This is a genomic window from Cobetia sp. SIMBA_158 (assembly GCF_046566945.1).
GTDB lineage: Bacteria > Pseudomonadota > Gammaproteobacteria > Pseudomonadales > Halomonadaceae > Cobetia > Cobetia amphilecti.
In genome coordinates this window covers 113,762-197,371 of sequence record NZ_JAWJYL010000008.1, presented here as the reverse complement: position 1 = coordinate 197,371, position 83,610 = coordinate 113,762, and the positions used below count along the sequence as shown (strand labels likewise).

The following is an 83,610-nucleotide window of genomic DNA, read 5'->3' as shown; positions in this document are numbered from 1 at the left end:
GGACCATAGCTCAGTTGGTTAGAGCGCCACGTTGACATCGTGGAGGTCGGCGGTTCAAATCCGCCTGGTCCTACCAGATTCCAGAAAACGCCCGGCTCATCGAGTCGGGCGTTTTCGTGTGCGTGTCCTGAAAATCTGCCGCGGGATTGGTGTACGCCGCTCAGGCAAGCGTAGCGTCGAGGAATTCGCGTGCTTCCTTGAGGGCGGCATTGGCAGCGCTCAGCAGCGGAGCGAAGCCGACGAACACATGCGGCATGTCCGGCCACAGGCTCAAGGTGACGGGCGAGCCGCAGTCCTGCGCCTGAGTAGCATAGCGACGACTGTCATCGAGCAGGATCTCCGCCTCGCCGCACTGGATCAGCGTCGGAGGCAGGTCAAACAGATTTCCCTCCAGCGGCGAGATGCTCGGATCGCTCATGTCGGTGCCGTCCTGCACATAGGCCATGCTCACGAAGGGCAGCAGATTGGGATCGAGGATCGGGTCCACCTCGGCCTTGCGCGACAGTGAGGCGCTGCCCCAGCTGAGGTCCGTGGCGGGCGAGAAGGCGATCACCGCATCCGGCAGCCGCTCACCTGCGCTCTTGAGCGCATTCAGGGCCGCCAGCGTGAGGTTGCCGCCCGCACTGTCACCGGCCAGCAGCAGGTGGTCCTGCGGGTATTCGTCACACAGCCAGCGCCACGCGGCCAGCACGTCCTGCAGGCCGGCCGGGAAGGCGGCCTCGGGCGCGAGGCGGTAATCCAGGGTGTAGGTCTCGGCGCGTGCCGCTCGCCCCAGACGGCTGGCCAGAGGGCGATGGCCGGCAGGCGAGCCTGCGATCCAGCTGCCGCCATGCACATACAGCAGGCGACGCGGGCGCGCTGGTGCGTCATCGGGTGCCGGCAATACCTCACAGACACGCTCTCCCTCGCCGCCCGGTACCATCGCGAGACGCGGTGTCACGCCGGTGTCGAGAATGCTGGCGTCGGCAGCGAAGTAGGCCTCAAGCAGGGTGCGCTTGGCGCCGAGGTCATTGCCGGTGCGCGCCGTGAAGGCCTTGATACGCTCAAGATGCTTGATGACTCGCTCAAGGCCGGCATGCGCATCGTCGTGATTTTGCAGCGAGGCCTCCGCGTGTGGGGGCGGCGAATCCGGGGATGTAGAGGATGATGTGGAGGGCGAAGTAGAGGGCGACGAGGGATGAGATGGCGACCGGGATGACATGTTTGGCTCCTGTCGGGGGCGAGAGCTCTTAACCTGTCATCTCGTACGGGGCTGTGCAAGGCCTGACAGGCCACAACGCAAACCGCCCGCCGTGCGAGTGGCGCGGCGGGCGGCAGAGCGTGATGCTGACGTTCAGGCTGTCTGTCAGGCGAGCGCTCAGTTTGTCAGGCAGGAACGCTGTCGAAGTCGCTGGAGGCGATGAAGATCTCGACCAGGCGCTCGATGCCGGCCTGATCCTCTTCGTCGAAGCGCTCGGGGCTCGGGCTGTCCAGGTCCAGCACACCCCACAGCACTTGCTGGCCGTCCTGCTCGATGAGCACCGGGATGACCAGCTCGCTGCGCGAGGCGGCGTCACAGGCGATATGGCCCGGGAAGGCGTGTACGTCCGCGACGCGCTGGGTGGTGCGCTCGGTAGCAGCGGCGCCACACACGCCCTTGGTGAAGGGAATCGGGTGGCAAGCCGGCTGACCCTGGAATGGCCCCAGGTGCAGGATTTGCGGCTGACGTTGCACATAGAAGCCTGCCCAGTTGAGGTTCTCCACCGTCATGTTGACGAAGGCAGCCGTCTGGGAGGCATTGGTCAGCCAGTCGCGGGTATCGAGGATGGCATCCAGCTGGCGGGCCAGCAGTGAATAGTCGGGGCGAGTGGCCATGAGGGCTCCTGAGGGATAGGTAAGGTGGCGAGATGGCGCAAGAATGCGGTCGCGGGTCGCCTGTTTCAAGCGTGTCCTGCGCGTGTGTCTTTCCGCGCTGCGTCGGCATCTGGGTGTGATGAGATGCGTGACGAGATGAGTCATCCACCGGATGCAAAAGCGCCGACCAGTGGTCGGCGCTTTGCGTTCAGGCGTCTGTCAGTGACGTGGGGTGAGGCTTACTTCCAGCCCGGTACCGCCGCACCCTTGAACAGCTCTTCCGCCTTGGCTTCGACTTCCGGCGTCTGGTAGGCCTTGACCAGCTTCTGCACCTTCTCGCTGTCTTCATCGCCCTGACGCACGACGATCAGGTTGACGTACGGAGACTCGGCGCCTTCACGGATCAGCGCGTCTTCCGGCTTCAAGCCAGCCGGCTGGGCGAAGGTGTTGTTGATGAAGGCCAGGTCGACGTCCGGCAGGATACGTGGCAGCTGGGCAGCCTCGATTTCCTTGAACTGGTAGTCATGCGGGTTCTTGGCGACGTCGATCGGCGTCGCTTCGAGGTTGCCCTTGTCGGTCAGCTCGATCATGCCCAGGTCGTGCATCAGGATCAGGGAGCGGCCTTCGTTGGACGGATCGTTCGGCAGGGCGATGGTCGCGCCGTCCGGCAGTTCGCTGATGTCTGCGTACTTCTCGGAGTAGGCACCGATCGGGTACACGAAGGTCTTGCCGGCACTGGCGAACTTGTAGCCACGCTCACGCACCATGGATTCCATGTACGGCTGGTGCTGGTAGGCGTTGGCATCCAGAGAGCCATCGGCCAGCGCGGCGTTGGGAGACACGTAGTCGGTGAACTCGGTGATCTCGACGTTCAGGTCGTACTTTTCCTTGGCGATCTCGGCCGCGACCTTCATCACTTCGGTTTCCGGGCCTGCGACGGTACCCATCTTGAGGGTGTTCTCGTCAGACGCGTCGTTGCCGCAGCCTGCCAGCAGGGTGGCGCCGAGCAGGGTAGCAGCGCCGGCAAGGCGCAGCGGGGAAGAAAGCGTGGTCAGCATGTTGCGCATCGATGTTCTCCTTGTGATCCGACGTGACCGGCGGGGTCCGCAGGATGTTATGTGTGACGGCTCATGGTGATGAGTCGTCACGATACCGAAAGCCGTGTGATTTGTAGATCGAACGCCACTTCCAGATCAGTCACCGCTCATGGAGCGACGCTTACTTGTGGTTCGACTTGCGCACCAGATGGTCGCCCAGGCTCTGGAAGCCCTGCACCATGACGACGAGGATGACCACGGTCACCAGCATCACCATCGGGTCGAAGCGGTTGTAGCCGTAGCGAATGCCGAGATCCCCCAGGCCGCCGCCGCCGACGGTGCCGGCCATGGCGGAATAGCTGATCAGCGTCACCACGGTGATGGTCAGGCCATTGATGATGCCGCCGCGTGCTTCCGGCAGCAGTACCTTGGTGATGATCTGCATCGGCGTGGCGCCCATGGCCTGTGCGGCCTCGACCAGCCCGGGGCCGACTTCATTCAGCGCGCCTTCGATCAGGCGGGCGACGAAGGGAATCGAGGCGATGGTCAGCGGCACGATGGCGGCGTTGGTGCCGATCGAGCTGCCCGCAATCAGGCGTGTCAGCGGGATGATCGCCACCATCAGGATGATGAACGGCACCGAGCGACCGATGTTGGTGATGATGCTCAGCACGCTGTTGAGTGCCGGGCGCGCGAGAATCTGGCCGGGGCGCGAGGTATAGAGTGCCACGCCCAGGGGAATGCCGAGTGCCGCGGAGATCAGGCCTGCCACCGCGACCATGTACAGCGTCTCGAGGGTGGAGGACAGGACGAGTTCAAGCAGTGCGGGTGACATGACCGAGCACCTCCACTTTCAGGTCGTGGGATTCGAGATAATCGAGCGCTTGCTGAGTCTGGCGGCTGTCGCCCATCAGTTCGGCGATCATCAGGCCCAGGGTGCGGTCCTGAATGGATTCCACCTTGGCCTGCAGGATGCTGACATCCACCTGGCATTCACGCGCCAGACGGGAGATCAGTGGAGTGGAGACGGCGTCGCCGCTGAAGGCCAGGCGCACCACCGGGTGGGTGTGCGGGCCCGCGGTGGCTTCGAGGCGTTCGACCAGCGCACGCGGCGGCTCAAGCTCCAGGAAGTCATTGAGGAACTCGCGGCCCAGGCGGGTCTGCGGTGCGGTGAAGAAATCGCCCACTGAGGCCACTTCCACCAGTTCACCGCCGCTGATCAGGGCGACCTGATCACAGATGCTCTTGACCACTTCCATCTCGTGGGTGATCAGCAGGATCGTCAGGCCCAGCTTGGTGTTGATGTCCTTGAGTAGCTCAAGAATGGAGGCGGTGGTCTGCGGGTCGAGGGCAGAGGTGGCCTCGTCACACAGCAGCACCTTGGGGCGGCTGGCCAGCGCGCGGGCGATGGCCACACGCTGTTTCTGGCCGCCGGACAGCTGGGCAGGATACTGGTCGGCCTTGTCGCTCAGGCCGGTCAGCTCCAGCAATGGCTCGACGCGCTTTCTGATCTCGTCCTTCGAGGTGCCAGCCAGCTCCAGCGGCAGCGCCACATTGGCGAAGACCGTGCGTGAGGAGAGCAGATTGAAGTGCTGGAAGATCATGCCGATCTGGTGACGAGCGCTGCGCAGGGCGGACTCGTCGAGCTCGGTCAGTTCCTGGCCATCGACGACGACGCTACCGGCAGTGGGGCGTTCGAGCAGATTGACGCAGCGAATGAGGGTCGACTTGCCGGCACCGGACAGGCCGATGACACCGGTAATGGCGCCCTGAGGAACCGTGAGGCTGGCATCCTTGAGCGCGACCACGGCCTTGTCACCACTGCCGTAAGTCTTGGAGACGTTCTTGAGTGTGATCATGGGGGTCCGAGTGGTTAAGGCACCAACCGGATTGCGGGCAAAGGTCTGTAGAGGACAGAACGTTCTGCCGGCGTCTGCGCACATGGCAGACAGCGAAGAGGGGAGCGATCCAGTGGGGAGAAAAAAGACCACCCAAGACGGGTGGCCATCAACGCTGGACACACCCTTTTAGCAGAACTTGCACCCCGTGAGACCAGCTCTCGTGGTGGGCGCCCGCAATCCGGGTACAAATCGGCGCCAAACAGATTTGAGGCGCATTCTATCAGTCACCTTGGGGGTGTCAACGACTTTGGTCTTGCGCTGGACGTTTATTCGAACTGGCGTTCGATATGGCAATTCGGCGATACGCTCTGTAAGCCATTTCTTACAAGACTCTTGTCGTGATGCGGGTTTCAACTGCCAGCGACGGCTTTCCTGTCTTGACGGTCAGTCGGGGATGAGTTGCGGCCCGCTCTGGCTGCTGCGTTCGCGGTGGCAGTCGTGCTCGTCTGTTGCGGGAGACGGGAGACGGGAAGCGGGTGGCAAAGGCGGCAACGCCGCGCACCCCCACGGCCGGCAACGCCAGCATGTCGACGGCAAGTCCACCATGCTAGGATTTCGGCTGGGCATGCCGGTCATCTCGCTGCTGCATGCCGTCCCTTATTCACGGCTTCTCGACAGCAAGAAGCAGCAGTGCAAGGAAAGATCACGCATGTTCACGGGTATCGTACAAGGCATGGCGGAAGTGGTGGCCATTGAAGAACGCACTGACTTTCGCACGCATCAGGTCCGGTTGCCGGCGGGGCTGGAGGCGGGGCTGGAGCTGGGGGCCTCGGTGGCCCATAACGGTTGCTGTCTGACCGTGACGGCGCTTGAGGGTCAACTGGCCAGCTTCGATCTGATGCGCGAGACGCTGCGTCTGACCAATCTGGGCGAGCTCGAGGTGGGCAGCGTCGTGAACGTGGAGCGAGCGGCACGCTTCGGCGACGAGATCGGCGGGCACTCGATGTCCGGGCACGTGATGGCGATGGTGACCATCGATGCCATCGAGGCCACTGCGGACAATCGTCGTATCTGGTTCCAGGCACCGGCCGAGCTGATGCGTTTTCTGTTCGACAAGGGCTATGTGGGACTTGACGGTGTCAGCCTGACGATCGGCGAGGTGCAGGGCACGCGCTTCTGCGTCAATCTGATTCCCGAGACGCTCGAGCGCACCCTGATGGGCGTGCGCGCCGTCGGTGATCAGGTAAACCTTGAAGTCGACCCGCAGACCCAGGCCATTGTCGAGACCGTCGAGCGGGTCATGGCCTCCCGTCTGGCATGAGGCTTGCAGGTCTGCAGCGGATCAACTCACTGGCATGACGCCAGAACTCGTCTGACTGGTCAGGAAATATGCCAGGAATGCTCGATTCGCTGCAGACCTTTGGGTACCATGTTGCGCCTTTCGATGCCCTGCCGCTGGCGGGGCATCGTGGTTCAGGCAGGCTGAACAGGGGAAAAGCTTCATCCGACGCCCTGTGCGGCATACCTGTCCGAGCGAGTTCGTCTTGATCTGCTGATTCTGACAATCACCGACCACTGCGCCTTGCCGGACAGGCACTGCTCAAGGATAGGGGCTACCTCAATGCTGGAACGTCTTTTCAAGCTCTCCGAGCACGGTACCAATGTGCGTACCGAAGTCATCGCAGGATTTACCTCCTTCCTCGCGATGGCCTATATCATCTTCGTGGCTCCCTCGATGCTGGCCTCCACCGGCATGGATCACGGCGCCGTGTTCGTCGCGACCTGTCTGGCGGCCGCCATCGGCTGTCTGATCATGGGCCTTTACGCCAACTACCCGATCGCGCTGGCGCCGGGCATGGGGCTGACGGCCTTCTTCACCTATACGGTCGCCGGCCAGATGGGCGTGCCCTGGCAGGTCGCGCTGGGCGCGGTCTTCCTGTCCGGGGTGAGCTTCTTCCTGCTGTCCGCCTTCAAGATTCGCGAGTGGATCATCAATGCCATTCCCGCCTCGCTGAAGACCGGCATCGCCGCGGGCATCGGCCTGTTCATGGCGATCATCGCCCTGCAGGGCAGCGGCATCGTCGTTGACGCCCCGGGCACGCTGGTCACGCTGGGCGATCTGTCCTCGCCGGCGGCCATGTATGCATTGCTCTCGTTCTTTTTGATCGTCGCGCTGTCGTATCGGAAGGTGATCGGTGCGGTGATGATCGGCATACTGCTCGTGACTCTGCTGGCGACCTTGACCGGCAACAACGACTTCCACGGCTTTGCCTCGATGCCGCCGAGCATGCTGCCGACATTGGCAGAGCTCGATATCGCCGGCGCCTTCAATCTGGGCATGGTGTCGATCATCTTCGCCTTCCTGTTCGTCGATCTGTTCGACACCTCGGGCACGCTGATCGCTGTCTCCCAGCAGGCTGGCCTGACCAATGAGCGTGGCCACCTGCCGCGCCTGGGACGGGCCTTGATGGCAGACTCCAGCGCCACCATGGTCGGCTCTGTCATGGGCACCTCGAACGTGACCAGCTACATCGAATCCGCCACCGGCGTGGCCGCCGGCGGACGTACCGGCCTGACGGCCGTGGTCGTTGCCGGCCTGTTCCTCGTCAGCCTGTTCCTGTCGCCGCTGGCGACCTCGATTCCGGCCTTCGCCACTGCCGGTGCGCTGCTGTATGTCGCCTGCCTGATGACGGGCGGCCTGGCACGCATCGACTGGAACGACATTACTGAAGCGGCACCGGTGGTGATCGCCACCCTGGTGATGCCGCTGACCTACTCGATTGCCAACGGGATCGCGCTGGGCTTCATCAGCTACGCCGTGATCAAGCTGTTCTCCGGCCGTTATCGTGATCTGAGCCCGGGGCTGGTGATTCTCGCCATCCTGTTCGCCTGCAAATACCTGTTCCTCGACGGAGCCCTCTAATGAGCATCTACAGCGACTACATCAAGTCTGTCATCCGCACCGTGCCGGACTGGCCCCAGGAAGGCGTCAACTTCCGTGACATCACGCCGGTGCTGCAGAACTCCGCCGCGTTCCGCAAGCTGATCGACTCCTTCGTGCACCGCTACCAGGAGATGGAGATCGACGCCATCGCCGCCATCGATGCGCGTGGCTTCATCATCGGTGCTCCGCTGGCCTACGAGTTGGGCTGCAGCTTCGTGCCGGTGCGCAAGAAGGGCAAGCTGCCGTTCAAGACCATCAGCGAGACCTACTCGCTGGAATATGGTGAGTCCACCGTCGAGCTGCACTCCGATGCCTTCCGTGAAGGCGATCGCATCCTGGTGATGGATGACCTGATCGCCACCGGCGGCACCATGCTGGCGGCCTGCAAGCTGATCGAGCGCACCGGTGGTGTGGTCGTCGAGACGGCAGCCATCATCGATCTGCCGGAAATCGGCGGCTCCGCGCGCATTCGTGAAGAAGGCCACAGTGTCTTCGCGGCGTGCAGCTTCACCGAATCCGAGTAATGCCGGCTTGACGCGATGGCCCTGTCTTCTGGCAGGGCCATCGTCGTTGCTGCGGGCAGCGAATCTGAGGCCCTTGTCCGCGCTCTGGCGTGGCTGAGTGGATCTTCCCCTTGTGCGGTGGCGCGCCAGCCACCATGCTTTCCTTCTGTTTCGTCATTGCGAGTGACCCACATGTCTTCCGAACGCTACCACGACCACTTCATCGTCTCCTGGGACCAGCTGCACCGTGATGTGCGTGCGCTATGTCACGACCTCAGCGGTCGCGATTTCAAGGGCATCATCGCTATCACCCGCGGTGGCCTGATTCCGGCCGGCCTGATCGCCCGCGAGCTGGGTATCCGCCACATCGATACCGTGTGCATCAAGAGCTATCACGACCACATGGAGCAGGGTGGTCTGGAAGTGGTCAAGGGCGTCGACCACGACGGTGACGGCTGGCTGCTGGTCGATGACCTGGTCGACACCGGCAACACCGCACGTGCGGTGCGTGACATGCTGCCCAAAGCGCACTTCGTGACTGTCTATGCCAAGCCGGAAGGGCGTCCGCTGGTCGATGGCTTCATCACCGAAGTGCCGCAGAACTGCTGGATCCAGTTCCCGTGGGACATGGGCATCGCCTACGTCGAGCCGATCGCCGAGCAGCTCAAGAAGCAAGAGAGCGATAGCTGACATGCCGTTGGAGACTGCCGCGACTGGCCGCTCCGAGGTGTTGCCTGCCGATTGGCAGGCGCATCTTGGCCAAGAGTTTCAGGCTGACTACATGCAGCGCCTGCGCGACTTTCTGCGCGCCGAGAAAGATGCCGGCAAGGTCATCTATCCGCATTCCGATGACTGGTTCCGTGCCTTCTGGCTGACGCCGCTCTCCAACGTCAAGGTCGTGATCCTCGGCCAGGACCCGTACCACGGCCCGGGCCAGGCGCACGGACTGTGCTTCTCGGTACGCCCCGGGGTGCGCCCGCCGCCTTCGCTGAAGAACATCTACAAGGAACTGGCCACCGATGTCGGCGTCGAACCCGTCGATCACGGCTTCCTGGAAAGCTGGGCGAAGCAGGGCGTCTTGCTGCTCAACAGCGTGCTGACCGTCGAGCAGGGCAAGGCCGCCTCGCATCAGAAGCAGGGGTGGGAGCAATTCACCGACCGCGCCATCGACGTGATCAACCAGCACTGTGAGGGTGTCGTCTTCCTGCTCTGGGGCAGTCATGCCCAGAAGAAGGCCCGCGCTGTGGACGCCCGGAAGCACCTGGTGCTCCACGCGCCGCACCCATCTCCCCTCGCAGCGCACCGCGGTTTCTTCGGCTCTCGCCACTTCTCGCAAGCCAACGCCTGGCTGGAAGCGCGTGGGGAAAAGCCGATCGACTGGCAGTTGCCGGTATCGACCTAGAGGCTGAGAAAAGTTTCAAGTTGCTTTGCTCTATAGTGTTCTTATTCTCTTTGCCCAAGCTAAGAGGCGATTGCAGTTTGTGAAAGGAAGCCAAAATGGTGCTTTTTCTCGCTGAATCACCCCTGCAGGTGATTTCATGTTACGAATTGTTTAAGCAGAAGTTTTCTGGTGAGAGGGTTTTGCTCGTAGTGAAGTATTCGGGCGAGAGAAAGAAAAAAACTCATGATTATCAGCTCAAGAAAACAATTGAAGCTTTGGATTGGCCTGAATGCACTGAGGTGTCTTTTCTGTGCAGAGTCAAGCAGTTTTCATGGGCTAAAAAAAGATTTGTCAAATATAAGATCATCAAGGCATGTGAGGGGCGTGCAAGTGTAGTATGTATGGGGGACTTTAAAAGTGAATGGATGCATGATCTCAAGATGAAGTTATTGCCAGAAAGTGTCTATCTGACCGATGATGGGGTAGGTGTCATAGAGGCGAAGGAAAAATATATAGATAAAGGTTTATTCCATCGCAACAAGAAATCGGGGTGGCTTTCTGGTGATGATTATGTGCAGCCGATTATCTTTAGTTCGTTTGTCAGTAGCTCGGGTGATGGGAGTTCAGTACATAATGATTACAGGTCTTTGAGGGCAGAAAGCAGGAGTAAGGAAACTGACGTGGAGGCCGTTTTTTATTTTGGTGCCAAGTATAGTGAAGCTGGTATTATGTCGTTGGAGGATGAGCTTGTGCTTATCAGTATGGCCAAGCTATATTTTGAGGAACGCGGGAAAAAAATAAAGTATATACCACACAGGGCTGATACACCCGGTAAGCTTGAATTGATTGAGAGTCAGCTCAATATTCCTGTCAACCCTCTCGGCTTGCCAGCGGAACTATACTTGTTGAAGCTGGATTACTTGCCTTGGGGGATTGCTGGAGCTTTCACAAGTGCACTTCTTAGCCTCGACAAGCTTTTCGATTTTGAGTCTGTGGTTTCTTTTGAAGTTCCCTCTGCTGTGTTGCGTGCAGAATCTTCAAGGGCAATAAGTAATATTTATAAGGAGTACCGTCAAGCCGGTATTGACGTAGTGGGCTTGGACTTCAATAAGCATGATCGGATTTAAGTCTGAATGTGATCAGGTGTACGGTTATTGGTGTATGAAATGAAGCAGGTTTTTTTACCCATATAATTGGCGTTGCAGGTTTTTCATGCGGCAAATTTATGATGAAGTTCTTGAGTGGATTCAATGGCTTCTATGTGTTAGAATTTTCTATAAATTCAGTTTTCGTGAGGGCGGCAGGGCATGTTCGATAATGCATCGATTTTGGTCACAGGTGGTACTGGATCTTTTGGTCATACATTCATTCCAATGTTGTTGGAAAAATATAATCCCAAGAGGGTTATCATTTTTTCACGTGATGAAATGAAACAGTGGGAAATGGCCAAGAAGTTTCAGGGCGATTCTCGTGTGCGTTTCTTTATAGGGGATGTGCGTGACCGAGACCGGGTATATCGTGCTCTGGATGGCGTCGATTATGTCGTCCATGCGGCCGCCACCAAGATTGTGCCCACTGCCGAGTACAATCCCTTCGAGTGCGTGAAGACCAATGTTCAAGGCGCAATGAACTTGATTGATGCGTGCATTGACAAAGGCGTAAAAAAGGTCGTCGCACTGTCTACTGATAAGGCTAGCAGCCCGATCAACCTATACGGTGCTACCAAGCTGACATCCGATAAGCTGTTCGTTTCAGGCAATTCCTACGCAGGCGGCCATGAGACCCGCTTTTCAGTAGTACGATACGGCAATGTGATGGGCTCGCGCGGTTCAGTGATTCCGTTTTTCATGTCCATTCGTGACAAGGGAGTGCTGCCAATCACGGATGATCGTATGACACGCTTCATGATCTCTCTGGAGCAGGGCGTCGAGTTGGTCTGGCATGCTTTCGAAGACATGGAAGGTGGAGAGATTTACGTCAAGAAGATTCCTTCCATGAAAGTCACCGACCTTGGGCGTGTCGTGGCGCCGGAGGCCAAGCAGGAAGTCGTCGGCATTCGTCCCGGAGAGAAACTTCACGAGCAAATGATTGGCGCTGAAGATGCTTATTACACCTATGAGTATCCTGAGCACTTCAAGATTCTGCCGGCTATCAACAGTTGGGATCAAGATGCCAATCGTATCAAGGATGGCAAGAAGGTGCCGGAAGGGTTTGTCTATTCCAGTGACAGCAACAGTGAGTGGATGAGTGAAGGCGAGCTCGAAGCCTGGATAGAGACTAACTGGGACAAGATCGGAGCTATCTGAATGATTCCCTACGGACGTCAGGATATCCAGCAGGCCGATATTGATGCCGTGATAGCCGTCTTGCAGTCAGATTTTCTGACACAGGGCCCCATGGTGCCGCGCTTTGAGCAGGCGGTCGCTAATAAGGTGCGGGCACGCCACGCCTTGGCTGTGAATAGCGCCACATCAGCCTTGCATATTGCCTGCCTGGCATTGGGCTTGGAGCGGGGCGATTGGCTATGGACTACCCCGATCACCTTTGTGGCTTCCGCCAACTGTGGTTTGTATTGTGGAGCTCAGGTCGACTTCGTGGATATTGATCCGCATACCTATAATCTCTGTCCCAAAGCGTTGGAAGCCAAGCTTGAGCAAGCCGAACGTGCCGAGCGTCTGCCAAAGGTGGTAGTGGCCGTGCACCTGTGCGGGCAGCCCTGCGACATGCAGGCAATCCATGCCTTGGGGCAGCGATACGGCTTTCGCATCATTGAAGATGCGTCACATGCCATTGGTGGTCAGTATAAAAACGAGTACATCGGTAGCGGTCGCTATAGTGATATCACAGTGTTCAGTTTTCACCCGGTGAAGATCATCACGTCCGCAGAGGGGGGGATGGCACTGACCAATGATGATGCTCTGGCTCGTAGCATGGACCTGCTCCGGAGCCACGGGGTGACTCGTGATCCTGCATTGATGAGCCACGAAGCCGATGGCTCATGGTACTACCAGCAGGTTGCCTTGGGCTTTAACTACCGTATGACTGAATTGCAGGCCGCGTTAGGGTTGTCCCAGCTTGAGCGCCTGGACGTTTATGTGGCGAAGCGTAACAGCCTTGCAGATCGTTATGATCAATTGTTGGCCGATCTGCCCGTGATGATCCCGTATCAGCATCCCGATAGCTATTCTGGTCGCCATCTTTACGTCATTCGTCTCGAGCTTGACCAGGTCCGTGTGACCCATCGGGAAGTCTTCGATGCCCTGCGCGAGCAGGGGGTTGGAGTCAATCTGCACTATATCCCTGTGCATACCCAGCCCTATTATCGGGATTTTGGCTTCCGGGCGGGCGACTTCCCTGAGGCTGAGCGCTATTACGAGCAGGCCATCAGCCTGCCTTTATACCCCATCATGAGTGATATACAGCAGGACAACGTGATTGTTGCCTTGCGCCGGGCAATGGAGGTGGTATGAGTAATCTCGCTGTTGCTGGCCCGGTCGCTATAATCCCCGCGAGGGGCGGTAGCAAGCGGATTCCGCGCAAGAATATACGGGAATTTGCTGGCAAGCCCATGATCGCTTGGTCTATCAAAGCCGCGTTGGACAGCGGATGTTTCGCGCGTGTGATCGTCTCAACTGATGATGATGAAATCGCTGCCGTAGCGGAAGCCAATGGCGCGGAGGCACCGTTCCGTCGTCCCGCCGCACTCTCTGACGATCACACTGGCACCATCCCGGTGATCGCTCATGCGATTGATTGGCTTCGCGAACAGGGTGAGTCCTCTCAGTCGGTGTGCTGTCTCTATGCAACCGCACCTTTTGTTCAGCCACATGATTTGAAAGCAGGTTTGCTCGCGCTACTAAGTGGCGATGCAGACTATGCCTTCTCAGTCACAAGTTATGCATTCCCTATCCAGCGAGCCTTGCGCTTGACGTCTGACAGTCGTGTCACAATGTTTCAACCAGAGCATTTCACCACGCGCTCTCAGGACCTCGAGGAAGCCTGGCACGACGCCGGGCAATTTTACTGGGGGCGCGCAGAAGCCTGGGTTGCCGGGAAAGCGATTTTCACTCAGTGTGCCGTGCCGGTAAGGCTACCGCGCCATCGGGTACAGGACATCGATACTCCTGAAGATTGGAAGCGCGCCGAGTGGCTATTCCGGGCCTGGCAGGCCGAGATGGCATTGGAGCGGGGGGCGGAGAAATGAGTGATGAGACAAGTCAGCCTCCCTCCCCTGTGGTGGTTTTTCGTGCAGACGCCTCAGTCGAGATTGGCACTGGTCATGTCATGCGCTGCCTTACGCTTGCCGAAGCTCTCAAGGCGCAGGGTGTCCAGTGCCACTTTCTTTGTCGTGAACATGTTGGGCATTTGATCGATACCATTCAGGCGCGGGGCTTTGCTATCCATCGATTGCCTGTGTGGAGCCAGCAGGGCATTGATGATGCGTCCGGGAGTCCTCAGCCGAGCCACGCGCATTGGCTGGGTGTGTCATGGCAGCAGGATGCCGAGGCCTGTGGCACTTTGCTGCGGAGTTTGGCTCCAGACTGGCTTGTCGTGGACCACTACGCACTGGATGCTCGCTGGGAAGCTGCGGTATTGCCCGCTCGAACCCGTTTGCTCGTCATAGATGACCTGGCGGATCGCCCCCATCTTGCCCACCTGCTACTTGATCAAAATCTGGGTCGCCAATCAGAAGACTATGCTGGATTGGTGCCAGTGGAATGCCAAGTGTTGGCGGGACCACAGCATGCCGTATTGCGGCCGGAGTTTGCTGAGCGTCGTGAGAGCAGTCTGACTCGTCGGCTCCGACGCCCGACGATCAAGCGAATGTTGATCAGCCTTGGTGGTGTCGACAAGGACAATGCAACCTGTCGCGTACTTGACGCTCTGAACGACTGCGACTTGCCACATGATCTCGAGATTACCGTAGTCATGGGCGCCACCGCGCCTTGGTTGAGAGAGGTCAAGGCTAGAGCCGGGGAGCTCCCGTGGTTCACCGAGGTGGTCGTCAATGTATCAGATATGGCGAGGCGGATGGCCGAGGCTGACCTCGCAATTGGTGCCGCAGGTAGTACTTCTTGGGAGCGCTGTTGCCTGGGGCTGCCTACTCTCATGCTGGTACTGGCCGAGAATCAGAAATCTATTGCCAAGGCGCTGGATATGGAGGGCGCGGCGGTTTGTCTAGGCGACCAAGAGCAGTTGGTCGAGGGGCTGTCTCGACATTTATCAGCTCTTCAGGTTCCTCATGCCTTGTATGAAATGAGCGTAGCTGCTGCTCAACTGACCTCTGGCGGCGGAACGCTGGCCCTCTGCCGGGCTCTAAATGGGGAGTCAAAGTTTAGATGATATTACCCGCAACTTTACGCACTCTCGAGGAGGCCGATCTCTTCTTGGTACGTCAATGGCGTAACCATCCTGATGTTCGGCGTTACATGTACACACAGCATGAGATTTCTGAGGGGGAGCATCGCGCTTGGTTCAAGCGTTCACAGCACGACCCAAATCGGCATCTCATGCTGGCTGAAGCAAATGGCCAGCCATTTGGGTTTGTCAGCATTCAGCTGGAAAATGATGAGCCGCATCGCGCTGTATGGGGGTTCTATCTTGCTCCTGAGGCACCGCGAGGCAGCGGTCAAGCGCTTGGGGAAGTCGCTTTGGAATTCGCGTTTGATCAGCTTGGTCTGCACAAGCTTTGTGGTGAAGCTCTTGCCAGCAATCAACGCTCGCTAGCGTTTCACGAGCGTTTCGGATTTGTGCGCGAGTCATTATTAAGAGACCATCACTTTGATGGAAATACTTATTACGATGTCATTGGCTTCGGGCTATTTCGTAGCGAATGGCAATTGCAGCAAGGAGCATGACGTTACATGACAGTCCCCTCTATCGAGATCGCTGGTCGCCGTGTTGCGCCTGATCAATCTCCCTATATTATCGCCGAACTTTCCGCCAACCATAATGGCAGGCTCGAAACGGCCATGCGTATTGTCGAAGAGGCTGCCAAAGCAGGTGCTGATGCTATCAAGTTGCAGACTTACCGACCCGATACCATTACCCTCGACTGCAACAGTGAAGAGTTCAAGATCAAAGGCGGTCTCTGGGACGGGCGTACTCTCTATGAGCTTTATGAAGAAGCTCACATGCCTTGGGAGTGGCACCAGCCACTTTTTGAGCATGCACGAAAGTTAGGGATCACGATTTTTAGTTCACCCTTCGACACTACAGCAGTTGATCTTCTTGAAGAGCTTGGTGCGCCAGCATATAAGATTGCTTCTTTTGAGGCTATTGACTTGCCGTTGATCGAGTATGTCGCCAAGACGGGTAAGCCGATGATTATTTCAACGGGCATGGCAAATTTGGAAGAAATTCAGGAGGCTATTGAAACTGCCCAACGTGCAGGCTGTCACCAGCTGGCGATATTGCACTGTGTCAGTGGATACCCGGCACCATCTGAAGATTATAACTTGAATACAATTGCCGATATGATAAGCCGTTTCGGCTTGGTAACGGGTCTGTCGGATCATACCGTAGACAATACTACCGCTATTACCAGTGTCGCTCTTGGTGCAAGCCTGATTGAAAAGCATTTTACGTTGGATCGTAATGGTGGTGGGCCTGATGATAGCTTTTCTATAGAGCCTGAAGAATTGCGGGCATTATGCCGTGATACGAAAACTGCCTGGAAGTCTTTGGGTGAAGTCAACTATGGTCGAAAGTCCAGTGAAGTTGGGAATGTACAGTTCAGGCGATCACTCTATTTTGTGAGAAGTATGGTGAAAGGTGAAAGGATAACTAGCGAGTGTGTTCGGAGTGTAAGGCCTGGGTTTGGTGTGGCTCCAAAATATTTGAATGATATCATTGGCTCTCGAGTGCTGAATGACGTCGATATCAATACCCCAGTCTCTTTTTCTATCATTTCGAAAGATTCTTGATTTTTCAGTATTCTGGTATGTAATATAGAAAGTTGTTAATTTGAATCACTGTCAGATCAGCTTATAGGTAAAAATTACATAATAAGTTATAATGTTTTAGTCATTATGTATGTTGCCTTGCACAGCTTACCTCCACACCAAGAACCATTTTTGACCTTAACTTGTTGAGCGCATTACGCTAGAATGCGCTCAATTTACCAGCCTTCCCGCTGCTATCGTCCGAGCCGGCGGGGGTAGTGCTGCGTATCGTTTGCACCATCTTCTGTCCCAAGAGGTATTTCCATGAGCGTCCATGCCATCAATCATCCACTGGTCCAGCACAAGCTCGGCCTGATGCGTGCAGCAGGCATCAGCACCAAGAGCTTCCGTGAGCTGGCCAGTGAGGTCGCCAAGCTGTTGACCTATGAGGCAACCCAGGACCTGGAGCTGGAAACTACCACCATTGATGCCTGGAGCGGCAACGAGCTGGATGTCCAGACCATCAAGGGCAAGAAAGTGACCATCGTCCCGATCCTGCGCGCCGGCCTGGGCATGCTGGATGGCGTGACGGACCTGATTCCTCCGGCACGCATCAGCGTCGTGGGTCTGTACCGTGATGAAGAGACACTTGAGCCGGTGCCGTATTTCGAGAAGTTCGTGTCAGATCTCGACGAGCGTCTGGCCATCGTGATCGACCCGATGCTGGCGACCGGCGGTTCCATGATCGCCACACTGGACATGCTCAAGGCCAAGGGCTGCCAGCAGATCAAGGTCATCGTGCTGGTCGCGGCTCCTGAGGGGATCGCCAAGGTGCAGGAATCCTACCCGGACATCGAGATCTACACCGCCTCCGTCGATGACCGCCTCGACGAGAACGGTTACATCGTGCCGGGTCTCGGCGATGCCGGTGACAAGATCTTCGGCACGCGCTGAGCGCCCGCCAGAGATGACAACGCCCTGCGCATCTGCGCGGGGCGTTTTTGTATCTGTCTGACCTGTCTGAGCAGTCAGGATCAGGCGGTTGATTCCTCCGCCCGTGAAAAGAAGTGCTGCCATGTCGTCTTCATCACCGTCCTCTGATACCTCCTCTCCCCATGCGTCGTCTGCCCATGTGCCCTTGCCGGAACAGGAAGGGTTCTCGCTGACGACTCTCGTCACCGGCGCGCAGATGCTGTTCGTCGCCTTTGGTGCGCTGGTGCTGGTCCCGTTGCTGACCGGGCTTGACCCCAACGTCGCCCTGTTTACGGCCGGTGTCGGCACCCTGGTCTTCCAGTGCGTGACCAAGGCCAGCGTGCCGGTCTTCCTCGCCTCATCGTTTGCCTTCATTGCGCCCATCCAGAGCTCGGTCGCGAACTTCGGCATTCCTGCCACCATGGGCGGTTTGTTCGTCGCGGGCCTGGTCTATGTGCTGCTGGCGCAATGCATTCGCCTCAAGGGGGTCGGCATCGTGCATCGTCTGCTGCCGGCCGTCGTGGTCGGTCCGGTGATCATGGTCATCGGTCTGGCACTGGCACCGACGGCGGTGCAGATGGCCACCGGCGAATTCAGCGACAACATCTCGCATGCTCAGGCGCTGACATTGTCATTGGCCAGTCTTGGCGTGACGCTGGTGCTGTCGATCTTCGGGCGTGGCATGTTGCGTCTGGTGCCGATCCTCGGCGGTATCCTGACGGGATATGTGCTGGGGTTGCTGATGGGAGTGATCGACCTCTCGCCGGTGCATGCCGCTGAGTGGCTGGCGCTGCCTAGCTTCACTGCGCCGACCTTCGAATTTTCCGCCATTCTGTTCATGATTCCCGTCGCCATCGCGCCTGCCGTCGAGCACATCGGCGACATGGTAGCGATCGGCTCGGTGACACGACGCGACTACCTGAAGAAGCCGGGACTGCATCGCACGCTGCTCGGTGACGGCCTGGCGACGTCGGCGGCGTCACTGTTCGGTGGTCCGCCCAATACCACCTATTCCGAAGTGACCGGCGCGGTGATGCTGACCCGTAATTTCAATCCGCGCGTGATGACAGTCGCGGCCTGTGTCGCGATCTCGCTGGCCTTCATCGGCAAGGTCGGCGCCGTGCTGCAGACGATCCCCACGCCGGTGATGGGCGGCATCATGTGCCTGCTGTTCGGCTCGATCGCGGTGGTCGGCATGAACACGCTGGTGCGCGCGGGGGATTCACTGACCGCACCGCGTAATCTGGTGATCGCCTCCTTGATCCTGGTGTTCGGGATCGGTGGCATGCAGGTCGGTGGTGGTCAGTTCACGCTGCAGGGCGTGAGCCTGGCCGCCATTCTGGGCATCGTGCTCAACCTGATTCTGCCGCCGGCGAAAGAGGGAGAATGATTACCATTTGATGAGTGGTCGCAGGGAACATTTACGCGAATGACGGTTCAGATAAATGCAACTCCCGTGTGCTGAGTGACTGGCACATGTGAGTTGCATTTTTCGTTTTCCCACCAGACGCCAGCTATCGTTTTCGCATGTCTTGCACGCGACACAAAGCGGTACTGGCGGACATTCGAAGGAGTGATGATTGCGTACCCTGGTCGTAGTGAGAAGCCTGAAAATGGGCGGCATGGAGCGAGTGGCGGTCAATCTTGCCGACAGTCTGGCCGCGAATGATCACGAGACGCATATGGTCATCTGGCGCGGTCGTGATCAGGTGCTGGAGCCGCAGGATGCCAGCGTCCAGCAGCACGTCGTGCCGATTCAGCAGCGCGTCCAGCGTTCCGTCGGCGGCGCCCTGACGACACTGGCGTCACGTCTGGTGCTCAATCCCGTGATACGCCGCTCCAATTTCGTGTGGGTCGGCAAGGCCGGTGGCGAGGAATTCGCCGCTTGGCTCAATGAATTCGAGCAGGAACACGGCAAGGTTGACCGCATCATCTTCCGTGGCCTGGGAACCTTCGAGCAGGTGTGGGGCTTCAAGGATTCCCGTGCACGTTACGTGCTGGAAAATCGCGTCAACTTTACCGGTCCGCAGTGGAAGCAGCGCATGTTTGCTCGCTGCCTGCTGGAGGACAAGCATCTGGTGGCGGTGTCCGAGGATGTGGCGCAAGGGGCACGTGACATTGCTCGCCAGCATGGGGTGACGCCGGCGCATATCGAGACGATCGTCAATGCCTGTCCGATCACCCGGATCCGTGAACAGGCCGCCATGGATGAGCCGGATATCCCGGCTGAGCCCTTCATTCTCAATGTGGCGCGTCTGGTGCCGCAGAAAGACCATGCCCTGTTGCTCGAGGCTTATGCCCTGGCAAGTCCGAAGGAGCCGCTGGTGATCGTGGGGGCAGGCAATTGCCGTGAAGCCCTGGAAGCCCAGGCTGAAAGGCTTGGCATCGCCGAGCGGGTGATCTTCGCCGGTCAGCGTGACAACCCCTATGCCTGGATGCGTGCCGCCAGGCTGTTCGTGCTCAGCTCGCGTGTCGAGGGCATGGGTATCGTGCTGATGGAGGCGCTGGCCTGCGGCACACCGGTAGTCTCGGTGGATTGCCGTGGTGGAATACGCGAGATCCTCAAGGGCGAGCTGGAACACGCCATCGCGCCGCATTCCGCCGAAGGCCTTGCGCGACGCATGAACGAGTTGTTGGCAGAGGAGGGTTATCCGATTCGCGAGGAGTGGTTGGCAGATTTCTGCCCGCACACCATGGTGGAGCGTTTCCTGGCCGAGCCGGCCACCAATGACCCTTGGGATGAGGCGCGCGAGCAGTCGCCTTATGCTGCGGGCCAGCCTCACTCCCGCGCTGCAAGAGGCTAGCGACGCGCCTCACGCCCACTCGGCCGAGCTGGCTTGGGACTTACTGGTCAAGGGCGTGCTGGCCAGGGCCGAGCTGGCAGGGCCGAGCAGTTCTCGAGCGAATGCCTGCCTAGCGACTCTGTGCGATGCATAGCCACTGGCAGTCTGGGGTCTCGGCAGCGTCGGAGGTCCCGTGGTGGGTGACTTCACTGCTTGAGAGTTCATGGCTTGCGGCTTGCGACGTCTCAGGCTTGCGCCAATGCAGTTGATAGCGCTCCCCGGCATGCAGTCGCGCAGCATCACCGCATTCGAGAAGTGCCTCCTGGCAGGCCGCCGTCGCGGCGAACTCGATACACAGTGCGCCGTGCGTGACCAGCACCAGGCTGTCATGCGCAGCCTGCAGGTAGGCGCTGCACTCCGGTGCGAGGCTGCCCAGCTCGATCTGGGGCTGTGGCGATGTCTGTCGGGATTGATCAATGCGCCGCAACGTGAGTCCCGGTCCACAGCCCGCAATCGGCTCATGCTCGTTGCCACGCAGGATGCGTGGTGGTTCGACGGGGATCTCATCGCTGAAGAAGTCGCTCAGCGAGATCGGAAATACCTCGAGAATCTTGTTCAGCGAGCTGACGGAAGGGCTGACCGCGTCCTGCTCGACCTGCGAGATGGTCGAATTGGTCACCTGGGCGCGCTTGGCCAGTTCACGCTGAGAGAGGCCATGACGCGTGCGCAGTTCGCGCAGCCGCTTGCCCAGCGTGCGAGACGCTGCCATCTCCTCGTCTGCCATTTTCTCGTCGTCAGTGGGCTGATCTGCCTTGCTGGCAGTGAGAGGTTCGGGGGCAGTAAGGGAGCTATCGTGCGACATCAGTGGTGCCTGATTGAGTGAGCATGCGCGCAGGCTAGCACGCGGGTGAGAGTGCGTGGCAGTGCACCTCGCCACGGCCAGGTGAGTTCATTTGTTGCGTGTGGCTCAAGGCGAGCGACTGCTGCCCCCGGCGCTGAGCGTCTCGAGCAGATGGCGCCCTTGATCATCCTCATGATGCCGGCGTGCGATGCACGGCAGCCACAGGCAGAAGGTGGCGCCGCCACCGGGCGTATCTTCCAGCCATAGCCTGCCTCCCAGCTGGGTGATCAAGCCCGATGAGACCGACAGGCCGATGCCCGAGCCATTGGCGCGCGTGGTGAAGAAGGGCGTGAAGATGCGCGACTTCAGGTGCTCGGGCACGCCAGCGCCGTGATCGATGACGCGTATCTCGACTCCCGCCACGGGGGCGAGTTCCGTTGGCACTGAGGCTGGCGCTGGCGCTGAGACTGACGTATCCGGACGGCTGTTTGGCTCATCATTCATTACGGCCAGCGCTGCATCACGATCACGGCTGGTGATGCACAGCGTATCCGGCGCAGGCGCCATCTCGATGGCGTTGATCAGCAGATTGACCAGCACCTGGGTCAGTTGCGCGCGATCGGCCTCGATCAAGCGAGTCGCCGCCAGCTCATGCTGCAATTGATGGCCATGATGATCCAGCGCGTGCCTGACCAGCACCTCGACACTGTGGATCGCCTCGTCGGGATGAATCTGGCTGAGGTGAGGCGCGCCGAGTGACGGCGTCAGTGAGTTGCCGTCGCCAATGTCGTTGGAGGCGAGCGGGTCGCGCGCGTACTGACGCAGGTTGTCGACCAGCGCGCGAATGCGTTCGACCTGATGGATGATGGTGGCGATTTCCTCGCGCACCGGCTCGGCCTGTTCACCGAGTATCACCTCGATCAACTCGACATGACCGAGAATCACCGCGGCGGGGTTGTTGATCTCGTGGCCGATACCCGCCGTCAGCTCGCCCAGCGCCGCCAGTTTCTCGCGGGTCAGCAGGCGCGCGCGCGCTTCACGCAGCAGGCGGACGTGCTCTTCCAGGGCCTGACTGCGTTCGCGCAGCGTGGCGGTCTGGGCGCTCAGATCGCGGGTGCGATCCTCCACCTGAGCTTCCAGCGTCTGGGCAGCGAGCTGTATCTCATGGCGGTGTGCTTCCAGTCGCGCCAGCATGGCGTCGAATTCCTCGGCCAGTTCATCCAGCTCATCACCGTGCCGCTGCGCCGGCCCCAGAGAGGACAGCGGGCCTATGCGCAAGCCCTCCTGGGACGGGGTATCACGTACCGCATGCACCACACGGCGAATCTGTCGGATTGGCTGCATCAGACGCTCGATGCTGCTCCACACCAGCAGCACCCCCAACAGACTGACCGCGATCAGCACCAGGCTGATATGCGTCAGCGTCTCGCGATAGAGTCGCGCGTAGGGTGCCTGCGGGTAGCCTGCGTAGATCATGCCGATCCGCTGGCCATCCAGAGAATCCAGCGGGGCATAGGCGGCCACGAACCAGTCACGAACCACGAAGGCACGATTGATATAGCGCTCGCCATTGCCGATCACCTGACGCTTCACCTCCAGCGAGGCGCGCGTGCCCAGCGCGCGCTCGCCGCTGGCGTCGGTGACATTGGTGGCGATGCGGACATCATCGAGAAACAGGGTGATGGTGCCGGTGCCATCTTCCGGCAGAGTGCCGGGGCCGTAGAGCAGATCGCGGATCTCATCGACCAGACGCGGATCACGGTTGAGCAGGCGGCCCGCATCCAGCGCGCCCAGCAGCTTGCCCTCGCCATTGAGGATGGGCACCAGCGCCCGCAGCAGCATGCCGCGATTCTCCTCGCGGCGGGCACTGGGTTGTGCGTACGGCGTCTGGCGCAGCGCAAGGCGCGCGCGCTCGGCAAGGGCAGGGTCCAGCGTCGCCAGTGAGTCGCTGGACAGCATGTCGAGGCCATCCAGGCTTTCGCCGCGCGCCAGTTGCGGAATCAGCGCGGCGACGCCGGGCGTCTGGCGCAACTGCTCGGTGGGCAGCCAGCGCAGCCAGTCGGCATTGAGGGTGTCCCGCATGGTATTCAGGCGCGGCACCAGCCGTGGCAACAGCTGCGCGGTCTGCTCATCGGGTGCCACCAGTTGGCGCAGGTTACGACGCATCGCCTCCAGGCCATCACGCAGGCGCTGATGCTGGCTCTGCAGCGTGCGGCTGGCGACATCAAGATCGCTGCGCACGTTCATGTACAGCTGGCGGTCGGTATAGGCCGTGGTCCAGTAGGCGGTCAGGCCGACCAGCGCCAGCATCAGCGCCAGCAGCGGCGCCAGTGTCAGCAGCAGCAGCCTGCGCCGCAGCGAACCGGCGAAGTAATGGCGCAGGCGCTTGATCATGCGCTGCCGTCGGCTCCGTAGGGAGCGGCGGATGAGGTGACGGGGGCGGGGGCGGGTTGATCGCTCTCAGCGCCGCTCTCAGTACCACTCTCAGTGCCACTCTCTGTGGCATTCTCAGCGCCGCTGTCCTCACTGATTTGCTGCTCGGCGCGCCAGGTGGTCAGTTTGCGATCCAGCGTCTTGCGCGAGATGCCCAGCTGGCGGGCGGCGGCTGACTTGTTGTTGGCATGTCGCTCCAGTACCGCGCACAGATGGGCCTTTTCCACCGCATCCAATGACCACTCGAGCGGATAGCCGCTGCTGGTGGCCTCTTCCTCGGCGGAGGTGGTCGCGTCTCCTCTGTCATCCCATGCCGGGCGGCCTGATACCTGTGCGGCCTGACTGTCGACCGGCAGGGTATCGCCGGGCAGGCGGCCGAGCAGCAAGGCGCGCTCGATGACGTTCTTGAGTTCCCGCACATTGCCGGGCCAGGAATAGTGGCACAGGCGAGTGAGATCAGAATGCTGCCAGGGCACGGCGGGGAGGTTGAGCTCACGCGACAGCTGGCGCGAGAAGTGCTGAGCCAGCGCCGGGATGTCCTCCGGGCGCTCGCGCAGGGCCGGCAGTGTCAGGCTCAACACGTTGAGGCGATAGTAGAGGTCTTCGCGGAAGCGGCCCGCGGCCACTTCCGTCTCCAGTGTGCGGTGAGTGGCGGCTACGATACGCACGTCCACCGCCTGTTCCTGCTCGCCGCCGACGGGGCGCACGCGGCGCGTCTCCAACACTCGCAACAGCTTGGCCTGCATTGCCAATGGCATCTCGCCGATTTCATCCAGGAACAGCGTGCCGCCATCGGCGAAGCTGAACAGGCCATCACGGCCACGGTGCGCGCCGGTGAAGGCCCCCTTGAGGTGGCCGAACAGCTCGCTCTCCAACAGCTCCGGGCTGATGGCGCCGCAGTTGACCGGGACGAAGGCGCCGCGCCGACCGGACAGGCGATGCAGATCACGCGCCGCCAGCTCCTTGCCGGTGCCGGATTCCCCCAGAATCAGCACCGGCGAGGGCGCGGGAGCAACGCGCGCGATGATATGCGCCAGCTCCTGCATGGCAGGGCTCTCGCCCTTGAGGCTGGCCTCTTCCTGCTGATGGCGGGCATTGTCGCGACGGAGCAGGAAGTTTTCCCGCGTCAGCTGGCGGCGCTCAAGGCAGCGGTCCAGCGCAGCCTGCAACTGTTCGAGACGAAACGGCTTGATGATGAAATCACAGGCTCCGGCCCGCAGCGCGCGCACAGCGGTCTCGAGATCGGCGTAGGCGGTCATGAAGATGACATCACTGACCGAAGAGGGCGCAAGCGCCTCATCCCAATCCAGGCCATCACGCCCCGGCAGGCGAATATCGAGCAGGATGAGGTCGAAATGCAGGCGCGAGCGCAGGGCTTCGGCCTGCTCGACACTGTCGGCGCACTCAATCAGCGCGAAGCGTGAGGACAGTGCCTTCTCCAGATAGCGGCGCATGCCGGGCTCGTCATCGACGATCAGTACCGAGGCGGTGGGGAGGGGGCCGCTGCCGCTACGCCGGGTCTCACGGGGTGTGGAGGGGGCGTGGGCAGTCATGGCGTTCCTCGGGTCAACAGGGCAGTAATGGTCGCAGGGGAGATCATCTCTATCATGCGGGCATTGTGGCGTGCTGCTCACTGGTAATCTAGCGCTGGATGCCACATTGCTGCCTCTTTCTGCTTACGCTTGCCACAGGCAGGGCCTTGCAGCCTTGTCAGCACGCGGCGCTGGCGGGCAGGGTTGGCAGGCTGCCCCGTTGCGCTACGCAAGGCCCGGCGATGACTCGTCAATCGGGTCGTAATGGGTCAGTGGTGGTCATGCCTGGACTTATTGTCAGTATTTTCTCGGCCATTCCGGCAGTGCCATTCCCGCAGTGCCATTCCGGTAGCGCCATTCGCTCCAGTCGATATAGCGACGTCAGCAGGGCGACAGGGGCTGCAGAGGCGAGAGGGGCGACATGGACGACAGGAGGCGGGAGCCGGCAAGTCTGCCTGCTGGAGAAGATTCCGGTATCATCGCCGGCTGTCTTGCGTGCCAGTCCATGTATCAGCGCTGTCTGGCAAAGCCTTGAAAGCCTTTATCGGATAGTCCGCTTCGTCACCACAGCGCTTTCGGCATGTCGTTTGCAGAGTCAGCATTCACGTTGATGTCATCAAGACCGTCACGCCAGAAAAAAATTCAGGGAGCATCCCCCCATGCCGCAACGCCATACCTTGTCTTCTCGTCGCCTGCTGGCCACCCTCGCAGGCCTGTCATTCGGTGCGCTGAGCATTCTGCCGGCCCAGGCAGCCGACGACATCATCCGTCTGGCCACCACGACCAGCACCTACAATTCAGGCCTGCTCGATCACCTGCTGCCGGAGTATGAACAGGCCCACGATGTCACCATTCAGGTCATCGCGGTCGGTACCGGCAAGGCGTTGCGCATGGGGCAGGATGGCGATGTGGATCTGGTGATGACCCACGCGCCGGGCGCCGAGCGCAAGTTCGTCGATGCCGGCTACGGTGTCGAACCGCATGGCGTGATGTACAACGACTTCGTGCTGCTCGGCCCTGAAGCGGACCCGGCGGCCATTGATGGCATGCAGGATGTGGACGCGGCACTGGGCAAGATCGCCGGCGCCAATGCCGGCTTCATCTCGCGCGGCGATGATTCCGGCACCCACAAGAAGGAATTGGCCCTGTGGCAGAGTGCCGATGTCACCCCTGACTTCTCCGGCTACAAGGCCGTCGGCCAGGGTATGGGCAAGGTGCTGAGCATGGCCAGTGAGCTGCAGGACTACACCCTGAGTGATCGTGGCACCTGGCTTGCGATGGAAGACAAGCTCGAGCTTGAGATTCTGGTCGAGGGCGATGCGCGCCTCTTCAACCCCTATCAGGTGATTCTGGTCAACCCGGCCAATCATGACGGGCTCAATACCCGTGGTGCGCGTGAGCTGGCCCAATGGCTGATCTCCAGCGAAGGGCAGCAGGCAATCGATGATTACCGTCTCAAGGGCAAGGCGCTGTTCCATGCCAGCCACGGCGAGACCGGCTTCGATGCTCGCCAGACAGCGGACCGCGCCTCTGAGCGCACGCCGGTGAAGGCGCAGGGCGCACAGGCTGAGCCGCGTTCGTGAGCTTGTGGCAAACCACGCAGGAGGCCATGAGCCTCCTGCTGAGCATGGATGGCGCGCTGTGGGAGATCATCGGCGTGTCGTTCCGTGTCTCGCTGATGGCGATGTTGATCGCGGTGCCACCGGCACTGTTGATTGCCTTCGTGCTGGTTCGCTGCGCCTTCCCGGGGCGCTGGCTGCTTATCTCGCTGATCAATACCCTGATGGCCGTCCCCACCGTGGTGGTGGGGCTGCTGCTGTTTATCCTGTTGTCGCGCGCTGGCCCGCTGGGCGATTGGCATCTGCTGTTCACCCAGCCGGCGATGGTGATCGGGCAGATTCTGCTCGCCCTGCCGATTCTGGTGGTGATGCTGCATGCCGCGCTGGCGGGCGTCGACAAGCGTGCCTGGGAGACGGCCTTGCAGCTGGGGGCATCGCGTCGGGCGGCGCTGTGGCGGCTGGTGATGGAGGCCCGTTTCGGTGTGATGGCGGCGTTGGTGGCCGCGTTTGGTAGAATCATCGCTGAAGTGGGTTGCGCCATGATGGTGGGTGGTAACATTGCCGGTTTCACACGCAATATCACCACGGCCATCGCGCTGGAAACCCTCAAGGGCGAGTACGCCCAGGGGGTCGCCCTGGGCATGGTATTGCTGGTGTTGGCACTGGCGCTCAATCTGATGCTGGGGCTGTTGCGCGGTCGTGGTCAGCTGGTGGTGCAGGCGTGACCCGCGGCCTCGCCGCCAGTCACGTTCTGCTCCCGCAGCCTGCAAGCCGCCTGCCTGCCAGTTGAGACAAGCACACCAGCACTGATCGCGTCAGGCTGAATCGTCGTATGGAGTCATGATGTTCCCCCCTAGTTCTTCGTCCTCGTCTGTTCCCCCGGGCGACCCCTCCTGCCCGGTGACGGGGACTGGCTTCGCGCAAGCCTCGTCGTCTGCTGCCCAGGCACTCGCTGCCGACGCAAGCGTTGCCCCTCTGTTGCGCGTGCGCGGCCTCGAATATCGCTTGCCGCCTGCGGCGCAGGCATCCGGTGAGGGCGTTGAGGCGCAAGGGCGCCTGTTGTGGCATGTGGCGGCGCTGGATTGGGCGCCGACCCCGGCGTCCGGCTGGGTGCACCTCAAGGGTGACAACGGCAGCGGCAAGACCACGCTGCTGCGCGTGCTGGCCGGCATGCAGCCAGCGACTGGCGGCAAGCTTGAATGGCAGACCCGTGACGCTCATCCGGTGCGCTACCTGCACCAGCAGCCGTATCTGTTCGACACCAGCGTGGCCGGCAATCTGGTGCTGGCGGCTCGCTGGCAACCCGACAGCGGCTCTGCCGGCCAGCAGCGCGATCAGGTCGAGGAGATGCTGCGCTGGAGCGGACTGAGCGATCAGGCCCGACAGCCCGCCCGCTCATTGTCGGGTGGCGAGCGTGCACGCCTGGCATTGGCGCGTGCCTGGTTGTCGCGTCCGCCGGTGCTGTTGCTGGATGAGCCTGCCGCCAATCTGGATCAGGCCGCCGTCGAGCAGTTGGCGTTGCGACTGGAGCAGATGTGCCAGCAGGGGTGTGCGGTGATCCTGTCCTCGCATCAGGACAATGCCTTGAGTCAGGGCTCGAGTGCGCGCTGGACGCTGAGCGCTGCCAGCCTGCACACTGAGCCCTCAGTGGGCTGAGTTGCCTTCAATAGCTGAGCCTTCGGCGCAGGCGCTTCAAGCTTCAGGGCTGAGAAGGCCTTGTTTATCAGCCGCTTGCACTGGATGCCCTGCCAGCGGCCCTGCTGCAAGACATTTACCTGCGCCTTTGCGCACTCGACCGGGATACGCCTTCATGCCGAGCTCCAATCACACCTCTGACGCCACGCCACTGCCGAGCGATGCCGAGCAGCTCAAGGCCTCGCTCACGCCCGCCAATATTACCGGGGTGGTGCTGGCCGGTGGCCAGGCGCGGCGCATGGGTGGCGTCGACAAGGGGCTGGTCATGCTCAATGAGGTGCCGCTGGTGGCGCATGTGCTGGCGCGCCTGACCCCTCAGGTGGGTGAGCTGCTGATCAATGCCAACCGCTCGCACGCCGAATATGCCGCCTATGGGCATCCGCTGGTCGAAGACAGTGAGCAGGGTTACCACGGTCCCCTGATGGGCATGGCCAGTGCGCTGGCGGCAGCGCGGACGCCCTGGGTGATGATGGTGGCCTGCGATGTGCCGCACCTGCCCAATGAACTGGTCGAGACGCTAAGCGTGGCGCTGATCGACCATGCCAACGGCGATCAGCTGGAAGGCTTCACTGTCGAAGGCGGTCACGCTGGTGATGCCGGGCCTGCGCTGCTGGCCGTGGCGGCAGACGAGTTCCGTTACCATCCGGTGATCTGTCTCATGCACCGTGGTCTGCTGCCTTCGCTGCAGGCGGCGCTGGCCGCTGGTGAGCGCAAGATCGACCGCTGGTTCGATCAGCATGTCTGGCTCAAGGTGCAGGCCGGCAGCGAGCAGGACTTCGCCAATCTCAATACCCTTGAAGAATGCCGTGAGATGGAAGCCGGCTCGCGCTGAGCGCGCTTCTTTCCTGACGTCCTATGCGTGTCATCCGTTCCCGCTTGCACGCCCAGAGTGTGTCATTGTGATGCAAATGGTCATCGATGGAGGCGTCTCTTCAGGAGTCTGGCGGGTTATTGTCTTTGCCTGCCCGGTATTGATGGCCTTGGCGTTGCACCTCAAAAGTGTCGTGTCTGGCGGTTCTGGCGGGTGTCTTGCCACTCTGCGTCGTAGCCCCCATTGAACCCTTGCTCATATCGAGCCGTTGCCCATTGAAATGAGCGCCGTGCGTGTTCACCTTCATGGCATCCGCTCAGCCCGCATTGTCATCGTCATCTTTTCCCTTGCGGGCGCGGGAGCGCTGCGGTGAGCCCGTCGACAGGCCGCCTTACGCCGGAATCATCAAGAGAACCTTCATGCCTGAGTCTTCTTCCACGACTGACCAGCGTGCTGATACCGCTGTCAGTGCTGAACATTCCTCCCCCCGCAGTGATGCTCCCACGCCGCGTGGTGATATTTCTCATGAAGTCGGGATGTCGCCCGCCTGGCAGGCACGTCTGGCGGCGTCAGCGTGTCCATTGTTGGGCATCGCGGCCTGGAGCGGCACCGGCAAGACCACGCTGCTCGAGCAGCTGCTGCCCGAGTTGAGAGCGCGCGGCCTCCGCGTCGCCGTGATCAAGCATGCGCATCATGCCTTCGATGTCGATACGCCGGGCAAGGACAGCCATCGTCTGCGAACGGCCGGTGCCGTGCCGATGCTGGTGGCGTCCGCCAAGCGCTTTGCGCTGATGATGGAGACGCCGGACCAGGTGGAGGCCGATCTGGAGCAGCTGGTGGCGCAGCTTGAGGGGCTGGAGGTGGACCTGATTCTGGTCGAGGGCTTCAAGCAGTGGCCGCTGCCCAAGCTTGAGCTGTACCGCGAGGCAGTGGGCAAGCCGCTGCGAGCCCCAGAGGACCCCTGGATCCATGCGCTGGCGACACCGGCGGCGCAGCTGCCGCCTCGTGATGTTGTGCCGCAGGACCTCAAGCGGCTGGATCTTGACGATCCTCAGGCGCTGGCCGTCTGGATCGCCGCCTGGCCGGTGCATTGGCGTCTGGAAGGCGGCAAGCCGCGTGACGAGGTGGGCGCATGAGTCTGTCGTGTTTCGATCCGCGTTTCGGCGAGCGCATGCTGAGTGTCGATGAGGCCTTGAGCGTGCTGGGGGAGAGCCTGGCGGGCGTGATGCGCACGCCACGCAGCGAGCGTGTCGCCCTGGCGCAGGCGCCCGGGCGTGTGCTCGCCGAGACGGTCATCTCGCCGCTGGATGTCCCGGCGCAGACCAACGCGGCGATGGACGGCATCGCGCTGGCGCGGGCTTCATTGCCAGACGCGGCGAGCGGCGAGCCCCTGAGCGATCGCGGCGAATTGAGCGATCGCTGCGAGCTGAGCGTGATCGGCAGCTCGCTGGCGGGCCATCCCTGGACGGGCCGAGCGCTCGCCGCGGGGGAGGCCATGCGCATCACGACCGGCGCGGCCCTGCCCGCAGGCGCCGATACCGTCGTCATGCAGGAGCAGCTCGAGTATCGCTCCACGCAGGGTGAGGGCGAAGGTCAGGGCGAGGGCTTGATTGAGAGCGAAGCAGGCGAGCGGGTGGTGGTCGAGGGCGTGACCAGCATTCGCCGTGGCCAGAATGTGCGTCAGGCCGGAGAGGACATCGCGCGCGGCAGCCAGGTGATGGCGCCGGGCCAGTGGCTGACGCCTGCCGCCGTGGGTGTGCTGGCGTCGCTCGGACTCGCCGAGGTCGCCGTCTATCGGCCACTGACGGTGGCGATCTTCTCCACCGGTGACGAGGTCACGGCCCCCGGCGAGACACTGCCGGCCGGCGGCATCTATGACGCCAATCGCTTCAGCCTCGTGGCGCTGCTGCGCGACCAGGGCATCAAGGTGCTGGATCTTGGCATCCTGAGCGATGACGAGGCGAGTGTGAGTGCTGCCCTGCGTGATGCCGCGAGGCGTGCGGATATGGTCATTACCTCCGGCGGCGTGTCGGTGGGCGAGGCCGATCACGTGCGCAGTGCCCTCGCTGCCTGTGGTGAGCTCGCGCTGTGGCGCATCGCCATGCGTCCGGGGCGCCCGCTGGCGTTCGGCATGTTGCGTGCCACTCCCGCCGACACCGAGTCGTCATCTGGCCAGGTGCCGTTCTTCGGCTTGCCGGGCAATCCGGTGGCGACCATGGTCACCTTCCTGCAGTTCGTGCTGCCCGCGCTGCGCCTGTTGTCGGGCCAACAGTGGTTGGCGAAGGCTGAGGCGAGCGCCTCCGCGACGACACTGGCGCAGTGGCAAGCCCCGCGCCTGCAGTTGATCGCCGGCGAGACGCTGCGCTCACGTGCCGAGCGTGTCGACTATCATCGCGGCCAGATCGTGCTGGATGACCAGGGGCGGCAGGTGGTGATGACCACGGGGCGGCAGGGCTCGGGTATTCTGACCTCGATGTTGCTGGCCGAATGCCTGATCGAGATTCCCGCCGGCTGCGCCACGCTTCACGCCGGCGAGCCGGTCATGGTGCATTGGCTGGGCAGTCGCGGCATCGTCTAGGCGATGCCCGCGCAGTGGTCATGCCAGCTGATTCATGAAAAGATAGTCTGCTAATTTCTTGGCCAGTCCTGTCCATCAGGGCTTGCCTGCCTGCTTCTTCAGGCATTGGTACTTCTGAGATTGCCGCCAGTCAGGCGCACCCGATACGGATACGAGACAGCTCATGAGCCTTACTCATCTCAACGCACGCGGCGAAGCCCATATGGTGGATGTTGCGGACAAGCAGGAAACCCGCCGCGAGGCGCGAGCCAGCGCACGCGTCAGCATGCTGCCTGCCACGCTCGCCCTGCTCGCCGAAGGTGGCCTGCCCAAAGGGGATGTGCTGGCGACGGCGCGTATTGCCGGCATCCAGGCGGCCAAGCGCACTCATGAGCTGATTCCGCTCTGTCATGCCTTGATGCTCTCCAAGGTGACGGTCGACTTCACGCTGGACAGCGCCAACAGCTGTGTGGAAATTCAGGTGCTGTGTCGCCTCAATGGGCGTACCGGTGTCGAGATGGAGGCGCTGACGGCGGCCTCGGTGGCGGCCTTGACGCTCTATGACATGTGCAAGGCGGTCGACAAGGGTATCGTGATCGGCGATATCCAGCTCGAGACCAAGACCGGCGGCAAGAGTGGCGACTGGCAGCGTCCGGAGGAGGTCGCCGCTGTCGAGCAGACGCCGGCTGAGCCAAGCCGGACTGAACCAAGCCGTTCTGCGACAGCTGAGCCCATCGAAGCGACAGCGGGACAGGCCGCTCCGGCGGCACGCGGCGATGCCACCGTGCGGGTTCTCTTCCTGGCGGAGCTGCGGGAACGCCTGGATCTCGACAGCCTGGCGCTGAACCTGACGACGCTGTCCCAAGCGACGGTCGGGGGCCTGAAGCGCACCCTGGCGCTGCGTGACCCTCAGCTTGAAGCGCTCAATGACACTCGCGTGCTGTGCGCCGTCAATCAGGACATGGTGCGCGATGACCACCCACTGAATGCCGGTGATGAAGTCGCCTTCTTCCCACCGGTGACGGGGGGCTGACATGACCCAGGTCGCAAACGAAGCCTCGCAGGCCTTTTCGGTCAGCATTCAGGCCAGCGATTTTGATCTGCGTGTCGAGCAGGACATTTTGACGCGTGGGCGCGGCGACATCGGTGCCGTGGTGTCCTTCACGGGGCTGGTGCGTGATTTCAATCAGCGACCGGATGTCGTCGCGCTGACGCTGGAACACTACCCCGGCATGACGGAGCGTAGCCTCGAGCGCTTGATCACAGAGGCGCGCGAGCGCTTCCCGCTCACCGGGGTGCGCATCATTCACCGTGTCGGACGGCTCGAGCCCGGCGACAATATCGTACTGGTGCTGGTCGCCAGTGCGCATCGTCAGGCGGCCTTTGCCGGCTGTGACTTCCTGATGGACCACCTCAAGTCGCGGGCGCCTTTCTGGAAAAAGGAGCACACCGCCACGGGAGATTATTGGGTGCGGGAACGCTCGAGCGATCGCGAGGCACTCGAGCGCTGGCATCCAGAGTCCGTGGTGACGGCAGAGGGTGAAGCGGTATCCCCCCTTGCCGAGCAACACAAGGCTGATGACTCATTGGCCGAGGCCAGCAGCGAAGAGAGACAATCAGCGCTGGCAACACCCAAGTTTTCGGGAGAGTCATGATGGAAACCCTGGTCGATGACTTCGGTCGTCGCATCCGCTATGTTCGCCTGTCAGTGACGGACCGCTGTGATTTTCGCTGCGTCTATTGCATGAGCGAAGAGATGACCTTTCTGCCGCGCGACGAGGTCTTGAGCCTCGAAGAGATCGCGTTGCTGGCGCGCGCCTTCGTGGAATTGGGGGTCGAGAAGATTCGCCTGACCGGCGGGGAGCCGCTGGTACGGCGTGATATCGGCAAGCTGGTTGATGAAATCGGCGCGCTCGAGGGGCTCAAGGACTTCTCGATGACCACCAACGGCGCGGGCCTTGCCAAGCACGCCGCTCAGTTGAAGGCCGCCGGCATGTCACGGCTGAATATCAGCCTTGATTCTCTGGACCCGGAGCGCTTCAAGGCGCTGACGCGTACCGGCGACCTGAACAAGGTGATCGCCGGCATCCGTGCTGCACGCGAGGAAGGTTTCCGCATCAAGCTCAATGCAGTGGTGCTGAAAGGGCGCAATGATCACGAAGTGGTGTCGCTGGTCGAATTCGCGCGTGAGGAAGGGTTGGACATCAGCTTCATCGAGGAGATGCCGCTGGGCCAGGTCTCGGATCACGGTCGTGACGAGACCTTCTGCTCCAGTGATGATGTCCAGGCGCGCATCGAGACGCGTTATCCGCTGATTCCCACGCTTGAAGACAGCCTGGGGCCGGCGCGTTATTTCCGCATGGCGGACAGCGAATCACGGGTGGGATTCATCTCACCGCACAGTCATAACTTCTGCTCGACCTGCAACCGCGTTCGCGTCACGGTAGAGGGGCGTCTGTTGCTGTGTCTTGGCAATGAGCACTCGCTTGACCTGCGTGACATCATGCGTCGCCACCCGGGTGACATCGAGCCACTCAAGGCCGCGATCATCGATGCCATGCACCTCAAGCCCGAGCGTCATCACTTCACGACGGACGGTGATGTCCAGATCGTTCGCTTCATGAACATGACGGGAGGCTGAGTCCTTTTTCGTCATCAGTCGTGACGCTCATGTTGATCGAGCCAGCCCGGATAACTCACAGGCGCTCACAAGAACCCCGCTATCAAGCGGGGTTTTTGTTGGTCTATCCTATGGAAACACTGCCTTGCTTTTGACAAGGCTTGTTAGTTCATATTTAGCGCTTATACTTTGCTGCATTATCACATCCAATGCGATGACTCGCAGGGATTCCAGCTCAGTGCATATGGTGGAGGTAGCGAAATGACAGCCGATTCTCTCGAAAAGATCGCTCGTAACAAGAATGTTGCTCGTGCAGCAGCGCGTCAGCTGTCCATGGAACAACTGCACAAGCTCTCCGAGGTCATCAATGAGGTGATCGAGCAGAAAGCCGAAGAAGACGAGCAGCGCCGCGAAGAAGAAATCGCCAAGGAGCGCAAGCTTGCCGAGATTCGTGATGCGATGATCGAAGCTGGCCTTTCCGTGGATGATCTGGTCAGTGATCAGCCCAAGCGTCGTGGCCGTCCGCCGAAGAACAAGTCCGTTTGAGACCTTCGGCCTGACGCCATGGAGGTGGCTGAAGCGCTTGAGATCGAGATTGCCAGTCGGCAAGTCGGCAATCTCGCCATCACCAGTCCCTGAGCGCCTCCCAGCAGCAGAAAAGCCCGCCCGGTATTTCCCGGGCGGGCTTTTTCATGCGCTGCTTTGTGCAGGGCAGTGAGCTCAAGGCGGCCATCACTTCAATGATGGCGCGACACTTACTCCTGATTCATGGCCATGATATGCAGGAAGAGCACCGGCTCATGGCGCAGGTGGTTGCGCAGCCAGCGATTGATGCGGCCATCGAGTTGCTGCTTGAGTTCACGTTCATTGCTGGCATCCAGGCCTGCCAGGGTGTCATCCAGCCACTCGGCGAAGCTGTCTTCATCGAGGCTCGAGGTACCGCTGATATCCAGCATCAAGCGGCCGATGCGAACCCAGCCGGCCTCCTGCAGCGTGACGGGCAACGCCAGTGAGACGCTGCCATGCCGGCCGAGACGCGCGCGGGCACGGCGGTCCATGGAATCCAGCGGACGCACCTTGTCATGCTCGATGATGCGCTCGTGCAGTGTCAGGCGTTTTTCCACCGACAGCCCCTGAGCATCGAGGCGAATCACGTCACCATTGACGGGAATCAGCGGTGCCTCGATGCCCAGGGACTGTGCCACCTGGGTGTGAGCGAGCTGGTGGCGATATTCGCCATGCACCGGCAGCAGGCGTACCGGTTTCAGCCAGCCATAGAAGGTGCGCAATTCTTCCTGCGCCGGGTGCCCGGAGGCATGCAGGTCCGGGAACTGCTTCTCTTCCATGATGCCGACGCCGAGGCGTGTCAAGGCGTTGTGCAGCTTGCCGATGGCCAGCTCATTGCCGGGAATCGCCTTGGAAGAGAAGATCACGGTGTCGCCGGCAGCCAGCTCGAAGTCCGGATGGCGGGAATTGGCCAGGCGTGACAGCGCGGCGCGCGGCTCGCCCTGACTGCCGGTGGCGATCACCATGACCTCTTCCGGGGGCAGGTAGCCCAGGTCCTTCACCGGGACCAGCGGCGGGAAGTCTTCCAGATAGCCGAGACTGCGGGCGACGCGCACCATGCGCTCCATCGAGCGACCCAGCAGCGTGATGCGGCGACCATTGCGTGCGGCGGCGCGCCCCAGCGCCAGGATGCGGGCCAGGTTGCTGGCAAAGCAGGTCACGACGACGCGTCCGCGACAGCCGGCCAGCGTCTTCTCCAGTGCGCGTGCTACCTCGCCTTCACTACGCGAATGACCCGCCAGCGGCGCATTGGTGGAGTCGCCGACGACCAGATCGACCGGCGCCAGTGCCTGATAGCGCTCCGGATCAGTGGGCTCGCCGATCAACGGCTCCGGGTCCAGCTTCCAGTCGCCGGTATGCATCACGCGATATTCCGGCGTGACGATCAACAACGAGCAGCTTTCCGGAATGGAGTGGGTCAGTGGCAGCAATCGCAGCGCGAAGGGGCCGGATTCGAAGCCTTCATCCACCTCGATGATCTGCAGGCTGGAGGTTTCCAGCTCGCGCTCGGCAAACTTGGCGCGCAGCAGGCCAGCCGCCAAGGGCGTTGCAATGATCGGGCAGCGCCATTTCGGCCACAGCCAGGCGACCGCGCCGATGTGGTCTTCGTGGCCATGGGTGATCACCAGCATCTGCGGGCTGATGCCCAGGCTTGCCAGAGACTCGATATCCGGCACCTGCAGAGGACCTTCCGGCAGGTCCTGGCGAATCATCATGCCGCAATCCACGGCAATCCAGTGATCCTGATAACCATACAGCGTCAGATTCATGCCGATCTCGCCGCAGCCACCCAGCGGTAGCAGGTGCAGCGGCGGACGTTGTCTCTGACGGACTTGAACGCGGGGTTTCAACATGGATGTCATGCCATCTATAAAATGTGGCTCAACTATACGGGAATCCCGCGAAGCGCCACAAATGGCGCTGTTGTCCGGTCGCGTCGATTCGAGAGCGGCCCGGCCGTCCGCGTGACGCCTTGAGGTGGGCCGGCGTGATGGCTGCTGATCGCAATGTCGTATTGACCATATGGACAGAATCGGGGCGCAGCACTGTTTCAGGCCGCGTGATCAGCTACAATAGCCCACCTTTGCCGAGGGGCTGCTTACGGGCGGTGTCATGATTCCTCGCGCAGGCCGGCGCTTCGCCGGCTGAACATCATTCCCGCTATCACAATGGTTGAACTTACGATGTCTCACGCCTATCGCCTGGTGGTGTCCTGCCCTGATCAGGTCGGAATTGTTGCCCGAGTTTCCACTTTCATCGCCGAGCAGGGCGGGTGGATCACCGAAGCCAATCAGCATTCTGATCTTGGCGCCGGCCGTTTCTTCATGCGCTATGAGATCAACCCCGAAACCATCGGCCTGAGCGCCGCTGAGCTCGGCAAGCGCTTCGCCCCGATCGGTGAAGAGTTCGGCATGCAGTGGCGCGTGCATGACACCGCCGCCAAGAAGCGTGTCGTGCTGATGGTCTCCAAGGACTCCCATTGCCTGGTGGATCTGCTGCATCGCTGGCAGTCCGGTGATCTGGATTGCGAGATTCCCTGCGTCATCTCCAACCACGATGACATGCGCTCGCTGGTGGAATGGCACGGCATTCCGTTCCATCACGTGCCGGTCGACAAGAATGACAAGGCGCCGGCCTTTGCCGAGGTCGAGCGTCTGGTGGAAGAATCCCGGGCCGATTGCATCGTGCTGGCGCGCTACATGCAGATCATTCCGCCGAGTCTGTGTGAGCGCTATGCCGGTCGCCTGATCAACATCCACCACAGCTTCCTGCCTTCCTTCGTGGGCGCCAAGCCGTATCACCAGGCCTTCGGGCGTGGGGTCAAGCTGATCGGGGCGACCTGTCATTACGTGACCGAAGAGCTGGATGCCGGCCCGATCATCGAGCAGGACATCCACCGCGTCACTCACTGCCATACCGCCGAGGAACTGGTGCGCATCGGCCGTGATGTCGAGCAGAAAGTGCTGGCGCGCGGGCTGCGTTGGCACCTGCAGGATCGCGTGCTGATCCACGGCAACAAAACCATCGTCTTCGCCTGAGCCCCGCTTGCTCAGCGCATGAGTCTGTCATCGACCTGAGGTCGTGACGAAGAAGCCGGTACCTGTTTCAGGTGCCGGCTTTGTTGTTTTCGGGATGGGGTGGGCGCCTGGCGCGAGCTAGAACAATCCCAGCTGCTGGGCGTCCTCGCGGGCCTTGAGGCGCACGCCGACGCCCAGCAGGCGGACAGGGCGATGGCCGCGTTGCCAGGCTTGCTCCATCAGCAGGGCGAAGCTGTTGGCGCTCGGCAGCGTGGTGGTCGAGGCGGGGAGCAGGCTTTCCAGCGTGGTGCTCTCGAAGTTGTTGAAGCGGATCTTGACGAACTGCTTGGCCAGCACCGGCTGGTCATGGCGGGCGTGACGGCTGGTCAGGCGTTCGAGCAGGGCGGGCAGGCGCTCGAGGCAGGCTGGCAGATCAGGCAGGTCGTGATCGAAGGTGTGCTCGACACTGATCGACTTGCGCTCGCGCTCGACACGTACCGGTCGCTCATCGATGCCGTGCGCCAGCTCGTGCAGGCGGGTGCCGAACTTGCCGAAGTGCTCGGCCAGGGTCGTCAACGGTGTGGTGCGCATGTCCTCGCAGGTGGTGATGCCCAGGCGTGTCAGACGTGCCAGCGTCGCCGGGCCGACCCCATGCAGCTTGCCGACGGGCAGCTGGCGGATGAAGGCGTCGCTGGTCTCGGGGGTGATCACCGTCAGGCCATCGGGTTTTTCCCAGTCACTGGCGATCTTGGCCAGAAACTTGTTGGCGGCCACGCCAAGGGAAAGCGTGATGCCGGTGCGCTTGAGCGCCTCTTCCTTCAACCAGCGCGCCATCCAGGTGGCGCTGCCCTGAAAGTCAGTCACGGCGCTGACATCCAGATAGGCCTCATCCAGCGAGAGGGGCTCCACCAGGGGTGTCAGCTCATGGAAGAGTGCCTGGATCTCGGCGGAGACGGCGCGGTAGCGCTCGAAGTCCGGGGGCACCAGAATCAGCTGAGGGCACAGGCGCAGCGCGCGGGCAGTCGACATCGCCGAGCGTACGCCGAAGGCACGCGCGGGATAGTTGCAGGTGGCGATGACACCGCGTTGCTCGGTGCGGCCGCCGATGGCGATGGGCACCTCGCGCCACTCGGGATGGCGGAGCATCTCGACGGCGGCATAGAAGCAATCGCAGTCGGCGTGGAGGATCTTGCGCATGCGCGCATCATGCTAAAAGACTGGATGGCTGTCCAGTGGCGGTGCCCATTCATTGCGCCTGAGCCTGCTCCGCAACGACAACGCCCGACAGTGAGGAAGGTCTTCTCTGTCGGGCGTTGGCATGTCTGGCATCTCGCTTGGGCGCGAGACTGTCGCTCAGCGGATTACAGCGTCATCGCGGCCACCCAGCCGAACACGATCAGCGGGATGTTGTAGTGGATGAAGGTCGGCACCACGCTGTCCCAGATGTGGTCGTGCTGCTGATCGACATTCAGGCCGGCCGTCGGGCCGAGGGTCGAGTCAGAGGCCGGTGAACCGGCATCTCCCAGCGCGGCGGCGGTGCCGATCAGCGCGACGGTGGCCAGCGGCGAGAAGCCGAATTGCAGCGCCAGCGGCACGTAGATGGCGGCAATGATCGGAATGGTCGAGAAGCTGGAGCCGATGCCGAGGGTGATGAACAGACCGACCATCAGCATGACCAGCGCGGCCAGCGGCTTGTTGTCACCGATGATGTGGAAGGAGGCGTCGACCAGGGTCTGGATGTCGCCGGTGGCCTTCATCACGGAAGCGAAACCTGCCGCCGAGATCATGATGAAGCCGATCAGCGCCATCATGCGCATGCCGGACGTGAAGAGGTCATCCGCTTCGTTCCACTTGAACAGACCACCCAGCGAGAGGATGGCGAAGCCGACCAGGCCGCCGAGAATCATCGAGCCGGAATACAGCTGAATGCCGAGGGCGGCGATGATGGCGACGCCTGCCATGATCAGGCCGCTCTTGGACGGCGTGTGCATGGGCATGGGCGTGTGGTGCGGTACGTTGCTGGACTTGATCTCGCGGGTCGCGTAGTCACGCGGCTTGCGGTAGGAGACGAACAGCGCCGTCAGCAGGCCGAGGAACATGCCGCCGACCGGAATCGCCATCGCCATCGGTACCATGCCGCGGGTCACGTCGAGACCGAGCGACTGGCCGGCCTCATTGATGTTGGCCAGCAGGATGTCGTTGAGGAAGATGGAGCCGAAACCGACCGGCAGCAGCATGTAGGGCGCGGTCAGGCCGAAGGTCAGTGCACAGGCCACGGCACGACGATCCAGGCGCAGGCGGTTCATGGCGACCAGCAGCGGCGGAATCAGGATCGGGATGAAGGCGATGTGGACCGGAATCAGGTTCTGGGAGGAAATCGCGACCAGGGTCACGCTGCCCAGCAGGCCGTACTTGATGGCTGTCTGGCGGCGTGGCGTGCTTTCGCCATTGAGCAGGCCGATCAGGCGTGCGGCGAGCAGGTCCGGCAATCCGGAGCGAGACAGGGCGACGGCGAAGGCACCGAGGGTGGCGTAGGCCAGCGCGACCTTGGCGCCGCCACCGACACCGTCATTGAAGGCGCCGAGCGTGTCGGTCAGAGACAGACCGCTGAACAGACCGCCGACCAGGGCGCCGGCGACCAGCGCGAAGACGACCGAGACGCGAGCCAACGACAGGCCGACCATGACCAGGACGGCCAGAATTACCGCATTCATGCGAGTACCTCTATGTGGGGTTGTGCCAGCTTTGGGAGTGTTGCGGACAGAGCGGGCGAACTGTGGGTGCGTGGCCACCCGATCCCGGGGCAATGCCTCGCATGACGTGTACATTCGTGACGAATGCCTTGCTGTCGCAGTGTTCCTGCGGCTTCCTCCTGAATGCCGTCAAAAACGGCGCATTATCTTACCAGAAGGGCAACGCAAGCTGAATGGCCGATGAACGTGGGCGCTGCCAAATGCCACAAGTTGGCGTGCCATGACGGCTTTTTGTAGAATGCCACGCTGCCCGGCGGCTGCAGTCGCAGGCGTTATTCAACAGGAGTGCGCATGCTGGAGCTGGAAAATGCCCGCGTCATCGGCATGGGAAATGATCGGCGTGTCTATCAGGACCCGCACGACCCCCATCGCTGCATCAAGGTCCCGCGTTACCCTGACAAGGGCAGCCGCCAGAATGAACGCGAGCAACGCTATTTCGAGGGCCTGGTCAGACGTGGCATGCGCGACTGGTCCTATGTGCCTGCCTACCACGGCAGTGTCGCCACCGCCGAGGGGCTCGGGCTGGTCTTCGATCTGATTCTCGACAGTGACGGCTCCACGTCACGCCGACTGCGCGAGGTGCATCTCGAGACCCCCGAGCGCCTGAGCGCCGAGGTGCTGGTGAGCGAGCTGGCCAATCTCTATCGCTATCTCAAGAAACGCTGGTTGATTCCGTCTGATCTCAATGATCGCAATATCGTGGTCCAGTTCAGCGACGACCAGCCGCCCAGATTGTGGCTGATCGACGGTATCTCGAATCCTGACTTCATTCCGCTGGCGACCAGTGTCGCCTGGCTGGCACGGCGCAAGGTCGCGCGTCGTTATCGTCACTTCCTCAAGAAGCTGGTCAAGGGCGGTCAGCTCTCGCCAGAGGATTATCAGGCACTCGAAGCCCGTCTGTGGGGGTGAATGCCTCTGATGGTGATAGCTTTCGAGAATGGTGGCGCTCGAGAGTGACTGCCCCTGATGGCGCTTGTCGCTGATGGCAATCGCCTTTGATGAACATCGCCAGGGGCAGTCGTGTTATTTATCAGTGCATCAATGTTCCAGGGTCTCGAAGTAGCTGGTCATCGCATGGGTGATCTGGCGCAAGTCCTGTGGCGAGGTGATATAGGCCGGCATGGTATAGAGCCAGCGACCGAAGGGACGTAACCAGACACCCAGTTCACGGGCATGGGCCTGAGCGCCTGCCAGACTGCTGGCATCGTGCACTTCTATCACCGCCGTGGCACCCAATACGCGTATATCGCGAATGGCGGGGTGGGAGAAATTCAGCAGGGTATCGCGCAACAATTGATTGAGCTCGGCAATCTTGCCCAGATAATTCTCTTCCTCGAATACCGCGAGACTTTCCAGTGCCACCCGACAGGCCAGCGGATTGCCCATGAAGGTCGGGCCGTGCATGAAGGCGCTATTGGCATCCTCGCCATCAAATGCATGGAAGATATGACTCTGGGCCAGGGTGGCGGCATGCCCCAGATATCCCCCCGTCAGTCCCTTGGAGAGCACCATGATGTCGGGAGAGACATTGGCGTGTTCACAGGCAAACATCTTGCCGGTCCGACCGAAACCGGTCGCGACTTCATCGAAGATCAATACGACCCCGAACTCATCACATAACTCGCGCGCCGCCTCGAGATAGTAGGGCGAGTACATGTTGAGTCCACCTGCCGCCTGCAAGAGAGGCTCCATCAACAATGCCGCTATCTCATGCTGGTGTGTTTCCAGACAGGCGCGCAATGCGCTGATATCGTCTGCTACCTCTTCACGACTGGCGCTGAAACCGGCAGTCGGTGCCGGTGCGAAGTGATGTCTGGGCAGGAAATCGGCGAACAAGGAATGCATGCCTTCCTCAGGGTCACACACTGCCATGCAGCCCGCCGTATCGCCGTGATAGGCCTTCATCAATGACAGCATGCGCGTCCGTTCCCGCGTGTCATCGCGGTCTTTGCGCTGTTGCTGATATTGCACTGCCATCTTCATGGCGACTTCCATGCCCACCGAGCCGCTATCCGAGAAGAAGACATGATTCAGGCCCTCGGGGGTGACGCGCACCAGCGCATCGGCAAGCTCCTTGGCCGGTCGATGGCGGATGCCGCCCAGCATCACATGGCAGAGTTCTGCCGCTTGCTGCTGAATGGCCGCGACGAGGCGCGGGTGTCCGTAGCCATGGATCATGCACCACCAGGAACATGTCGCATCCAGCAGTGTCTCACCTCCCGCCAGTGTCATGCGGGCTCCCGTGCCGCCGACCACCTCCAGTGGCGCTGGCATGTCCTGCATCTGGGTATAAGGGTGCCAGAGAGAAAGTGAGTCCGTATCGCGGGTCGGCATCTGGGAGAATGGCATGGAGTGTCTCTGCGAGTGGCGGGAGAGTGGAGTGGTGTTATGACGGCTCAATCGTTGTCAACTTTGACCATTCTATCAGGTTGACGGTATTTTTGAAGTGACGCTTTCTGGAGAAAGTGTTGCATTTTGCACCACTATTAATTCGCCACCTGCTTTAGTATGGACTTCTGTTGTTCGTTCAGGTGCATGCTTTTCGAGGTGCGCAGGCAATGACAGCTCTACATCGAAAGTCTGCAATCTGACGCCGCCACGCCAACGGGGAAGTGGTTGCATAATACTTCCTTGTGGGTTGTTGTCATGAATTGTGCATATCCCGTGAATATTGGAGGTCCAGTGATGGCGGGCCCTCAAGCCTGATATCAGGTCGTGGTAAAGACTTCTTCGTGTAGTTGCAGAGACACTTTTGGCAGGCCTGTCTTCAGTTGTGACAGGGGATAATGAAGTGCCTGGGCAGTGAGTACTGTTTTTTTGCTGGCTATTGCATTGATCGGCAAGATTGCATACTTTGGAAACATGTTATTTAAGACTTCACCTTGCAGTTGACTCGGTCTATAATCGCCCTTGATCTGGTGTGGGCGCTTAACTGTCCCGAGTGTCCTGCACAAGTCTTTATGAAAACACGCTGTTAAACATGTACGGCAGATGAATATCGCCGAGCCTCTTTCAGCATCGTGTTTTCGTGACTCAACTGTCTGTCCCGACATCCTGGAGATACTCATGTCCCTGTTGACTGATTTCATGCAGAAAGAGCAAGAGCTCAAGAAACTTCAAGAGCAGCTGGAAAGCCTGCGCAATGATGACCGTCTGAAGAACGAACTCGAATTCAAGGACAAGCTGGACGCGCTGATGGGCGAGTACGGCAAGTCCACTCGTGACGTCATCACCCTGCTGGACCCGAAAGCGTCCCAGGCGCCGGCTGCTGCCGCACCGGAAAGCAAGACCGGTGGCGTGCGTCGCAAGCGCAAGCTGAAGGTCTACAAGAACCCGCACACCGGTGAAGTCATCGAGACGCGTGGTGGCAACCACAAGCAGCTGAAAGAGTGGAAGGAAGAGCACGGTGCGGAAACCGTCGAATCCTGGCTCGAGCGCACTGAAAGCTGAGCACTGGCTTTGTTGCCAGCTAGCTGACGCTGCCAGACATGAAAAAGCCCCGCAATCGCGGGGCTTTTTCATGTCTGGCGTTTGACTGACGCTAGACGACGGACTCCCTCTTTTGAGCAGACCTTGAGCAGGCCTTGAGCAGACCGATAGGGCGCTTTCCCGTGAGACTCGCTGTGAGATTACAGCGTCAGAAAGCGCCACTATCGGCAGCCGTCATGCCTGAGGGCTGTTATGAGGGCTATCAGCTATCACGCTGATTGAGGTCCACCAAGCGACCGATGGCGAGAATCTTGCCCGTAGGTTTGCCGGTCGGCGAACCGCCTTCTGGCTCCAGTGTCATCTCCAGCAGCTGGCCCGGGCTCATGCTGCCGATCTGCTCGGCGCTGAGTTCGATGCCGGCAATCGGGTCGACCAGCCCCAGTGAGCGCGGCCCTTCTTGCGGGTCGGTCAGAGTCCACAGTTCGATGGCGCGATCCGTCGGGCGCTCGATGGAGACCTTCGGTGTCAGCTGCAGGCCACCGCTGGGCGTGACATTGGCCACCCAGGTCGGTGTGCCCGGATCTTCCAGTGTCTGCAGGATAGCGACCATACGTTGCGCGTCGCCGTCAGGTGTCTGGGTAGCCACCTCCGGTGACGTGCCCTCAAGCGGCGCGCTGGGAGAGAAGGGCCCCATCTGCATGACCAGTGCCAGGGCGAGACCTGCCCCCAGACCCAGTCCGAGGCCGCCGCCGAGCCAGCGCAGCAGCCAGGGCGCCTTGGTAGAGGCGCTTGTCTGATCTGCGTCATGTCGAGCGGCGTCATCGCGGGTGGCGGAGGACTGCTTGAGGCGCACCAGGCTGGCATCGATGCGCTTCCATAATGAGTCGGAAGGGGGCTCCGGCGGCAGGCGATCACTCACGCTGAGCCAATGTTGCTGCCAGCGCAGGGCCATGCGTGCAGCATTGTCATCGCGCTCGATCCAGGCGCGCACTTCGGCCTCGCGCTCAGGGTCCAGCAGCCCGAGGGCATGCTCACCCAGCAGCAGGTTCTGTTCTTCGGGAGATTCGGGAATCAGGGGGCAATTCATCGTGACAGGCACTCCTGCAGTAGCTTGAGACCGGCGCGGATGCGTCCCTTGATGGTGCCAAGCGGTGCGCTCAGCTTCTCGGCGATCTGTTCGTGTGTCAGTCCCTTGAAGAAGGCCAGCAGAATGGGTTCGCGTCGCGGCACTTCCAGTTCACCCAGGCAGTCGCTCAACTGGTGCGCCGTCTGGCTGTCATCGGCCGCGGTTTCCGGGTTGGCGAGCAGATCGGCCAGCGTGTCGAGCGCATCGCTGTCGCCGCGAGGCGTCCGCCCCTGGGCGCGCAGCTGATCCAGAGCGCGATAGCGCAGGATGGTAAACAGCCAGGCGCGACCATTGCCGAGTTCACGGCGATACTGGCCCGCGTTGGACCACAGCTTGATGAAGGCGTCATGGACGGCATCTTCCGCCTGGTCGCGGCTGTTCAACAGGCGCATGGCGAGCGCCAGCATACGGCCCGATTCAAGATCATAGAGGCTGCGGAACGCGGCCTCGTCTCCGCGTGCACAGGCTTCTATCGCACTGGCGTGGTCAAAGCTTTCCGCATCTGGCGGACTGACTGACGGCTTCTGTGCTGGCATGGGGCGGCCGGCTCCTTTGGCAGGGGGTCCATTGTTCAGCTGACGGTATGTGCACCGCCGGGGAATGGCAAGTTGCATGATAGAGGCCTTCGTTCGGGAAAGAATCAACGCCCGTGACGGTCGGGATGGCGGTGCGTCAACTGCGGGGGATAGACAGGTAACGTCCCGCTTCCCGACTTGGATGTTCGTGGCCGGTTTTCAGACGTGTCTGGGCGTGGCGTCAGTCAGTCACCTCACATCCGATGGGGAAAGCGCGGCGCGGCTGCATTGCTGCTCGCGCGGTGAGTCCGCATAATGGCCGGCATGACAGCCTGGGAGGCGTGATGAAGCAGCAATTCAATACGATCGGCGTGATTGGCCGACTGGGCAGTGCCCAGGTGGTGGATACGCTCAAGCGCTTGATTCGCTTTCTGGATTCCCGTGGCCTGGCCATGGTGATCGAGGAACGCACTGCCACGCTGCTGCTGGACCACGGTCTGCAGGTGGCCAGCCGCCGTCAGATGGGCGAGCAGTGTGATCTGGTGATCGTGGTCGGCGGCGATGGCAGCCTGCTGGGCGCCGCGCGCGCGCTGTGCCGCAGCGGCACGCCCGTGCTCGGCGTCAATCGTGGGCGACTCGGCTTTCTGACCGACATTCGCCCCGATGAGCTCGAGGAGAAGGTGGCCGAGGTGCTGGGCGGTGACTATCTCAGCGAGCAACGCTTCCTGCTCGAGGCCGAGGTCTACCGCGAAGGCGAGCGTATCGGGGCGGCCGATGGTCTCAATGACGTGGTGCTGCACCCCGGCAAGGCGGCGCGCATGATCGAATTCGAGCTGTTCATCGATGGCCAGTTCGTCTACTCCCAGCGCTCGGATGGCTTGATCGTCGCCACGCCGACCGGCTCGACCGCCTATGCGCTGTCCGGTGGCGGCCCCATCGTGCATCCGCGCCTCGAGGCGATCACCCTGGTGCCGATGTTCCCGCATACCCTTTCCAGTCGTCCGATCGTGATCGATGCGGCCAGCGAGATCATCCTGCATATCAGTGCCAGCAACTCGACCTATCCGCATATCAGCTGCGATGGCCAGACCCAGGTGGTGGCCAAGCCCGGGGATGTGCTCAAGATCCGGCGCAAGAGTGAGCGTCTGACGCTGATTCATCCGCTGGAGCACAACTATTTCGAGATCTGTCGCACCAAGCTCGGTTGGAGCAATCGCCTCGGCGAATGACCTCAAGGCTCACAGCATGCAAGCATTCGTGGCGCCACAGGATGGCTATGACCTTATCGGCGATGTACACGGCTGCGGCGCCACTCTGGCGACGTTGCTGGAGACGCTCGGCTATCACATCGTCGATGGCGTCTATCGCCACCCGACCCGCAAGGTCATCTTTCTCGGCGATATCATCGATCGTGGCCCACGCATCCGCCTGGCGGTGCAGCTGGCCAGCAGCATGGTCAATGCCGGCGAAGCGCTGATCGTGATGGGCAATCACGAATACAACGCCCTGGCGTATTGCCGGCGCGCACGCCCGCGTGCGGGTGGCGAGCATCGTGATTTCCTCCGCTCGCATACCTCACGTCACAATCGCATCATCCGTGAGACGCTTGATCAATATCAGCATCATCCCGATGAGTGGGACGAGGCGCTGCGCTGGTTCATGCGCATGCCGCTGTGTCTGGAGCTGCCGCCTCTGGCCCCCGGCCAGAGCGGGTTGCGCGTGGTGCACGCCTGCTGGGATGAGCCACTGGTGCGTACCTTCCTGGAGCGCTACCCCGATGGCTGCATCGATGAAGACTTCCTGCATGAGTCCATCGAGCACGACAGCTTCGCCTATCGCGTGCTGGACCGCATGACGCGCGGCGCGAATCTGCGCTTGCCGGAAGGGGTCGAGATCCATTCCGGCGATGGTTTCACGCGCCGAAGCTTCCGCACGCACTTCTGGGCACGTGAGCCCCGCACCTACGGCGATGTGGTCTTCCAGCCCGACAACCTGCCCGGCGAGCTGGAATCGCGCTGGTTGAGTGAGCAGGAGCTGGCCAATCTGCCTTACTACGGGCCAGAGCAGCCGCCACTGTTCCTCGGACACTACTGGTGCGAGGGCTTGCCGGCGCTGCCGGCCCCCAACATCGCCTGCCTGGATTACAGTGCGGTCAAGTTCGGACGCCTGGTGGCGTATCGCTTCAGTGGCGAAGCCACGCTGGATGCCGCCAACTTCGTCTGGGTACCGGTACCGCGTGAGCCCTCCCGACGCCCCGTGCCGGAAGAGCTGTCCCGCGACACCCTGTCGAACCAGTCATTCGCCAATGGCGCCAGTCAATAGCACTAGTCAGTAGCACTGGCCATTGGCACTGCTCAATAGCACTGGTCATGGGTACGCCCCAATAGCGTCAGTGATGCTGGCGGTGAATGTCGATTGTTTTTTACAATCACGTGTCAGTGAACCAAAGCCCGATTGCGCACTCTGAGTAAGTGTTCCCTTGAATGATCCTTGCTCAGTCCGGTGCCCCCCACCGGGCTTTTTTTATGTCTGTCACAAAGGCCAGACGCCTGCGGCGCTGTGGTAGATTTTCACAGACTGGTCTGACTTCTCCTTGTTTATCAACGTGTACTGATTCTGTTCAGTCGCGTGTCATCTTCAGAGGCATACATGTTCAAGGTTCTGACGCTGCCCGAATCCTTCGACAGCCGCCCCCTGCGCGAAGCCCTGTGGGCCGAGAAGATCGGTCACCAGATCACCCTGAGCCAGGCTCGCCCGACAGAGGCTGCGTCTGGCGACGATGCCGAGAGCCACGAGGGCGGCCAGGAGCTGTGGCTGGCCGACCCCGAGCAGCTACCGCGCGTCATCGCGATGCTCGAGCGCCAGTCACGCGGTGAACCGTTGCGGGATGCCTCTGCGGGCGCCGCGACGCGTGGCACCGCCAGTTCTCAGTCCCTCATCGCCCTGATGCACCAGACGCCGCTGACCTGGCTGGTCGGTCTGGCCTGCTGCGTTACGGTGCTGTTCCAGTATGCGCTGGGCCAGGCGGCGGTATTCGAGTGGCTGGCCATCGTGCCCTTCGAGCTTGTCGGCAGTCAGCACATCGCACCCGAGCCGCTGTCCGTGACGCTGGCGGGGGAGTGGTGGCGGCTATGGTCGCCATCGTTGATGCACTTCGGGGTACTGCACCTGGTGTTCAACCTGCTGTGGCTGTGGGTGTTCGGGCGCCAGATCGAGGCCATCGATGGCGGTTGGCGCTTCGCGCTGGTCGTGGTACTGAGCGGCGTGGCGGCCAATCTGGCGCAATACGCCACTGGCAGCGTGCTGTTCGGAGGGCTGTCGGGGATCGACTTCGCCGTGATCGGCTATGTCTTCATCGCCGCACGCCGCCGCCCCGCGCTGGGCTATCAGATGCAGCGCTCGCTGATGATCTTCATGCTGATCTATCTGGTGCTGTGCATGACGCCGCTCTCAAGTGCCATCGGCCTGGGCGCCATCGCCAACGAGGCGCATCTTGGTGGCCTGCTGACCGGTCTGCTGCTGGGCTGGCTGCTCCCCAGGCGCAGCGCAGCCTGAGCGTTGGTGATTCGGCCCCGGGGATGGCACTGCCGGAAATGACACTGCGCGAAACGACAATGCTAGAATGGCGGTCATCCCCAGTGACTCCGATGGTCCGCCTTCGGCAGTCGTGGACCCGTATCAGGAGAGTATGTGATGAGCAACATGTCCTTTGACGGCATGGTCGAGCAGATGACGCCGACCATCTACGAGAGCCTCAAGCAGTCCATGCAGCTGCGCAAATGGCCGGATGGCCGCGTGCTGACCCAAGAGCAGGTCGAGCTGTGCATGGAAGCCGTCATCAAGTACGAAGCGCACAACAACGTGCCTGCCGAGTCGCGTGTCGGCTTCATCGACAACGGCACCTGTGGGCCGCGTGATGACGACAGCGCCGCAAGCGATGAGCCGGAGCAGATCAAGTGGGTCAACTGACGCTGGATGATGCCCTGAGTGCGGATGAGGCCTCCGGCACGGCTCAGGAAGCCAGTGCTCAGGATGCGGCGCCCATCACGCTGAGTGGCAACCTCCACAAGATGTCCATCGTGCCCGCCGGTGAGGCGCTTGCGATCGATACCTCGTTTGATGCGCCGTCGGTCATGCTCGAGCCGCTGGCGGCCAACTATGGCCTGCGTCTGGGCGAGATCACCCAGCCGCTGAATGCCTATATCGGCCACAAGGTGCGATTGAGCTTCACCGGTCAGATCCACTGCAGCCATTGCGGTCGCAAGACCAAGAAGAGCTTCGCGCAGGGGCATTGCTATCCGTGCTTTCGCAAGCTGCCGCAGTGCGATGGCTGCATCATGAAGCCGGAGACCTGCCACTACGCCGAAGGCACCTGCCGTGATCCGCAGTGGGGTGAGGAGCACTGCTTCCAGCCGCATATCGTCTATCTGGCCAATTCCTCCGGCCTCAAGGTCGGCATCACGCGCAAGACCCAGATGCCGACGCGCTGGTTCGATCAGGGCGCCATCCAGGCGCTGCCCATCGTCGAGGTGTCCAATCGCCTGCAGTCGGGGCTGGTCGAGGTGCTGTTCAAGCAGGCGCTGAACGATCGCACCAACTGGCGCGCGATGCTCAAGGGCGATGTGGCAGAGCTGGACCTGGAAGCCGAGCGTGATGCCTTGCTGGCCCAGATGTCAGAGGGCCTGGCGGCGCTGCAGGCGCATTGCGGCGAAGGCGCCCTCCGGGTGCTGGACACCACGGCGCTGGCCTTCGAGTTTCCGGTGCGCACCGCGCCGACCAAGGTCACCTCGTTCAACTTCGACAAGACGCCAGTGGTGGAAGGCGTGCTCGAAGGGCTCAAGGGTCAGTATCTGATTCTCGACAGTGGCGTGATCAATCTGCGCAAGTTCACCGGCTATGAGATCGAGGCCCAGCTCGGCGAGCAATGAGCCGCGGCTGAGCCATAGCCAAGAGCACAGCCAAGAGCACAGCCAAGAGCTCAGTACCGCACACACGACAGCGCCCACGCTCCGTCACGGAGGGTGGGCGCTGTCGTTTCAGTGCTTCTTGTTTCTTGTTTCTCGCTTCTTGCCACAGGCTTGCAGAGTCGGGGTGTGTCAGCCCAGCACAGGCTGGCGTCGCGCCTGCATGCGCGCCAGAAATACCTGCATCACGCGTCGGTAGAGCTCGCGTCCCAGCACCACATCCTCGACGCCGGCATCCAGATTCGGGTTGTCATTGACCTCGATGACCACCACGCGGTCCTCCAGCTGTTTCAAGTCGACGCCGTAGAGGCCGTCGCCGATCAGGCGGGTCGCTTTCAGGGCTGCCTTGATCACGGCCGGTGGCACCTCGCTCGGGTCGACCGTTGCGAAGCCGCCGGAGCGGGTACGCGCGCCGCTGTGGTCGTAGATCTGCCAATGGCCACGCGCCATGTAGTAACGGCTGGCGAACAGCAGCTTGCCGTCGAGCACGCCGATGCGCCAGTCGAACTCGGTCGGCAGCCACTCCTGCAACAGCAGCAGGGCGGAGTCATGGAACAGTCGCTCGGCTTCGCGCACCAGTGTCTCGGGGCCATCGATCTTGACGATGCCGCGGGAGAAGGCGCCATCCGGCACCTTCATCACCAGCGGGTAGCGCATGTGCTGACCGCGCTCGGCCAGCTGGCGCAGTTCGCCCCGATGGATCAGGCGACCCTGCGGGGCACTCAGGCCGCGTGCCTTGAGAAGCTCATGCAGGAAGACCTTGTTGGTGCAGCGCAGAATCGACTGGCTGTCATCGATCACCACCAGCCCTTCGTGCTCGGCACGCTTGGCCATGCGATAGGTGTGGTGATCCAGACTGGTCGTCTCGCGGATGAACAGGCCATCGAACTCGGCCAGACGGCCTTCATCGCGCCGGGTGATCAGGCTGACATCTATGCCCAGTCGCCGCCCTTCGCGGATGAAATGCTTGAGCGCGGTACGGTTGGACGGAGGTAGCGCCTCGTCCGGGTCGACCAGCATGGCGAGATCGAAGCGGTAATGGCGACGTGCCTTGGGCGTGCGCCACACCTTGCGCGAATGGCGATTGAGCGCCTGGGCGAAGCGGTCTTCATCCGCCGCTGCCAGGTGGCTCAGGGATTGCGGGCGCACTCGCTTGAGCACCCAATGATCGCCTCGACCTTCAAGACGCACCTCCAGCAGCGGACAGGGCAGGCGCTCGAACAGCTTGCGTGCGAGACGCGCAAGCGCGGGGTCTGCGCTCTCGCCGAAGGTCAGCAGCAGGTCGAGGCGTGGTGGCTTGCCAGCCCCATGCGTCACGCCTTGCGGGGCGGGCAGGGCGCCCTTGCGTGTCAGCTCCTCGAGCAGCACGCGGATGCCGCCCAGTTCCATGTCGATCAGCGACTTGCGTGACAGTTGATTGAGGGTCTCCACCGACGGCAGCGCCTTCTGGCCGCGCGCCTGGGCGAGCAGCGAGACGTAATAGCCGATGCCCAGATAATCCAGTCCGCCGCACAGATTGATGACGTGGGTGGCGGGCTGCGGCGCATCGTCGGCGCGCTGGGCTGGCGCATCGCTTGAGAGTTCGGAAAGAAAGTCATGGGCGCTGATGACATCATCACTGGGATAGAAGGCGCGCCAGTCAGAAACACGGTCAACCACGATACGCAGGCGGGACATTGCGAAGCCTCGCAAGGCGGGCACCGAAGCGGTGCCGAATGCGCGCATCATGAGAAACAATCCCCGTCATCGCAATAGGCTGGAAAGTGAAATAATTTCATGCAAAGAGACCAAGACAAGACGCGCCTGCATGCCCAGAATGCAGCGCATTGCTACCGCCCCGCGACACGCTGATCCTCGGACGGCGTCAGGGCGCTGACAGGCGGGAGAGCCTGCACCATGACCCCCATTCTGCGCCCGGCCATCCGGGCCGATCTCGACGCTCTGGTAGAGCTCGAGGAAGTCAGTTTCGACAGCGACTGGTTCAGTCGTCGTCAGCTGTCCCATCTGATTCTGCGTGCCCATGCCCGTACCCTGGTGATCATCCAGCCCGATGACGATGTCATCCCGACCGCACCGGCGGTAGACGATGTGATGGCCGCGCTGTGGCCAGCCGGTAGCGTCGAGCGTGATGACGCCACGCCGCTGCGCAGCGTGCTCGGCTATGGCACCGTGCTGTTTCGGCGCAATTCACGTCGGGCGCGACTCTACTCCTTCTGCCTGCATCCGGAATCGCGTGGCCGCGGCCTTGCCCAGCGCATGCTCACATCGCTTGAGCAGCTGGCCATTGCGCAGGGCTGTACGCAGTTCGATCTTGAGGTGCACACCGGCAATGGCGCGGCGATCGCGCTCTACGAGCGTCACGGCTTCGAGAAGTGTGGTCGCCTGCGCGATTACTATGCCGATGGGGCCGCCGCCTGGAAGATGCGCAAGGCATTGACGCTGGATTCGCCGGCGCCGGTGGCTGAGGAACTCGCGGCCGGTGAGGCCGGTGAAGCGCACCCGGGGTCGCCCCCAACGGTGAATGCTGGCGCTGCCTGAGCCAGGGGCATGGCGCGCGTGGCCCCCATGGGCTAGGATGCGCTGTTTATTCTTCATGGCTTCAAAGGAATCGCTCCCATGCCGTCATTCGATATTGTCTCCGAACTCGACAAGCACGAAGTTCAGAATGCCGTCGATCAGGCCAATCGCGAACTCGCGACGCGCTTCGATTTCAAGGGCGTGACTGCCAGCTTCGAACTCGAGAAGGAAGAGAACGTCAATCTGGAAGCCGATGCCGACTTCCAGTTGCGTCAGATGATCGAGCTGCTCAAGGGCCGTCTGATCGCGCGCGGCATCGACGTGCGTTGCCTGGAAGAGAAGGACGCCGACACCGCTGGCGTGCGTGCCCGTCAGCAGCTGGTGCTGCGTCAGGGGCTGGACCAGCCGACCGCCAAGAAGATCGTCAAGGCGCTCAAGGATGCCAAGCTCAAGGTCCAGGCACAGATCCAGGGCGAGAAGGTCCGCGTCACCGGCAAGAAGCGTGACGACCTGCAGGGCGCCATGGCGCTGCTCAAGGGCGATGAGAGCCTCGAGCTGCCGCTGCAGTTCAACAACTTCCGCGATTGATCCAGCGCGCAAGCGACTGGCGATCGCCATTCTCAGCACCGTTCGCTATCGGCGTGCGGTGCTGTATTCGTTTGATTCGCTGATTTGCGGTGTCGTGAGAGTCACTGATTCGCTTGTTTGCGGGATCAACAGATTCGCTTTGAAAGCGTCATGTCTCGTCGCTGGCGCTACGCTTGTCCAGCTCGGTGCTTCACTCGAGACGACCGGACGCGTCGCTTTCAAAGCGTTTCACCCTATTCGTACGTAATATCTGCGCCATGCGGGCCGCTTCGGCACCCGACAACGCGCAAAGAGAGGTTATATGTCTGCTCCGCTCGCTATCGGCCAGCGCAACACCCTGACGATCACCAAGCGGGTCGGCTTCGGCGTCTTCCTCGATGGTGGGGATCGCGGGGAAATCCTGCTGCCGACACCCTTCATTCCTGCGGGGGCCGACATCGGTGACGAAGTCGAAGTCTTCGTCAGCCTGGATGATGAAGACCGCCTGCTGGCCACCACGCGCTATCCGCGTGCCATGGTTGGCGAGTTCGCCGCGCTCAAGGTGGTCGAGGTCAATGACATCGGCACCTTCCTCGACAATGGCCTGGGCAAGGACTTGCTGCTGCCCTACGGCGAGCGCAAGCGTGAGCTCAAGGCCGGCCAGTTCGCCATGGTGCACGTCGGTCTCGACAAGCACAGCGACCGCATGGTCGCCTCGATGCGTCTGGATCGCTGGCTCGACAAGACCCCGGCCACCTATACCGCGGGCCAGGAAGTCTCCGGTCTGGTCGCTGCGCGCACCGACCTGGGCATGAAGATCATCATCGACAACGCCCATTGGGGCCTGGTGCACCACGACCGTATCTTCACGCGTCTGCGCATCGGCAACCGTCTGCGTCTGTGGGTGTTGAAGAATGACGGCAACGGCAATGTCGATCTCACGCCGCAGGCGCCGGGTCCGGCCGGCCATCAGCAGCTGGCGGACCGCATTCTGGCCGCGCTGGAAGCCAGTCAGGGCGTGCTGCCGCTGGGCGACAAGAGCGAACCGGAAGCCATCAGCGAAGCGTTCGGTGCCAGCAAGGCCAACTTCAAGCGCGCCATCGGTCACCTGAAGCGCGAAGGCAAGGTCACGCTGGCGCCCACCGAGACGCGTCTGGTCAAGTAAGCGCCACTGTCAGCCTGTGCTGCCACTGCCACCCTCGGGAGACCGACGGGTGGCAGTTTGCGTTTCAGGGTCCCGCATGGCACCAATGACAGCGTATCATGGGGGTATCTTGCGCTGAGTTGCCCCCATTCGCTCCTTCACCTTCGACAAGGAATGTCTGCATGACTGTCTCTGCTTCTGCTGCCTCCGCTTCTTCTGGTTCGCCGCGTCTGTTGATCGCCCCTGACAGCTTCAAGGAAGCGCTGGCAGCCAGTGATGCCGCCGAAGCCATGGCGCGTGGTGTTCGCCGAGTATTGCCCGAGGCACAGATCGATCTCTGCCCGCTGGGGGATGGCGGTGAGGGCACGCTGGCGGCGTTGTTGGCGGCGGCCAGTGAAGCAGACCCCATCGAGGCGCGCAGCGCTCAGGTGCGTGATCCGCTCGGGCGTGACGTCACCGCCCAGTGGGGCTGGCAGCCGGGTAGCCGCACGGCCATTGTCGAGCTGGCCGAAGCCAGTGGTCTGCATCTGGTCAGCCCTGATGAGCGCGACGCGCGTGTCGCCGACACGCATGGCGTGGGCGAGCTGATCCTGGCGGCGCTGGACGCCGGTGCCGAGCGACTGATCGTCACGCTGGGCGGCAGCGCCACCAACGATGGCGGCAGCGGCATGCTGCGCGCGCTCGGGCTGCGTCTGCTCGACGCTGACGGCAATGAGCTGCCCGCAGGCGGCGCGGCCCTCGCGCGTCTGGCGAGCCTTGACGTCAGTGCGCTGGACCCACGCCTGGCCAACCTCAAGGTGTCTGCCGCGGTCGATGTCGACAACCCCCTGTGTGGTCCGCGCGGCGCGAGCGCAGTCTTCGGCCCGCAGAAGGGCGCCGACGCTGCGGTGGTCGAGGAACTGGATGCGGCACTGGGCCACTTCGCGCGCCTGAGCGCGGAAGTGCTGGGCGCAGACCAGCAGCAGTTGGCCGGTGCAGGGGCCGCAGGCGGCATGGGCTACGCGGTGGCGGCCTGGTTGAATGGTGAATTGCGTCCGGGCATCGAGCTGGTGATGGAGCGCCTCAACGTGAGCGAGCGTCTGGCGGGCTGTGATCTGCTGATCACTGGGGAAGGCGGTCTGGATGGCCAGAGCCTGGGCGGCAAGACCCCCATCGGTGCGGCGCGAGCCGCGCGTGCCGCCGGGGTGCCCGCCATCGTGTTGGCCGGACGACTGGCCGAGGGCTGGCAAGCCGCCCATGATGAGGGGGTCAGTGCCGTCTTCACTCTGTGTGACAGTGCCATGCCGCTTGAGCAGGCGCTGGCACGCACCTCGGAGCTGCTGGCTGACCGTTGCGAGGCCATCATGCGTCTCTGGCAGTTGGCGCAACGTAGCTGACCGCAGCCCGGCTGAGCGCAGCCCGGCTAAGCGCCGCTAAGCCACGCCCGGCTCGACGGATTGCGGCGTCGAATCTGGCCGCAGACAGCGGCCCACGGCCCCCATGGCGGGGGGCGTGGCCTTTCGCGATATCGGCAAGCCCGTTACCATGCACGCAGTTGCTATCAGGCGGATAGTCAGAAAGTACTTTTCCCATGAACGACTTGGCGTTTGACTGATAGCAGGAAGCACACGGTGTGTGACCGCAGGTGGTGAGGAACCGACATGATGATCTTTCGGCGCATGAAGCGTATCTGCTGGCTTGGCCTGGCCTGGTTGTTCTTCGGCATCGGCTTCGCTGGCATGTTTCTGCCGCTGCTGCCCACCACCGTCTTCATGCTGCTGGCGCTGGCCTGTGCCAGCCGAGGTTCCCCGCGCTTTGCGCGCTATATCCGTGAACATCCCCAGATCGGGCCGACGCTGGTGGCCTGGGAGCGCGAACGCGCCATTCCGCTGCGCGCGCGCATCATGGCGGTCAGCATGCTGGCCGTCTCGATGCTGATCATCCTGTTCACCGTCTCAGTGTTGGCCGTCAAGGTCTCGCTGCTGGTCTTCCTGTCGCTGCTGGCACTCTGGCTGGCCACGCGCCCGGAGCCCAAGGGCGAGGGGGCGAACCTTGCCGTCAGTGGCGAATCCCTTCCGCGCGAATGAGCGCTTCATCGCGGGCAGGTGAGGTGTCTGCTCCCTCGCTGTCCGCTGTCTTCCTGCCGTGAGGAGTCCTCTCCCGCGGCGCTGATTGCGGAGTCTTTGATGTCACAACCTGTAGCGATTCATCTTGCCGATTATCAGGCACCCGCCTGGCGTGTGCTGGACACCCGCCTGACGTTTGATCTGGTACCGTCCGCGACCCGTGTGACGACCGTGCTGACCCTCGAGGCCAATCCCGATGCCGCCGTGGGCAGTGATGCCACGCCGCCGCTGGTGCTCAATGGCGAGCATCTGACGCTTGAGTCCGTGCGTGTCGATGGGCGAGCGCTGGCCAGTGATGAATACAAGCTCGACGAGACTCACCTGACCTTGGCCGGCCTGCCGGCCAACTGTGAGCTCGAGACGGTGGTGGTGATCGACCCGGCCGCGAATACCGCGCTGGAAGGGCTTTATGTGTCCTCGGGCATGTTCTGCACCCAGTGCGAGGCCGAAGGCTTCCGTCGCATCACCTACTACCCGGACCGCCCTGACGTGATGTCGGTGTTCACCACCACCATCATCGCCGACAAGGACAGCTACCCGATCCTGCTCTCCAACGGCAACCCCATCGAGCGTGGCGAGCGCGAGGGCGGTCGTCACTTCGTCACCTGGCAGGACCCGCATCCCAAGCCGTGCTATCTGTTCGCGCTGGTGGCGGGGGACCTGGTCAAGCATGACGACAGCTTCACCACCATGAGTGGCCGTGACGTCGCTCTGGAAATCTGGGTCGAGCCGGAAAATCTCGACAAGACCCAACACGCCATGAACTCCCTCAAGGCCTCCATGAAGTGGGACGAGGAAGTCTACGGTCGCGAATATGATCTCGACATCTTCATGATCGTCGCGGTCAACGACTTCAACATGGGCGCGATGGAGAACAAGGGCCTCAACATCTTCAACAGTGCCTGCGTGCTGGCCAACCCCGATACCACCACCGACGCCGCCTTCCAGCGCGTCGAAGGGGTGGTCGCGCATGAGTACTTCCACAACTGGTCGGGCAACCGCGTCACCTGCCGTGACTGGTTCCAGCTGTCCCTGAAGGAAGGCTTCACCGTCTATCGCGACCAGACCTTCTCCGCCGACATGAACTCGGCGCCGGTCAAGCGTATCGAAGACGTCGCCATGCTGCGTACCGCGCAGTTCGCCGAAGATGCCGGCCCCACCGCACACCCGGTGCGCCCGGCGTCCTATATCGAGATTTCCAACTTCTACACCCTGACCATCTACGAGAAGGGTTCCGAAGTGGTGCGCATGGTCGCCAACCTGCTCGGGGAAGAAGCCTTCCGCCGTGGCAGTGATCTCTACTTCGCGCGCAACGATGGCAGCGCCGCCACCATCGAGGACTTCATCAGCGCGATGAGCGAAGCCTCCGGTCGCGATTTCAGCCAGTTCATGCGCTGGTACTCCCAGGCCGGAACGCCGAACATCGCCGCCAGCGGCACCTTCGATGCCCAGGCAGGCACCTATTCCCTCACGCTGCGTCAGTCCACGCCGCCGTCACCGGGGCAGGCGGAGAAGCTGCCGCTGGTGATCCCGGTGCGCATGGGGCTGGTCGGCGCCGATGGCAGCGATCTGACGCTGACCCTCGACGGCGAAGCGCTGGGCACGGAAACCGTGCTGGAGCTGACCGAAGCCGAGCAGACCTTCGTCTTCACCGGCCTTGCCGGCGATGCCGAGCCGGTGCCGTCGCTGCTGCGTGGCTTCTCGGCGCCGGTCAAGCTGGCCTTTGACTACAGCCGTGAGCAGCTAGCCTTCCTGATGCAGCACGACAGCGATGGCTTCAATCGCTGGGATGCCGGTCAGCGTCTGGCCATGGCAGCGCTTGAAGACCTGATGGCGGCCTGGCAGCGTGGCGAGCAGGAGGCCCAGCTGGATGAGCGCCTGCTGGCCGCCTATCGCTTCCTGCTCCAGAGCGAGGCTTCCGATCGTGCGGTGCTGGCCGAGATGCTGACGCTGCCCTCGGAGGCCTATATCGCCGAGCAGCAGAGTGTCGTCGATGTCGATGCCATCCACTGGGCGCGCAAGACCGCCAAGGCGCAGCTGGCCAGCGCGCTGCGCGACGACTTCGTGGCGCTCTATCACGCCAATGCGCAGCAGGGCGACTACGCGCCGACCTTCGAGCAGATGGCGCGTCGCAGCCTCAAGAATGCCGCGCTCAGCTATCTGATGAGCATCGAGGACGAGGAGGGCGTGCGTCTGGCCCAGGCCCAGCTGGCGGCGGCCCACAACATGACCGACGTGCGTGCCGCGCTGACGATGCTGGTGCACTCCTCACGCACCGATCTGGGTGACCCGGCGCTCAAGTCCTTCGCCGAGCGCTGGTCGCATGATCCGCTGGTGATGGACCAGTGGTTCTCGATCCAGGTCACGCGTCCGCAGGCCGATGTGCTGGACCGCGTGCGCTTCCTCATGGAGCACCCGGCCTTCTCGTTGACCAACCCCAACAAGGTGCGTGCCTTGATCGGCGCCTTCGCCGGCCAGAACCGCGTCAACTTCCACCGTCTCGATGGCGAAGGCTATCGTCTGCTGGCGGATGTGGTCATCGAGCTCAATCGTCTGAACCCGGAAATCGCGGCGCGCATCATCACGCCGCTGACGCGCTACAAGCGTTTCGATGCCAAGTGTCAGGACTTGATGAAGGCTGAGCTTGAGCGTATCCGTGGCGAGAAGCTCTCGAACAACCTGTATGAAGTCGTGGAGAAGGCATTGGCCTGATCCTCTGATCTGACCCTTGAAGACAGCCGGCAGTCATCGCGCGCATGATGATGACTGCCGCTGACATGAAAAAGCCCCTGCCAATCGGCAGGGGCTTTTTCATGTCACGAGTCTGGCGCAAGTCCCGTCAGGGCATCGCCTGCACGGTCATTGCGTACACGGTCATCGCGCGCGTCAGGCAATCATCCAGCCCAGGAAGGTCAGCCCGATGAAGGTCATCAATAGCCCGCCGATGATGGAGCCCCTCAACAGCGTCGTGATGCCCTTGAAGAGCAGATAGAGCCCCAGTACCAGTCCCAGCAGGCTGAACAGCGATGTGCCAAGCCCCAGCTCACCGGTCAAGCCATTGAAGAAGCCAGCCAGCGCATCATCAAAGTGTGCGAAGAAATTGCCCAGGCCTTCGACGATGAAGCGAATGGCGGCACCCAGTTGCGTGCCGATCCAGTTGAAGAAGTCTTCCATAACGCATGATGTCCAGACAGAAAAGAGGCCCCAGTGTGCCATGAAAGACGCGGATGCGCTGTCATCCGAGCTGATACTTGGCGGTGAATGTCTCGATCGCCATCGGCTTGTCCATCAGATAGCCCTGCAGGGCATCACAACCCATCTCCAGCAGCAGTTCGCGCTGTCTGGGGGTCTCGACGCCTTCCGCCACCACGCACATGCCCAGCTCACGCCCCAGCTGTACCATGAAGTTCACCATGCGGCGATTCATCTCGTCGTTCTCGAGATCATTGACGAAGCTGCGGTCGACCTTGAGCTCATCGAAGGGCAGGTGCTTGATGTAGGTCAGTGAGGAGAAACCGGTGCCGAAATCATCCAGCGACAGACGCAGGCCCAGCGAGCGCAGTTCGTGCATGCGTGCCACCGTGGCGGGCATGTCGGTGGCGAAGACGTTTTCGGTCAGCTCCAGCTGCAGATATTGCGGGTCGAGCGTGTGCTGGCTGAGTGCCTTGGCGACATTGCCGACGTAGTGAGGGGAGTCCAGCTGCTTGACGCTGACATTGACCGACAGATAGATCTTCGCGAAGGCGGTGCCTTTCTGCCAGTCCTCCAGCAGCTTGCAGGCCTGCTCCAGCACCCAGTCGCCGAGGCTGTCGATCAGCTGGCTCTTCTCGGCCAGCGGAATGAATTCATAGGGCGAGATATTGCCGAGCTTGGCGTGTCGCCAGCGCAACAGGCATTCGGCGCCGACCAGCTTGAGCCCTCGATCGAATTGCGGCTGCAGTTCCACGTAGAGCTCTTCATTCTCGATGGCGCGGCGCAGGTCATTTTCCAGCTGCACGGCGCGCTCAAGCTCCACGCGCATGCTGGGATCAAAGCGGACGGTCTGATTGCGCCCGGCCTCCTTGGCGCGATACATCGCGATATCCGCGCGTCGGATGAGCTCCTCGGCGCTCAGATGGCGATCATGGAACATGATGCTGCCCAGACTCGCCGAGCTGTGATGTTGCAGCGGCTGCGCTTGCGGGCCCAAGAGCGAATACGGCTGGTTGAGCGCCTGCTGCAGGCGCTCCATCAGCTCATCCAGTTCGCGACAGGCAGTCTGTGGATCATGGCTCAAGGGCTGTACCAGGATGACGAACTCGTCCCCGCCGAAGCGCGCCACCAGATCGCTGTCACGCACCGTGGAGCTCAGGCGATGGGCCACCTCGATCAACAGATGGTCGCCGGTGGTATGCCCCAGCAGGTCGTTGATCTTCTTGAAGTGGTCCAGATCGATGAAGATGAGCGCGCCGTGGGTGTCACGGGCGTCGGTGATGATGATCGCCTGCTGCAGGCTGTCGATCAGGGTGGCTCGGTTGGCCAGCTTGGTCAGTGAGTCGAAGCGACTGTGCTGGTGCAGCAGGGCCTCTGATTCGACGATACGCGTGATATCGGTGATCGAGCCGATCATGCGCAGCGGATTGCCTTCGCTGTCACGCTCGATGACATCGCCCTTGTCGATCACCCAGACCACGTCGCCACCGCGGGTCAGCATGCGGTGGCGGTGGTAGTAGGCCGTCTTGCCCGCCATGCAGTCCTGGATGGCGATCATCGTCTCGGGCTTGTCCTCGGGGTGCAGCAGGCTTGCGAATTCTTCCAGGCTGTTGCTGAGCTCGCTCTCCGGGATGCCCAGAATCTGTGACCAGCGGCGATTGTGCGTCACGGAACTGGTCAGGATGTTCCAGTCCCAGAAGCCTTCCAGCGAGGTGTCATAGATGTGGTCGATCTGGCGGGTCTTGCGCTCATGCTCACGGACTTCGGTGGTGATGTTGTGCGCCAGAACGGCGACCAGCGGCTGGCCGTGAATGTCATGGAAGGGCTGCTTGATGGAGCGGAAATGGTTGACCTCGCCGGTGGTACCGTCGGTGGCATCCTCGAAGACCGTCTCGCGCTCGAATCTGCTGAGCACTTGCTCCACGCTGCGCCTGAAGAAGTGGCTCTGCTCGGTATTGCCGGTGTAATGGCTGTCATCGCGCCCGATGATGTCTTCGCGCGAGGTGCCATAGAACTCGGTCAGAGAGCGATTGGCGTAGCGAAACAGCCCCTTGGCATCCTTGATGAACAGGATGTCGGGATGAGAGTCGACCAGGGTGCGCAGCAGGTGGTTCTCGGCTTCCAGTGCCTCGAGACGTGACGACATCTCCTGCAGGCGCGAGTGCAGGCAGCTGTCATCAGGCTGGCGGGAATCGTCGGAGCCTTCTGGGCGAGGAGAGCGGCGATCCCCGGCATCGGAAGGTGCGGTCATGGCAGGGTCCTGAGGCGACGGTCTGTGCGCTCAGTCTACGTTGCCGCTCGGTTGAATAGGCGGGGAGGCGGGGTTCATGCTCAATCAACGATCATGCATGCAGGCCACACAGGCAGGCCATGCAGGATCGGGGCTTTCGCCAGGCGTCTGGTGATCAAGTTCCAGTCATCAAGCCCCTGATCATGAAGAAGTCATCAAATCCTCGTGCCGGGAGGCGTTACAGGTCGACCTTGTCCTTGTACTCGCAGAGGTCTTCGATGATGCAGCTGCCGCAGCGCGGCTTGCGTGCCACGCAGGTGTAGCGGCCATGCAGGATCAGCCAGTGGTGGGCGTCGACCAGAAACTCCTTGGGCACATGGCGCATCAGCTTGTGCTCGACTTCCAGCACGTTCTTGCCCGGGGCGATGCGCGTGCGGTTGGAGACACGGAAGATGTGCGTGTCCACCGCCATGGTCGGCTGACCGAAGGCGGTGTTGAGCACCACGTTGGCGGTCTTGCGGCCCACGCCGGGCAGCGCTTCCAGCGCCTCGCGGGTCTGCGGCACCTCGCCACCATGCCGTTCGATCAGCATGCGGCAGGTCTTGATGACGTTCTCGGCCTTGGTGTTGAACAGGCCGATCGTCTTGATGTACTCCTTCAGGCTCTCGACGCCCAGCGCAAGAATGCTCACCGGCGTATTGGCGACCGGATACAGCTTCGCCGTAGCCTTGTTGACGCCCACATCCGTCGCCTGCGCCGACAACAGCACCGCGATCAAAAGCTCGAAGGGCGTTGACCAGGCAAGCTCTGTGCGTGGCTCAGGATTCTCGTTGCGCAGGCGGGTGAAGATCTCGAGGCGTTTCTGGGCGTTCATGGTATCTCGGGTACGGCGGTAAGGGCTTGGGAGCGGGCGTCGTCGACACAGGCTGTCAGCCAGCGGGCTGACAGCCTGTGTGAGAGGGGCTCAGGAGATGGTGCCGGTCACGCGCACACGACGCGACACCTTGGGCGTATCGGCGTTGGCCGCCTTGCGGCGCTGCTCGAGGCGCTCATCGATGGTCTTCTTGCCCGCGATGATCAGCCCCATGCAGAAGAAGGCGCCCGGTGGCAGCACCAGGAACAGGAAGGAGTAGTCCGGGAAGATCGTCAGCTGCCAGTCGGCGGCCATCGGCCCGACGAGCAGTTCCATGCCGGCAAACAGCGTGCCCTGGCCGAACAGCTCACGCATGCCACCCAGCAGTACCAGCACGGCCATGAACCCCAGCCCCATCATCAGGCCATCGGTGGCGGCCGGCAGCACGGGATGCTTGGCGGCGAAGGCATCGGCACGCCCGAGAATCGCGCAGTTGGTGACGATCAGCGGAATGAAGATGCCGAGAATCTGATAGAGCTCATAGGTGTAGGCCTTCATCAGCAGCTCGGCACAGGTCACGAACGAGGCGATGATCATCACGAAGGCCGGCAGGCGTACTGCAGAAGGCACCAGATTGCGGATCAGCGACACCGCCACGTTGGAGCCGATCAATACCAGCAGCGTGGCAAGCCCCAGCCCGATGGCGTTGACGACGCTGGCGGTGACGGCCAGCAGCGGACACAGGCCCAGCAGCTGTACCAGCGCCGGGTTGTTGTCCCACAGGCCGTCGCGGCTGATCTTGCCAAGCGAGATATCACTCATGCGGTTCGTCTCCGCCGTGTTCAGAAGGCGCTGATGGCGTGAGCGTGCCATCAGCGGTGGGAGCTTGCGTGTCCTGCTGGGCCCTGGCGGCGCGGCGGGTCGCGGTCAGCGTCTCGCTGTCGCCGGCCAGCAGCGCCGTGCGGTGCGCCATGAAGTAGATCAATGCCTGACGAACGGCACCCACCACGGCACGTGGGGTGATGGTTGCACCGGTGAACTGGTCGAAATCACCGCCATCCTTGTTCACCTTCCATTCCACCGAGCTGAGCGTCTGGTCATCGAATTCGTGAATCCAGTCGGACTTGCGCGCTTCGATCTTGTCGCCCAGCCCCGGGGTCTCGGCGTGCTTGACGGCGCGTACACCGGCCACGCTGCCATCGGCACGGATACCGACCAGCAGGCGGATATCGCCGCTGTAACCCTTGCCGGTCACTACCGGCAGCAGCACCGCGACGGTCTCACCATTTCGGGTGGCGCGCCAGCCGGTATCGGCGCTCTCCAGACCCAGCACCTGGGAGGGTGGCAGGGCGAAGGCCGCGTCGAGCAGGTCATTGTCGTGCAGCGACGGCGGGATGATCTCGGCCAGCGCCGCGCTCTGGGCGGCACGTTCGTTGTCGGCGATGGTCTCGGCGGTGGTCATCTGGGTCACGGCGACGACGCCTGCGGTGACGACGGCGAAGACGGCCAGGCCCAGCGCGGCCCGCGCGATGGTGTGCTTCAGACCCTGCGCGGCCTGGGCTTGCTGTTCGGGCTGATCAGGCGTCAGGCTCATGCCTTGTCCTCCAGCTTGATGCCGCGACGGGCCTTCTTGTGACCATAGCTGCGTGGCTGGGTGTAGTAATCGATGAACGGCACGCTGAAGTTCATCAGCAGCACTGCGAAGGCGATGGCGTCAGGATAGGCGCCGAAGGTGCGAATCAGGTAGATCAGCACGCCGATCCCGACGCCGTAATAGAGCTTGCCCTTGTTGGAGGTCGCCGCCGTGACGGGGTCCGTGGCGATGAAGAAAGCGCCGAAGATCGCCGCACCGCACAGCAGGTGGATCAGGGGGCTGGCGTGCTGCTCGCCATCCACGAAGGCGAAGATGGCAGAGATCACCGCCAGGCTGCCCAGCATTGCCACCGGGATATGCCAGGTGATCAGGCGACGCGCCAGCAGCACCAGGCCGCCGAGGCCCCAGGCGATGGCCGTCTGCTGCCAGGCCAGTAGGTTGGCGGCAGGCAGCAGGCTCGGGTCTGCCCAGAACTCGCTGCTGGAAAGCTCGCCCTTGTTGCGGAAGGCATCCAGCGGCGTGGCGCCGGTCAGAGCGTCTGGCGTGGCGATCACGCCGAAGAACTGCTGCAGGCTGTCAGTGAAGCCGAGTGCGAAGCCATCGGGGGATGACCAGCGCGACATCTCGACCGGGAAGGAGATCAGCAGCAGCGCATAGGCGACCATCGCCGGGTTGAACGGATTCTGGCCCAAGCCACCGTAGAGCTGCTTGGCGACCACGATGGCCGCGATCACGCCGGTCAGTACCAGCCACCAGGGTGCCAGCGGCGGCAACGACACCGCCAGCAGCACGCAGGTCACCAGCGCCGAATTGTCCTTGAGGAAGAAGCTGACCGGACGGCCACGCAGCTTGAGCAGCAGCGCCTCGAGGGCGACACCCGCCAGACAGGCAAAGACGAGGTTGAACAGCACACCCCAGCCATAGTGCCAGCACAGCACGGCGATACCCGGCAGCGTCGCGGCCAGCACCCAGGCCATCACGCGCGAGGTGGCGGTTGGCCCGTGGGCATGGGGGGAGCTTGCATGCATCAGGCTCATGAGACGGTCAGATCCTTGCGGTAAATGGGCAATGACACGAGGCGTGCATCAGGATGAGTCGCCATTGGCGCGGTAATTGGGCTCAGGTCACTCATTGGGCGTCCACCAGTGCCTGCACCTCGGCCAATGACTCGCGGGCGTGTTCCAGATTGCGGCGCGTGCGGTCGACCTTGGTCGCCAGGCGCTGACGGTTTTCGTCATCCGCCTCGCTCAAAGCCGCCTCGGCCTTGCGGTGGGCCGCCTCGGCCGCCTTGACCGCGATGCTGACCTGCTTGTGACGCTTGGCAAGGTTCTCGGCGCGTGATGCCTCGATCTCGGCCTGTGAGAGCGTCACGTTGCTGGCCATGCTGCCACGCCCGACTGAACCCGCAGCGGGCTTGGGCGCCTCGGGAATCAATTCTCCCGCGCCCTTGGTGGCAGGCGTCGCGTCAGTGCTGCCAGCTTGCGCGCTGTTGAGGCGCACCTCAGCGGCACGCAGGTTTTCCTGGGCCGTGGCCAGCAGGGTCTGCAGGTCCTCGATATCGCCTTCGCCACTTTCGCTGGCGCGGGCCAGGGCCTTTTCGGCCTTCTTGACCGCGATATTGGCCGCGGCGCGTGCTGTCTTGAGTGCCTTGATATCGGCGCTGGGTGCCGCAGCTGCAGGCGCAGCAGCACCCGCAGAAGAGCCAGCCGCACCTGTATCAGTGGTTTGAGCAGAGCCAGCCGCAGCGCTTGCCACAGGGCCTTTATCAGTACCTTGAGCAGCGCCAGCGGCGTCGGTCGCTGCCTTGAGGTCGCCCTCAGCCTTGGCAAGGCGCGCCTTGGCATCCGTCACGCTGGCCTCGAGGGCGGGGATGTCGCCCTCACCGCTGTCCTGGGCGGTCTTGAGGGCCTTCTCGGCCTTCTTGACCGCGATATTGGCCGCGGCCCGCGCCGTCTTGAGCGCCTTGAGGTCGGCTGCCGGGGCAGCCGCGCCTGTCGCGGAAGTGCTGGCCGCCGCAGAGGCAGCTGACTCGCTGGCCTCGCTGGCAGCCTTGAGGTCGGCTTCGGCCTTGGCCAGTCGGGCCTTGGCATCCGTCACGCTGGATTCGAGGGCGGGAATATCGCCTTCACCGCTGTCCTGGGCGGTCTTGAGAGCCTTCTCGGCTTTCTTGACGGCGATATTGGCCGCGGCGCGCGCCGTCTTGAGCGCCTTGAGATCGGCGGCGGGGGCAGCCGCCGGGGCAGCTGACTCGCTGGCCTCGCTGGCGGCCTTGAGGGCGCTTTCGGCGCTGGCGAGTTTGGCCTTGGCCGCGGTCACGTTGGCCTCGAGCTTGGCGATATCGCTCTCGGCGCTCTCATCGCCATCCTGGGCTGCCTTGAGGGCCTTCTCGGCCTTCTTGAGGGCGATGTTGGCCGCGGCGCGCGCCGTCTTGAAGGCCTTGATGTCGGTGGCCGGTGCCGGCTGGGCAGCGGCGGCCGTTGTGGAGGGCGAGGCCGAAGGCGTGTCTGCGGCGGCGCGGGCGGCGGCGGACTTCTGGGCCGCCTGAGCGCGTTGCTGGCGCTTGGCTTCCTTCTCGGCTTCCTCGCGCGCCATGCGCGCCTGCTTGAATTCGAAGCGGTGACGCGCGCGCTCGGACTTGCGCGCCTCGTGCTGAGCGCTGCGAATCTCGCCCTTGGCGAAGCGGTAATACTGCACCAGCGGAATCTGGCTTGGGCAGACATAGGAGCAGGCGCCGCATTCGATGCAGTCCGCCAGATTGTAGAGCTCGGCCTTGTCGAACTCGCGTGCCTTGGAGAACCAGTAGAGCTGCTGCGGCAGCAGCTCGGCCGGACAGGCCTGCTCGCACATGCCGCAACGGATGCACGGCTGCTCGACCGCCGGTGCCGGCAGTGACTCGGGAGAGGAGGCCAGCAGGCAGTTGGTGGTCTTGATGATCGGCAGGGCGTCGCTCTCGAGCGTGAAGCCCATCATCGGGCCACCCATCACCAGGCGTGCGATGCCCGTCGGCGCCGGCGCCGCCAGACGCAGTAGGTCTGCGATGGAGGTGCCCAGGCGCGCCTCGACATTGTGCGGGTGTTGCAGCGCCTCACCGGTCAGGGTGACGACACGCGAGATCATCGGCTCGCCGAAGCACACTGCACGCTGTACGGCGCGCACGGTGCCCGGGTTGTGCACCACCACGCCGACATCGGCGGGCAGGCCACGGCTGGGCACTTCGCGGTCCGTCAGCAGCTTGATCAGCTGCTTCTCGCCGCCGGAGGGATACTTGGTCGGTACCACCACGACTTCGAGGCGTGAATCCAGCGGCGGCAGGCGCTTGTCGGCGCGGCGGGCGCGAATCGCCTGTTCCAGCGCGATGACGGCCTCGGGCTTGTTGTCCTCGATGCCGATCAGGATGCACTCGGGGCCGATCAGGCTGGCGAGAATCTCGAGCCCTTCGATCAGCGCTTCCGGATGCGTGCGCATGGTCAGGTCATCGGCGGTGATGTAAGGCTCACACTCCGCCGCGTTCAGAATCAGGGTGTCGATGGCGTGGCGCTCACGCACCCGCGCCTTTACCGCCGAGGGGAAGCCGGCGCCGCCCTGACCGACCACGCCGGCGTCCTGCAGACGCTGGATCAGGTCCTGGGCTTCCTGCTGACGCCAGTCGCGCCAGGCTTCCAGGCGCGCCCATTCATCGATCTCACCCTCGCGCTCGATCACGATGCACTGATCTTCCAGGCCCGAGACGTGGGGAATCTGGCGCGGCTCGATGGCGGTGACCACGCCGGTGATGCTGGCATGTACCGGGGCGGAGATCATGCCCTGGGCGCGGGCGATCAGTTCGCCCGTCTTGACGCGCTGGCCGATCTCCACCAGTGGCTGGGCGGGCGCGCCGATATGCTGGCTGAGCGGCAGCACCACCTCACGGGGCAGCGGGGCAGCCACCAGCGGGGCGCGGTTGGAGAGCGCCTTGTGCTCCGGCGGATGGATACCGCCGTGGAAGTCGAACACGCGCGGCGCGGCCTGACCCTTTTGCGTGTGTTCCGCCTCCGTCGTGGCAGAGGAGCGTGAGGAAGTCACCATGGATTTGAGTAACGACAGAACCATCAGGCGACATTCCTTGCAGATGTGGCAGTAGAATCGGCGGCATCGGTCACGATCAGATTGCCGCTGAAGCGGGCATTGTCGCGGGTCGGGCCCGCCGGTTGCGGCCAGTGCCAGCTGCGCACGTCAGTGGCGACCGGCACCATGTCGATGCAATCGACCGGGCAGGGCTCGACACACAGGTCGCAGCCGGTGCATTCGTCGGCGATCACGGTGTGCATGTGCTTGGCGGCACCGAGGATGGCATCGACAGGGCAGGCCTGGATGCATTTGGTGCAGCCGATGCATTCGTCCTCGCGAATCACCGCCACCTTGGGCGTGTTGTCGCTGTCGCCATCCAGCGGCGTGGCCTCACGGCCCAGCAGGTCGGCCAGCGAGGCGATGGTGCTCTCGCCGCCCGGCGGGCACTTGTTGATCTCGTCGCCTTCGGCGATGGCCTGGGCATAGGGCTTGCAGCCCGGATAGCCGCACTGGCCGCACTGGGTCTGTGGCAGCAGCTGGTCGATCTGCTCGACGATGGGGTCGCCCTCGACCTTGAAGGCCACGGCGGCGAAGCCGAGCAGACCGCCGAAGACGACGGCCATGGCCACCAGTGCGACGATGGCGGAGATCAGCGTATGGTCGTTGAAGAATTCGAGCATGTCAGATCTGCACCAGTCCGGAGAAGCCGAGGAAGGCCAGCGACATCAGGCTGGCGGTGATCATCGCGATGGCCGGGCCCTGGAAGGGGCGCGGCACATCGGCGACGGCCAGGCGCTCGCGCATGGCGGCGAACAATACCAGCACCAGCGAGAAGCCGACGGCCGCGCCGAAGCCGTAGAGCGTGGCTTCCATGAAGCTGGAATTGCGGTTCAGGGTCAGCAGCGCCACGCCGAGTACCGCGCAGTTGGTGGTGATCAGCGGCAGGAAGATGCCCAGCACCTGATAGAGCAGCGGGCTGGTCTTCTTGACCACCATCTCGGTGAACTGCACCACCACGGCGATCACCATGATGAAGGCGATGGTGCGCAGGTACTCGAGCCCCAGCGGCGCGAGGATGAAGTGATAGGTCAGGTAGGCGCACATCGACGACAGCGTGAGCACGAAGGTGGTGGCCAGCGACATGCCCATCGCGGACTCCAGCTTGTTGGAGACACCCATGAAGGGGCACAGGCCGAGGAACTGCACCAGTACGAAATTGTTGACCAGGATGGTGCTGATCAGGATAAGAAGGTATTCACTCATCAGGGGCGTCGCTCGGTCAGGGTGTTTCGAAGGCGCTTCCGTGCTCGCGGCATGCATGAACCGGCACTCGCAGGCGATCAGGGCTGTTGCTGCCGCAAGCTGTCAGGAAGCTGCAGGGCAGTGGATCGTCGAGCGCGGCGGTATTATACGCAAGATGCTGCTGGCCGACAGCCTGTAGCGTGGCAAGCGAGGCGTAGTGTTGCCAGCATGAGACGACCATTGTTTCGCGTTTTGCTTGGTTCTTGAAGTAATAAAGAAGAATTCCTTTATTACTTTTATTGATTGTGGCGTGATCAGCGACTTTTACGTCATCCGGGGTGGCACAAGGAGCGAGATATGCGCAGGACAGGAACACGCGGCCGTCGGCCGTTATGGGTCATCATCCTGGTGGTGGCGATGGCGGGCATCTCGCAGCTGACGGGCAATGGCAATTTCTCGCTCTCCCAGCTGTGGAATGACTTCCAGTCGCCGCAGGCCGAGGCGACGCAGGGGGAAGGCGCCTCCTCGGCGGACGAGAGCCGACTCAGGCGTGCCATCAGTGCCCAGCAGAGTGATGTGCAGGTGCGGGGCGTGGGCGAGGTGACGCGTCTGCTCAGGGATGATCTCAAGGGCAGCCGTCATCAGAAGTTCCTGATCCGGGTCGCGGGCGGCACCACCATTCTGGTAGCGCACAACATCGACCTCGCGCCACGCATCGACAGTCTTCAGGTCGGTGATCGCATCGGCTTCTACGGGGAATATGAGTGGACCGACAAGGGCGGCGTGATCCACTGGACGCATCATGATCCCGGTGGCCGTCATGTGGATGGCTGGCTGGAGCATGCCGGTCGTCGCTATGAGTAGCCGTCCCGCCGACCGGATGTGACGCATGAACGACAACGCCCCGCCAGAGAGTCTCTGGCGGGGCGTTGTGCTGAAGAGCCCTCAGCGTGGTATCGCAAAGAGCCCTCGGCGCATCATCAGTGGATCAAGTGACGCGCTGACCCGGCTTGGCGCCGGTGTGCGGCTCCAGCAGGTAGATGCCTTCGTCGTCACCGGCAGCCAGCACCATGCCCTCTGACACGCCGAAGCGCATCTTGCGCGGCGCCAGGTTGGCGACCATCACCGTCAGACGACCTTCCAGCGCTTCCGGGGCGTAGGCGGACTTGATGCCGGAGAACACGGTGCGCGTCTCGCCCCCGATATCCAGCGTCAGCTTGAGCAGCTTGGCCGCCTTCTCGACGTGCTCCGCCTTGACGATCTTCGCCACGCGCAGGTCGGTCTGCATGAAGGTATCGAAGTCGATCTCGTCGGCGATCGGGTCGGCGTCGAGCGGGCTCGGCGCGGCCGCGGCTTCGGCCTTGGCGGTGCCGTCCTTGATCTTCTGTTCCTCGACCAGTACTTCGCGCGAGGCTTCGAGCATCTTGTCGATGCGCTCCGGCTCGACGCGCGTCAGCAGCGGCTTGAACTTGTCGATCGCATGATCGGTCAGCACGCTTTCACGGCTGGCCCAGTCGAGGCTCTCGAGGTTCAGGAAGTCGCGTGCCTTGTCGGTCAGCTCCGGAATCACCGGCGCCAGGTAGACCATCAGCTGGCGGAACAGGTTGATGCCCACGGAGCAGACGTCGAGCACTTCCTGCTCGCGGCCGTCTTCCTTGGCCATCGCCCACGGCGCCTTGTCGGCGATGTAGGTGTTGGCTTCATCGGCCAGCTCCATCACCTTGCGCATGGCGCGCGCGAATTCACGGGCTTCGAAGTCCGCCGCGATGCCTTCGCCAGCAGCGATGAAGCGCTCGACCAGCTCCGGCTCGGCGCAGGTGGCGGACAGCTTGCCGTCGCCGAACTTCTTGACGAAACCGGCGCAGCGGCTGGCGATGTTGACCACCTTGCCGACCAGGTCGGAATTCACGCGGGCGGTGAAGTCGTCGAGGTTGAGGTCGAGATCATCGACGCCGGAGGTCAGCTTGGCGGCGAAGTAGTAGCGCAGGTATTCCGGGTTGAGGAACTGCGCGTAGGTGTCGGCCTTGATGAAGGTGCCGCGCGACTTGGACATCTTGGCGCCATTGACGGTCACGAAGCCGTGGCAGTTGACGCCGGTCGGGGTGCGCATGCCGGCACCTTCCAGCATCGCCGGCCAGAACAGGGCGTGGAAGTAGACGATGTCCTTGCCGATGAAGTGATAGACCTCGGCGTCGGAATCGGCCTTCCAGTAGCTGTCAAAGTCGATGCCCTGCTTCTCGCACAGGTTCTGGAAGCTGGCGAGGTAGCCGATCGGCGCGTCCAGCCACACGTAGAAGTACTTGCCCGGCGCGTCGGGAATCTCGAAGCCGAAGTAGGGCGCATCGCGGGAGATGTCCCACTCGGCCAGACCCGCCTCGAACCATTCCTGCAGCTTGTTGGAAATCTGGCTCTGCACGCGGCCGCTCTTGGTCCACTCCTGCAGGAAGTCGGCGAAGTTCGGCAGCTTGAAGAAGTAGTGGGTGGACGTGCGCATTTCCGGCGTGGCGCCGGAGATGGCCGAGACCGGATCGATCAGCTCGGCCGGCGTGTAGGCCGCGCCGCAAGCTTCACAGTTGTCACCGTACTGGTCTTCGGTCTTGCACTTCGGACAGGTGCCCTTGATGAAGCGGTCGGCGAGGAACAGGCCCTTGACCGGATCGAACATCTGCTCGATATCGCGCGTAGCGATATGGCCGGCATCGCGCAGTGCCAGATAGATGCGCTCGCTGTGGGCGCGGTTCTCCGGCGAGTGGGTGGAGTGATAGTTGTCAAAGCCGACGCCGAACTTGGCGAAGTCGGCCTGGTGCTCGTCACTCACACGCTGGATCAGCTGCTCGGCGGTGACACCTTCCTGCTCGGCACGCAGCATGATGGCGGTGCCGTGGGCGTCATCGGCGCACACGTAATGGCATTCGTGGCCACGGCTTTTCTGGAAGCGTACCCAGATGTCGGTCTGGATGTACTCAAGCAGGTGACCCAGGTGGATCGACCCATTGGCATAGGGCAGGGCACTGGTAACCAGAATCTTGCGCGCTGACATGAGGCCTCGTCTTGACGGTAAAGGGCGCCTGCTGCGCACTGCGCAGCCACTCGCCGGGATGACTCGTGATAAGGGGCGAACGCATCGCCCCGTCGGGATGGGCGCTACTATATCGCGAAGGTGCGGGCGGCGCGAAGGGCGCGTCGCGTCACCGGCAACGCTGGCGTGCGCAACTGCGAGGTTGCAACCCGTGCCGCTGCCCTCATGAAGGATTCAAGGACACTACATTTTCCGTTCCTGGAGGTCAGCATGCCAGCACAGCTATCCGTCGCCGGTCAGATCAATCGTCTCATCCGCCAGGTGATGATGCCCGGCAGCAACGCCCGTCCCAACGAGGAGCCCGGCCCGGAACTCGCCATGGCCGTGCTGATGTTCGAGGTGGTACGCGCCGATGACCATCTCGATGTGCGCGAACGTGAAGCCCTGGCGCGCCAGCTGGCCGAGCGCTTCTCGCTGGGGGATGAGGAACTTGCCAGCCTGCTGACCCAGGCTGAGCAGGATGCCGAGCAGGCCACGGACCACTACCGCTTCGTCAAGCAGCTCAACGAGCACATGAGCCTTGAGGAGCGCAGCGAGCTGATCGGCATGCTCTGGGAGCTGGCCTACGCCGATGGCGAGCTGGACCCGCAGGAAGAGCATCGCATCCGCCGTCTTGCCGGCCTGCTGCATGTCAGCCACAGCGAGTTCATCCGTACCAAGCTGGCGGCGCAGCCAGACACCTGATCCGTCAGGAATTTTGGGAAGGGTGTCCCTGTCCACCCCTTAGGCACACGCCCCTATTACGACACCCCCAAGCAGACGCCCCCGTTGCCAATGGCAGCGGGGGCGTCATGTTTGCGGCTTCGGGTCGCAGTGTCGTCTGTCATTAATCTGACATCTTTATGTCATCCTTTCGTCATGAATCGTCCTGTAGCCGGGCCATTGATATGGACGGCTCTGCTTGCGTCGTCAATAGTGAAGCGCATGCTCCAGTTGGCACCTTGGGTGCCGCCATGTGAGCAGATCGCGATTCATTTCTGACCAACAAGCGCTCCGTTCGAACACAGACGTACAGACTTGCACGAGTATCGTATGTGCCCGGGTAACACGGATGCCAACAACGATAAGGGAACACGGAAGATGACCATGATGATGCCTCATCAGAACCGGCAAGGACGATGGTGTCGAAAAGGGTGGGCCGTCGTTGCGCTGACGGGAAGCATGAGCTGGATGCCGCTGGCCAATGCGGCAGAGATCAAGAATGTCATTCTGATGATTGGCGATGGTATGGGGCCCCAGCAGGTTGGCATGCTGGAGACATACGCCAATCGTGCGCCGGATTCGATATATCAGGGGCGTTCGACGGCACTCTACCAGCTGGCGAAGGAAGGCGTGGTGGGCGCTTCATTGACTCACCCTGAAGATGCCGTGGTAGTGGATTCGGCCTGTTCAGCGACTCAGCTCTCGACGGGTATCTTCACCGGGGGCGAGGTGATCGGCATAGATTCAGAGGGTAATCGGGTGGAAACCGTCCTCGAGCTTGCCAAACGAGTCGGCAAGGCCACCGGATTGGTGTCCGATACGCGCCTGACCCACGCGACTCCGGCGGCCTTCGCCGCCCACCAGCCGCATCGTTCACTGGAAAATGCCATTGCCGAAGACATGCTCATGACCGGGCCGGATGTCATGCTGTCGGGAGGGTTGCGTCACTTCGTGCCACAGTCCGTCAGTGAGCCGGGGGAAAGCGCGGGCAGTGTCGAGACGCTGATGCAAGGTGCCTGGTCGCCAACCTCCAAGCGCAAGGATGAACGAAATCTGCTCCAGGAAGCTGCAGATCAAGGCTATGGGCTAGCCTTTACGCGTGATCAGATGGCCGCACTCAATGGCACCAAGGTATTGGGGCTATTCGCCAACTCGGGTATGGCGGATGGTATCAGCTATCGAGATAGCCATGATGACCCACAGCGTCAGCAGCCGACCCTGCATGAGATGACCCAGAAAGCACTGTCAATGCTGGAACAGGATGATGATGGTTTCTTTTTGATGGTCGAGGGTGGCCAGATCGACTGGGCCGCGCATTCCAATGATGCGGGCACCATGCTCAATGAACTGATCAAGTTCGATGAGGCCGTGCAAGGTGTCTATGACTGGGCGCGAGAGCGAGACGATACAATAATCCTGGTAACGGCCGACCATGAGACGGGGGCATTCGGCTTCAGTTATTCCAGCGCCAATTTACCGGCAGCGCAGAAGAAATCAGGCCCTGCATTCGCAGATCAGGATTACGCACCCAATTTCAATTTTGGTGACTTCTCGATTCTGGACAGTCTCTATGAGCAGAAGCAGACCTATTACGAGCTGCTCAGTGATTTCGAGGCACTACCGCAAGATGAGCGCACACCGGCGCGCTTGATGGCGGCTGTCAATGGCAATAGTGACTTCCAGATTACCGAAGCCCAGGCAGCTGAAGTACTGGCCAACAAGCCCAACCCCTATCATGTGGATGGACATAGTTACCTCGGGGTCAGCGAGGTGCCGGCAGTTCACGACTTCGACGCCTTCTTCCCCTATAACGATCGCGGCAACCTGCTGGCGCGGGCATTGGCGACACAGCAAAACACCGTCTGGGGGACTGGTACGCACACCCATACGCCAGTCAACGTCTTTGCATGGGGGCCAGCCAACGACATCTTGCCGGTCTCGTCCATCCTGCACCATTCCGAGATAGGGCAGTATCTGAAGACAGTGGTAGCGAAGTAGTCGGACTCGGCCCATTACTGAAGATTGAGTGATGATATGACCCAGAAGGCCCCTGATGAGTGAATCATCAGGGGCCTTCTGGTTTGTCTGTTTCCTGTACGGTCTTTCCGTCACGGTCTTGTACGCGACATGGCGCTGACGTGCGGCATGTCAGGCAACTTGCTGGTGATGGTTCTACCCGTCATGCCCTGGTGAAAGGGTGAGTCAGTTGCGATAGAACAGGTGCTGACCGATGCGCGCGGTGCGCACGAAGCGCTTGGCCCAGTAGGGCGTGGCGTAGCGGGCGTGGAAGTAGAGGGCGCCGTCGGTGACGTCTTCCAGCTGATGGTTGAGTGCCTGGCGGGCCACGTCGCGTGCCTCAGCGTAGGCGGCGGGCTCGCGAATACGGTCGGAGCGCCCGTCACACCACCAGGAGAACTGACAGCTGCCGCTTTCGCCGCCCTGCTTGACCACGCCGCACAGGCTATCGGGGAAGCGCGGGTCGGCGGCGCGATTGATCACCACATTGACGATGCCCTGCATGCCGCTTCTGCCTTCGCCCTTGGCTTCCCAGTAGGCGGCACGCGCCAGGCAGGTCAGCGGGTCATCTACCGGGCGCTGGCCGTTGGGGTCGATCGCCTTGGCGCCGGCCTTGCTGAGCAGCAGACTCTCGGGCACATCGCTCTCGCCTTGCACCAGCAGGCTTTCCAGCCGTTCGGCCTTGACGGCTGCCTTGGCCGCGGTGGTCGGTGCGGCAGGCGCGTCCGAGGCGTGCGGCGCGGAGCACCCTGCGGCCAGCGTCAGGCCGAAGATCAGTACCAGATGACGAAGCGTGCGTGCACTGCTGATGGCGTAGCGCCGGGTGTGAGTCAGTGGGCGGCGCGGTGTGAGAGATAAACGCATGCAAGATACCTGTGAACGTGGCCTGGGAAGCGCAGCAAGGCGGGATGGCGCGCAGGGTCAATCCGGGTCGATCGCACACCTTCGGTTGGCGAGTCACTGACGGAAACTGAAGCGTTGGCCACCGGCTTCCTCGGTAGCGACAGTCGACGCGCAAGCGCATCAGTTTGCCTGACCCTGACCTTGTATGGTCCAGAGTGAGCTTCAACGCAACTCTGACGCTTTGCCGCGCAAAGGGTTCCGCAAGTGTCACCACGCGGTTGCGTAGTGATGACGATGGCGCGGGTAACGCATCGTGCCTGCCAGCGCATGATCAGGCGGGTCAGAGGCAGCCAGATCGCTTGCGCCAGAGGGGCGGATGACCAGGCGTAGTGGATCAGATGCGCTGGCGGAGAGCGTCGAAGGACCTGGTAAGGCGCATCAAATGATCTGCTCAAGCGCGCCGCGCCGATTTCTGGTCACGCAGCCTAGCATCTTCAGCGCGTCTCGTCCGTGCCATCCTCGGCGCATGCCGTTATCATGGCGGGCTAGCCTTGATGACCCTGTCAGGCTGTCCCACTTCTTTTTATCTGCGCTTCTGCGTGCTGCTGCTCTGCCTGTTGCCTGCGTCGCTGCCTCGAGAGTCCCCATGACCGAACCCGTCCGTCTTTCCAAGTTTCTGGCCCATCAGCAGGGCATCTCGCGCCGTGAGGCCGAGCATCTCATCGCCAAGGGGGTGGTACGTGTCGCGGGCGAGATCGTGGAAGCGCCTTTCTTCAAGGTCACCGATGAGGAAGTCACCGTCGATGAAGGCGCCAGCATGGCACCCATCGAGCCGCTGACCCTGGTCTGGTATCAGCCGCCGGGCACGCCGCTGCCGGACCCGCTGACCCTGCGTGACGGCGCGCCGCGCAGTGCGCTCGACAACAGCGGTGCCGACTGGCTCAAGGTGCATTTCCTGTCTCAGCAGCCGCTGGCTGAGCTCGGCGAGGACGAATCCGGTCTCGCGGTGTGGTCACAGAATCGTGGCGTGATTCGCAAGCTGGGTGATGACCTGGACCAGCTGGAGCAGGAATACGTCGTCGAAGTGGAAGGAACGCTGGATGATGAAGGCCTCAAGCGTATCGGCTTCGCGCTGTGCGCCGACATCCGCGGCCGCAAGCCCAAGGTCAGCATCAGCTGGCAGAGCGACACCCGTCTGCGCATCGCCATGAAGCGGGTGCCGGTGGGCGGTATCCGCGGCGCGGTCGAAGAGCAGGGCCTCAAGGTCATCGAGGTACGTCGTCTGCGTCTGGGCGCGATTCTGCTCGGCCGCATGGCGCCGGGCGAGTGGCGCTTCCTGCCGGTCGACGTGCGCTTCTGAGACGTGCGCTTCTGATTTGCTCCCAGGGCCATGGCTTCCTGAGGCATGGCTTCCATGGACATGCTTCATCGGCTTGGCCCGTGTAGCGGTGGCAGGCATACTGTGCCCATCGTGTTCCACGGCTTTTTTCGCTGACAGTTCAGACGCCTGCGCGCCACGTTCATCGCGTCGCGCAGGCCGTCACAGGAGTTTCAAGGTATGGAAGGTATCAAGCACATTGTCGCGGTCGCTTCCGGCAAGGGTGGCGTCGGCAAGTCCACCGTCACCGCCAATCTGGCGCTGGCATTGGCGGCGGAAGGTCTCAAGGTCGGCCTGCTGGACGCCGACATCTATGGTCCGAGTCAGGCGCAGATGTTCGGCGTGCCGACCGGCCAGCGTCCGGAGATGGCCGGTGAGCAGGTCTTCAGCCCCATCGAGGCGCATGGCATCAAGACCATGTCGATGGCCTATCTGGTCGACGTGAAGGACCCGATGGTCTGGCGTGGCCCGATGGTCGCCGGTGCCTTCCAGCAGCTGCTCAACCAGACCGCCTGGGGCGAGCTTGACGTGCTGCTGATCGACATGCCGCCGGGTACCGGTGACATCCAGCTGACCCTGTCACAGAAGGTGCCGGTCTCCGGCGCCGTCATCGTCACCACGCCGCAGGACATCGCACTGCTGGACGCCCAGAAGGGCATCGAGATGTTCCGCAAGGTCAAGGTGCCGGTGCTGGGGGTGGTCGAGAACATGAGCACTCACACCTGCAGCCAGTGTGGCCACAGCGAAGCGGTCTTCGGCGCGGGCGGTGGTGAGCGTATCGCCGATGAGTACCAGACTCGCCTGCTGGGCCAGCTGCCGCTGACCCTGAGCATTCGCGAGAATGCCGATGGCGGTCGCCCGAGCGTGATCGCGGAGCCGGACGGCGAAGTGGCCGCGAGCTTCCGCGCCATCGCGCGTCAGGTCTCCGAGTCACTGGAAGGTGCCGGCGCGGACGAAGGTCCGAGCATCAGCTTCAGCTGAGCCCGACGGGCCAGGCGCAAGCCGCGCGTGCCGAGGTTTCCAGCGACACAGCGGGCCGGTATCATGCTGGCCCGCGTTTCATGGCGCTCACGCGTCTCTCCCCATCAGTCAGTCAGGTACGCTCGATGAGCATCAAATCCGACAAGTGGATCCGTCGCATGGCCGAAAGCCACGACATGATCGAACCCTTTGAGCCCGATCAGGTGCGCTTTCACGATGAGCGCCGTGTGATTTCCTACGGCACCTCCAGCTACGGCTACGATGTGCGCTGCTCGGATGAGTTCAAGGTCTTCACCAACATCCATTCGGCGACGGTGGACCCCAAGCACTTCGACGAGAAGAGCTTCGTGGACGTGAAGGGCGATTCCTGCGTGATTCCGCCCAACTCCTTCGCGCTGGCCCGTACCATCGAGTACTTCCGCATTCCGCGTAACGTGCTGACCATCTGTCTGGGCAAGTCCACCTACGCGCGTTGCGGCATCATCGTCAACGTGACGCCGCTGGAGCCGGAGTGGGAAGGCCACGTCACCCTCGAGTTCTCCAACACCACCAACCTGCCGGCGCGTATCTACGCCAACGAAGGCGTGGCGCAGATGCTGTTCCTCGAGTCCGATGAAGTCTGCGAGACCAGCTACAAGGATCGCGGTGGCAAGTATCAGGGCCAGCGTGGCGTGACTCTGCCGCGTACCTGATACCCCTTGCTGCAAGCCTGGGTATTGCATTCACGCTAGTGACCCGCACGCCGCAGGCCAAGAGTGCGGCAAGCCAAGAGTGTGGCAAGCCAGGAGCGCCTCCTTCGGGAGGCGCTTTTTTTGTGCTTGTTTGTGCCTGCTCGTGGCGACGTGTGACGACGGTGGCAAGAAAGAGACAACGGTGGCAAGAGAGACGCCGGTGGCAAGTAGCGAGAACGTGACGCGCTCGCAAGGCGCTGAGTCTTAGCCGGAAGTTGAACGAAACACGTGATTCAATCACTCGTTTTATTGCCTATGCTTATCTGCAGGCCACCCCCAGAGTGGCTGCAGGACGGATACCTCCCACAAGCAAGGGGCACGCCATGCCATCGCGTTCACATCGCGCTGTATTCCCTCCGGCCAGCGGTCTGGTCCGACGTTTCACCCTCAGCGGTCTCGCTCTCGCCATCAGCACCACCTTGCTGGCGACTCCCGCGCAGGCCTATTCCAATCTCTATCTCTTCGGCGACAGCCTGAGCGATTCCGGCCAGTTCCCCGATACCACCCTGGGTGGCCTCAATAGTCTGCGTTTCACCAACCGCAGCGGCCCGGATTACGAGAACTCGGCCTATGGCAGCGTCTCGACCCAGTTGCTGGCCACGGAACTGGGGCTGGCGGCAGAGCCTTCCACCTCGGTGATCTATCAGCTGGCCGGCTTCAGTGACGGCACCAACTACGCGGTGGGCGGCTATACCACGGCGCAGATTCTGGCCTCGGTGACAGATGAAGACGGCTCTGAGGTGGTCATCCCGCCGGGCAGTACCGGCGCGGGCACGGTGCTCAGGGTCGAGGACGGCTATCTGGCCAGCACCGGCGGCAGTGCCGACCCGGACGCCCTCTATTACGTCAACGGCGGTGGCAACGACTTCCTGCAGGGCGTGATCACCTCGCCGGCCACGGCGGTCGCCTCCGCCGGCAATCTGGCCTCCGCGGTGGAAGCGCTGGCAGCGGCGGGCGCCACCACCATCATGGTCTCCAATCTGCCGGATGTCGGCAGCACCCCGGCCGGCCAGTCGGCGGGCGCGGCGCAGGCGGCGGGGACCTCCGCGCTGGTAGACGTCTTCAATGATGCGCTGGGCGCGCGGCTGGCGGCGCTGGATGGCGAGGTCAACATAATCCGCCTGGATACCGTCGGCATTCTCGAGGAGGTGCTGGCATCGCCGGCCGAGTTCGGCTTCGCCAGCGACGTGCCGCTGACCCAGGTGTGTTTCTCGGACAGCTGCAATGTCACGCCCTACGGGCTGGGCGGCGCTGAGGAAGACCCCGACAAGCTGCTGTTCAATGATGGCGTGCACCCGACCACCGCCGGCCAGGAGATTCTGGCCGACTACGCCTATGCGATGCTCGCCGCGCCCTCGGTGCTGGGGCTGGCACCGCAGCTGGGCACGGGCGCACTCAATGCCAGTCAGCGCAGCCTCGGCGATGAATTGCGCCCCGGTGCGCAGGACAGACGCTCCGGGGAGGGCGTGCGCGTGTTCGCCATCGGCTCGGCCAGTGGTGGCAGCGGTGATGGCGAGACCTCCACCGGCCAGCAGGGCTTTGACAGCGAGCAGCGCGGTGCGGGTGTCGGCGTGATGTTGCCGCTGGACAACGCGCTCGGCCAGGCATGGGGCGGTGTTGCCGTCAGTCAGCGCAATGCGGACTTCGATGTCGATGATGGGAGCGAGCTGGAGCTGGAGGGGCAGATGTTCAGCCTGTTCGCACGTCAGCAGCTGGGCAGGTTTGGCGTCCAGGCGGTGGCCAGCTACGGCGACTTCGATTATGACCTCGATCGCCATGTCGCACTGGGTCAGTCATCGCGCACCCTGTCCGGTGAGACCGATGGCGATGGCTTCAGCGCCGAGGCGCGTCTCGATTATCGCCTCACCGCCGTCGATTCGCTGTGGTACAACGCGCCCTTCGTGGCCTACCGCCACACCGAGTCCGACATCGATGGTTACACCGAATCCGGCTCCGCCGCCAACGCCTTGAGCGTCTCGGATCAGACGCTGCGTGATCGCCGTGTCGAGGCCGGTTTCATGGTCGACCGCGCCATCGCGGAGGGTTTTGGCCTCTACGGTGAGCTGGCCTACGGCAAGCGTCTGGATGACGATGCTGACAGTGCCGAGGTGCGTCTGGCGAGTCTGCCGACCAATGCCTACCGCGCCGAGGATTTGGATCGCGGCAGCGACAACTACCTGCGTGTCGACGGTGGCTGGCGCATGCAGCTGGGCCGCAATGCCATGTTGCATCTGGGTGCCGGTATCGAGACCTGGGATGAGGTGACGGCACGCGGGGAGGTGGGGGTGAGTTACACCTTCTAAGCGAAAGCCGCTGAGAGAAGTGAAGCTTTAAAGACAAGAAGACCCCGCGACATCGGCATGTCGCGGGGTCTTCTGTTTTCAGCTCGCTGTCAGCTTGCTATCAACTTGCTATCAGCTTTCTATCAGCTCAGTCGGCCTTGCCAGCAAGGCAGCGTCACTTGATCAGTCTTCTTCGCCTTCCGGCAGCTCATCGCTGAGCTCTTCTTCCACATCGGCGTGGGAGAGGCGCAGACCGCCCACCGGCAGATTGTGGCCGTCGAGCTTGGCCACTTCACCGTCGAGCTTCAGGCGGCCTTCGAGGAACCAGCGCACCGCGATCGGGTAGATCAGGTGCTCACGCGTGTGCACGCGCTCCTTGAGGCTGGCTTCGTCATCGCCTTCCAGCACGTTGGCGACGGCCTGGATCGCGACCGGACCACCGTCGAGCTCCTCGGTGACGAAGTGCACGCTGGCGCCGTGTTCCTTCTCGCCGGCTTCCAATACCTTGCGATGGGTATCAAGCCCCGGCCAGGCCGGCAGCAGCGACGGGTGAATGTTCATCAGACGCCCGAAGAAGTACTGCACGAACAGCGGCGACAGGATGCGCATGAAGCCGGCCAGCACGATGAGGTCCGGTTCATGACGCTCGATCACCTTGATCAGCGCGGCGTCATAATGCTCGCGGGACTCATACTCCTCATGCGGCAGCGCCACGGCATCGACGCCGGCGTCACGTGCACGCACCAGGCCGTAGGCATCGGCCTTGTTGGAGATGACCGCGACCACGTCGCCACCCAGCTCGTCGTGTTCCTGTGCTTCCAGCAGCGCCTGCAGATTGCTGCCGCTGCCGGAAATCAGTACCACGACGCGCGGGCGAACCGGCGCATCGTCTGCCTCGAAACCGTTGCCGAAGCCGCCGAGAGTGTCACCGTTGGAGGCGTTGGTATTCGGTTCGATCATGCGGACAGATTCTCCAGCTGGACCTGCTCTTCCATGCCGTTGCGGGCGCGGATGCTGCCGAGGGTGAAGACGGTCTCGCCCTGGGCTTCCAGGTGAGCGCGCGCGGCGGTGGCGTCGGATTCAGCGACGACCACGACCATGCCGACACCGCAGTTCAGCACGCGGTGCATCTCGTGTTCTTCGACGTTGCCCTGCTGCTGCAGCCAGTCGAAGACGGCCGGACGCTTCCAGCTGGCGACGTCGATCTCGGCGGTGCAGTCTTCCGGCAGCACGCGCGGGATGTTCTCGAGCAGGCCGCCACCGGTGATGTGGGACATGGCGTGCACGGACAGGCCGCTTTCCTTGAGCAGCGACAGCAGCGGCTTGACGTAGATGCGCGTCGGCGCCATCAGGGCGTCAGCCAGCGGCTGGCCGTCGATTCCCTGCTCCAGCAGGGAGGCATCGGCGACTTCGAGGATCTTGCGGATCAGCGAGTAGCCGTTGGAGTGCGGGCCGGAGGAGGCCAGACCCAGAATCACGTCGCCTGCGCCGACCTTCTTGCCGTCGAGGA

76 protein-coding genes (1 of these 76 running past the window's edge) are annotated in these 83,610 nt (G+C 62.2%); 46 read left to right on the top strand and 30 right to left on the bottom strand.

Annotated elements, in window-relative coordinates; all coding sequences use genetic code 11:
• Window positions 1-160 precede the first annotated feature (160 nt).
• From R2R70_RS13655 to R2R70_RS13635, 5 genes are all read right to left on the bottom strand, one after another.
• Window positions 161-1,201 (bottom strand): alpha/beta hydrolase, encoded by a 1,041-nt coding sequence (locus R2R70_RS13655; protein WP_410978295.1) that lies wholly within the window; start codon window positions 1,199-1,201, stop codon window positions 161-163.
• 164 nt (window positions 1,202-1,365) lie between these two features.
• Window positions 1,366-1,854 (bottom strand): GAF domain-containing protein, encoded by a 489-nt coding sequence (locus R2R70_RS13650; protein ID WP_131432461.1) that lies wholly within the window; start codon window positions 1,852-1,854, stop codon window positions 1,366-1,368.
• A gap of 218 nt (window positions 1,855-2,072) precedes the next feature.
• On the bottom strand, window positions 2,073-2,891 hold the full coding sequence (locus R2R70_RS13645) for a MetQ/NlpA family ABC transporter substrate-binding protein (RefSeq protein ID WP_043335679.1): 819 nt from the start codon (window positions 2,889-2,891) through the stop codon (window positions 2,073-2,075).
• 160 nt (window positions 2,892-3,051) lie between these two features.
• Window positions 3,052-3,705 carry a methionine ABC transporter permease gene (locus R2R70_RS13640; RefSeq protein ID WP_107336314.1) on the bottom strand — a complete coding sequence of 218 codons (654 nt, stop codon included), beginning with the start codon at window positions 3,703-3,705 and terminating at the stop codon, window positions 3,052-3,054.
• Window positions 3,686-4,729, bottom strand: a complete 1,044-nt coding sequence (locus R2R70_RS13635) for a methionine ABC transporter ATP-binding protein (protein WP_131432460.1) — start codon at window positions 4,727-4,729, stop codon at window positions 3,686-3,688. The genes R2R70_RS13640 and R2R70_RS13635 overlap by 20 nt, the downstream gene beginning before the upstream one ends.
• A gap of 691 nt (window positions 4,730-5,420) precedes the next feature.
• Here R2R70_RS13635 and R2R70_RS13630 point away from each other — a divergent pair.
• The 15 genes from R2R70_RS13630 to R2R70_RS13560 all read left to right on the top strand — a co-directional run bounded on the left by R2R70_RS13630 (window position 5,421) and on the right by R2R70_RS13560 (window position 20,199).
• Window positions 5,421-6,032: a riboflavin synthase gene (locus R2R70_RS13630; RefSeq protein ID WP_054557313.1), complete on the top strand. Its 612-nt coding sequence runs from the start codon at window positions 5,421-5,423 to the stop codon at window positions 6,030-6,032.
• A 300-nt stretch (window positions 6,033-6,332) separates the two neighbouring features.
• The gene (locus R2R70_RS13625) at window positions 6,333-7,634 is read left to right on the top strand and encodes an NCS2 family permease (protein ID WP_107336316.1); all 1,302 of its coding nucleotides are present in this window, start codon (window positions 6,333-6,335) and stop codon (window positions 7,632-7,634) included.
• On the top strand, window positions 7,634-8,179 hold the full coding sequence (locus R2R70_RS13620; RefSeq protein WP_043335609.1) for an adenine phosphoribosyltransferase: 546 nt from the start codon (window positions 7,634-7,636) through the stop codon (window positions 8,177-8,179). Before R2R70_RS13625 ends, R2R70_RS13620 begins: the two co-directional genes overlap by 1 nt.
• 171 nt (window positions 8,180-8,350) lie before the next feature.
• Window positions 8,351-8,848, top strand: a complete 498-nt coding sequence (gpt, locus tag R2R70_RS13615) for a xanthine phosphoribosyltransferase (protein ID WP_043335607.1) — start codon at window positions 8,351-8,353, stop codon at window positions 8,846-8,848.
• Window position 8,849: 1 nt separating this feature from the next.
• Window positions 8,850-9,560 (top strand): uracil-DNA glycosylase, encoded by a 711-nt coding sequence (gene ung / locus R2R70_RS13610; RefSeq protein ID WP_410978294.1) that lies wholly within the window; start codon window positions 8,850-8,852, stop codon window positions 9,558-9,560.
• A gap of 95 nt (window positions 9,561-9,655) precedes the next feature.
• Window positions 9,656-10,666 carry a hypothetical protein gene (locus R2R70_RS13605; RefSeq protein ID WP_410978293.1) on the top strand — a complete coding sequence of 337 codons (1,011 nt, stop codon included), beginning with the start codon at window positions 9,656-9,658 and terminating at the stop codon, window positions 10,664-10,666.
• Between the two features lie 180 nt (window positions 10,667-10,846).
• Window positions 10,847-11,845 carry a UDP-N-acetylglucosamine 4,6-dehydratase (inverting) gene (gene pseB, locus R2R70_RS13600; RefSeq protein WP_284893672.1) on the top strand — a complete coding sequence of 333 codons (999 nt, stop codon included), beginning with the start codon at window positions 10,847-10,849 and terminating at the stop codon, window positions 11,843-11,845.
• Window positions 11,846-13,009, top strand: a complete 1,164-nt coding sequence (gene pseC / locus R2R70_RS13595; protein ID WP_410978292.1) for a UDP-4-amino-4,6-dideoxy-N-acetyl-beta-L-altrosamine transaminase — start codon at window positions 11,846-11,848, stop codon at window positions 13,007-13,009. It begins immediately after the preceding gene.
• On the top strand, window positions 13,006-13,743 hold the full coding sequence (gene pseF, locus R2R70_RS13590; protein WP_284893677.1) for a pseudaminic acid cytidylyltransferase: 738 nt from the start codon (window positions 13,006-13,008) through the stop codon (window positions 13,741-13,743). Before pseC ends, pseF begins: the two co-directional genes overlap by 4 nt.
• Complete coding sequence (gene pseG / locus R2R70_RS13585) at window positions 13,740-14,882, top strand: UDP-2,4-diacetamido-2,4,6-trideoxy-beta-L-altropyranose hydrolase (RefSeq protein WP_410978291.1); 1,143 nt, start codon at window positions 13,740-13,742, stop codon at window positions 14,880-14,882. Before pseF ends, pseG begins: the two co-directional genes overlap by 4 nt.
• Window positions 14,879-15,397 carry a UDP-4-amino-4,6-dideoxy-N-acetyl-beta-L-altrosamine N-acetyltransferase gene (gene pseH, locus R2R70_RS13580; RefSeq protein ID WP_410978290.1) on the top strand — a complete coding sequence of 173 codons (519 nt, stop codon included), beginning with the start codon at window positions 14,879-14,881 and terminating at the stop codon, window positions 15,395-15,397. Before pseG ends, pseH begins: the two co-directional genes overlap by 4 nt.
• Window positions 15,398-15,403: 6 nt before the next feature.
• Window positions 15,404-16,465: a pseudaminic acid synthase gene (gene pseI / locus R2R70_RS13575; RefSeq protein WP_082388953.1), complete on the top strand. Its 1,062-nt coding sequence runs from the start codon at window positions 15,404-15,406 to the stop codon at window positions 16,463-16,465.
• A 282-nt stretch (window positions 16,466-16,747) separates the two neighbouring features.
• Window positions 16,748-17,377, top strand: a complete 630-nt coding sequence (gene upp / locus R2R70_RS13570; RefSeq protein WP_043335602.1) for a uracil phosphoribosyltransferase — start codon at window positions 16,748-16,750, stop codon at window positions 17,375-17,377.
• 121 nt (window positions 17,378-17,498) lie between these two features.
• Window positions 17,499-18,785: a uracil-xanthine permease family protein gene (locus R2R70_RS13565; protein ID WP_216060468.1), complete on the top strand. Its 1,287-nt coding sequence runs from the start codon at window positions 17,499-17,501 to the stop codon at window positions 18,783-18,785.
• A gap of 190 nt (window positions 18,786-18,975) precedes the next feature.
• Entirely contained in the window at window positions 18,976-20,199 is a 1,224-nt protein-coding gene (locus R2R70_RS13560; RefSeq protein ID WP_410978289.1) for a glycosyltransferase, read from the top strand.
• A 109-nt stretch (window positions 20,200-20,308) separates the two neighbouring features.
• Here R2R70_RS13560 and R2R70_RS13555 read toward each other — a convergent pair whose 3' ends face one another.
• The 3 genes from R2R70_RS13555 to R2R70_RS13545 form a co-directional block, all read right to left on the bottom strand.
• A complete protein-coding gene (locus R2R70_RS13555; RefSeq protein ID WP_410978288.1) occupies window positions 20,309-20,962 on the bottom strand; it encodes a helix-turn-helix domain-containing protein in 654 nt (217 codons plus the stop codon).
• A 183-nt stretch (window positions 20,963-21,145) separates the two neighbouring features.
• A complete protein-coding gene (locus R2R70_RS13550; RefSeq protein ID WP_410978287.1) occupies window positions 21,146-23,413 on the bottom strand; it encodes a cache domain-containing protein in 2,268 nt (755 codons plus the stop codon).
• Complete coding sequence (locus R2R70_RS13545) at window positions 23,410-25,005, bottom strand: sigma-54-dependent transcriptional regulator (protein ID WP_410978286.1); 1,596 nt, start codon at window positions 25,003-25,005, stop codon at window positions 23,410-23,412. Before R2R70_RS13545 ends, R2R70_RS13550 begins: the two co-directional genes overlap by 4 nt.
• 638 nt (window positions 25,006-25,643) lie before the next feature.
• Between R2R70_RS13545 and R2R70_RS13540 the strand changes: the two genes are divergently transcribed.
• The 10 genes from R2R70_RS13540 to R2R70_RS13495 all read left to right on the top strand — a co-directional run bounded on the left by R2R70_RS13540 (window position 25,644) and on the right by R2R70_RS13495 (window position 34,772).
• Window positions 25,644-26,567 (top strand): substrate-binding domain-containing protein, encoded by a 924-nt coding sequence (locus R2R70_RS13540; RefSeq protein WP_107336324.1) that lies wholly within the window; start codon window positions 25,644-25,646, stop codon window positions 26,565-26,567.
• A gap of 26 nt (window positions 26,568-26,593) precedes the next feature.
• A complete protein-coding gene (locus tag R2R70_RS13535) occupies window positions 26,594-27,268 on the top strand; it encodes an ABC transporter permease (protein ID WP_199852303.1) in 675 nt (224 codons plus the stop codon).
• A 118-nt stretch (window positions 27,269-27,386) separates the two neighbouring features.
• Window positions 27,387-28,199 carry an ATP-binding cassette domain-containing protein gene (locus R2R70_RS13530; protein ID WP_410978285.1) on the top strand — a complete coding sequence of 271 codons (813 nt, stop codon included), beginning with the start codon at window positions 27,387-27,389 and terminating at the stop codon, window positions 28,197-28,199.
• Window positions 28,200-28,353: 154 nt separating this feature from the next.
• Window positions 28,354-29,070, top strand: coding sequence for a molybdenum cofactor guanylyltransferase (gene mobA, locus R2R70_RS13525; RefSeq protein ID WP_192837625.1), 717 nt, complete (start codon window positions 28,354-28,356; stop codon window positions 29,068-29,070).
• Between the two features lie 515 nt (window positions 29,071-29,585).
• The gene (gene mobB / locus R2R70_RS13520) at window positions 29,586-30,185 is read left to right on the top strand and encodes a molybdopterin-guanine dinucleotide biosynthesis protein B (RefSeq protein WP_410978300.1); all 600 of its coding nucleotides are present in this window, start codon (window positions 29,586-29,588) and stop codon (window positions 30,183-30,185) included.
• On the top strand, window positions 30,182-31,627 hold the full coding sequence (gene glp, locus R2R70_RS13515; protein ID WP_410978284.1) for a gephyrin-like molybdotransferase Glp: 1,446 nt from the start codon (window positions 30,182-30,184) through the stop codon (window positions 31,625-31,627). The genes mobB and glp overlap by 4 nt, the downstream gene beginning before the upstream one ends.
• Window positions 31,628-31,790: 163 nt before the next feature.
• A complete protein-coding gene (gene moaC / locus R2R70_RS13510) occupies window positions 31,791-32,639 on the top strand; it encodes a cyclic pyranopterin monophosphate synthase MoaC (RefSeq protein ID WP_410978283.1) in 849 nt (282 codons plus the stop codon).
• Window position 32,640: 1 nt separating this feature from the next.
• The gene (locus R2R70_RS13505) at window positions 32,641-33,261 is read left to right on the top strand and encodes a molybdenum cofactor biosynthesis protein MoaE (protein WP_410978282.1); all 621 of its coding nucleotides are present in this window, start codon (window positions 32,641-32,643) and stop codon (window positions 33,259-33,261) included.
• A complete protein-coding gene (moaA, locus tag R2R70_RS13500; RefSeq protein ID WP_054556294.1) occupies window positions 33,258-34,247 on the top strand; it encodes a GTP 3',8-cyclase MoaA in 990 nt (329 codons plus the stop codon). Before R2R70_RS13505 ends, moaA begins: the two co-directional genes overlap by 4 nt.
• Before the next feature lie 240 nt (window positions 34,248-34,487).
• Window positions 34,488-34,772 carry a hypothetical protein gene (locus tag R2R70_RS13495; RefSeq protein WP_043336782.1) on the top strand — a complete coding sequence of 95 codons (285 nt, stop codon included), beginning with the start codon at window positions 34,488-34,490 and terminating at the stop codon, window positions 34,770-34,772.
• 209 nt (window positions 34,773-34,981) lie between these two features.
• Here the strand turns inward: R2R70_RS13495 and R2R70_RS13490 are convergent, their stop codons facing one another.
• Complete coding sequence (locus tag R2R70_RS13490; protein WP_410978299.1) at window positions 34,982-36,562, bottom strand: ribonuclease J; 1,581 nt, start codon at window positions 36,560-36,562, stop codon at window positions 34,982-34,984.
• 414 nt (window positions 36,563-36,976) lie between these two features.
• Here R2R70_RS13490 and purU point away from each other — a divergent pair, with 414 nt between their 5' ends.
• Window positions 36,977-37,831, top strand: coding sequence for a formyltetrahydrofolate deformylase (gene purU, locus R2R70_RS13485; RefSeq protein WP_043336780.1), 855 nt, complete (start codon window positions 36,977-36,979; stop codon window positions 37,829-37,831).
• Window positions 37,832-37,948: 117 nt separating this feature from the next.
• On the opposite strand, the gene dinB is transcribed toward purU, so the two are convergent.
• On the bottom strand, window positions 37,949-39,007 hold the full coding sequence (gene dinB / locus R2R70_RS13480; protein ID WP_153636234.1) for a DNA polymerase IV: 1,059 nt from the start codon (window positions 39,005-39,007) through the stop codon (window positions 37,949-37,951).
• A 164-nt stretch (window positions 39,008-39,171) separates the two neighbouring features.
• Complete coding sequence (locus R2R70_RS13475; protein ID WP_410978281.1) at window positions 39,172-40,524, bottom strand: Na+/H+ antiporter family protein; 1,353 nt, start codon at window positions 40,522-40,524, stop codon at window positions 39,172-39,174.
• A 330-nt stretch (window positions 40,525-40,854) separates the two neighbouring features.
• Here R2R70_RS13475 and R2R70_RS13470 point away from each other — a divergent pair, with 330 nt between their 5' ends.
• On the top strand, window positions 40,855-41,472 hold the full coding sequence (locus R2R70_RS13470; protein WP_410978280.1) for a YrbL family protein: 618 nt from the start codon (window positions 40,855-40,857) through the stop codon (window positions 41,470-41,472).
• A 129-nt stretch (window positions 41,473-41,601) separates the two neighbouring features.
• Here R2R70_RS13470 and bioA read toward each other — a convergent pair whose 3' ends face one another.
• Window positions 41,602-42,912, bottom strand: a complete 1,311-nt coding sequence (gene bioA / locus R2R70_RS13465; protein WP_410978279.1) for an adenosylmethionine--8-amino-7-oxononanoate transaminase — start codon at window positions 42,910-42,912, stop codon at window positions 41,602-41,604.
• Between the two features lie 75 nt (window positions 42,913-42,987).
• On the bottom strand, window positions 42,988-43,185 hold the full coding sequence (locus tag R2R70_RS13460) for a hypothetical protein (protein WP_410978278.1): 198 nt from the start codon (window positions 43,183-43,185) through the stop codon (window positions 42,988-42,990).
• A 444-nt stretch (window positions 43,186-43,629) separates the two neighbouring features.
• On the opposite strand from R2R70_RS13460, the gene R2R70_RS13455 reads away from it, so the two are divergent.
• The gene (locus R2R70_RS13455; protein WP_043336770.1) at window positions 43,630-44,013 is read left to right on the top strand and encodes a histone-like nucleoid-structuring protein, MvaT/MvaU family; all 384 of its coding nucleotides are present in this window, start codon (window positions 43,630-43,632) and stop codon (window positions 44,011-44,013) included.
• A 241-nt stretch (window positions 44,014-44,254) separates the two neighbouring features.
• Here R2R70_RS13455 and R2R70_RS13450 read toward each other — a convergent pair whose 3' ends face one another.
• Window positions 44,255-45,079 (bottom strand): anti-sigma factor domain-containing protein, encoded by an 825-nt coding sequence (locus tag R2R70_RS13450; RefSeq protein ID WP_410978277.1) that lies wholly within the window; start codon window positions 45,077-45,079, stop codon window positions 44,255-44,257.
• Entirely contained in the window at window positions 45,076-45,654 is a 579-nt protein-coding gene (locus R2R70_RS13445) for a sigma-70 family RNA polymerase sigma factor (RefSeq protein ID WP_043334088.1), read from the bottom strand. Before R2R70_RS13445 ends, R2R70_RS13450 begins: the two co-directional genes overlap by 4 nt.
• A gap of 323 nt (window positions 45,655-45,977) precedes the next feature.
• Between R2R70_RS13445 and R2R70_RS13440 the strand changes: the two genes are divergently transcribed.
• The 5 genes from R2R70_RS13440 (at window position 45,978) to R2R70_RS13420 (ending at window position 50,561) form a co-directional block, all read left to right on the top strand.
• Window positions 45,978-46,862, top strand: coding sequence for an NAD(+) kinase (locus R2R70_RS13440; RefSeq protein ID WP_043334090.1), 885 nt, complete (start codon window positions 45,978-45,980; stop codon window positions 46,860-46,862).
• Window positions 46,863-46,878: 16 nt separating this feature from the next.
• Complete coding sequence (locus R2R70_RS13435) at window positions 46,879-47,955, top strand: metallophosphoesterase (protein ID WP_052384625.1); 1,077 nt, start codon at window positions 46,879-46,881, stop codon at window positions 47,953-47,955.
• A gap of 327 nt (window positions 47,956-48,282) precedes the next feature.
• Complete coding sequence (locus tag R2R70_RS13430; RefSeq protein WP_410978276.1) at window positions 48,283-49,188, top strand: rhomboid family intramembrane serine protease; 906 nt, start codon at window positions 48,283-48,285, stop codon at window positions 49,186-49,188.
• 138 nt (window positions 49,189-49,326) lie between these two features.
• Complete coding sequence (locus R2R70_RS13425) at window positions 49,327-49,602, top strand: YeaC family protein (RefSeq protein WP_043334093.1); 276 nt, start codon at window positions 49,327-49,329, stop codon at window positions 49,600-49,602.
• A 164-nt stretch (window positions 49,603-49,766) separates the two neighbouring features.
• Window positions 49,767-50,561: a DUF2797 domain-containing protein gene (locus tag R2R70_RS13420; protein WP_410978298.1), complete on the top strand. Its 795-nt coding sequence runs from the start codon at window positions 49,767-49,769 to the stop codon at window positions 50,559-50,561.
• 168 nt (window positions 50,562-50,729) lie between these two features.
• Here R2R70_RS13420 and R2R70_RS13415 read toward each other — a convergent pair whose 3' ends face one another.
• On the bottom strand, window positions 50,730-52,325 hold the full coding sequence (locus R2R70_RS13415; RefSeq protein ID WP_410978275.1) for a RimK family protein: 1,596 nt from the start codon (window positions 52,323-52,325) through the stop codon (window positions 50,730-50,732).
• A 168-nt stretch (window positions 52,326-52,493) separates the two neighbouring features.
• Here R2R70_RS13415 and R2R70_RS13410 point away from each other — a divergent pair, with 168 nt between their 5' ends.
• The 6 genes from R2R70_RS13410 to pepN all read left to right on the top strand — a co-directional run bounded on the left by R2R70_RS13410 (window position 52,494) and on the right by pepN (window position 59,642).
• A complete protein-coding gene (locus R2R70_RS13410; RefSeq protein WP_410978274.1) occupies window positions 52,494-53,135 on the top strand; it encodes a GNAT family N-acetyltransferase in 642 nt (213 codons plus the stop codon).
• Window positions 53,136-53,213: 78 nt separating this feature from the next.
• Complete coding sequence (locus R2R70_RS13405) at window positions 53,214-53,702, top strand: YajQ family cyclic di-GMP-binding protein (RefSeq protein WP_054556286.1); 489 nt, start codon at window positions 53,214-53,216, stop codon at window positions 53,700-53,702.
• 301 nt (window positions 53,703-54,003) lie between these two features.
• The gene (locus tag R2R70_RS13400; protein WP_054556285.1) at window positions 54,004-54,846 is read left to right on the top strand and encodes a S1 RNA-binding domain-containing protein; all 843 of its coding nucleotides are present in this window, start codon (window positions 54,004-54,006) and stop codon (window positions 54,844-54,846) included.
• Window positions 54,847-55,007: 161 nt separating this feature from the next.
• Entirely contained in the window at window positions 55,008-56,201 is a 1,194-nt protein-coding gene (locus tag R2R70_RS13395; RefSeq protein ID WP_410978273.1) for a glycerate kinase, read from the top strand.
• 264 nt (window positions 56,202-56,465) lie between these two features.
• Window positions 56,466-56,891 (top strand): YbaN family protein, encoded by a 426-nt coding sequence (locus R2R70_RS13390; RefSeq protein ID WP_225996323.1) that lies wholly within the window; start codon window positions 56,466-56,468, stop codon window positions 56,889-56,891.
• A 99-nt stretch (window positions 56,892-56,990) separates the two neighbouring features.
• Window positions 56,991-59,642 (top strand): aminopeptidase N, encoded by a 2,652-nt coding sequence (gene pepN, locus R2R70_RS13385; protein WP_410978272.1) that lies wholly within the window; start codon window positions 56,991-56,993, stop codon window positions 59,640-59,642.
• A gap of 174 nt (window positions 59,643-59,816) precedes the next feature.
• Here the strand turns inward: pepN and R2R70_RS13380 are convergent, their stop codons facing one another.
• From R2R70_RS13380 to R2R70_RS13335, 10 genes are all read right to left on the bottom strand, one after another.
• On the bottom strand, window positions 59,817-60,104 hold the full coding sequence (locus R2R70_RS13380; protein WP_213114555.1) for a hypothetical protein: 288 nt from the start codon (window positions 60,102-60,104) through the stop codon (window positions 59,817-59,819).
• 61 nt (window positions 60,105-60,165) lie between these two features.
• Complete coding sequence (locus tag R2R70_RS13375; protein ID WP_410978271.1) at window positions 60,166-62,373, bottom strand: EAL domain-containing protein; 2,208 nt, start codon at window positions 62,371-62,373, stop codon at window positions 60,166-60,168.
• 217 nt (window positions 62,374-62,590) lie between these two features.
• Window positions 62,591-63,226: an endonuclease III gene (nth, locus tag R2R70_RS13370; protein ID WP_054556282.1), complete on the bottom strand. Its 636-nt coding sequence runs from the start codon at window positions 63,224-63,226 to the stop codon at window positions 62,591-62,593.
• Window positions 63,227-63,316: 90 nt separating this feature from the next.
• Window positions 63,317-64,027 (bottom strand): electron transport complex subunit E, encoded by a 711-nt coding sequence (locus tag R2R70_RS13365; RefSeq protein ID WP_410978270.1) that lies wholly within the window; start codon window positions 64,025-64,027, stop codon window positions 63,317-63,319.
• Window positions 64,020-64,799 carry an electron transport complex subunit RsxG gene (rsxG, locus tag R2R70_RS13360; protein ID WP_410978269.1) on the bottom strand — a complete coding sequence of 260 codons (780 nt, stop codon included), beginning with the start codon at window positions 64,797-64,799 and terminating at the stop codon, window positions 64,020-64,022. The genes R2R70_RS13365 and rsxG overlap by 8 nt, the downstream gene beginning before the upstream one ends.
• Entirely contained in the window at window positions 64,796-65,836 is a 1,041-nt protein-coding gene (gene rsxD, locus R2R70_RS13355; protein ID WP_043334100.1) for an electron transport complex subunit RsxD, read from the bottom strand. Before rsxD ends, rsxG begins: the two co-directional genes overlap by 4 nt.
• 91 nt (window positions 65,837-65,927) lie before the next feature.
• Window positions 65,928-68,888: an electron transport complex subunit RsxC gene (gene rsxC, locus R2R70_RS13350; RefSeq protein WP_410978268.1), complete on the bottom strand. Its 2,961-nt coding sequence runs from the start codon at window positions 68,886-68,888 to the stop codon at window positions 65,928-65,930.
• Window positions 68,888-69,526, bottom strand: a complete 639-nt coding sequence (rsxB, locus tag R2R70_RS13345; RefSeq protein ID WP_043334101.1) for an electron transport complex subunit RsxB — start codon at window positions 69,524-69,526, stop codon at window positions 68,888-68,890. The genes rsxC and rsxB overlap by 1 nt, the downstream gene beginning before the upstream one ends.
• 1 nt (window position 69,527) lies before the next feature.
• Entirely contained in the window at window positions 69,528-70,109 is a 582-nt protein-coding gene (gene rsxA, locus R2R70_RS13340) for an electron transport complex subunit RsxA (protein ID WP_043334102.1), read from the bottom strand.
• Window positions 70,110-70,125: 16 nt separating this feature from the next.
• Entirely contained in the window at window positions 70,126-70,464 is a 339-nt protein-coding gene (locus R2R70_RS13335) for a hypothetical protein (protein WP_410978267.1), read from the bottom strand.
• Here R2R70_RS13335 and R2R70_RS13330 point away from each other — a divergent pair.
• The gene (locus R2R70_RS13330) at window positions 70,446-70,952 is read left to right on the top strand and encodes a DUF3465 domain-containing protein (protein ID WP_043334103.1); all 507 of its coding nucleotides are present in this window, start codon (window positions 70,446-70,448) and stop codon (window positions 70,950-70,952) included. The two genes, R2R70_RS13335 and R2R70_RS13330, sit on opposite strands and share 19 nt — an antisense overlap.
• A 124-nt stretch (window positions 70,953-71,076) precedes the next feature.
• On the opposite strand, the gene metG is transcribed toward R2R70_RS13330, so the two are convergent.
• Window positions 71,077-73,128 (bottom strand): methionine--tRNA ligase, encoded by a 2,052-nt coding sequence (gene metG / locus R2R70_RS13325; protein WP_410978266.1) that lies wholly within the window; start codon window positions 73,126-73,128, stop codon window positions 71,077-71,079.
• A 249-nt stretch (window positions 73,129-73,377) separates the two neighbouring features.
• Between metG and R2R70_RS13320 the strand changes: the two genes are divergently transcribed.
• Window positions 73,378-73,851, top strand: coding sequence for a TerB family tellurite resistance protein (locus R2R70_RS13320; RefSeq protein WP_052384628.1), 474 nt, complete (start codon window positions 73,378-73,380; stop codon window positions 73,849-73,851).
• Window positions 73,852-74,247: 396 nt separating this feature from the next.
• Window positions 74,248-75,867 carry an alkaline phosphatase gene (locus tag R2R70_RS13315; RefSeq protein ID WP_234368129.1) on the top strand — a complete coding sequence of 540 codons (1,620 nt, stop codon included), beginning with the start codon at window positions 74,248-74,250 and terminating at the stop codon, window positions 75,865-75,867.
• A gap of 204 nt (window positions 75,868-76,071) precedes the next feature.
• On the opposite strand, the gene R2R70_RS13310 is transcribed toward R2R70_RS13315, so the two are convergent.
• Entirely contained in the window at window positions 76,072-76,749 is a 678-nt protein-coding gene (locus R2R70_RS13310) for a cell wall hydrolase (protein WP_084589481.1), read from the bottom strand.
• Window positions 76,750-77,374: 625 nt separating this feature from the next.
• Here R2R70_RS13310 and R2R70_RS13305 point away from each other — a divergent pair.
• From R2R70_RS13305 to R2R70_RS13290, 4 genes are all read left to right on the top strand, one after another.
• Window positions 77,375-78,088, top strand: a complete 714-nt coding sequence (locus tag R2R70_RS13305; protein WP_159055855.1) for an RNA pseudouridine synthase — start codon at window positions 77,375-77,377, stop codon at window positions 78,086-78,088.
• Between the two features lie 162 nt (window positions 78,089-78,250).
• Window positions 78,251-79,087: an iron-sulfur cluster carrier protein ApbC gene (gene apbC / locus R2R70_RS13300; protein ID WP_410978297.1), complete on the top strand. Its 837-nt coding sequence runs from the start codon at window positions 78,251-78,253 to the stop codon at window positions 79,085-79,087.
• 125 nt (window positions 79,088-79,212) lie between these two features.
• Window positions 79,213-79,779 carry a dCTP deaminase gene (dcd, locus tag R2R70_RS13295; RefSeq protein ID WP_043334107.1) on the top strand — a complete coding sequence of 189 codons (567 nt, stop codon included), beginning with the start codon at window positions 79,213-79,215 and terminating at the stop codon, window positions 79,777-79,779.
• Between the two features lie 362 nt (window positions 79,780-80,141).
• Window positions 80,142-82,121 (top strand): autotransporter outer membrane beta-barrel domain-containing protein, encoded by a 1,980-nt coding sequence (locus R2R70_RS13290; RefSeq protein ID WP_410978265.1) that lies wholly within the window; start codon window positions 80,142-80,144, stop codon window positions 82,119-82,121.
• A 162-nt stretch (window positions 82,122-82,283) separates the two neighbouring features.
• On the opposite strand, the gene purN is transcribed toward R2R70_RS13290, so the two are convergent.
• Both purN and purM read right to left on the bottom strand, forming a co-directional pair.
• Window positions 82,284-83,060: a phosphoribosylglycinamide formyltransferase gene (purN, locus tag R2R70_RS13285; protein WP_054556275.1), complete on the bottom strand. Its 777-nt coding sequence runs from the start codon at window positions 83,058-83,060 to the stop codon at window positions 82,284-82,286.
• Window positions 83,057-83,610 carry the 3' portion of a phosphoribosylformylglycinamidine cyclo-ligase gene (purM, locus tag R2R70_RS13280; protein ID WP_410978264.1) on the bottom strand. 529 nt of this gene lie beyond the right edge of the window, so 554 of the gene's 1,083 nt are visible here — the last part of the coding sequence; the start codon falls outside the window, past its right edge; its stop codon occupies window positions 83,057-83,059. Before purM ends, purN begins: the two co-directional genes overlap by 4 nt.

What these genes read in the sequence shown, in the direction of transcription:
- R2R70_RS13655 (WP_410978295.1), bottom strand. Translation starts at nt 1,201, where the DNA reads ATGTCATCCCGGTCGCCATCTCATCCCTCGTCGCCCTCTACTTCGCCC.
- R2R70_RS13650 (WP_131432461.1), bottom strand. Translation starts at nt 1,854, where the DNA reads ATGGCCACTCGCCCCGACTATTCACTGCTGGCCCGCCAGCTGGATGCC.
- R2R70_RS13645 (WP_043335679.1), bottom strand. Translation starts at nt 2,891, where the DNA reads ATGCTGACCACGCTTTCTTCCCCGCTGCGCCTTGCCGGCGCTGCTACC.
- R2R70_RS13640 (WP_107336314.1), bottom strand. Translation starts at nt 3,705, where the DNA reads ATGTCACCCGCACTGCTTGAACTCGTCCTGTCCTCCACCCTCGAGACG.
- R2R70_RS13635 (WP_131432460.1), bottom strand. Translation starts at nt 4,729, where the DNA reads ATGATCACACTCAAGAACGTCTCCAAGACTTACGGCAGTGGTGACAAG.
- R2R70_RS13630 (WP_054557313.1), top strand. Translation starts at nt 5,421, where the DNA reads ATGTTCACGGGTATCGTACAAGGCATGGCGGAAGTGGTGGCCATTGAA.
- R2R70_RS13625 (WP_107336316.1), top strand. Translation starts at nt 6,333, where the DNA reads ATGCTGGAACGTCTTTTCAAGCTCTCCGAGCACGGTACCAATGTGCGT.
- R2R70_RS13620 (WP_043335609.1), top strand. Translation starts at nt 7,634, where the DNA reads ATGAGCATCTACAGCGACTACATCAAGTCTGTCATCCGCACCGTGCCG.
- gpt (WP_043335607.1), top strand. Translation starts at nt 8,351, where the DNA reads ATGTCTTCCGAACGCTACCACGACCACTTCATCGTCTCCTGGGACCAG.
- ung (WP_410978294.1), top strand. Translation starts at nt 8,850, where the DNA reads ATGCCGTTGGAGACTGCCGCGACTGGCCGCTCCGAGGTGTTGCCTGCC.
- R2R70_RS13605 (WP_410978293.1), top strand. Translation starts at nt 9,656, where the DNA reads ATGGTGCTTTTTCTCGCTGAATCACCCCTGCAGGTGATTTCATGTTAC.
- pseB (WP_284893672.1), top strand. Translation starts at nt 10,847, where the DNA reads ATGTTCGATAATGCATCGATTTTGGTCACAGGTGGTACTGGATCTTTT.
- pseC (WP_410978292.1), top strand. Translation starts at nt 11,846, where the DNA reads ATGATTCCCTACGGACGTCAGGATATCCAGCAGGCCGATATTGATGCC.
- pseF (WP_284893677.1), top strand. Translation starts at nt 13,006, where the DNA reads ATGAGTAATCTCGCTGTTGCTGGCCCGGTCGCTATAATCCCCGCGAGG.
- pseG (WP_410978291.1), top strand. Translation starts at nt 13,740, where the DNA reads ATGAGTGATGAGACAAGTCAGCCTCCCTCCCCTGTGGTGGTTTTTCGT.
- pseH (WP_410978290.1), top strand. Translation starts at nt 14,879, where the DNA reads ATGATATTACCCGCAACTTTACGCACTCTCGAGGAGGCCGATCTCTTC.
- pseI (WP_082388953.1), top strand. Translation starts at nt 15,404, where the DNA reads ATGACAGTCCCCTCTATCGAGATCGCTGGTCGCCGTGTTGCGCCTGAT.
- upp (WP_043335602.1), top strand. Translation starts at nt 16,748, where the DNA reads ATGAGCGTCCATGCCATCAATCATCCACTGGTCCAGCACAAGCTCGGC.
- R2R70_RS13565 (WP_216060468.1), top strand. Translation starts at nt 17,499, where the DNA reads ATGTCGTCTTCATCACCGTCCTCTGATACCTCCTCTCCCCATGCGTCG.
- R2R70_RS13555 (WP_410978288.1), bottom strand. Translation starts at nt 20,962, where the DNA reads ATGGCAGACGAGGAGATGGCAGCGTCTCGCACGCTGGGCAAGCGGCTG.
- R2R70_RS13550 (WP_410978287.1), bottom strand. Translation starts at nt 23,413, where the DNA reads ATGATCAAGCGCCTGCGCCATTACTTCGCCGGTTCGCTGCGGCGCAGG.
- R2R70_RS13545 (WP_410978286.1), bottom strand. Translation starts at nt 25,005, where the DNA reads ATGACTGCCCACGCCCCCTCCACACCCCGTGAGACCCGGCGTAGCGGC.
- R2R70_RS13540 (WP_107336324.1), top strand. Translation starts at nt 25,644, where the DNA reads ATGCCGCAACGCCATACCTTGTCTTCTCGTCGCCTGCTGGCCACCCTC.
- R2R70_RS13535 (WP_199852303.1), top strand. Translation starts at nt 26,594, where the DNA reads ATGAGCCTCCTGCTGAGCATGGATGGCGCGCTGTGGGAGATCATCGGC.
- R2R70_RS13530 (WP_410978285.1), top strand. Translation starts at nt 27,387, where the DNA reads ATGTTCCCCCCTAGTTCTTCGTCCTCGTCTGTTCCCCCGGGCGACCCC.
- mobA (WP_192837625.1), top strand. Translation starts at nt 28,354, where the DNA reads ATGCCGAGCTCCAATCACACCTCTGACGCCACGCCACTGCCGAGCGAT.
- mobB (WP_410978300.1), top strand. Translation starts at nt 29,586, where the DNA reads ATGTCGCCCGCCTGGCAGGCACGTCTGGCGGCGTCAGCGTGTCCATTG.
- glp (WP_410978284.1), top strand. Translation starts at nt 30,182, where the DNA reads ATGAGTCTGTCGTGTTTCGATCCGCGTTTCGGCGAGCGCATGCTGAGT.
- moaC (WP_410978283.1), top strand. Translation starts at nt 31,791, where the DNA reads ATGAGCCTTACTCATCTCAACGCACGCGGCGAAGCCCATATGGTGGAT.
- R2R70_RS13505 (WP_410978282.1), top strand. Translation starts at nt 32,641, where the DNA reads ATGACCCAGGTCGCAAACGAAGCCTCGCAGGCCTTTTCGGTCAGCATT.
- moaA (WP_054556294.1), top strand. Translation starts at nt 33,258, where the DNA reads ATGATGGAAACCCTGGTCGATGACTTCGGTCGTCGCATCCGCTATGTT.
- R2R70_RS13495 (WP_043336782.1), top strand. Translation starts at nt 34,488, where the DNA reads ATGACAGCCGATTCTCTCGAAAAGATCGCTCGTAACAAGAATGTTGCT.
- R2R70_RS13490 (WP_410978299.1), bottom strand. Translation starts at nt 36,562, where the DNA reads ATGAATCTGACGCTGTATGGTTATCAGGATCACTGGATTGCCGTGGAT.
- purU (WP_043336780.1), top strand. Translation starts at nt 36,977, where the DNA reads ATGTCTCACGCCTATCGCCTGGTGGTGTCCTGCCCTGATCAGGTCGGA.
- dinB (WP_153636234.1), bottom strand. Translation starts at nt 39,007, where the DNA reads ATGCGCAAGATCCTCCACGCCGACTGCGATTGCTTCTATGCCGCCGTC.
- R2R70_RS13475 (WP_410978281.1), bottom strand. Translation starts at nt 40,524, where the DNA reads ATGAATGCGGTAATTCTGGCCGTCCTGGTCATGGTCGGCCTGTCGTTG.
- R2R70_RS13470 (WP_410978280.1), top strand. Translation starts at nt 40,855, where the DNA reads ATGCTGGAGCTGGAAAATGCCCGCGTCATCGGCATGGGAAATGATCGG.
- bioA (WP_410978279.1), bottom strand. Translation starts at nt 42,912, where the DNA reads ATGCCATTCTCCCAGATGCCGACCCGCGATACGGACTCACTTTCTCTC.
- R2R70_RS13460 (WP_410978278.1), bottom strand. Translation starts at nt 43,185, where the DNA reads ATGCAACCACTTCCCCGTTGGCGTGGCGGCGTCAGATTGCAGACTTTC.
- R2R70_RS13455 (WP_043336770.1), top strand. Translation starts at nt 43,630, where the DNA reads ATGTCCCTGTTGACTGATTTCATGCAGAAAGAGCAAGAGCTCAAGAAA.
- R2R70_RS13450 (WP_410978277.1), bottom strand. Translation starts at nt 45,079, where the DNA reads ATGAATTGCCCCCTGATTCCCGAATCTCCCGAAGAACAGAACCTGCTG.
- R2R70_RS13445 (WP_043334088.1), bottom strand. Translation starts at nt 45,654, where the DNA reads ATGCCAGCACAGAAGCCGTCAGTCAGTCCGCCAGATGCGGAAAGCTTT.
- R2R70_RS13440 (WP_043334090.1), top strand. Translation starts at nt 45,978, where the DNA reads ATGAAGCAGCAATTCAATACGATCGGCGTGATTGGCCGACTGGGCAGT.
- R2R70_RS13435 (WP_052384625.1), top strand. Translation starts at nt 46,879, where the DNA reads ATGCAAGCATTCGTGGCGCCACAGGATGGCTATGACCTTATCGGCGAT.
- R2R70_RS13430 (WP_410978276.1), top strand. Translation starts at nt 48,283, where the DNA reads ATGTTCAAGGTTCTGACGCTGCCCGAATCCTTCGACAGCCGCCCCCTG.
- R2R70_RS13425 (WP_043334093.1), top strand. Translation starts at nt 49,327, where the DNA reads ATGAGCAACATGTCCTTTGACGGCATGGTCGAGCAGATGACGCCGACC.
- R2R70_RS13420 (WP_410978298.1), top strand. Translation starts at nt 49,767, where the DNA reads ATGCTCGAGCCGCTGGCGGCCAACTATGGCCTGCGTCTGGGCGAGATC.
- R2R70_RS13415 (WP_410978275.1), bottom strand. Translation starts at nt 52,325, where the DNA reads ATGATGCGCGCATTCGGCACCGCTTCGGTGCCCGCCTTGCGAGGCTTC.
- R2R70_RS13410 (WP_410978274.1), top strand. Translation starts at nt 52,494, where the DNA reads ATGACCCCCATTCTGCGCCCGGCCATCCGGGCCGATCTCGACGCTCTG.
- R2R70_RS13405 (WP_054556286.1), top strand. Translation starts at nt 53,214, where the DNA reads ATGCCGTCATTCGATATTGTCTCCGAACTCGACAAGCACGAAGTTCAG.
- R2R70_RS13400 (WP_054556285.1), top strand. Translation starts at nt 54,004, where the DNA reads ATGTCTGCTCCGCTCGCTATCGGCCAGCGCAACACCCTGACGATCACC.
- R2R70_RS13395 (WP_410978273.1), top strand. Translation starts at nt 55,008, where the DNA reads ATGACTGTCTCTGCTTCTGCTGCCTCCGCTTCTTCTGGTTCGCCGCGT.
- R2R70_RS13390 (WP_225996323.1), top strand. Translation starts at nt 56,466, where the DNA reads ATGATGATCTTTCGGCGCATGAAGCGTATCTGCTGGCTTGGCCTGGCC.
- pepN (WP_410978272.1), top strand. Translation starts at nt 56,991, where the DNA reads ATGTCACAACCTGTAGCGATTCATCTTGCCGATTATCAGGCACCCGCC.
- R2R70_RS13380 (WP_213114555.1), bottom strand. Translation starts at nt 60,104, where the DNA reads ATGGAAGACTTCTTCAACTGGATCGGCACGCAACTGGGTGCCGCCATT.
- R2R70_RS13375 (WP_410978271.1), bottom strand. Translation starts at nt 62,373, where the DNA reads ATGACCGCACCTTCCGATGCCGGGGATCGCCGCTCTCCTCGCCCAGAA.
- nth (WP_054556282.1), bottom strand. Translation starts at nt 63,226, where the DNA reads ATGAACGCCCAGAAACGCCTCGAGATCTTCACCCGCCTGCGCAACGAG.
- R2R70_RS13365 (WP_410978270.1), bottom strand. Translation starts at nt 64,027, where the DNA reads ATGAGTGATATCTCGCTTGGCAAGATCAGCCGCGACGGCCTGTGGGAC.
- rsxG (WP_410978269.1), bottom strand. Translation starts at nt 64,799, where the DNA reads ATGAGCCTGACGCCTGATCAGCCCGAACAGCAAGCCCAGGCCGCGCAG.
- rsxD (WP_043334100.1), bottom strand. Translation starts at nt 65,836, where the DNA reads ATGAGCCTGATGCATGCAAGCTCCCCCCATGCCCACGGGCCAACCGCC.
- rsxC (WP_410978268.1), bottom strand. Translation starts at nt 68,888, where the DNA reads ATGGTTCTGTCGTTACTCAAATCCATGGTGACTTCCTCACGCTCCTCT.
- rsxB (WP_043334101.1), bottom strand. Translation starts at nt 69,526, where the DNA reads ATGCTCGAATTCTTCAACGACCATACGCTGATCTCCGCCATCGTCGCA.
- rsxA (WP_043334102.1), bottom strand. Translation starts at nt 70,109, where the DNA reads ATGAGTGAATACCTTCTTATCCTGATCAGCACCATCCTGGTCAACAAT.
- R2R70_RS13330 (WP_043334103.1), top strand. Translation starts at nt 70,446, where the DNA reads ATGCGCAGGACAGGAACACGCGGCCGTCGGCCGTTATGGGTCATCATC.
- metG (WP_410978266.1), bottom strand. Translation starts at nt 73,128, where the DNA reads ATGTCAGCGCGCAAGATTCTGGTTACCAGTGCCCTGCCCTATGCCAAT.
- R2R70_RS13320 (WP_052384628.1), top strand. Translation starts at nt 73,378, where the DNA reads ATGCCAGCACAGCTATCCGTCGCCGGTCAGATCAATCGTCTCATCCGC.
- R2R70_RS13315 (WP_234368129.1), top strand. Translation starts at nt 74,248, where the DNA reads ATGACCATGATGATGCCTCATCAGAACCGGCAAGGACGATGGTGTCGA.
- R2R70_RS13310 (WP_084589481.1), bottom strand. Translation starts at nt 76,749, where the DNA reads ATGCGTTTATCTCTCACACCGCGCCGCCCACTGACTCACACCCGGCGC.
- R2R70_RS13305 (WP_159055855.1), top strand. Translation starts at nt 77,375, where the DNA reads ATGACCGAACCCGTCCGTCTTTCCAAGTTTCTGGCCCATCAGCAGGGC.
- dcd (WP_043334107.1), top strand. Translation starts at nt 79,213, where the DNA reads ATGAGCATCAAATCCGACAAGTGGATCCGTCGCATGGCCGAAAGCCAC.
- R2R70_RS13290 (WP_410978265.1), top strand. Translation starts at nt 80,142, where the DNA reads ATGCCATCGCGTTCACATCGCGCTGTATTCCCTCCGGCCAGCGGTCTG.
- purN (WP_054556275.1), bottom strand. Translation starts at nt 83,060, where the DNA reads ATGATCGAACCGAATACCAACGCCTCCAACGGTGACACTCTCGGCGGC.